Consider the following 110,734-nt stretch of genomic DNA (forward strand, 5'->3'; position numbering starts at 1 on the left):
ACCGCCAACTTCTCCGCGACCGTCGAGCCGTACTTCAACATCAACACCACCGTGAACGGCCAGTCGGTGCGTCAGTCCAAGTGGGTCGACTGGAACTACTACGTGGACGAGCAGTCGTTCGCGGTCGGTCTCCGCAACGCCCTGGTGGCGAAGGGCTTCCCGAACACGCTGGGCATGCTGATCGACACCTCCCGCAACGGCTGGGGCGGCTCGGCCCGTCCGACCAAGGCGAGCACGTCGACCGACGTCAACACCTTCGTCAACGAGTCGCGCGTCGACCGCCGTATCCACGCCGGCAACTGGTGCAACCAGTCCGGCGCCGGCATGGGCGAGCGGCCGAAGGCGAACCCCGCCGCCGGTCTCGACGCCTACGTCTGGATCAAGCCTCCGGGTGAGTCCGACGGCTCCAGCTCCGCCATCAACAACGACGAGGGCAAGGGCTTCGACCGGATGTGCGACCCGACCTACACCGGTAACAGCCTGAACGGCAACAGCATGTCCGGTGCTCTGCCGAACGCCCCGGTTTCGGGCCACTGGTTCTCCGCGCAGTTCCAGCAGCTCATGCAGAACGCCTACCCGCCGCTCTCGTAACACGAGCCGCGCCAGGCGCACAAGAAAGCGGGCCCCGTCGCATTGCGGCGGGGCCCGCCCCTTTTTCCCGGCCACGGGGCCGGTCAGGTGTAGTGGTTCGACCGGCTGCTGCGGGTGAGCTTGAGCACGACCGACACGATCAGCGCGATCGCGCCAATGATCAGAACCCACTTCAGCGCCCCGAAGATGAGCCCGATGACGGAGCCGAGAAGGAAGAACCCGACGATTACGGCTGCGGCGATGAGGAGAATGCGTCCCATACCTTCACCGTACGGGCCGCCCTCCCGCCGATCACAGGGCCGAAGGCCAAGTTCAGGGCAGACTCAGGGTCATCTCAGGGTGGGGGAGGGGGCCCGCTGGAGCGTCAGTCGTTGGCGTGCAGCGCGGCGTTGAGCTCGATGCCCCTGCTGTCGCGGGACACCGCCTCGACCGCCCCGGTCGTCGAGTTGCGGCGCAGCAGCAGGCCCGACTTGCCCGACAGCTCCCTGGCCTTCACGACCGATCCGTCCGGCAGCGTGACCTTGGTGCCCGCCGTGACGTACAGCCCGGCCTCCACCACGCAGTCGTCGCCCAGCGAGATGCCGATGCCGGAGTTGGCCCCGAGCAGGCACCGCTCGCCGATCGAGATGACCTCCTTGCCGCCGCCGGACAGCGTGCCCATGATCGAGGCGCCGCCGCCCACGTCGGACCCGTCGCCCACGACGACCCCGGCCGAGATGCGGCCCTCCACCATGGAGACGCCGAGCGTGCCGGCGTTGTAGTTGACGAAGCCCTCGTGCATGACGGTGGTGCCGCTCGCCAGGTGGGCGCCGAGCCGTACGCGGTCGGCGTCGGCGACCCGCACCCCGGACGGCAGCACGTAGTCGACCATCCGGGGGAACTTGTCCACGCCGTACACGGTCACCGGGCCCCGGGCCCGCAGGCGCAGCCGCACCTCCTCGAAGCCCTCCACCTTGCACGGGCCGTGGTTGGTCCACACGACGTTGGCCAGCAGCCCGAAGATCCCGTCGAGGTTGACCGTGCGCGGCCGGACCAGACGGTGGGACAGCAGGTGCAGGCGCAGGTACACGTCGTGCGCGTCGACCGGCGGGGCCGACAGGTCGGCGATGCCGGTGCGCACGGCCACGACCTCGACGCCCCGGGCGGGGTCGGGGCCGACCAGCTCCGCCATGCCCTCGCCGAGATTCTCGCCCGCGATCGGCTCGGTGCCCACGGCCGGGGGCTCGCCCAGCGCCGGGAAGGGGAACCAGGTGTCCAGCACGGTGCCGTCCGCGGCGATCGTGGCGAGGCCGATGCCGTACGCACCCGAGGTGGTGGAGTCGATAGCTGTCATGTGCACCTACGCTACCGGCTCACCCGCGTCATCACCTGGGCGGACGAGGCCCGACTCGTAGGCGTACCGGACGGCCTGGGCGCGGTCGCGCAGACCGAGCTTGGCGAGCAGGCGGTTCATGTGCGTGCTCACCGTCGCCTCACTGATCGACAGCGTTTTCGCGATCTCGCCGTTCGACAGTCCCCGCGCGACCAGGCGCAGCACCTGCTCCTCCCGCGCGGTGAGCCCCGTCTCGGGCGGCGGCGCGGCGGGCCGCGCGCGGCGGTAGGCGTCGACGACCCGGCCCGTGACCGCGGGGTCGAGCAGCACCTCCCCCCGGGCGGCGCTGCGGATCGCGGCGAACAGGTGCTCGGGCGGCGAGACCTTGAGCAGGAAGCCGCTCACCCCGGTGTGCAGGGCCTGGTCGAGGTTCTCGTCGGTGTCGTAGGTCGTCAGCATGATCACGCGCGGCGGCTCGGGCGTGGACAGGATCCGCCGGGCCGCCTCCAGGCCGTCGAGCCGCGGCATCGCGATGTCGAGCAGCACGACGTCGGGCCGCAGGCTCCGGGCCAGCTCCGTGCCGTGGAACAGCGCGGCCCGCTCCCGCATGCCGATCAGCTTGAGCGCGTTGGTGAGCGCCTCCTGCACGATGCGGTAGGCCGACAGGTCGAGCCCGGCGGGCAGCGGCACCGGGTCTCCCCGCACCTCCAGGGTCACGTCGAGCCCCGCCGCCCCGACCTGCTCCAGTAGGTCGTCCAGCCGGTCGAGGCCGGCCTGCGGGCCCGAGTCGGCCTGCGGCCCGCGCAGCAGGCCCAGCATCCGGCGCAGCTTGTCCACGGCGCCCCGGCCCGTCTCCTCGATCGACGCGAGCACCTGCCGCTCGCGCTCCTGGTCCTCCCGCAGCATGAGCCGTACGCCGCCGGTCTGCATGGTCATCACGCTGACGCTGTGGGCGACGATGTCGTGCAGTTCGCGGGCGATGCGGGCGCGCTCCTCCGCCACCGCCTCGCGGGCCAGCAGCTCGCCGCGTTCGGCGGCCTGAACGGCGAGCACGCGGTGGCGGCGCACGGCCAGGCCGGCTCCGGCCGCGATCGCGGACATCACCACGGCCATCGCCTGGCAGATGCCCGGCATGATCGGGTCGTTCCTCGGCCTCGTGCTCGTCGCCGTCGCGTACGCCTGGGGAGGCCGGGCCGGGTGGTGGTTCCCGGCCGGCGTGCTCGCCGGCATCCTCGTCTGGCTGTTCGGCGCGAGCGCGTGGAACCTCGTGCTGGGCCTCGGCGGGCCGGTCATCCTGCTGGTGGTCTTCGGCATCGTCGGCGTCTCGATGATCCGCATGCGCGACGAGGAGTGGGCGACCCCCGCCGCCGCGTGACCAGCGTTAACGGACTGTTTCAGTGGGTCCCTGGTTGAAGGGGGACATTACGGGGAAAATTGACTCGGCACGACCGAGTCGCGTAAATCTCGGCCCGATGGGGGGCGAATGACCGACGTGCAGAGGTACGCGAGGGACTGCTTCCGCGGGGTCACCTCCGACCGGTTGGGCGTCGAGCTGGAGTTCCTGGTCTTCGACGCGGACAACCCCGCGCTTCCCGTCCCCATCGCCCGGATCGCGGGCCTGCTCCCCGCGCGGCTCCCGGGCGGCAGCCGGGTGACGTTCGAACCGGGCGGGCAGCTCGAACTGTCCGCCCCGCCGGACGTCCCGCCCGCCGCGATCGCGAAACTCACCGGCGACGTCGACGCCGTACGGCTCGCGCTCGCCCGGGCCGGGTTGCGGCTGGGCGGCCGCGGGCTGGACGCGCTCCGCCCGCCCCTGCGGCAGTTACGAGAGCCCAGGTATGAGGCGATGGCCGCGTTCCTGGAGCGGCCGCACGGTCTGACGATGATGTGCTCGACGGCGTCGGTCCAGGTCAACCTGGACTTCGGCGAGGACCCCCGGGCCCGCTGGGAACGGGTCCATGTGCTCGGCCCGGTGCTGGTGGCGGCCTTCGCCAACTCGCCCGCCGACGGATGGGCCTCCGGCCGCCAGGCCGTGTGGGGCAGGCTCGACCCGAGCAGGACGGCGCCGGTCGCGCGGAACGGCGACCCGGTGGACGACTGGGCGCGCTACCTCCTCGACGCCCGCCTCATGCTGGTCCGGGGGACCGGCGGTCTCCTGCCGGTCCTCGACGGCTCGGCGTTCCGCGACTTCGCCCGCGTGGCCGGGCGGCCTCCTGGCGAGGCCGACCTCGCCTACCACGCCACCACGCTCTTCCCGCCCGTACGGCCACGGGGCTGGCTGGAGGTGCGCTACCTCGACGCGCAGGGGGCCTCCGAGTGGCCCGTGTGCGTGGCCGTCGTCCACGCGCTCGTCACCGACGACCGTGCCGCCGGGGCGGCGCTGGAGGCGGCCAGGCCGGTCGCCCACCGGTGGGCGGACGCCGCCCGCCTCGGTCTCGCCGACCCCGATCTGCGCCGGTCGGCCTCGGCCTGCTTCGCCGCCGCCGCCGAGGCCCTGCCCCGCCTCGGGGCCGAGCCCTCGCTGGTCGCCCGGGTCCGCGCGTTCGCCTCTCGGCACATCGAATCCGGCCGATCGCCGGCCGCCGACCAGATGGAGGAGATGTTCGCGTGACCGATCTCGACGCCGTCCTCGGCAACGCCGGCCCGACCGGCCTGAAGGAGCGGATCGCCGCCGAGCTCGCGGCCGTACGCGAGCGCTCGCTCGCCTACACCGACGCCGACGACGACATGCTCGTGCGCCAGCACTCGCCCCTGATGTCGCCGCTGGTCTGGGACCTCGCGCACGTCGGCAACTACGAGGAGCTGTGGGTGCTGCGCGAGGTGGGCGGCATCGAGCCGCTGCGCCCGGAGATCGACCACCTCTACGACGCGTTCAAGCATCCGCGCAAGGACAGGCCGTCGCTCCCGCTGCTGGGCCCGGCCGAGGCGAGGAAGTACATCTCCGGCGTGCGCGGCCGGGTGCTCGACGTGCTCGACCAGGTGGACCTGACCGACCCCGATCCGCTGCGGGCGGCCGGCTACGTCTTCGGGCTGGTGCTGCAGCACGAGCACCAGCACGACGAGACCATGCTCGCCACGCTCCAGCTGTCCCGGCGGCCCGGCCTGGTCCGCGACGGGGAACTGCCGCCCGGCAGGCCCGCCGCCGAGCCCGAGGTCCACATCCCCGCCGGGGTCTTCACGATGGGCACCGACACCGTGGCCTGGGCGTACGACAACGAGCGGCCGGCCCACCGGCTGTACCTGCCGGGCTACGCGATCGACCGCCATCCCGTCACCAACGGGGCCTACCTGGAGTTCGTCGAGGACGGCGGCTACCGCGACCCGCGCTGGTGGCTGCCGCAGGGCTGGGAGTGGGCCGAGCGGAACGGCGTGGAGGCGCCGCTGTTCTGGACACGCGACGGGGACACCTGGTGGCGGGTCAGGTTCGGCCGGGAGGAGCCCGTGCCGCCGGACGAGCCGGTGCAGCACGTCTCCTGGTACGAGGCCGACGCGTACGCCCGGTGGGCGGGCAAGCGCCTGCCGACCGAGGCCGAGTGGGAGAAGGCGTGCGGAGGCCGCAGATACCCCTGGGGCGAGGCCGACCCCGGCCATCTCGGGCGCTGGGCCAACCTCGGCCACCGGGCGGCCCGGCCCGCGGCGGCGGGGGCGTACCCGGACGGCGCGAGCCCCTACGGCGTGGAGCAGCTCGTCGGCGACGTGTGGGAGTGGACCGACTCCTGGTTCCAGCCGTATCCCGGCTACCGGTGCTTCCCCTACGAGGAGTACAGCAAGGTCTTCTTCGGGGATACCTACCGGGTGCTGCGCGGCGGGTCGTGGGCCACCCATCCCTCCGCCGTGCGCACGACCTTCCGCAACTGGGACTACCCGATCCGGCGGCAGATCTTCGCCGGGTTCCGCTGCGCCCGGTCGGAGGAGTGAGGGGATGTGCCGCCACGCGGCGTGGCTGGGCCCGGCGCGGTCCCTGACCACGCTCATCAGCGACCCCGAATACGGCCTGCTGCGCCAGTCGTACGCGCCGCGCCTGCAGAAGTACGGAACGGTGAACGCCGACGGGTTCGGCTTCGGCTGGTACGACGGGTCACGCCCCGTGCGCTACCGCCGTACGGTGCCGATCTGGGCGGACGCCAACATGCCCGGCCTCGCCGCGGCGGCCCGCTCGTCCTGCCTGCTGGCGGCGGTGCGGTCGGCCACGGTCGGGATGCCGATCGAGGAGACGGCCACCGCGCCGTTCGCCGACGGGCCCTGGCTGCTCAGCCACAACGGCAGGGTCCGGCGCGAGGCCGTCCGGCCCCTCACGGCCGACGCGGAGAGCATGTGCGACTCGGCGTGGCTCGCCTCGGCGGTGTTCGCCCGGCTCCGCGCCGGACTCCCACTTGCCGACGCGCTGGCCGACGTCGTCAGCGCGGCCGCCGAGGGCGACCCGGAGGCCCGGCTCAACCTGCTCGTCACGGGAGGTTCCCACCTGGCCGCCGTCGCGTGGGGCGACACGTTGTTCACGCACCTGGAGGAGGGGGTGCTCGTCGCGAGCGAGCCGCTGGACGACCGGCCGGGCTGGCGGGCCGTGCCCGACCGGAGCCTGCTGCTCGCGTCCCCCGACGGCGTTTCGGTGACACCCATCGATTGAGAGGAGGGCGCATGAGCGAGGGTAGCGAGCGAATCAATGGGCGCATGAGCGTTACCGATCATCTCGGCGGCGACTACCTGCGCCAGGCTCTGGAGAACGACGTACGCGCCGGGCTCACCTCGTCGCCCAAGTGGCTGCCCCCCAAATGGTTCTACGACGCCGCGGGCAGCGAGCTGTTCTCCCGGATCACCCGGCTGGCGGAGTACTACCCCACCCGGCGCGAGCTGGAGATCCTGCGCCGCCGCGCCGTCGACGTCGCGGGCCTCAGTCGCGCCGACACGCTCGTCGAGCTGGGCTCGGGCACCAGCGAGAAGACCGTGCTGCTGCTCGACGCGCTGGCCAACGCGGGCACCCTGCGGGCCTACACGCCGGTCGACGTGGACGACGTCACGCTGGAGGCCGCGGCGGAGCGGCTCGCCGTACGCTACCCCGGGCTGGACGTGCGGCCGGTGCGCGCCGACTTCGAGCAGCACCTGGCGCTGCTGCCGAGGACCGGCAGGCGGCTGGTGGCCTTCCTCGGCGGCACGATCGGCAACCTCCCGCCCGCCGCGCGGGAGGTGTTCCTCAAGGAACTGCGCGCCACGCTGCGGCCGGGGGACACCCTGCTGCTCGGCACCGACCTCGTGAAGGACAGGGGACGGCTGGTCGCGGCGTACGACGACCCGGGGGGCGTGACGGCCGCCTTCAACCGCAACGTGCTGCACGTGCTCAACCGGGAGCTGGACGCCGGCTTCGAGCCGGAGGCGTTCGAGCACGTCGCGCTGTGGGACGAGGACAACGACTGGATCGAGATGCGGCTGCGGGCGACCCGGCCCATGGAGGTCCCGATCAGGGCGCTCGGCCTCACGGTCGCCTTCGCCGAGGGCGAGGAGACGCGCACGGAGATCAGCGCCAAGTTCCGCAGGGAGGGCGTGCTCGACGAGCTGTCGCGGGCCGGGTTCGCCGTCTGCCGCTGGTACACCGACGGCGCCGACGACTTCGCACTGACCCTGGCCGCGGTGTCACCGGCTGAGCGCCTGCCCACCGCCCACGGGTGAGACGCTCGCGGGCAGCGGCAGGCGCAGGACGAAGCGGGCGCCGCGCGGGGAGTCCTCGACTCGAAGCGTCCCGTGGTGCGCGTCCGCCGTGATGCGGCACAGGGCGAGGCCCAGCCCGGTGCCCTTGGGGTCGCGGCGGCGCCCGTCCTTCAGCCGGACGAACGGCTCGAAGACCCGCTCGCGGTCCTCCGGCGCGATGCCGTCGCCGTCGTCGAGCACGGTGACGACCGCCTCGTCCCCGGTCCGCTCGACCGTGACATCGACCCTGCTGTAGGCGTGGCGCTGGGCGTTGACCAGCAGGTTGGTCAGCACGCCGCACAGCTGGACCCGGTTGCCGAGGACGGTCACGTCGTCCTTGACCTCGGTTCGCACGGGCACGCCGTCCGTACGGGCGGCGGCCTCCTCCCGCACGAGCGTCCCGAGGTCGACCGACTCGGGTTCGGCGGTCGCGGCCGTGCGGACGCGGGCGACCGTGAGCATCTCGTCGATGATCGCCTGGCACCGCTCGGTGGTGCGCACCGCCGTACGGATCGTCTCGTACGGATCGGTCTCCTCGCGGTAGAGCAGGGCCTCCTCCAGTTGCGTGCGCAGCCCGGCGAGCGGGGTCCGCAGCTCGTGGGAGACCATCGAGGCGAAGTGCCGCTGCTGGCGCACCGAGGAGTCGAGGCGGTCGAGGAAGTTGTTGGAGGCACGGGCGAGCTCGGCGATCTCGTCGCGCCCGGGCGGCTGGGGGACCCGCAGGCTCAGGTCGCGCACGCTGATCTCGGTCACCCTCTCGCGAATCTCTCTGACCGGGCGCAGCGTGCGGCCCGCGGCGCGCCAGCTCGCCCAGGTCCATCCGGCGGTCATCAGCAGCACTCCGATCGCGATGAACAGTTCCAGCCGCCGCGTGGCCAGGAGGCCGGGTTCGGTCCTCCCCGCGTACACGGCGTGCGGCTCGCCGTCCCAGAACAGCCGGGACTGCACCGGCAGGACCCGTACGGCGGTGAGCACGACGCACCGGCCCTCGTCGGGGCACTCGATCCGGTACTGCAGGCGGTCCTGGCCGGTGGGGAAGGGGGAGGTCAGCGGAGCCCGGCCGCTCGCCGCCCGGCTGGCGGTGATCACCCGGTTGCGGGAGTCGACGAGCTGCACCAGGTCCTCGTGCGCGGCGGGCGGCTCGGGGACGCCGTTGGGGCCCATCGAGGCGATCCATTCGGTGGCCACCCGCTGGGTGTCCATGAAGAGATGGCTGTGGATCCGGTTCCGTACGGCGATGTCCAGACCGAACCCGATCACCGTGAGGACGACGAGGGAGAGGACCGCGCTCATCACGGCGGTCCGAGCCTGGATCGAGCGCGGGCGTAAAAGGGAAGGCATGTGCCAGCCCGCCATGACCCCTCCGTCCGTGTCCGTAATGCAATGCTCAGGAAAAAAATGTTAATAAGGGCTATCCGGAAACCAAGCCGCCTGAACACGCTGAAGCGCAACCCTTGCGATAACAAGGCGAAGGATTGACGCTTCCTTTGCCTGATCAAGCGTCTGTGCTGGTAGACGGCTTGGAGGATGTTTTTCCAGAGAAAAAAGACCGAGGAGTGAAAGCTGTTTTCGATGTGAAAACTGTGCTCGCTCCGGCGGCGAGGACGAGACAGGCGGCGACGACGGCCGCGACCGTAGGCCAGGGGACGACCAGGGGAACGGCCGCACCGGACTTCTGCGCCAGCCCGGCGCGCATTCCGAGCAGCGCGGGAACGGCCACGGCGAGGCCGAGCACGGTGCCGATCCCGGTGACGAGCGCCGCCTCGGCCACGGCCGCCGCGGTCACCTGCCGCCGCGTCGCGCCGGACAGGCGCAGGACCGCGAACTCGCGTGCGCGTGCCGACGCCGCCATGACCTGCGTGTTGACGATCGCCAGGCCCGAGTAACCGGCCGAGACCCCGACCAGCAGGAGCGTGAACAGCCAGACGAGCCGGTCCTCCTCCGCCTGGTCGCCGGCCGCACGGTCGGCGACGCTCACCGTCCTCGCCCCAGGGAAGACCATCTCTGCCGGCCGGGACACGTACGCCTCGGGGGTCAGCGCCGACGGGTCGTGCGCCCGGACCGTGTCCCTGGAGACCAGCACCTCCGCCGGCGCGTCGGGCAGGACCGCCGCGATCCGCAGGCGCACGGTGCTGCCGTCCTCGAAGGTGAGCGGAACGACGTCTCCCTTCCGCCAGTCGTGGTCCCGGGCGACCCATCCCGCGACCGCCATCTCGTCGGCGGCGTGGTGACCGTCGCCCAGCGCGCCGAGCGGCCTGTCGCCGTACACGGTGGTGGGCAGCGGTGCGGTGGCCGTCGTTGGGACGGACGCCGCTGCGAGCGCCGCGTCCGACAGGCCGGGGGCGCCGTCGGGCACGAGCACCGCCGCCGCGGGGGTGTCCACCGCCCGCCCCGCCGTGTAGGCCGCGGCGGTCGTGCGGACCATGCCGGTGACGAGCACCGCGAAGCCCACCGTCAGCAGCACCGGGGCCGCCGTGGCGGCGGTGCGCCGCACGGCCGTCATCGCGCTCCGCCCGGCCAGCATGCCCACGGCCGACCGGGAGATCGGCCACGAGATGACACGGACGAGCGGCGGGAGGACGACCGGCGCGAGCAGGGTGAGCCCGGCGAGCAGCGCCATCGCGGCGAGCAGGACGTCGTTCACCAGGGCGTCCTCCCGGGCGGAACCGCTGGCCACCGCCAGGGTCAGGCCGCCCGCGACCGACACGACGCCCGCGATCCACCGCAGGCACGTCATCGGCGTGCGGCCCGCCGCGTGGTCGCGAAGGGCCTCCAGCGGGCGGACCCGGGCGGCCCTGCCCGAGGCGGACCACGCGCCGAGCAGGCCCGCCGCGATCCCGGCCGCGACCGCTCCTGCCACGGGCAGCGGGGTGAACCGCACGCCGAACGACTCGGGCTCGAAGCCCGCCGCGACGAGCACCCCGCCCACGGCGGGCGCGACGACCGCGCCCAGCAGCGCCCCGGCCGCGGCGGCGACGGCTCCCACGGCGAGCGCCTCGCCGTATACGACCAGCCGCACCTGGCGCGGGGTCGCGCCGACCGCCCGCAGCAGGCCGAACTCCCGGCGCCGCTGGGTGACCCGGAAGGCGAACGCGGAGGCGACCACGAACACCGACACGAAACCGCCGAGCAGCGCCATCGCGGTCAGCACCTGCATGCCGATCCAGCGGGTCCGCGCGTCGGCGGCGGGCTCGGCCACCGCCCGGTCCGGACCGGCGAGCACCTGCCCGGACCCGCCGACGACACCGCGTACGGCACGAAGCACGGCGGCCCGTACAGCGGCAAGATCTGCCTGGGGCCGGGTGAGCAGTCCGATGACGCGCACGCCGCCCCCGAGGCGCCCGGCCTCGCCGTCCGAGACGTACGGCCCGGGGCCGTCGGTGAGGCCGGTGACCGTGTACGGCGCGGTTCCCTTGGCGGTCAGCAGCGCGACGGGCGAGCCCGGCGCGAGCCCGAGCGCGCGGTCGAGCACCACCTCTCCGGCGCGGACCGGCGGTCTGCCCGCCAGCAGCCGGTGAGGCGCCAGCGCCGCGGTGCTCCAGCCCCGTGCCACGTGTCCGCCGGCCGGCCTGCCCCGGACGACGGCCTGGGCGTAGAAGGCGCGGTCGGGGACGGCCGCCGCGACGCCGGGCACCGACGCCAGCGCGCGCACCAGCGCCTCCACCGTCTCCGGAGACCAGGGCCGGTTCTCGGCGAAGCCGTTCTCGTCCCCGGGCACGCCGGGGGCGCGTACGAGCAGGGGCGCGGCGGCGTACCGCGCGGGCACCCGCGGGCCCGCGGACGTCAGCAGCAGCGCGCTCGCGGTGAGAACCGCGGCGCCGAGACAGAGCGCGACGAAGGTGCCCGCGAGCCCGGTCCACCGACCACGGAGCAGAGAACGGAGCAGGGTAAGGCTCAACATGCCTCCTCCAGCAGGGCCATGCGGGCGGCGATCTCGGTGGCGCTCGACCGGTCCAGCTCTCCGGCGAGCCGGCCGTCGGCCAGCAGCACGACCCGGTCCGCGTACGCCGCGGCGGCGGGGTCGTGCGTGACCATGACGACGGTCTGCCCGTGGGCGTCGGCGAGCGCGCGCAGGAGGTCCATGACCACGCGGGACGCGGCGCTGTCGAGCGCGCCGGTCGGCTCGTCGGCGAAGAGCACGGCGGGCTCGGTGCTTCTCGACCGCGTGATGAGCGTGCGGGCGATGGCCACCCGCTGCCGCTCGCCGCCGGAGAGCTCGGCGGGCCGGTGTCCGCCCCGCCGGTCCAGGCCGACCTCGGCGAGCGCGTCGCGCACCTCGTCAGGGCCGGGGCGGCGCCCGGCCAGGCGGAGGGGGAGCGCCACGTTCTCCTCGGCCGTGAGCGCGTCGACCAGGTTGTAGTCCTGGAAGACGAAGCCGACCCGTTCCCGGCGCAGCAGGGTGAGCGCCTTCTCGCTCAGCGGGCCGAGATCGGTGCCGCCGATCAGCACGGTCCCGGCCGTCGGCCGGTCGAGCCCGGCGGCGCAGTGCAGCAGCGTGGACTTGCCGGAGCCCGACGGCCCCATCACGGCGGTGAAGGTCCCCTGGCCGAAGCCGAGGGTCACGCCGTCGAGAGCGGTCACCGCGCCCGGCCCGGCGCCGTACACCACGCGGACCGAGTCGAGCAGGACCGCCTGCCCGGTTGTCTGTGTCATGTCGCCGAGCCAACCGGCGGCGGGCCCGCGAGGCACTGGCGCTGGGGCGAGAACCAGAGGTATCCCCAGCACTACCGACACCGGTGCGCCCAGCGGTTAGCGTCGGTGCCGTGGCCGCCCCACTCCTCGCCCCCGTCGTCGTCCCCGTAACCCTTGTGCCCCGGACCGCGCTTGACGCGCTCAGCGGGCCGCCCCAGCGCTTCCTGGCCTCGGCCTGGCCGTGGAGGTCTCTGGCGTACCTGCTGGCCGGGGTCGTCCCCGGCCTCGCGTTCGCCGCCGTGCTGGTGCCCGTCCGTACGGTGGGCGGCCTGCTCGCCGTGCCGCTGTCCCTCGTGGCGGCCGCCGTGCTGCTGGCGCCCGTGGCCCGGTTCGAGCGGTGGCGGCTGCGGCTCGCGGACCGGCAGCCGGTGCGCGGACTGCCGGACGGCTGGTGGCCGGGGTGGCGGGAGGCGGGGCACACCCTCGTGGCGCTGGTCGCGCTCTGGTGGGTCGACCTGCTGGTGGCGGCGGCCGCGATCTGCGGGCCGGTGGTGCTGGTCCTCTCCCCGGTCGTGCAGCCGACCGCTCCCGAGGGCGAGGCCACGCTGGGAGAGACCTTCGTCGGCTCGGCCGTCGGGCTGCTGCTGGTGCCCGTCGCGGCGTACACGATCAGCGCATGGGCGGGCGCCCGGGCGGCGATGGCGCGGGCGACGCTCGTCCCGCAGGAGGCCGAGATGCGGGAGATCGCGCGGTCCCGGGCGCGGCTGGTGGACGCCTTCGAGGCCGAGCGCCGCCGCATCGAGCGCGACCTGCACGACGGCGCGCAGCAGCGGCTGGTCGCGCTGTCGATGAAGCTCGGCCTGGCCGGGCTCGACCTACCGCCGGGCTCGCCCGCGGCCCTGCGGCTCGACGAGGCGCGCGAGCTGGCCGGGCAGGCGCTCGCGGAGCTGCGCGAGCTGATCCGCGGCGTCCATCCGCAGGTGCTCGCCGACCGCGGGCTGCCCGCCGCCGTACGCGACGTGGCCGGGAGGTCGCCGGTGCCCGCGCAGGTGGACGTCGTGCTGGACCGGCGGCTGCCCGAGCGGGTGGAGGCCGCGGCCTACTACGTCGCCTGCGAGGCGCTGGCGAACGTGGCCAAGCACAGCGGGGCCGGCTCCTGCGCGGTGCGCGGCCGGCTGCGCCGGGGGAGGCTCGTGCTGGAGATCGGCGACGACGGGCGCGGGGGAGCGGACCCGGGGCGCGGCACCGGCCTGACGGGGCTCGCCGACCGGGTGGCGGCCGTCGGGGGCACGCTGGCCGTCGAGAGCCCGTACGGCGGCCCGACCACGGTGCGGGCGGAGATCCCGTGCGAGTGGTGATCGCCGAAGACTCGGTGCTGCTCCGGGAAGGCCTCGCGGGCCTGCTGGAACGGTTCGGGCACAGCGTCGTCGCGGCCGTCGGCGACGCCCCCGCGCTGATCGCGGCGGTCGCCGAGCAGGACCCGGACATCGTGGTCGCCGACGTGCGCATGCCGCCCGGCTTCACCGACGAGGGACTGCGGGCCGTGCTGGAGCTGCGGGCGGCGCGGCCGTCCCTCGCGGTGCTGGTGCTCAGCCAGTACGTCGAGCAGACCTACGCCGCCGAACTGCTCGACCAGACCCGTTCCTCGGGCGGGGGCGGCGTCGGCTACCTGCTGAAGGACCGCATCGGCGACGTCACGCAGTTCGCCGACGCGGTGACGGCGGTCGCGGGCGGCGGCACGGTGATCGACGCCGAGGTCGTCCGGCAGTTGCTGCGCGGGCGCCGCGACCCGCTGGCCCGGCTCACGCCGCGCGAGCGCGAGGTGCTCGCCCTCGTCGCGGAGGGGCGATCCAATGCCGCGATCGCCCGCGCGCTGTTCGTCTCCGAGGCGGCCGTCGCCAAGCACATCGCGAGCATCCTGGCCAAACTCGACCTGCCGCCGGACGCCGACGACCACCGCCGGGTGCTCGCCGTGCTCGCCTACCTGCGCGCCGCCGTGTGAGCGGGTCTGGGGCGTGGGGGCGGCCCCGGCGGTCCCGGGTCAGCGGCCGGCGCTGGAGATGACCTTCTCGGGAACGATGCGCACGGTGATGCGCTGCTCGCCCGGCTGCCGGTAGGGGTAGGCGTCCACCCCGAGGTACTTCTTCGCCAGGCCGTCGATGACCGCGTCCGCGCCTTCGAGCTCCAGTTTGGCGGTGCCCGAGACGCTGACGAAGCGGAAGGCGTTGCCCGGGTCGAGCACGCTGACCGACACCCGGGGGTCGTCGCGCAGGTGGCGCTCCTTCGCCCGCCCAACGGCGGTGTTGAAGACCACTTCGTCTCCGTCGACGTCGACCCACACCACGGTGTTGTGCAGCGACCCGTCCGGCCGGATGGTCGTCACCCAGGCGTGGACCGGCTCCTTCAGCAGAGCTACGGCGTTCTCATCGAGCTTGCTCATCTGGATCCTCCTCGGTTCGTCAGCGCTGCCCCGGATCGACAGCACGACAGGGCAAGACCACATTCTCCTCCGAGGATGGGGGACATGATCCGAGCCCCGCTGCTGGACGCTCAGACCGCGCTCGGCTACCTGCGGGGTCTGATCGCGCCGGATCAGCGTGCGGAGACGGGCTCGGGGGTGGGGATGGCGGTGCGCCGGACCTCCTCCCGCAGCCGAGGGGCGAGTTCGGGGGTCAACGGCGCCTTCTCGGTGCGCAGCCGGTTGAGCGCGAAGGCGAGCGCGGTGCCCCACAGCAGGTGTCCCGCCAGCAACGCGGCCTGGCGTCCCGCGCGGTCCTTCGGAACGGGCGGGTACGCGCCGATGCTGGGCGCGAGGCCCTGGTAGCCGAAGTACCACACCAGCAACCCGTACGCCGTGCCGATCGGGACGGGCACCCGCTGCCCGGCCGACAGCAGGCCGAGCACCGAGCCGCAGGAGGAACCGAACGCGAAGTGCGCGATCGTCCCGAGCACGTTCTCGCCCTTCTTGGGCTTGTCGCGCCCCGGAAGGGTCATCCGCACGAACCGCCGCGGCGGCGGCTCCTCCAGCAGGCCGGCCCTGTCCGCCGCCATCAGCATCGCGCTGTACACGGCCGTCGCGAGCGCGCCGCCTACGGCGCCGTTAACCAGGTTGCGCATCATGAGGAGCCTCTTCCCACCCGGACCGGATCACCTGCCCTCGCGGTGCTCCGTTCTCGGTAAACAATCAAGGCATCCACCAGCGCAGACGCCGCAGATTCAGCGCTCCGAGGGGCACGTCGAGGCCACGAGCGAGGGGCGGGCAGAAATTCGTTTGACCGAGGCACAACCCACTGATCACGATCAGGCGATGAACATCGAATTCCTGAGATTCTCACCCGACGATGGAGAAGCGCTCGCCGATTTCCTGACACAGGAAAAGTGGCCGTACCACTCGGGAACGCAGGATCGCGCGACGGTCGGGCAACGGGTCGCCGACGGCTTTTACGACGGCGAGGAGACAAGAACGTTCTGGGTGCTCGTGAACGGTGAGCGCGCCGGGCTGGTCACGCTCCAGGATCTCACCGATGACACGCCCATCTTCGACCTGCGCATAGGGCAGGCCTGGCGGGGGCGCGGCGTCGGCACCAAGGCAGTGCACTGGCTGACCGGCTACCTGTTCACGGAGCTGCCCGACATCTCGAGGATCGAGGGCACGACTCGCCAGGACAACCATGCGATGCGGGCGATCTTCCGCAAGAGCGGCTACGCGAAGGAGGCGCACTACCGGGAGGCCTGGCCGGCTCCGGACGGCACATGCTACGACGCGATCGGCTACGGGATCCTTCGGCGCGACTGGCTTTCCGGCACGGTCACACCTCCCGACTGGCAGGACGAACCGGCAAGTTCCGGCAGGTGATCAGCCGTGAACACCGAGAACCACCGGCGACCTGCGGATCAACAGCCTGACGGGCCGCGCGAGCGTGTCGTGATCATCTGATCATGATGGGCTGGAACCGTCGGAGCGGCGATTCGCCACGCCCGGAGTCGGAGAGCTGGCCCGAATACAAGTACGCCGGCCAGTCGCCCTACTACGGCTACCCCCAGCCTTCGATGTCTCGACGCAGAAGGCGCGCCATGGGCAGGATCGTCCTCATCGTTCTTGCTGGGCTGGCTGCTGCCGTCGGTAGCGCCGCAGTCTTGATGTACCCCGTCGAAGAGACGAACGGCATTCAGGCCAGTGCGCAGACGCACGTCGTCGAACCGAAGACGCTCGCCGGCCGAACCAAGTTCGTGGACGCCGAATTTCGGGCGGTCGCCGACCAGATGACTGCGGATGTGAAGAAGGAGACACCGGAAGCGACTGACGTGTTCGCTGCCTTCTACGGTGAGCCGGGAAAGCGGGACCTGGTCATGATCGTAGGTGTGTCGGCCGCTCGCATCACCGCCCATGCTGCGAAAGCAGGAAAGCTCATCGCCGGCGTGGCATACGGCGGTGTGAAGGTCACCGATGTGAAGCCGGTTGAGCCCGGCCCGCTCGGTGGCGCCGCTAAATGTGGAGACGCCGATGTCGATGGCATGCCGAGCGGCGTGTGCACCTGGGCCGACGGTAACACGATGGGATTGATCTTCATCTACTTCAAATCCGGTCAGCAGGCCGAGGCCGAGTTCGTAGAAATGCGCAGTGAGATCGAGCAGCGCAGCTGAGCCCCACCCAGGTCGTCGCGGTGGCTCAGGCTCTCGTCCCAGGTTTTCGTGAACGGGTCAGACGATCGAGTCGAGCAGCGTGTCCCAGTCGGTGAGGAAGCGGTCGAGGTTGTAGCGGGCCATTGCGGCCGAGCGGGCCGCCTTGCCCGCCTGCACGGCGAGCTCGGGCTCGTTGGCGAACCGGTCGAGCGCGCGCAGCAGCGTGGGCAGCTTGGTCGAGACGATCCCGGCCTCCGGCGGCACCGCCTCCACGGCCTCGGTAGTGGCGAGCGCGACGACCGGCATACCGATCATCATGGCCTCGATCAGCGACAGGCCGAGCGAGGTCCAGCGGTAGGGGTGCAGGTAGACCCGGCGCCGGGCCAGCTCGGCGTGCATCGCGGCCTGCGGCAGGTCCTCGAACGCCTCCATCTCCTCGGAGAGGCCGAGCTTGGACGGCAGGTTCGTCACCTTCATCCCGAACACGTCGAGTGGGGCCGTCGCGGCGAACGTGGGCAGCAGGTCGGTGCCCGCGACCCGCCAGCGCCTGATCGGCTCGTTGACGACCACGCCGGCACGGGCCAGCTCGCCTGTGTAGAGGTAGCCGGGGTCGACGACGCCGTGCTCGATCACGTGGGTGGGGGCGCGGCCGGAGTCCCAGAACAGGTCGTTGAAGTGGGTGACGTGGACGATCGGGATGTCGTCGCGGTCGGCCAGCGGATGACGGGTCTTGGGCACGTCCCCGGCGGGCGTGTTGTGCTCCACGTAGACGCCCGGCACGTCGCGCCCCAGCCACTCGCGGGCCAGGTCGAGCTCGTGCGGCCTCTGATAGACGACCACGTCGACGTCCTCGCCGGCCAGCCGGTCGTACGGGACCTCCCGCGCGCTGTCGGGCCAGGGATAGGTGTCGGCCCGGCCCCGCCCGTCGGGACCGCGGTCAGGGGTGAGCGGCACCAGATAGTCGTGCGCCCCGTGCACGAAAGAGGTGGTCCACGAACCGTGGACATGCCAGATCATGATCTTCATCGCATCGCTCCCCGTCCGTCGTTTCGTGGACCTTGGAACACCGTGCCTCCCCCGTCGGGCGCTTCACCCACCTGCCCTGGTCATGCCCTCTTCATCCTCAGCTGTGAGCTGAATTCCCCCGAGCACCAGATCCAGCGCCGCGGCGAGGTCGGGCGCCACCTCGGGGGCGGCCTTCACCTCCTCCGGCAGCGTCACCGGGGTCGGCACGAGGATGCCCCGGGCGCCGGCGGCGCGGGCCGCCTCCACGTCCCGGCCGATGTCGCCGATCACCACGCAGTCCTCCGGACGGACGCCGAGCCGCCGGGCCGCGCGCAGCACGAGGGCGGGCGCGGGCTTGCGGCAGTCGCAGTGATCGCCGTCGTCGTGCGGGCAGATCTCCCACACGTCGAACGGGCCGAGCAGGGCGTCCACCCGGTCGTTCACGGCGCGCAGGGCCTCCGGGGCGATCAGGCCCTTGGCGACCCCGGACTGGTTGGTCACGATCCCGACAGGGATGCCCGCCTCGCGAAGCCGGTCGAGCGCCTCCCGGGCCCCGGCGACGGGCTCGACGCGCTCAGGATCACCGTTGTAAGGGACGTCGTGAATGAGCGTTCCGTCACGGTCGAAAAGCACCGCGGCGGGTGGACGGGCGGGCTGTGGCACGAGCGACCTCCTGCACGAATCGCCCGCCGGGCTACCCGGGGGACAGATCGGCAAACACCCCCACGACTACGGCCGCGACTACGGCCGCGACTACGGCCGCGACTACGGCCGCGACTACGCCCGCGACTACGCCCGCGACTACGCCCGCGACTACGCAGAGTAGCAGTTATTGAGTGCATCCCCCACTCACGTCGACTTCTCCGCAAAGCAGCGTTTAGGAGCGCTTCTCTCGGTAACCAGACCCCCACTACGCAACGGAGGGGAACCGATGCGGTTCTTGGGGATAAACGCGATATTTCATGATCCAGCCGCCGCGCTGGTCGTGGATGGTGAGGTGGTCGCCGCAGCAGAAGAAGAGCGCTTCAGCCGCCGCAAGCACGGCAAGCGCCCGGTGCCCTTCTCCGCCTGGGAACTGCCCGAACTGGCCGCCGCCTGGTGCCTTGAACAGGCCGGCCTGCGGCCCGAGGACCTCGACGGCGTCGCCTACTCCTATGACCCCGAACTCGTGGTGCCCGGAGGGCCCGGGCAGGACGAGCGCTGGGAGGACTTGCGCACCTCCTACGCGCGCCGCGCCCCCAACTTCCTGGCCACCGCGCTGCCCGGGCTCGACGCCGCCCAGGTGCGGTTCGTCCCCCACCACATCGCGCACGCCGCGTCGGCCGGGCTGGCCGCGCCCTACAGCGAGTCGGCGGTGCTGGTCTGCGACGGCCGCGGCGAGGCCGTCTCGCACCTGGCCGGGCACTATCGGGACGGCGAGCTGACCGTCCTCGCGAGCCAGGCGCTGCCGCACTCCCTCGGGCTCATGTACGAGGACCTCACCCAGCACCTCGGCTTCCTCCGGTCGAGCGACGAATACAAGGTGATGGCCCTCGCCTCCTACGGCGAGCCGCGCTTCCTGCGCGAGATGCGCGAGCTCATCTATCCCACCGGCGACGGCGGGTTCCGGGTCGAGCCGATCGACTGGAGCGTCTACGCCAAGGCGCTCGGCAAGGGCGAGAAGTGGACGGCCGACCACGCCGATCTCGCCGCGAGCGTGCAGGTCCGCCTTGAAGAGGTGCTGCTCGACCTCGCCACATGGCTGCACGAGCGCACCGGCGCCCGCTATCTCACGATGGCCGGGGGAGTGGCGCTCAACTGTGTGGCCAACACCCGGCTCTTCTCCGAAGGCCCGTTCGACGAGGTGTGGGTGCAGCCCGCGGCGGGCGACTCCGGCACCGCGCTCGGGGGAGCGCTGCACCTCGCGCAGGCGAACGGCGACCCCGTCACGCCGATGCCCGGCGCCGACCTCGGACGGGGCTGGAGCGACGAGGAGCTGGGCGCCTGGCTCGACGTGGCGCGGGTGCCGTACGAGCGCCCGGCCGACCTCGCCGCGACCGTCGCCGCCGAGCTCGCGGCCGACCGCGTGATCGCCTGGTTCCAGGGACGCGCAGAGTACGGCCCCCGCGCGCTCGGCCGCAGGTCCCTGCTCGCCCATCCCGGCAACCCCCGAAACACCGAGCGGCTCAACGACGTGAAGGGCCGCGAGCAGTTCCGCCCCATCGCCCCGATGGTGCTGGCGGAACGCGCCCCCGTGATCTTCGGCAGGGGCCCGATGTCGAGCCCGTACATGCTGTTCGTCCACGACGTGCGTCCGGAGTGGCGCGACCGCATCCCCGCCGTGGTGCACATCGACGGCACCGCCCGGATCCAGACCGTCGAGCGCGGACGCGACCCGCTGCTGGCCCGGCTGCTCGAGGAGTTCGAGGCGCGCACCGGGCTGCCCGTGGTGGTCAACACGAGCCTCAACACGGCCGGCCGCCCGATGGTGGACGACCCCCGCGACGCGCTGGAGTGCTTCGGCTCGGCCCCGGTGGACGTGCTCGTCCTCGGTCCGTACATCGTGCGCAGGGGGGCGGTGTTCGCCGGATGACGACTGAGATGACCCGGGAGACGAACACGGCTCCCACCGGGGAGCCGCGAACAGAGGCCCAGGCGGGACCGGCCGTCACGGTCGTCATCCCGACGATCGGGCGGCCGAGCCTGGCCGCCACGCTCGCCGCCGTCGGCCCCGGTTCAGGTCCTGGCCCCGAGGTCCTCGTGGTGGACGACCGGCCGGGGGAGGGCCTGGAGCCACTGCCGGTGCCCGATCGCGTACGCGTGCTCAGGTCGGGCGGGCGCGGCCCGGCCGCCGCGCGCAACGCCGGGTGGCGGGCCGCGACGACGCCGTGGGTGGTGTTCCTCGACGACGACGTGGTGCCGGGCCCGGGCTGGGTTCGCGCGCTGACAGAGGACCTCGCCCGCCTGCCCGGGAACGCCGGGGGGAGCCAGGGACGGCTGGAGGTGCCGCTGCCGGCGGGCCGCCGCCCGACCGACGCCGAGCGCAACACCGCAGGGCTGGCCGGCGCCGATTGGATCACGGCCGACATGGCGTACCGCAGGACGGCCCTGGAAGCGACCGGCGGGTTCGACGAGCGCTTCCCCGGTGCCTACCGGGAGGACGCCGACCTCGCGCTGCGGGTCGAGCGCGCCGGGTTCTCGCTGGTGAAAGGGGAACGCCTGACCCGCCACCCGGTGCGCGACGACGGCTTCTGGTCCAGCGTGCGCTTCCAGCGCGGCAACGCGTCGGACGCGCTCATGCGCCACGTGCACGGCCGCGACTGGCGGGCGGCCATCGGCGGTCATCCGGGCAGGCTCAAGCGGCACGCCCTCGCCACCGGCATGGGCCTGCTCACGCTCGCCGCCGCCGGCGTGCGGAAGGGCCGCCGGAGGCGGCTGGCCGCGGGCGCCGCCGGGCTCGCCTGGCTCGGCCTCACCGCGGAGTTCGCCTGGGCGCGCGTCGCCCCGGGCCCGCGTACGCCGGAGGAGATCGCGCGCATGGCCGTGACCAGCGTGGTCATCCCTCCGGTGGCCTGCGCGCAGCGGATCAGAGGCGAGGTGGAGGTACGGATAAACGGGGTGCGGACGGGGAGGCGCTCGTGATCGGGACCGCTCTGGTGGTGCGGCCCGACAACGCGGGCGACGTGCTGCTCGCGGGGCCCGCCGTGCGCGCCGTCGCCGCCGGGGCGCGGGAGGTCGTGATGCTCGCCGGCCCATACGGCAGGGCCGCGGCCCGGCTGCTGCCCGGCGTCGACCGCGTCCTGGAGTGGCGGGCCCCGTGGATCGACCCCGACCGGGTGCCGATGACCTCGGAGCACGCGGCCCGCCTGGTGGAGCAGGTCCGCGCCGTCGGCCCGGACGTGGCCGTGATCTTCACGTCCTTCCACCAGTCGGCGCTGCCGACGGCCCTGCTGCTGCGGCTGGCCGGAGTGCCGCGGATCGCCGCGATCAGCGATGACTACCCCGGCTCTCTGCTCGACGTGCGTCACGTCGTGGACGAGAGCGTGGACGTCCCCGAGCCGGAGCGGATGCTCGGCCTCGCCCGAGCGGCCGGCTTCGACCTGCCGCCGGGAGACGACGGACGGCTCGCCGTACGCGGTCCGCTGCCGGACGTGGAGCACCTCACCGGACCGCCCGGCTACGTGGTGGTGCATCCCGGCACGACCGCGCCGGCCAGGGCGTGGCCCGCCGAGCGCTGGGCGGAGGCGGTCGAGGTGCTGCTGGCCGCGGGCGAGCGGGTCGTGGTCACCGGCAGTCCGGGCGAGCGGGCGCTGACCGCGATCGTCTCCGGTCCCGCACTCGATCTGGGCGGGGCGACCACGTTCGCCGAACTCGCCGCCGTGCTGGCCGGGGCGTCTGCGGTGGTCGCCGCCAACACCGGCCCCGCCCACCTCGCGGCGGCCGTCGGCACGCCCGTGGTCAGCCTGTTCGCGCCGGTCGTGCCCGCCGCCCGCTGGGCGCCGTACGGCGTGCCCACCGTGGTCCTCGGCGATCAGAACGCCCCCTGCCGGGGGAGCAGGGCGAGGGTCTGCCCCGTGCCCGGCCATCCGTGCCTGACCTCGATCGGCGGCGAGCAGGTCGTGGACGCCGTCCGCCGCCTCATACCGGCCGAAGAGGCGGTGAAGGAGAGGGTGCCATGAGGATCGCCCTGGTGTCGGAGCACGCCAGCCCGCTGGCGACCCTCGGCGGCGTGGACGCCGGCGGGCAGAACGTGCACGTCGCGGCGCTGGCCCTGGCCCTGGCCGAACGGGGCAACGAGGTCGTCGTGCACACGCGGCGCACCTCCCCCGACCAGCCTGACGCCGTGCCCATGGCACCCGGCGTCACCGTCGAGCACGTTCCTGCCGGGCCGGCGGAGCCGCTGCCCAAGGACGAGTTGCTGCCGTACATGCCCGAGTTCGGAGCGCACCTGGCCCGCAGATGGAAGGCCGAGCCGCCCGACGTGGCGCACGCGCACTTCTGGATGAGCGGGCTGGCCACGCTGACGGCGGCGGAGCCTCTTCGAATCCCGGTCGTGCAGACCTACCACGCGCTCGGCACCGTGAAGCGGCGCTGGCAGGGCGAGGCCGACACCAGCCCGCCGAGCCGGATCGCGATCGAGCGCGACATCGGCCGCCGGGCGGTCGCGGTCGTCGCGACCTGCTCCGACGAGGTGCGGGAACTCGTCGTGATGGGCGTGCCGCGCGAGCGGATCTCGGTCGTGCCGTGCGGCGTCGACCTCGGCCTGTTCTGCCCGGACGGCCCGGCCGCCCCGCGCGGCGACCGGCCCCGGGTGCTGAGCATCGGGCGCATGGTGCCGCGCAAGGGGGTGGACACGGCCGTCCGCGCCATGCGTCAGGTGCCCGGCGCCGAACTCGTCATCGCGGGCGGCGACCCGGGCGACGAGGAGAGCACGCGGCTGCGCACGCTGGCCGACGGCCTCGGCCTCGGCGACCGGGTCCGGCTGATCGGCAGCGTGAGCCGGGCCGATGTGCCTGCCCTCATGCGCTCCGCCGACGTCCTGGTGACCGTCCCGTGGTACGAGCCGTTCGGGATGGTGCCCCTGGAGGCCCTGGCCTGCGGGGTGCCGGTGGTCGCCTCGGCGGTCGGCGGCCACCTCGACACCGTCGCGGGATGCGGCGTGCTCGTGCCGCCCCGGCGGCCGCGTGCGCTGTCCCGCACGCTCGGCGACCTGCTGGCCCGGCCGAACCTGCGTGCGGCGCTGTCGGCCGCAGGGGCCAGGCGGGCCCGGGCCCGCTACGGCTGGCCCAGGATCGCCGAGCAGACCGAGTCCGTGTATCGAAACCTGGCCGGCGGGTGCCTGGGCACCCTCGCCGCCGCGGGAGGCTGAGCGATGCATCCTCATCTGGCCCGGCTGAACACCGCGCTGACGGCGGTGGACCCGGAGACGCCCAAGATCCAGGCCTGGGGCTACAAGCTGGCCGCCGTGCTGGCCGGCGGCGGCAGGCTGCTGGCCTGCGGCAACGGCGGCTCCGCCGCCGAGGCGCAGCACCTGACCGCCGAACTGGTCGGGCGCTACCGCGCCGACCGGCGCCCGTACGCCGCGATCCCGCTGCACGCCGACACCTCGTCCCTGACCGCCATCGGCAACGACTTCGGCATGGCCGAGCTGTACGCGCGCCAGGTGCGGGCGCACGGCCGCCCCGGCGACGTGCTGATGTGCCTGTCGACCAGCGGGACGAGCCGCAACGTGACCGAGGCGGCCGAGGCCGCGCGCGAGTGCGGCCTGACGACCTGGGCGCTGACCGGCCCCGGGCCGAACCCGCTCGCCGAGCTGTGCGACGAGGCCCTGACCGTGCCCGCGGACGACACCGCGACCATCCAGGAGGTGCATCTCACGGTGATCCACATGCTCTGTGACGTGATCGAGAAGGCGGTCGCGTGAGCGGACCACTCGTCATCGTCGGAGACTCCCTGCTCGACGTCGACGTCGAGGGCACCGCCGACCGGCTGTGCCCCGACGCCCCCGTCCCCGTCGTGGAGGGGCAGGCGGAGCACCGCCGGCCGGGCGGCGCGGGGCTCGCCGCGCTGCTGGCCGCCCGCGACGGCACGCGGGTGGTTCTGATCACCGCCATGGGCGACGACCCCTCCGGCCGCTGCCTGGAGGGCCTGCTGTCGCCTGCCGTCGAGATCGTGCGGCTGCCGCTGCGCGGCACGACCGTGCGCAAGACGCGGGTCCGCGCCCGGGGGCAGACGATGGTCAGGATCGACACCGGCGACGGCCGGGCGATGGGACGGCCCGGCCAGGTCGCCTCCGCCTCGGCGTTCGCCCGCGCGGCCGACGCCCTCGCCTCGGCGAGCGCGGTGCTGGTCGCCGACTACGGGCGCGGCGTGGCCGACCTGCTGCGCGAGCCGCTGCGCGGCCTCGGCGTGCCGCTGGTCTGGGACCCCCATCCCCGGGGGTCGCTGCCCGTGCCGGGATGCGCGCTGGTCACGCCCAGCGAGGCCGAGGCCCGCGGCATGTGCGAGGAGCCGTACGTCTCGCCGGAGCGCACCGCCCGCAGGCTGGTGCGCGACCTCGACGCCGAGGCCGTCGCGATCACGCTCGGCGAGCGCGGGGCGATGCTGGCCCGCCGCGGCGGCAGGTTCGGGCCGGTCCCCGTTCCGCACGTGGCGGCCGGCACGGACGCCTGCGGCGCGGGCGACCGCTTCGCCGCGGCGGCGGCGGTCGCCCTGGCGGACGGCGCGCCCACCGAGGACGCCGTCGCCCGCGCGGTCGGAGAGGCCACCAGGTTCGTCGAGGAGGGCGGGGCAGCCGCGCTGCGCCTGCCCCATCCCAGCCGGCACTGTCCCGCCGCCGAGTCGCCGGTGCCGTTCGCGCCCGGCGCGTCCGCCTTCGAGGTGGCCGCCGCCGTACGCGCCGCCGGGGGCCGCCTGATCGCGACCGGCGGGTGTTTCGACCTGCTGCACGCCGGGCATGTGAGCTTGCTGCGGCGGGCCCGGGCGTTAGGCGACGCCCTGGTGGTCTGCGTGAACTCCGACGACTCGATCCGGCGGCTCAAGGGACCGAGCAGGCCGCTGGTGAGCGAGCGCGACCGGGTCGAGGTGCTGCGCGCGCTCGGTTGCGTGGACGCGGTGACGGTCTTCGACGAGGACACGCCGTCGTGGGTCATCGAGCGACTGTACCCGGACGTGTGGGTGAAGGGCGGCGACTACGACGAGCGGTCGATGCCGGAGGCCGAGGCTGTACGCCGGGCCGGTGGGGAGGTCGTCATCCTGCCGACCGTGCCCGGCTACTCCACCACCGGCCTGATCGCCGCTGCCCGAGCCGCTTCGTGACATCGGCCGCCTACGAAAGGGATTTACCTCAATGGTGGGAAACGTATTGATCACCGGAGGCGCGTCCGGCCTGGGCCGGGCCACCGCCATGGCGGTCGCGAAGGCCGGCGGGCGGCCGCTGGTCGTGGACGTCAACGAGCCGGACGGCGGGTTCGACTGCGTACGGGCCGACCTGTCCGACCGCGAGCAGGCCGAGCGGGCCGTGCGCGAGCTCGCCGACCGGGCGGGCGGTCTCGACGGCGTCGTGACGGCGGCGGGCACCGACGCCTGCGGACGGCTGGAGGAGGTGGCCGCCGAGCAGTGGGAACGGGTGATCGGGGTCAACCTGCTCGGAACCGCCGCGGTGGTCCGGGCGGCCCTGCCGTATCTGCGCCAGTCGGGAGGCAAGGTCGTCACCGTCGCCTCCACACTCGGGGTGCGGGCGCTCAGCGACGCGACGGCCTACTGCGCCTCGAAGTTCGGCGTCGTGGGCTTCACCCGAGCCCTGGCGGCCGAACTGGCGGGGCAGGTGGGAGTGACCCTGCTGATCCCCGGCGGCATGCGGACGAACTTCTTCAACGACCGTCCCGACCAGTACAAGCCCGGCCCCGACGCCCGGCTGAACCAGCCGGAGGACGTCGCCTCCGCGATCCTGTTCGCGCTCGGGCAGCCGCAGGGCTGCGAGGTCAGGGAACTGGTCGTGTGCGCCTCCACGGAGACGTCATGGCCCTAGAAGATCCGCGAAGACCGGTTCTGCTCGCCCTGCGCGGGCTCGGGCTCGGAGACCTGCTCACCTCGGTGCCCGCGCTGCGGGCGCTGCGGCGGGCGCACCCGGAGCACCACTTCGTGCTGGCCACCCCGGCCTACCTCGGCGGGCTGCTGCCGCTGATCGGCGGCATCGACGAGCTGCTCGACGTGTCCGGCCCGGGGCCGGTGCCCTACGAGTCGCCGGACGTCGCGGTCAACCTGCACGGCAGTGGCCCGGAGAGCATCCAGGCGCTGCGCCGCACACGGCCGGGCCGCCTGCTCACGCACGCCCACCACCTGGTGCCGGGCCCGGACGGGCCGCCCTGGGAAACGGAGACGCACGAGAGGCGGCGGTGGTGCTCGCTGCTGGAGTGGTACGGCATCCCGGCCGACCCGGAGGACCTCGCGCTGGGCGACCCGGGGCCGGGCCCGCTCGCGGGCGGTGAGGTGATCATCCACCCGGGGGCGGCGTTCCGGGCGCGGCAGTGGCCGCCGGACCGCTTCGCCCAGGTGGCGGCCGAACTGGCAGGACAGGGCCAGCGGGTCGTCGTCACCGGCGGCGTGACCGAGATCGCGCTCGCCCGCCATGTCGCCCAGCTCGCCGGGCTGCCGGAGGAGTCCGTGCTGGCCGGCCGTACGAACCTGCCGGAGCTGGCCGCGCTGACGGCCCACGCGGCGCTCGTCGTCTGCGGCGACACGGGCATGTCGCACCTGGCCACGGCCGTCGGCACGCCCTCGGTCATCCTGTACGGCCCGGTGCCGCCCGCGCTGTGGGGGCCGCCGCCGGGCCGCCCGCACATCGCGCTGTGGGCCGGGCGCAAGGGCGACCCGCATGGCGACCGGCCATCGGAGGGCCTGCTCGAAATCGGAGTGCCCGAGGTGCTCGACGCCGTCAGGAGGTTGCGAGGAGTGGGGGTGCGGTGAAGGGGTCCCGTGTCGTGGTCACCGGGGGAGCCGGGTTCCTCGGCTCCTACCTGTGCGAACGGTTTGTGGAATGCGGTGCGGCGGTCGTCTGCCTGGACAACTTCCTCACCGGGTCGCCGCGTAACGTGGAGCACCTGATCGGGCGGCCCGCGTTCCGGCTCGTGGAGTGCGATCTCACCGGGTTCGTCCACGTGCCGGGCCAGGTCGACCTGGTGCTGCACTTCGCCTCGGCCGCGTCCCCCGCCGACTACCTGCGCCATCCGATCGAGACGCTGAAGGTCGGCAGCATGGGGACGCTGCACGCCCTCGGGCTCGCCACCGAGAAGGACGCGCGGTTCGTCCTCGCCTCCACCAGCGAGGTGTACGGCGACCCGCTGGAACACCCGCAGAAGGAGACATACTGGGGCAACGTCAACCCGGTCGGGCCGCGCAGCGTGTACGACGAGGCCAAGCGATTCGCCGAGTCGCTGACCACGGCCTACCGCAACTCGCGGGGGACCGACACCGCGATCGTACGGATCTTCAACACGTACGGCCCGCGGATGCGGCCCCACGACGGCCGGGCGATCCCCACGTTCATCCGTCAGGCGCTGCTGGGCGAGCCGATCACCGTGACCGGTGACGGCAGCCAGACGCGATCGATCTGCTTCGTGGAGGACACGATCGACGGCGTGCTCGCGCTGGCGGACAGCGACTTCGCCGGGCCGGTGAACATCGGCAACCCGGCGGAGATGTCGATGGCGGAGCTGGCGGAGACGATCCGCGACCTGGCGGGCTCGTCCTCTCCGATCCGGTTCGTCGAGCGGCCCGTGGACGACCCCGGCGTCCGCCGTCCCGACACCTCGCTCGCCGAGGAGCGGCTCGACTGGCGTCCGCGTGTCGACCCCGTCACCGGCCTGCGCCGCACCATCGACTGGTTCGAGAAGGAGCTCACCTCCTACTCCGTCGCCTCCTGACTCCGCGGCACCCGTACGAGGGCGTGGCGCAGCTCCTGGTCGGGTGGCTGCGGGGGTCGCATGTGCGCGCCGGTAGCCCGCCACTCCGCCGACGTCGACGTTGTGGCCAAGGCCGCTGTCCCACGGGTGCTCGTCGCCGAACCCGGCAAGCGCGGCGAGGTCGAACGCGGCGCGGGCATCCCGGGAGTCCAGGATCGCGCTGGCCTCGGTGAGCCCGGCGACGACGGCGGCGCGGCGACCAGTCCCGTCACGTGGACGAGAGGGCCTCGGGGGCCACGGGCCAGCGGAAAGCGACGTACTGGTGGGCTCCGGCGAGCCACTCGCCGGTCAGCCGCACCCCGGTCACCGGCTCCACCACGGTCATCGCGGCGGCCTGCCAGTCGTCCTCGTCCCCGGCCAGCAGTTCGGTCATGGCGCGCAGCTCAGGCTCGAGCACCGCGAAGTCGTCGCCGGTCCATTCATCCCAGAACATCGCGTCGAGGTCGACCAGCACCCGGCCGTCGGCCGCGTAGCTCAGCTGTTGTCGCCCTCCACGTTCCAGTAGACGCCGCACACCCGGCCGTCGCGGCTGAGCCGCCGCAGGACTTCGGGCAGGCTGCCCAGGAACCCGTTGTTCTCGAACAGCATCACGGCCGATCCGACCGGTCCCACCGACATGCCAGAGGGCGCCGGCACGTGCTCCGTCATTCGTCAGAACGGACTCTCAGAGCGTCGGCGAACCAGGTGAGGGCCGGGGTCAGCGCGTCCGGGGGCGGCCAGCCGTTGACCACCGCGAGCAGCCGGAAGTACGACTCCCTGCGCGGGTCGTTCGCGGTCTCCAGCAGGGTGAGCAGCCGGCGTCGAAGTGCGGCGTCGTCCTGGTGGCCGACCAGGTCGGCGTACTGTGCGGTCACGGCGGCGACGATCGCGCCGGCCTGAGGGGAGGCGCTGTCGACGCCCGCGGCGAGTGCGGGGGCGACGTGGTCGCGGACCATCGCCACCGCGCCCGGGCGCGGGACGTCTCCCCGGACGTGGTCGGCCAGATGCTGCTCGGCGACGCGCCGCATGAGCGCCCCGAACTCCGGGTCGGCGGCCAGCTCGGCCAGCTCGATCCACGCCTCGACCTGCTCGTCGTCGGGGTCGTCGGGCAACTCGGGGGTCATCGTGCGCCTGATCCCCGTCAGGTCGGCGTCCAGTCCGCCGAAGGCGGCGTCGAGGAAGCCGTCGATCAGGCGTCGTCGCTCGTCCTCGGAGAGCCCGGCGAGTCTGTGCATGAGATCCATCTCCTCAGGGGTGGAGCCGCGCCGTGCCACCGCCGTCGCCACCGCGCGCCGTAGGCGCAGGACCCGGATCTGCGTCGCCAGCGCCTCGGCGTGCGCCGCCGCGACCTGGGCCAGCGTGGTCTCCCGGTCCAGGACTTTGCGGATCGTGGGAAGGTCGATCCCCAGGTCGCGCAGCGTCCGTACGAGGTCCAGCCGGGCGACGGCGTCGATGTCGTAGAGGCGGTAGCCGGCCGGGCTGCGGCCGGTGGGCGGCACGATCCCGCAGTCGGAGTAGAACCGGATGGCCTTGACCGTCAGTCCGGTCCGCCGTGCCAGCTCACCGATCGAGTAGAGCGTGTCGCCGTCCATGCCCCCACCCTCGCGTCTCCCCCTACTGGAGACTCAACTCCGCTGCTCCGTGGCGACCGGCTCAACATGTCGGTGGGCGCGGTCAAGCACACGTCTCCGGCGCGCCGGCCAAGCTCGGCCTGCTCAACCGGATCCTGCTCGCCCACGACGCGCGGGACTGACCGCGTGGAGGGCGCGGTCGACGACGGCCTCCAGGCTGCCGCCGTGGGCGCCGTGCCAGTAGATCCGGCCACAGACGAGGCAGCGGGCGAACTCGTCGTAGCTGCGCCGGGTGCCGGGCTCCAGCGCATCCTCCACGTCGGCCTTGCCGACCTGGGCGAGTGGCCCGTTGCAGGCCGTGCAGCGGGTCCACGGAGCGAGCGGCGGCCGGAAGCGGTCGAGTACGTCGAGGAACTGGTCGTCCGGCCGGGCACCGCGCACGTACGCGCCGAGCCGCAGCGACCGGCGCCGCAGGATGCCCCGGTCCTGCGTGAGCAGCACCCGGTCCTCGGCGTTGGCCTGCTCGATCAGCGCGTCGTCGTCCATGTCGTTGCGGTACGCGGTGTCCAGGCCGACCAGGCGCAGCCGCCGCGCCAGCGTCCCCAGGTGGACGTCGAGGACGAACCGGCAGCCCGGCACGGCCTGGGGCCTGGGCACGGGCGGCACCTCCACCACCTCGTCCGGGCGCGGCCGGTGCGACCGCTCGACCGGGCGGCCTCCCACGACCGGCTCGCCGATCTCGGTCAGCGGAACGCCCGCCGACTCGATCACATGGCCGAGCGAGGACGTCCCGTCGTACGGCAGGAGCAGCTCGGGCCGCCGGTTGCGCGGCGCGAGGAAGATCCACAGCTCGGGCGAGAAGCGTACGGACACCTCCATGCCCCCAGCATGCCCCCCGCCGCAGGGGAACGGCCGCCGGTCATCGGCCTTCCGCCGTCAACGCGTCCAGTGCCGTCTGGAGGAAGAGCCGCACCGCGGCCATGTGCCGCTCGTCGAATCCGGACAGAACCCCGACCGTCCTGTCGATGAGCGGGCCGAAGTAGCTCCATCCCAGCTCCTTGGCGCGCTCCTCGACTCTCAGCAGGACCCGGCGCCGGTCCTTGACGTCGCGGACCCGGCTGACCAGGCCGAGCCGTTCGAGCCGGTCGACGACCCCCGTGGTGCCCGCCGAGTTCAGGCCCAGCCCGGCGCCGAGGAAGCCGGCGGTGGCGTCGATCCCGGCCCGCTCCGCGTCCAGCAGGCAGATGAGCGCCCGCACGTCGGTGACGTGCATGCCGTGCTCGGCCGCGAACTCCGCCTGGCGCAGGCCGTACTCCACCGCGACCGCCCGCAGCAGATGGAAGATCTCCATCTCCGGGCCCTCGTGCTCGCGTGTCGCCCCTGGCGTCATGGGCAGCCTCTCCTCGTCCTATTATCTCGTTCAACAAGATTATCGCTCACCGAGTAATTTCCGGAGGCGGCCTTGAAGAGCATCGACGAGGCGTTCTACGCGGCGTACGACGCCGTCCTGGCGGCGAACTGGCCCGCCTCAACGGAGTCGGCCGCGATCAGCACGCCCTACGGCACGACCCACGTCAACTCGGTCGGCCCCGCGGACGCGCCGCCGGTGGTCCTCCTGCACGGCGGCGGGACCACCTCGACCGTCTGGTCCAGCACCGCGAAGGCACTCGGCACGGCGCACCGGGTGCATGCGGTCGACACCGTCGGCGAGGCGGGCCGCAGCGCCGCCGGGGAGCGCGCGGTCCGCAGGCTGGGCGACCAGATGGCCTGGCTCGACGCCGTGCTCGACGGACTCGGCGCTACGACGGTGTCCATGTGCGGGCACTCCTATGGCGCGTGGAGCGCCCTCCACTACGCGTCGCACGCGCCCGGCAGAGTGAGGGCGCTGGTGCTGGTCGACCCGACGAACTGCTTCACCGGTTTCTCCCGCCGTTATCTCCTGCGCGCCCTGCCGATGCTGCTTCGCCCGACCGTACGGCGACGCCGCGCGTTCATCGACTGGGAGACGGGGCGGACGGCGCTGGACGAGAGGTGGCGCCGCCTCAACGATCTCGCCGCCGGCTTCCCCGCCGCCCGGCCCCTGACCGGTCCGCGTCCCGGCCCGGAGGCGCTGCGGGCGCTGCGGCCCTCGGTGCTGCTTCTCCTGGCCGAGCGCAGCCGGGCGCATGACATCGGCCGGGTGGCCGCCTCCGCCGCGGCGCTCCTGCCCCGCGTGGAGACGGCCGTACTGCCCGGCGCCACACACCACACCCTTCCCCTCGCGGCGCCACCCGAGATGGACGCGCGCATCGGGGAGTTCCTCGCCGCGCACGGGCGGGGCGACTGAGCTGACAACGCACTACCGGGGCACGAACCAGTGCTGGGGGCGGGGATCGGTGTTCTGCCAGATGTGCTTGATCTCGCGGTATTCGTTGAGGCCGGTCGGGCCGAGCTCCCGGCCGACGCCGGACTGCTTGAACCCGCCCCACTCCGCCTGCGGCACGTACGGGTGGTAGTCGTTGATCCACACCGTGCCGTGCCGCAGCCGCGCGGCCACCCGCTGCGCCTTGTCCGCGTCCGTCGTCCACACGGCCCCGGCCAGCCCGTAGTCGGTGTCGTTGCCCAACGCGACGGCCTCGTCCTCACCGGAGAACCGCTCCACCGTCAGCACCGGCCCGAACGACTCCTCGCGGACCACCCGCATGTCGCGGTGGCAGCCGTCCAGCACCGTCGGCGGGAAGAAGTATCCCTTTCCGTCCAGGCGCCGCCCGCCGCAGCGCAGTTTCGCGCCCTCCGCGATCCCCGCCTCGACGTACGCCTCGACCTTGGCCAGATGCTCGGCCGAGATCAGCGGCCCGGTCTCGGCCTCGGGGTCGAACGGCCCGCCCAGCCTGATCCGCTCGGCCCGGCGCACCACCGCGTCCACGAACTCCTCGTGGATGGAGTCCTCCACCAGCAGCCGGGCGCCGGCCGAACACACCTGCCCCGAGTGCAGGAACACCGCGGTCACGGCGAAGTCGACGGCGGTGTCGAAGTCCGCGTCGGCGAACACGATGTTGGGGTTCTTGCCGCCCAGTTCCAGGGCGACGCGCTTGACCGTCTGCGCGGCCGAGGCCATGATGCGCCGTCCGGTCGCCAGCCCGCCGGTGAACGAGACCATGTCGACGTCCCGGTGGTCGGCCAGCGGCGCGCCGACCTCAGCTCCGGCCCCGAGCACCAGGTTGCCCACCCCCGGCGGCAGCCCCGCCTCCTCCAGCAGCCGCATCAGCAGGATCGCCGTGGACGGCGTCAGCTCGCTCGGCTTGAGCACGAAGGTGTTCCCGGCGGCCAGCGCGGGCGCCACCTTCCAGGAGGTCTGCAACAGCGGGTAGTTCCACGGCGTGATCAGGCCGCAGACCCCGACCGGCTCGTACACCACCCGGCTGATCGCATCGGCGCGGCCGGTGTCGACCACCCGTCCGGCGTCCGTGCCGGCGATCCCGCCGAAGTAGCGGAAAGACGCGATCACATCGTCGACGTCGTACTCGCTTTCCACCACGCGTTTGCCGGTGTCCAGCGACTCCGCCCGCGCGATGTCGGCCTTGTCCCGCTCCAGCAGACCGGCCACCCGCAGCAGCAGCGCCCCGCGCTCCCGCTCCGGCGTACGCGGCCACGGACCCTCGTCGAACGCTCGCCGGGCCGCCGCGATCGCGGCCTCCGTGTCGGCGCGGGTGGCCTCCGCGACGGTGGCCACGTGCCGTCCGTCGGCCGGGCAGTGGATCTCGCGCCGGCCGCCCTCGGCCGCGTCGCGCCACTGCCCGCCGATGTGCAGGTCCTTCATGTCAGGCGTCCTTCCTGTGCCGGTAGAACTCCACCGGCTCGGGGGCCAGGGGAGTGTTACCGAGGATCAGGTCGGCCGCCTTCTCCGCGACCATCATCACGGGCGCGTAGATGTTGCCGTTCGTGACGTAGGGCATCACCGAGGCGTCCACGACCCGCAGGCCCTCCAGGCCGTGCACCCCCATGGTCAGCGGGTCGACCACGGCCATCTCGTCCACGCCCATCTTCGCGGTGCAGGAGGGATGCAGGGCGGTCTCGCCGTCCTTCGCCACCCAGTCGAGGACCTGCTCGTCGGTCTCGACCTCACGGCCGGGGGACAGCTCGCCGCCGTTGAACGCGTCCATCGCGGGCTGGCTGAGGATGTCGCGGGCCACCCGTACGGCCTCGACCCATTCGCGGCGGTCCTGCTCGGTGGACAGGTAGTTGAAGCGCAGCGCGGGCTTCACGCGGGGGTCGGTGCTCTTGATCTTCACCGAGCCGCGGGCGTCGGAGTACATCGGCCCGATGTGCACCTGGTAGCCGTGCCCGCCGGCCGGCGCCGAGCCGTCGTAGCGCACGGCGACGGGCAGGAAGTGGAACATCAGGTTGGGGTAGTCGACGTCGTCGTTGCCGCGTACGAAGCCGCCGGCCTCGAAGTGGTTGGTCGCGCCGGGGCCCTTGCGCAGGAACAGCCACTGGGCGCCGACCATCGGCCGGTTGCGCCACTTCATCGCGGGCTGCATCGACACCGGCTGCTTGCAGGCGTACTGGATGTAGACCTCCAGGTGGTCCTGGAGGTTCTCGCCGACGCCGGGCAGGTCGTGGACCACGTCGACGCCGTGCGCCTTCAGGTGGTCGGCGTCGCCCACGCCGGAGAGCTGCAGGAGCTGCGGGGAGTTGATCGCGCCGCCGCAGAGGATGACCTCCCCGGCCCGCACCCGCTTGCCGTCGAACTCGACGCCGACCGCGCGCTTGCCCTCGAACAGGATCTTCGTGACGAACGCGCCGGTCTTGACCGTCAGGTTCGGGCGGTTCAGCACGGGGTGGAGATAGGCCCGCGCGGCCGACAGGCGGCGCCCGCGCCGCACGTTGCGGTCGAACGGCGCGAAGCCCTCCTGGCGGTAGCCGTTCACATCGTCGGTCAGCGGGTAGCCCGCCTGCTGCACGGCCTCGAAGAAGGCCCCGAACAGCGGATTCCTGGCCGGGCCGCGCTCCAGCACCAGCGGCCCTTCGTGCCCGCGCATCGGGTCCGCCGCGTCGGCGGCCAGGCAGTTCTCCATCCGCTTGAAGTACGGCAGGCAGTGCGCGAAGTCCCAGGTCTCCATGCCCGGGTCGGCCCCCCAGCGCTCGTAGTCCATGGGGTTCCCGCGCTGGAAGATCATGCCGTTGATGCTGCTCGACCCGCCGAGCACCTTCCCCCGGGCGTGGTAGATCCGCCGGCCGTGCATGTGCGGCTCGGGCTCGGACTCGTACTTCCAGTCGTAGAACCGGCTGCCGATGGGGAACATCAGCGCGGCCGGCATGTGGATGAACACATCCCACAGGTAGTCGGGACGGCCCGCCTCCAGCACGAGGACGCGGTTGGAGGGGTCGGCCGACAGCCGGTTCGCGAGAGCGCTCCCCGCTGATCCACCGCCGACGATGACAAAGTCATACATGTCCGCCTCCCGGGCAGGATGATGTTGATATGCGCAATAGAGTGCAGCATTCGCAACGTCACGGGTCGGACCCCGAGACCGTGGGGCCCGACGAGGCCGCCGCGCGGTCCGAGGGGAGCGGCGGCGTCCAGTCGGTGGACCGGGCCGTGACGATCCTGGAGATCCTCTCCCAGCGCGGCGAGGCCGGCGTGAGCGAGGTCGCCGCGGAGATCGGCGTCCACAAGTCCACCGCGTTCCGGCTGCTCGGCGCCCTCGAGGCACGCGGCCTGGCGGAGCAGGCCGAGGACCGCGGCAAGTATCGCCTCGGCTTCGGCATCGTCAGGCTCGCCGCCGGGGTGGCCGCGCGGCTCGACCTCGTCCAGCAGAGCCGCCCGGTGTGCCGGCGGCTCGCCGAGGAGATCGGCGAGACCGTCAACATCGCCGTCGCACGGTCCCACTACGCCATCAACCTCGACCAGGTGCGCGGCCAGGCGGCCGTGACCGCGCACAACTGGGTCGGCCAGCCCACCCCCCTGCACGCCACGTCGAGCGGCAAGGTCCTGCTCGCCCACCTCGACGAGCGGCGCCGCGAGCGGCTCATCGCCGCCGCCGGGCTGGAGCGCTTCACACCCGCCACGGTGACCGACGCCGCCGAACTGCGACGGCAGCTCGACGAGACACTGCGGCGGGGCTACGCGGTCACCGTGGAGGAGTACGAGATCGGGCTGAACGCCATCGCCGCGCCCATCCGCTCCCACGAGGGCGAGGTGGTGGCCGCCGTCAGCGCCTCCGGTCCGGCCTACCGGTTCAGCGAGGAACGCATGCGCGAGCTCGCGCCCGTGCTCGTCGCGGGCGCGGCCGACATCAGCCACCGTCTCGGCCACGCGGGGTGACGGGGGTCATCGCATGCCAGGTGCCGGAGGGACGTCCCTGACGGGACGCGACGGCGCTCATCGCGCCCCGGCGGGCTCGTTCACGCGGCGCCGCCACCGGGTGAACGAGCGCGGCTGGTCGACGCCGAGCACCGCGACCGTGCGGCCCTCCCGCCGGTAGACGGCCAGGAAGCGGCGGGACGCGAGGTCGCCCTCCTCGACGCTCACCTCGTCTCCCGGCAGCGTGTGCCCGGCGAACTGCACGCGCATGCCGTACTGGTCCGACCACAGGTAGGGCGGCGCGAGGCCGTCCGGCACGGCGGCGCCGCCGGACAGCAGCGTCTGCGCGGCCGTCGCGGGACGCCGCGCCGCGCCGGTCCAGTGCTCCACGCGCAGGTGGGCGCCGAGAGCGGGGTCGAACCAGGCGGCGCAGTCGCCGACCGCGACGACTCCAGGCACGCTCGTCGCGCCGCCGGTGTCGCAGAGAACGCCGTCGCCGACCCGTACTCCGCTGCCGTCGAGCCAGTCCACCGCCGGCCGCGCGCCGATGCCGGCGAGGACCACGTCGGCGTCCAGGCGGCGCCCGTCCTCCAGCAGCACGCCGTCGACGCGTCCGTCGCCGGTCAGGGCCCGTACGGCGGCGCCGCAGATCAGGCGCACCCCGTGGTCCTCGTGCAGCCCGGCGAGCGCGGTGCCCATCTCGGACCCGAGCGCGCGGGCGAACGGCGCGGGCGCCGCCTCGACGATCGTCACGTCGAGCTCGAGCGTGCGGGCGACGCAGGCGACCTCGGCGCCGATGAAGCCCGCCCCGATCACCACGAGCCGCCGGGCGGCGTCGAGATCGGCCCGCAGGGCCGCCGCGTCCTCGATCGTGCGCAGCGTGTGCACCCCGGCGAGATCGCCCCCGAGGGTGCGGGCGACCGCGCCGGTGGCGATCACCACGCCGTCGGCCTCGACCGCGGAGCCGTCGGCGAGCGTGATGCGCAGCGGCGGGCCCTGTTCCAGTCCGGTGGCGGCGACGCCCAGGCGCCACTCGGCGTCGAGGTCCTCGCCGTCGCCCTCCAGGGCGAGGTCCGCCGTCGTCATCTGGCCGGCGAGGAACTCCTTGGACAGCGGGGGCCGGTCGTAGGGGCGGTGCGCTTCGGCCCCGACGATCGTCAGGCGCCCGCCGAAGCCCTGGGCGCGGAGCGCGCGGGCCGCCGACAGCCCGGCGAGCGACGCGCCGACGATGGCGACGGATTTCACGGCACCCTCACGGCGTCTCAGGCCGACCCGGTGCGGACGCCGGGCGGGAGGTTCGGCGGCAGGTCCGACGGCACGACGAAGACGGTCTCGTCCTGGACCACCACCTGGTGGGTGCGCACCGGAAGCTTCGCGGGAGGGGCGTCCACCCGGCCCGTCCGCAGGTCGAAGCGCGACGCGTGCAGGGGGCACTCCACCTCGCACCCCTCCAGCCACCCGTCCGCGAGCGAGGCATCCTGGTGCGTGCAGGTGTCGTCCACCGCGTACAGTTCACCGTCCTCGGTGTGGAAGACGGCGATCGGGGGATCTGTCTCGATTCGGAGGGCCTCGCCCCTGGGCAGGGCGGCGAGGGGGCACGCAGGAATCATGCGAGGGTTCCCAGTTTCGTAAGGTGGAACAGGAAGCGCTATACGCAACAGATTGAGCGGAGATCGCGCCAAAGTCAAGGGGCGACATAGCACCTGGAGGGTGATAAGCGCGACTCAGGTCCACGCGCAGGTGAGGCCCCTGTAGACCGCGGAAACCGGGAAGGCCGGAAAGGCGTACGGCCCCGCCGCCGGTCGCCGGGAGGGCGACGGGCGGCGGGGCCGTACGCGGGGGTGGAGTGCCGGTCTGGCCGGGGGTGGGGGTCAGGTGGTGACGGTCGTCCGGCCGCGCACCTGCAGGACGGTCAGCAGGCCGACGACGACGGTGACGGCGCCGGTGATCCAGGCGGTCCACGCCGAGGCGGAGTCGCCGTCGAAGCCGAACGCCCATGGGGAGACGAACAGCAGGGCGCCGAACGCCGCGGTCACCCAGGAGCTGGCGCCGCCCGCGCCCAGGATGGACCACAGGGCGGAGACGACGAGTAGGGCGCCGAGGACGAGGAGCGGCTGCGTGGCCGCCTGGGCATCGGCCCAGAAGAACGACGCGAGCACCGCGACCAGTCCGGCGACGAGGGCGACGATGTCGGACAACGATCTCGTGAGATCCATCCGTGCCTCCGTACGGGAGAGGTGACCTATGACCTGACGGTCTGCCTGATTGACCGCCCGGTCAACAATCCGCTACGTCAGGATTTCCTAACCCTGCGTCACTTTGTCAGTTCTCCGGTGTGCCGCCGTAGCGGGCGATCAGTGCGCTGGCCTCACGCAGGAGCGCGGCCTGCTTCTCGATTCGCCTGCGGCGCCGAGAGCGGGTCACCCGGATGGCGAGGAAGGCGAGGATGAGGAGGGCGAGGAGAGCGAGCTGCGGCCACGGGACTGCCCAGACCGTGGTGTCGATCGCCACGCGCTCGGCGGTGATGCCCGGGAGCGGCTTGCCCGCGGGGGCGGGAATCGCCATGACCGTCGTGGTGATCGATCCCATCGGCCAGGCGCCGGTCACCCGTGCGGTGAACGTGCGGCTGCCGCCCGGCATGATCTCCCTGGCCTTGGCTTCGGACGTGTCGTCCCAGGTGCTCTCACCCACGAATGTGGACGTCAGGACCCGGGCGTCGGGGGCCAGCCGGACGTTGCCGACATTGGCGAGGGTGTAGGTCACCTCGACCGATCCCGAGGCGAAGGGGTTCCACGACCCCAGGTATTCGGCCCGCAGATCGGTCACGGCGACCTTGGCCACATAGTTGCCGGTCACCCGGATGTTCAGCCGGACGCCCACCCGGTTCTGGACCCGCACCTGGCCGGAGACCGTGTCCACGGACGCGGTCACGCCCGCGGGGTGGTCCCCGGGCGTCGCGTTCTGCGGGATCGAGACCTTGACGGGCACGACGGCGGTGGCTCCGCCGGCGATGGTCACCTTGTCGGGGACTTCGACCCACGATCCGCCGTCGGTCGGTTTGGCGTCCGACGGGCGCATGTCGAAGTAGCCCTTGGAGGTCAGGTAGCCGTCGTTGGCGTCGATCGCGAAGTCGACCGGCTGGGTGGAGCGGTTGACGACCGCGATGTGCTCGGTCACCTGCTGCCCGCCGGCGAGATCGATGTCGATGACGCTGCGGCCGTCGGGGCCGTTGGCGTCGGCCGGTACCACCGACCAGGTGGTGTCGGCGTTCGACGGGGTGGCGAATGCGAGCAGGGCGACCAAGACGGTCGCGCCGACAGTGTGCAGGACGGCGAGGAGGGCGAGGGCGCCCCGCGAACGGCCCTTGGTCAACGAAGGTGTCTCCTGTCTCATTGCAGATGTCCGGACCGTGGGCCAGACTCGCACACGGTCCGGACGTCCACAGCGGGCGACGGCGTCCCGCCTGCGGCTCAGGACTGGTTGAACAGCGACAGCGTCAGGGTCGAGTGGTACTCGCCGGCGGCGACGTCGACCGGGGTGCGCAGGGCGAGGTCGGCGTTGACCTGGGAGGTGCCGATCTCGTCGGCGGAGTTCGCGATCGAGGCGAGCAGCTCCTGGCCCTCCAGACCCACGGTGGGGGCTCCGGTGCCGTCGGAGATGACGCTGGAGACCGGCTCACCGGCCGACACCGCCCCGGTGGAGGAGTCGCTCAGCAGGCGCGGCTTCCATCCCAGGTACTCCGGGCCGATGGTCTTGGCGGAGTCGCCGGTCGCGGTGAACTGGCTGGACTGGCCGACCACCGCCCAGAACTCGCCCGCGGGGATCTCCTCGGGCAGGCGGGTGTCGGTCACCGTGACCGTCGGCAGGGTGCCGGTGAACTGGCGGGCAGCGGCATCCGAGCCGTTCTCCGTGAGGGCCACTCCGTTGTTGTCGGCCACGGTCATCGACAGCTGACCGGGAGTGCGGATGGGCTCGATGTTCACCGACACATCGATACCGTTGCCCGGGTCGTCATCCGCGAGTGCGGGACCGGCCAGGCCGGCGCCGGCGAGCGCGAGGCCGAGCACCGACGCGGCGAATATCTGGGTGGTCCTGTTGATTTTCATGTGATCGCTCCATTTATGGGGGGCGGGGCCGGCCGGCTGGTCGGCCGGCCGGCCCCGGTTGTGCTAGGGCGGTGTCCTCGTCGTGGTCACCGCCGGTGCGGTCAGCGGCAGCCGGCCGCGGTGTAGGCCGCGTCGTAGGACGTGGTGACCTGCTTGCCGCCGATCGTCGCGGTTCCGGTCACGGTGACCGTGCCCGCGTCGATCTGGGCGGCCCGGGTGTTGAAGGACTGGTAGGCCTGCTTGCCCGGGGCCACGTCGGCCACGGTCTTGGAACCGAACGGGGTGTTCAGCGTGATCGTGGCCGGCACGTCACCGTCGTTGACGGCCGTCACCGCCAGGTACGCCGAGGTGCCGATGCAGCGGGAGGAGGCGGTCACGGTCAGCGGGAGCACCGGAGCCTTGTCGACCGTGACGGTCTCCTTGTTGTACTTCTTGCCGTTGCCGTCCGGCTTGTAGCCGTTCTCGATGTTGCCCGCGAGGTCCATGGCGAACCAGTGCACCTCGGTGGTCTTGTCGATCGAGATCTTCGCGGCGCCCTCACGCATGCCCGAAGAGGTCAGCTTGGGCGAGCTCAGTGTCGGCCGGCTGCCGTCGAGGGTGTAGTAGACGTTCGCCGGCTCGTTCACCGTGAAGGTGAACGTCGCCGAGCCGTCGGTCCTGTCGGTCACCACGAGCTTCGACTCGGGCTTCTGCTTGTCCTTCTGGTACATCTGGGCGACCTCGAGGATGCCGATCTGGCCGTTGGAGAACTCCATCGCCTCCTCGTGGCCCTCCTCGAACGGAGGCTGGAAGCCGACCGCGGTGTACCTCTTGGTCGCCGGGTCGTAGACGTCGGCGCCGACCTCGAAGTCCCAGCCGATGATGCCCTTGTTGTACCAGAACTCGTCGGCGCTGTTGCCGGCCGCCGAGTACAGCACGTCGATCACCGGGCCGGTGCGTCCCGGCCAGATGGCCGTGCCGCGCCAGCCCTGGACGGCGGACAGGATGTGGTTGGAGGCGTTCCAGAAGTATTCCTCCGTGCCGAGGTCCGGCCGCGGCAGCGTCTCCCGTCCGGCGGTCTTGTACGCCCCCGGAGGCCACATGAAGTAGCCGCCGTAGGAGTGGGTGTTCATCGCGAACTTGACGTTCGGGAACTTCTCCGCGAGCCACACCTCGTTGCGCGTCTCCGGCTCCGACAGCTCCGACGGCCCGGCGAAGGTGTCGCTGGTGCAGGTGGTCGAACCGCCGTTGTAGCCGTCGAAGACGCTGCCCACCGAGAAGTTGCGGTTGAGGTCGACACCCCAGGAGTTGCGGCGCGCCGGGTCCGACCCGTCGGCAGCGCAGTAGTTGACCATGTTCCTGCGCTGCATGTTGTAGTCGTACATCGAGTAGTGGGCGCCGTCGGGGTTGATCGTCGGCACGATAAAGATGTCGAGATTGTTCACCAGTTTCTTGGTGTCCGAGTCGAGCGCGTAGTTGCGCAGCAGCCGCTCGGCGGTCTCCACACAGGTGAGCGGGGTCACCCACTCGCGGGCGTGCTCCTGGCAGTAGAGGAACACTCCCGTCTTCGAGCCGTCCCGGCTCTTGCCGATGCGCAGCGCCTTCATCTGGAACGGCTGACGCGAGACGCTCGCCGGCGCCTTCAGGTTGTCGGTCAGCTTCGTCGCCGGAGCCGCGGCCACCACACCGGAGCCGTTGCCGGTCCGGTAGAGGCTGGCGGTCAGCAGCGCCGACGCCGCCGAGTTGCCGTTGACGGCGTCCACGACCTGGCCCGCGGTGCTGGTGACCGCGCCTGAGGCGTCCGTGGCCAGGTTGACCACGACGTCCTTGCCGTTGATCGCGACCGAGAGCGGGGCCGAAGCGTTCCCGGGGTTCACCAGCGCGACGCTGACGTCGTTGCCGCCCTCGCTGCCGTACGCCTTGGAAGTCACGTAGAACGTGCTCGCCAGCGCGCTCCCCGAGCCCGTGCCGAACTGCGCCTGCGCCTGGCGGCGGTAGCCGTTCGTCTTGTACGGGAGGTCGACGATCTCCGAGATCTTCGGGAACTGCTTGGACAGCCACACGATCCGGCTGGTGACCTCGGTGGGGTCCATGTAGTGGTCGACGAAGTCCTGCACGTAGTGCTTGGTCGGCGCCTTGCGCGGCTCGCCCAGCCACTTGGTCACCGGCACGGTGATCGAGCCGCCCCGGTTGCTGGTGATCGTGACCTGGGTGGGGGCCTCCGTGATCGGCAGCGGCGAGCTGAACCGGTGGTACATGTACTGCCCGGCGTCGGTGAAGCGGGACATCGTCGCCGTGCCGCCGGAGTCGGGGGCGGTGCCCGGGCCGCTGTCCCAGGTGGCGGTGAGCACGGTCTGGGCGTCGGTCGCGCTCGTCTTCACCTCGACCGACAGGAACCGCTGGTTGTCGAGGCTGGTGAACCACTCGGCGCGCAGCGGCGTGAGCGTGTCGGTCTCCGCCGCGTCGGCGGCCGCGGCGGCGAGGGCCTGCCGCCGCTCGGCCACGTTCGCGGCGTAGTCGCTCTGGTCGGAGATCGAGTCGCGCACGTCGAAGCCCTGATCGCGGAGGCTCTGGGCCTCCTCTGGGCTGAGGACGGCGTGCACCTCGATGCCGCCGTCGACCGGCTTCGAGTATTCGGCGAGGTCGACGCCCATGGCGTTCAGCCGGTCCACCGCCGCCTGGTCGGGGACGACGACGCGCATCAGCGCGACGCCGTTCTGCGCGGTGCTGGACGCCCGGTCGGGGGGAACTGGATTAAGGGAGGGATCGGCGAGCGCCGGGAGGGCGTTCAGGGCGATCGCCAGGGGGAGTGCGAGTGCGGCGGCGTAGCGTCGCGCCCTGCGGGGAGAGCTCCTCATCGAGTTTCCTCCATCTGGCGTGCCGTCCGGGGAGGGGGGTCAGCCCGGAGCGGATCACGCGAGGTCGAGGGAAGTCTTCGTCACCCCGAAAAAGTCGTCAAGGTGCCCCAACCCCCCGAATTTGGGATTTTTCCGTAACGAGATGATTTAGTGCTCGATTGGGTATTTGGTCCCTCTTGTCACATGGGGCGAGATGGGTAACGGCCCCGGCGTGGCTCATCACCGCATCAGCACGAGGCGTACGGCCTCGGCGACGGGCACGCCTCCGCCGATGAGCTCGAGGACGCGATACCGCGTCTCCGGGGCGTCGATCAGCGCGGCGATCACGGCGGCGACGTCGTCGCGCGGCACCGCCCCGGAGGGGAGCGGCGGGTCGGCCAGCGTCACCAGCCCCGTTCCCGGCCCGTCGGTGAGCCGCCCCGGCCGCAGGATCGTCCAGTCGAGCGGGCGGGCGCGCAGGTCCTCCTCGGCCGCCGTCTTCGCGGTGATGTAGGCCGCCCAGACCTCGTCGCCCCCCGGCGCGGGCGGCGATCCCGCGCCCATCGAGGAGATCTGGATGAAGCGGGACACGCCGGCCCGCTCGGCCGCGTCGGCGAGCAGCACCGAGGCGCCCTGGTCCACCGTGAACTTGCGCGCGGCGCCGCTGCCGGGTCCCGCCCCGGCGGCGAAGACGACGGCTCCGGCTCCCAGCAGGATCGCGGCCACCTTCTCCGGCGTGGTCCGCTCCAGGTCGCACAGCACCGCCTCGGCGCCGGCCGCCTCCACGTCCGCGACCTGGTCCGGGTTGCGGATCAGCCCGACCGGCGCGTCGCCCCGCCCGCTCAGCAGGCGTGCCAGCCGAAGCGCGATCTTCCCGTGTCCGCCCGCGATCACCACGCGCATGCGCCCACCTCCGCGCCGATCCTGCCACGACCCACCCCGGCGGACGGGGCAGGCCGCGCCGTCACTTGCCCGTCTTCGCTGGTCAATGGTTACCTCTTGTGATAGTCATGTCACTACAAGTAATCATCAAAGTGTCTGTGGAGATGTCATGCTCATGGGCGTACTCGCGGTCGCGGCGGCCGTCGGGCTGGTGGCCGTGGCGGCCCTTCTGTTCCGCGCGCTGGGCCGGGGCACCGACGATCGCGATCCCGGCGGCGCGTCCGCCGGTCACGCCGGGTCGATGCTCTCCTCGCTGTTCCTGCTCGTGTTCGCCATCGCGATCGTCGTGCCGTGGACCTCGGCCGACTCGGCGCGGCAGAACACCTACTCGGAGACCCAGGCTCTCGTGGAGGCCTACTGGGCCGCCGCGCCGCTACCCGCCCCCGACGCCGCCCAGGTGCGCGAGGGACTGCGCGACTACGCGAGATACGTCGTCGAGGACGAGTGGCCGCAGATGGCGGCCGGACGTCTCGGCGCCGAGGGGACGGCGCGGCTGGAGTCGCTGCGCGCCCGCGTGACCGAACTGCCGGTCACGACCGACGAGGCGCGCGACGCCAGGGACGCCGTGCTGGAGCGGATGGCGGACCTGTTCGCCGCCCGCCGGCAGCGCGCCGCCGACGTGGGCACCGCGCTGCCTCCCGGCGTCATGCTGCTGACGGTCCTCACCGGCGTCCTCGTCGTCGTCTTCCCGTTCCTGGCCGGGGCCCGGCCCCGGGGGCTCACGCTCGTGCCGATGACGGCGATGGCGGTCCTGCTCGGCGTCGGCGTCTATTTGGCCTGGAACATCTCCCACCCCTTCAGCGGTGGCCTGGCGGTCAAGCCCGACGCGTTCGTGAGCGCCCTGCACGAGTTCCAGCGGATCCCCGAGGGCCGCTGACATGGGCAGGACGGCGGGCCCGCGCGTGGCCGTCGCGCTCGTCCGCGCCTGTGCCGCGCTGACCTGTGCTGTGCTGACTTGTGCCCCGTCGGCCGCCGCGTTTTCCGCGCCGGTGCGGGCGGCCGCCGGTGCGTCTCCCAAGGCCGACGATCCGGATGGACCGGGCCTGCGGGTCGGTCTCTGCGTCGGCGTGGACGTGATCGTCGACCTGCACGCCGAGGTCGGCATCGGCGGGCCCGGCTGCACGCCGCCGACGCCCGTGCCGCCGCCCCCGCCCTCTCCGGAGCCTCCGCCCCCGCCCTCTCCGGACCCTCCGGCGCCGGCTCCCGAGAAGCCGGCACCGGCGCCCCGGCACTCCCCGCATCGGGTGGTGGCCGCGCCCCGGCCGCCCGTCGATCCGGATGGACCGGGCCTGCGGGTCGGTCTCTGCGTCGGCGTGGACGTGATCGTCGACCTGCACGCCGAGGTCGGCATCGGCGGGCCCGGCTGCACGCCGCCGCCGCCCGTGCCGCCGCCCGCGCCCTCTCCGAAGCCTCCGGCGCCGGCTCCCGAGAAGCCGGCACCGGCGCCCCGGCACTCCCCGCATCGGGTGGTGGCCGCGCCTCGGCCGCCCGTCGCGGCGCCGTCCCCCCGTCCCCGCGCGACGCCGCGGCCCACCCCGTCGCCGTCGAGGTCGCCCGTATACCGCGTGCCGGCCATGCGCGCGATCGCGCCCGTACGGCACCGCAACCCTCTGGGGACGCTCACGGTCGTCGTGGTCCTGTCGGTGGCGATCGCCGCCGCCGGTGCCGCCGCCTTCCGCCGGTAGGAGAACACGGGCGGCGGCGCCGAACACGCGCTAGATTGGGCTCACGATCTGGATCATGAAATACCGCGGTCGCGCGGTGAAGGACGTGAGCCCTATGACGGCCGAGCCGGCGCCTCGTGGAGTCGATCCGACCATTCCCAACGCTGCCCGTATGTACGACTACTTCCTGGGCGGCAAGGACAACTTCCAAGCCGACCGTGACCTGGCGAACCTGGTGCTGAGCGTGCTGCCCGAGACCAAGGAGGGCACCAGGCAGAACCGCCGGCTGATCGGCCGGATCGTGCGTTACCTGGTGGACCAGGGGATCAGGCAGTTCCTCGACCTCGGGTCGGGACTCCCCGCGCAGGACAACGTGCACGAGGTGGCCCACCGGTTCGCGCCCGACGCGCGCGTGGTCTACGTGGACAGCGATCCCGTGGTCTGCGCGCACGGGCGGGCGCTGCTGGCCGACCCCGAGCGGGTGGCGATGATCCAGGCCGACGCGCGCAGACCCGCGGAGGTCCTGCGCGATCCACAGGTGCGCGAACTGATCGACTTCGAACGGCCGGTCGCGGTGCTGATGATGTTCCTCGTGCACTTGGTGCCGGACGAGGACGACCCGCAGGGGTTCGTCGCCGCCTACCGGGAAGCCCTCGCGCCGGGCAGTTACCTCGCGCTCTCGCACGTCTGCGCTGATACCGCGCCCGAGAGGATGGGCAGGATCACCGAGTTCTACCGCCAGGCCAACGCGCCGTTCGTCCCCCGGTCGCGTACGGAGATCGCCCGCTTCTTCGGTGATTTCGAGCTGATCCCTCCCGGCCTGGCCAGTGGCGCCGGGCCGGAGAACGTCTGGCCGTTCGGCGACGAGGAGACCTCGATGTTCGCCGACGAGGAGACGGCCCGTATGGGCTGTGCGGGAGTGGGCCGCAAGCCCTGACGCGAACGGCCCGGCCTGCTGCCGCCCGGCAGCAGGCCGGTGCCGTCATCGCCGGACCCCGCCGGGAGGGGGATCGACGAGTGCGGCGGCGAACACCCACGGCGAGGTCTGGGCGATGAAGTCGCCGGGGAACCCGAGGGCGAACTCGGTGGCGTGTTCCAGGCGCGTGCGGATTTCCGGGGGAAGGGCGAGACCGGCGGCGGCGAGATTGTCGCGGAGCTGGCCGGCGGAACGCGCCCCGACGATCGGGTGGACGGCGGGGGAGCGGCTCGTCGTCCATGCGATCGCGACCTGCGCCGGCGTCACGCCGAGGTCGTCGGCGGCCTCCCGCACGGCCCGGGCGACGGCGTGGTCGCGGGCCGAGAGCGACTCCGCCTTCAGCCGTCCCGTGGGCACGGCCCCGTCCGGGCGGGTGTATTTGCCGGACAGCACCCCGCCGCCGAGCGGGCTCCACGCCGTGACGCCGAGCCCGAGGGACTCGGCCATGGGCAGCAGCTCCCGTTCGATGTCGCGTTGCAGCAGGCTGTACGGCACCTGCAGGCCGACGAAGGGACTCCAGCCGCGCCACTCGGCGAGGGTGTTGGCGCGGGCCACGACCCAGGCGGGGGCGTCGGAGATCCCCACGTACAGCACCTTGCCGGCCCGGACGGCGTCGTCCAGCGCGCGCATGGTCTCCTCGATCGGCGTGTCACGGTCCCACATGTGCACCCAGTAGAGGTCGAGGTAGTCCGTGCGCAGCCGGCGCAGGCTTGTCTCCAGGGAGGCGCGGAGGTTCTTTCTGTGGTTCCCCGCGGCGTTCGGGTCGGAGCGGTCGCGGGAGACCGTGTACTTCGTACCGAGGACGAACGACTCGCGCCGGCCCTCGAGCAGCTCGCCGAGGATCTCCTCGCTGGCTCCGTCGCGGTAGTTGACGGCCGTGTCGATCATGTTGCCGCCGGCCTCGGCGTACAGATCGAGCATCCGCCGGCACTCCGCAGGCGGCGCGCCGACCCCGCCCTGCTCTCCGAAGGTCATCGCGCCCAGGACCAGTTCGGACACCCGTAGGCCGCTCGTGCCCAAGGTGCGGTACCTCATGCCGTGGCCGATCCGCCGAGCAGATCGGCGACCACCAGATGGATGGCTGAAAGCGTCATAGACGGCACCATACATTATGTATGGACACAATGTCTGTACAGATCGTCCGTACAGCACGTCGGTATCCTGAGGGGCATGCCTTCGAAGTCCGGTGCACAGCCGGCCCGTAGATCGGCCGCGGAGCCAGCGTCCACCGGGTTGCGGGAGCGGATCCTGTCCGCGACCCGCGAGTTGCTGCGGGAGCGCCGCTTCGACACCCTCAGCGTCGCCGACATCCTCACCGCCGCGGAGGTCTCCCGGGCGAGCTTCTACTTCTACTTCCCGAGCAAGCAGGCCGTGCTCGGCGAACTGGTGCGCGACGCCGTGACGCGGGGACAGCAGGCCGCGCGCCCGTGGGTCGAGGGGCTTCAGGCCGGCGGGTCGCAGGACCCCGTCGCCGCGCTGCGTGCGGGGGTGCGGGACGGCGCCCGGCTGTGGCGCGACAACGCGGGCGTCCTGACGGCGATCGTGGAGAACCAGGGCTCGGACGAGGGGCTGCGAGCGCTCTGGCTGGAACAGATGAACCTGTTCACCGATGCCGCCGCGGCCCGTATCGAGTCCGACCCGCAGGCCCGCGCGCGGCTCGGGGACATGAGCGTGCGCGCCGTCGCCGCCTCGCTGACCTGGATGGGCGAACGGCTCTATTACCTGGCCGCGGCCGGTGTCCCCCCGTTCGACGACGAGGAGGTTCTCGTCGACGTCCTCACCAACGCCTGGACGTCGATCCTCTACGGCCGGCCGGTCACCCCGCAGGTGGAGTGTCTGAAAGACCCCGCAGACTGATCGTCGGTCCTCAGACGCGGCGGAGCCGGCGCCGCGCCCGAGGGCGGCGCCGGCTCCGCGCTTTTCCTTCAGGACCGGTTCGCCCGGGCCACGACCTCCTCGCTCGTCAGAGGGCTGCTCGGGTGGTGGCTCAGGCACAGCGGCGTACGGACCTTCGTGAACGACCCGCCCTCGAACGCCGCGTAGAACTGGCCCGACCGCAGCCGCGACACGTCGGGGACGTCGCCGCCCTTGGCCCTGGCCAGCTCACGCGCCGCCATGATCTGAGCCGGTGCGTTGAGCAGGCCGAAGAACTGGGTGGCGGCGTTACCCGTGATCCGGTTGTGCAGGCCCTTCGGCGCCTGGGTGGCGAACACCAGCCCGAGGCCGTACTTGCGGGCCTGGGCGGCGAGGGCGAGCGTGCTCTGGGTGCACACGGTCGCCGTCCCCGACGGCGCGAACGTCTGGGCCTCGTCCATGACGAACAGCCCGCCGAGCGGCCGGTCTCCGGCGGGATGCCGCTTGATCCAGGAGAACAACGCCATCTGCAACTGGTTGACGAAGCCCTGCCGCTGCGCGTCGGAGGCCATGCCGGTGAGGCTGATCACCGAGACGCGGGCCCGCTTCCCCTCGGGCGGCGTCAGCAGGACGCCGGGATCGACAGGCGTCCCGGTCCCGGCGAACAGGGGATCGCTGATCGTCTCCGCCCTCAGGTGCTGGGCCATCTCAGTCGCGAGCCTGGCCGCGCCTTCGAGACTGCTCACGCCGTCCGGCAGGTCGTCGAGCAGGGCGATCAGGCCGCGCAGTCCCGTGCCGCCGCGCCGGCCGTAGTGGGCGACGGCCTCGCGGAGCACCGCCTGGCCCAGATGGGCCTTGGCCGTCTTGGCCTCCAGCTTCGCCCGGGGCACGAGCGCGGCGAGAGCGGCGTCCACCGCCTCGCCGAACTCGTCCGCGTCGTCGGCGACGCTGCCGAAGTCGGGCAGCGGCTGGAAGCTCAGCGGGCGTCCGGACTCCTTGCGCGGCGTCCAGATGACCACGTCGGTGTTCGCCAGGTAGTCGTCGGCCCTGGCCGCGTCGTCCTCGCCCCACTCCGCCGGTGGCTCCGGCCACCGGTCGCCGAGCCGCGCGAGGTCGTTGTTCGCGTCGAGGACGATCGCCGAGACCCCCTGCAGGGCGCACTCCTCCACGAGACGGCGGATCAGCACCGTCTTGCCTGAGCCGGAGCCGGCGAAGATCGCCGTGTGCTTGCGCAGGGTCTCCAGCGGGATCCGTACCGGCCGGTCGTCCGAGGTCGCCGCCCCGATCGTCAGGTACGGAGCCGCCGGGGCATCGTCCGACGACAGCGGCCTGCGCGGACGAGGAACGGCCGACACCTCCGAGACCGGCACTTCCGAGACCGGCTCCTCTGGGACTGGCTCCTCCGTGGGCGGCTCCTCCGTGGCCGGGATTTCCGCCGAGGGCACCTCGGCCGGCGATGCCTCGAAGGAGGGCAGCGGTGGCCAGACCTGCAGATCGGGAACGGCCGGGCCGATGCTCACGCCGCCGGGAAACGTGACGCTCGTAGCGGCCGGTTCCGGCACATCGCCGGAGGCCGGGGACGGCGCATCGCCGAGGGCCGGGGACGGCGCATCACTGGGGGCGGGGGACGCCGCGTCGCCGAGGGCCGGGGACGGCGCGTCTCGCACCGGCAGCGGCTTGAGCCGTGGCACGGCCTCCCGATTGAGCAGTTGCCGGTCCGGATTGGCGGTGCGACGGGGGCGGTCCGGCGACCGGGCCGGCCGCGAGGACCTACCGATCGCGGTGCCGGACACGCGCGGAACAGCCGCGTCGCTCAGCGCCTCGGCGAACAGCTTCACCTCGCCCGCCGGCTTGCGCGAGACGAGCCATGCCTGGAGGTCCGGGGGGTTTTCGGCCAGCAGGGTGCGAAGCGCGGCGAAGATCCTCAGGTCGTCCTCCTCGACCTGGAGGACACGGCCCCCCGCCTGCTCGAAGGCGGTCAGGGTCTCCTGGGTGACCGGCCCCCTGGCCCAGCTCTGGTTCCTGAGTACGAACAGCTTGCGCGCGGGGATCCGCTCGTCGAGCCCGGCCGCCGTGGACGCGGCCTTCAGCCGGTTGAGCGCGGCGATGTGATGGGACGCGGAGATGGCCCGGAAGCACCAGTGGGCCTCGTTCTCCGTCGCCTCGTCCAGGGTCCGCCGCAGGCGGGCGTGCAGGGGCGGCTTCGTGCTCGGGGGCGGGTCCTGGGTGAACAGGCGCCCGTCCTCGCCCTGCTCGGCGATCCAGGCGGACAGCCCGGCCGACATCAGTCCCGGCATCACGGCGTCCTCCGTGATCGGGTCCAGCGCCTCCGCCACGTCCGCACGCTGCCGCAACTCCGCGAACCGCCTGTCGAGCTCGCCGAAGTCGGGTTCCCGCTTCTGTGGCGGCGGAGGGATGCGAACGACCTTGACGGGGTGGGAGCCGGTCAGCCGTTCCAGCTCCGTGACCTGCCCGCTCGCCAGGCACGACCGCACGTGCTGGTCGAGCCGGATGAGCAACTGGCGGGGGGTGTACTGGTTCGCTTCCTCGAACGCCTCCGGCTTCACCGGCCAGGTCGGGTACGGCGGCGTGAACCCCGCCGCGCCGTACTGCGCGCTGAAGCGCTTCTCGATCAGCGCCCGGCCCGTCTTCGCGTCCGGGATCGTCCCCAGCGGCAGAGTTGTGCGGAAGCGGTCCTGAACGGTGTCCGTGGCATGCTTCTCGATCAACGTCCATGTGAGGGGGAGGCAGGACAGCACGGTCAGCGTGCGGTGGGTCACCTCGCGAAGGGTCATCAGACCACCCGCGACGCGTTCGACCGTCCTGCGGTGCTCCGGGTCCTCCGCCGATCCGCCCCCGGTGAGGGTCGCGGACTGGGCGATCAGCGTGTCGACCTGGTCCACGGCGATGACGGAGGGACCGGTCAGCGCGAGAAGTTTGGACAGGTCGTGGACGATCTCCTGCGGTGTCTTCTCGACGGTCCGGAACCCCCATCCCGCGCGTTCGCCGGGCTCTCCCTGCGGCGCCGAGATGAGGTAGGCGTCACCGATGTCCTGCGCCGCCAGGTCGTGCGAGGCCCGCAGGGTGAGGGCACGTGCGGTGTCCTGCACGTCACGGCCGACGTGCGGGTCGTATCGGCGCAGGGCGCTGACGAAGGCGTCCAGGTCCGCCCGGGACAAGGGGACGTCGCCGATGATCGGGCCGCGAGCCGTCTGCGGCACTTCGGCGAGCACACAGAGGCGCCACAGGAGTTCCCGCAGCTGACTGCCATCCCCGGCCATCGGCCGGGAAAGGCTGTCGAGCATGGACAGCAGCACGCTCTCCCAGAAGTCCTTCGCGTCGAGCAGGCTGATGAGGAAGAAGTAGGCGTCCTCTTCGTGCACCTTCTGACGGACCCAGCCGAGGAGGTGTGTCTTGCCCGTTCCCCGCTGGCCCTGTATCGCGACGCCGATCGGGCTCGCGGCGACGCTCTCCTCCGCCTCCAGCAGGCCGTTGAGGATGACCTGCGCGGCGTCCCGATGCAGCCCCTCGACATGGAACGGCAACGGGCGCCACACGTCGTCGGCGACCCGCGTGTAGTTGAAGCGCAGGGCCCGCAGGGCGTCGAGTTCGTCGCTCGTCATCATGCTCCGATCAGGATGAGGTGCTTGGCCTGGTCCCCGATCACGACAGCCGCGGTCCTGTCCTCGTCGGTAAGCATCTTCTGGTTGGACTCGGGCACCAGGCGCACGTCGGGCAGACCGATCATCCGGCGGAGGACGGCGTCGACCTCGTCCCTGGGGGCGTCGCCGAGCAGCGGACGCAGCCGGGTCAGGCTGACCCAGGCGTTCGGCTTGTCGGCGAGCTGCGCGTACGCCTTGCGGATCAGCGTCTCGATGTCGTCGGACGCGGGCACGCTCATGGGCGGTGCCTCCGGGATCGCCGTCTCGAACGCGGGCGGTTCCTCAACCGGTTCCTCAGCCGGTGCCTCGACGGTCGCAGGGACGAGATCCTCCTCCTGGCCGAAGATCTCGGCGAGGCTGTTCTCGCTGCGGGCGATGTGCCGCTGGAGGTTGCCGACGAGTGCCTTGACCGTGGCCGCGGCGAAACCGGTGCCCGGCGCGCTGATGCCGTCCCGGAAGAGCTCCGACGCGTGGTGCCAGCCCTTGTCGGTCAGCACGTGGCTGAAGGAGCGCCCGTTCTTCCGGCTGTCGACGAATCTGCCCTCGTTGAGGGTGGTCCGCTCCTTACCCGTGATGGTGACGCCGTACTTTTCCTTGAGCTCGGGATTGGACATCTCCCGGTCCTCCGCCATCAGGATCAGGAGGGCGCAGGTCGCGGAGAAGGACAAGGGTTTGTCAGGCATGGAGTGACCCTTCGAGCGTTCCATGGCGGCACTGGTGGAGGAAGCGCTCCAACTCGGCGAGCACGGTGCCGAGGCGTTCCAGCACCTGCTCGTTCGTGAAGCGGCGGACGGCGTAGCCGTCCCGGCGAAGGCGCAGGTCGCGCTGTCTGTCCGCGGCGAGGCGGAGCGGCCTGAGATGCTCGGGGCCGTCGATCTCGATCACGCATCGCTCGGCACGCCAGAGCAGGTCGACGCGGATCGGGTTGCTGAGCGGTCCGGAGGCGTGGAGCTGGTTCCACTCGCGGCCCGCCGCCCAGGCGCACGGCGACAGCGCCGCCTCCAACCGCCGCTCGGCGGTGCTCGCCGGGTGCGGCACCCCGGCGAGAGGGGGGAAGGTGAGCGCCGGCAGTGGAGACTCCTCGGCGCCGCCGGACGCGATCTCGCGGGCGAGCGCCGCCACCTCCTCGGGGATCGGGGCGGCCACGCTCTCGATCCGGTCGACGGAGCGCGGCGGCGGCCCGATGAGCCAGACGCCGAACCCGCCGTGGTGGGCCAGCCATTCGCACGCCGCGACCAGCACCTCCTCGGCGGACGGCGTGAGCTCGGGCGGCATCCGTACGAGGATCGCGGCCTCCGGCCGCCCATAGCCCGAACGGAGCACCCGGGCAAGCCCGGCGGCACGGATCTCGGGCGGGAAGCTTCCCCGGGCCTCGCCGCGCAGGGCGCGTTCCGCCAGGTGGGCGAGGAAGGGCGCGAAGTTCTTGGTGGCGGAGCCCGTACGCAGGGCGAGGGCGCGAACGGCGGGGACGGCCGCGCCACCGGGTCCCGTGATACCGTCCGCCTCGGGCAGCCAGGCGGGGAACATCGCCAGCGCGGCGGACTCCAGTTCCCCCAGCACGTCGGCGACCACGTCCGCGGGGCTCCCGGCCGGGCGGGGCACGTACGTGACCAGCGCGGGCGCGTCATCGGGCAGGGGCTCGACCGCCAGGGCGACGGCGTCCGGGTCGCCGTGCAGGTGCACGTCCTGGCCCGCGTGCAGGTGCACGTCCTGGCTCGCGTGCAGGTGCACGACCCGGCCCGTGGGAAGCTCCCTCCACGAGCGTGCCACGCCGTTCCCGCCTGTCGTTGAAGATCCAACAATCTCGACCCGGCAGAGGGTATCGGGCAGTGGCAGGACCGTGCACGAAATCGGGAATTTCCGGTTCGTCGCCTACGGCCGGTCGCCGATCGTGTCGGTCCAGCCGGAGGATTCGTACACGGTCTTCTCACCGGTGCGTGCGCCGGCGTACACGGTGCGCCCGGCGTGCTTCTCCTCTCTGTCCGGGCCGTTGTACTCCTCCGCCAGCAAGCGTGCCCCCGACTCGTCGACGATCAGCCGGTTGACGCCGTCGGCGGAGACGACCGCAGCGCCGGGACGGCCGATCGGGTCGGTGACGCCCCGCTCCAGCCTGAGGCCCGGTTGGTCGGCGAGGATGCGCAGCATCGCGGCCCGGGTGGCCGGAGTGGTCGGGGAGGAGAGCATCAGCCGCGTCATCCAGAACGTGAAGTCCGCGTCCGGCTCGTCGCGCCGGTGGGCCGCGAGCCAGCGGCGCAGGCCCTCGGCCTCCCGGGGCAGCCGCCAGAAGTCGTCCTGGGACAGGTCCTCGCCTCCGACGTTCACCAGCAGCTTCATCCGGAAGTCCTGCGTCGTCGGCGTGGGTACGCCCTTCGCCTTCCCGGCGGCCGCACCTGGCGCGACGACCTTCGCGTCCAGGCCCGTCGTGGACCGTCCCCGGCCGGTTTCGCCGTCGTACCAGGCCTCGGTGGTGGAGACGAGGATCTCGCCCGACGGCCGCGGCTCGTAGATCCGCTCGCGGCTGTACCAGAAGCGGCCCGCCTTCGCGTCCGCGCGGGCGGCGTTGTCCGCACCCACCAGGAGGAACGATCGCGCGTCGAGCGTCACGGCGGGCGTCGCCCGGCTCGGCGGCGCGGAGGCGACCGCGTTTCCGGAGACCGTGCTCCCAGCCGGCTCGCCCGCCCCGTCGGGCGCCGCGATACCGGCCACGACGGCCGGGACCGCCACCGCGGCGAACCCTGCCGCCGCCGCGCCCAGGAGCATCAGCCGGGTCCGTAGGGACGAGGGCCAGCGGGCGGGGAGGTCGGCGAAGATCCGCGCGAGGTCGGCCTCGCGGCGGCGGTGGTAGGTCTCGTCGAGAAGGTCGTCGGGCCGCAGGGCACGAATCAGTTCGTCGGTGTTCATCGCATCTGCTCCTGAAGAACGGCCTGAGGGGGATTGAGCATGGCCGCCAGACGCCGGCGGGCACGGTGGAGACGGACGGCGAACGTGCGCGCCGAGCATCCGACGACCTCCGCGGCCTGGGCGGGGCCGAGGCCGTACCAGCTCGCGAGGATCAGGGCCTCCGCGTCGGCGCCGGAAAGGCGGGTGAGGGCGTCGAGCGCCGCCTGCCGCTCGCTGATCTGGTCGGCCACGTCCCCTTCCGGGGACAGCGTGGTCAGCCGCAGCCGCCGCATGTCCAGGTGGCGTTGCTTGCGCAGCAGGTTGCGGGCGACGGCCAGGAGCCACGGCAGGGGGTGCTCGGGCACCTGGGCGAGCCGTCGCCAGGCGATCAGGAACGTCTCACTCGCGATGTCCTCGGCCGACTGCCGTTCGGCGCGGAGCAGCGCGTACCCGAGCACGTTCCGGTAATGCCGGTCGTACAGCTCGGTGAAGCGTTCTTCGGGGTCATCCATATCCAGTAGTTCCACTTCGGGGTCCCCGATTACAGGCCCCGGCGGGAAATCTCGCGGGCTTACGCCGTCTCGGATCTGATCAGGCGGAGGAACGCCTTGATGCCCGACAGGACCTCCTGGTTGTCGGTGAGGCGGCTGAGGGAGTCCTCGAACTTCCGGCCCATGGCGTCGAGCCGGCGGTCGAGGTCGTCCGCGCGCGCCGTGGCCGCGTGGAACCCGGCGCGGGTCTCCGAGGCGAGGGCGTCGTGGCGCTCGGCCAGTTCGGTGGCCCGGGCCTCGGACTCCTCGGCCCGCCCCTCCAGCGCTTTGACGCGCTCGACGAGCGTGACGACGTCCTCACGGGGAAACCGGACCTCCTCCAGCATGGTGGTCATCCGGCTGCGCAGGTGGGAGAACCACGCTCCGGCGGGCCTGAAGAAGGTGGCGATCAGATAGAAGACGGCGAAGTAGTAGCCGACGGTCGCGCCGGAGAAGTAGGTGACGACCGCGAGCAGGCCGGCCGACAGCAGGTGGGCGGCGACGGCCGCCCGGCGCATGCGCACCGCGATGCGGCCGGCCTCCGCCTCGCGCTCCGGCGAGATCTCCACTCCGCGCTCGCGGCTGAGCCGTATCTCGTGGATCAGGGAGTGGGCCTGGAAGTACAGGTTCCACGGAACCGTCAGGAGCACGATCAGCCAGAGCAGGCACAGCGCTCCGAAGCCCAGCGAGACGACCACCGGCAGTGGTACGTCCACCACGTAGACCAGGACGATCCCCGCGATCGTGGAGACGATCGCGAGAAAGACGATCCCGCTTCTGCTCACGGCCATCCTTTCCGCCGGTGTTCGGACACGTCAGTGTCGCCGCCGGATCGGCGCGCGGGCATGAGCGGGATCACCCGGATCGTCTGAGTACGACCGCTCATTAAAAAGGGGGGTGGCCCGGAACGCGGACCACCCCCACCATCACGTCAGTTGGAGAAAACGGGAACCCCGTCGCGGACGAGCTTCCAGTTCGCCTGGGCGAACGTCGCCGGGTCGATGGTGCCGGTCGCGGCGGCGTACTCGATCAGCGCCTGGCGGATCTCCACCTGGGCGTTGTAGACCACCGGGGCGGTCGAGACGTGCGGGAAGCCGCCGCCGCCCGACTGGCGGTAGTTGTTGATGGCCACGACGAACTGCTGGTCGGCGGTGACGGGCTTGCCCTGGTACGACAGGCCGACGATGCGCTGGCCGACCGGCTTGGAGATGTCGATGTCGTACGTCACGCCGGAGAGCTGGTCGTAGTTGTAGTCGGGCGTGCCGCCGGCGTTGGTGAGCGTGCCGAGGTCGATCGGCGCGCCCGGGGCGACCTGGGCGAAGTACCTCGCCGAGTACTCCAGGAAGTCCTTGATCTGGGCGCCGTTCAGCTTGATGCCGAGCAGCGTGTTGTCGTAGACGTACAGTCCGGCCATGTCGCGGACGCTGACCGGCCCGGCCGGGAACACGGCGGTGCGGCTGAACGGCGCGGCGATCGACAGCACGGGCAGCGAGGCGTCGGCGGTGCCGGCGACGGCCTTGCTGACGAGGTCGGTCTGGACCTTCTGGATGTAGTCGAGGATCGGCGTGTCCTTGTACGGCGACTCGGCCGCCGACAGCTCCTGGGTGGACTGCGCGACGACCTTGTTGACGTAGCCGACGGTCTTGTCGTGCTGCTCCTTCATGAGCGCGACGATCTTCGGGTCCTCGGCCACGGTGTTGGTGTTGAGCGTGTCGGACGACTTGCCGGTCACCGTCCACTTCCCGCGCTCCTTGGCGAGGGTGAAGTCGACGACGCTGAGGCGCTCGCCCCACTTGCTGGGCTCGGTCAGCAGCACCTGCTGCCCGGTGACCTTGTTGGTGACGAAGCGCTGCGGCACCTCGTTGTGCGCGTGGCCGAACAGGACGGCGTCGATGCCGGGCACCTGCTCGGCGACCATGGCGGCGGCGTTCTCCACCGGCAGGTCGGAGCCGTACGACGACATGCCGTTGTCACCCGCGTGGGCGGTGACCAGGACCACGTCGGCGCCGAGGCCGCGGATGACCGGCACCCACTTCTTGGCGGTCTCGACGAGGTCGAGGAACTTCAGCTTGCCGTCGACGTTCGCCTTGTCCCAGATCGCGATGCCGGGGTTGGTGAGGCCGAGCACGCCCACCTTGATCGGCTTTTCGCCCTTGACGTTCATGGTCTTGATGACGAACGGCTCGTAGGCCGGCAGGCCGGTCTTGGCGGAGACGGCGTTCGCGCCGAGGACCGGCGCCTTCATCTGCTTGACCCACGCGCCGAGCAGCGGCAGGCCGTAGTTGAACTCGTGGTTGCCCAGCGTCACGGCGTCGTACCCGATGGCGTTCATGGCCTTCGCCATGGGGTGGACCTCGCCGGTCGAGGTGATCGGCTCGATCTTGGCGTAGTAGTAGTCCAGCGGCGTGCCCTGGAGGGTGTCACCGGAGTCGAAGAGCATGGTGTGGTCGGCGCCGCGGTCGGCCCTGATCTTCGACACCATCGTCGAGATCTTCGCCAGGCCCACATCGTTGTGCGCGCTGTCGTCATACTCCGCGTTCTTGTAGTAGTCCCAGTTGAGCGCGTTTCCGTGGATGTCGGAGCTGGCCATGACGGTGATCTTGACCGTGTGGCTCGGGGCCGCTGTGGCGGGGGTGCCGGGCAGGAGGAGACCGAGGGCGACGACGCCGGCGCCCGCGGTCAGCCTGATCGCTGAACTCATGCTGCGTGACGATAGTGATGCGCAATTACCAACTGGTCACGAAGTCCTTAACCGGACATGTCGCTACACAGTGACACGCCTGTCACCCACGCTGAGCCACGCCGTGGGTAGGACCGTTGAGATGGCGGACAAACTCGAGACCTACCGGGCCAAGCGTGACGCGACGCGCACCAGCGAGCCGATCCCCGCCGAAGGGCCGCTGCCACGGGGCGAGGACGACACGTTCGTCATCCAGGAGCACCACGCCAGGTCCCTGCATTGGGACCTGCGCCTGGAGCGGGGCGGGGTGCTGGTCTCCTGGGCGATCCCCAAGGGCCTGCCGCCGGACCCCGCGACCAACCACCTCGCCGTCCACACCGAGGACCACCCCGTGGAGTACGCCCGGTTCGAGGGCGAGATCCCCAAGGGCGAGTACGGCGGCGGCACGATGACGATCTGGGACCGCGGCCATTACGCGACCGAGAAGTGGAGCGACAGCGAGGTCAAGATCGTGCTGAGCGGCTCCCGGGTCGCGGGCCGCTACGTGCTGTTCCGGACCCGCGGCCGCAATTGGATGATCCACCGGATGGACCCGCCCAGCGGGCAGTGGGAGCCTCCGCCCGCCGCGCTCGCGCCGATGACGCCGGTGACCCGCGCCCGCGTGCCGCGCGACCCGGAGGCGTACGCCTGGGAGTTCTGGTGGGGCGGTGCGCGGGCGCTCGCGTACGTGGAGGGGGGCAGGCTCACCCTGCGCGACGCGGGCGGCGCGGACGTCACCGGGGAGCACCGCTGGCTGCGCCCGCTGGCCGAGTCGTTCGGCAGCAGGGCAGCCGTGCTCGACGGCGAGGTCGTCACGTTCGCGGGCGCCCCCGTCTACGTCGCCTACGACCTGCTGTACGACGACGGCCGGTCGTTGCTGGACGAGCCGTTCGAGCGCCGCCGTACGGGCCTGGAGGACCTCGCGGTGAACGGACCGCGCTGGCAGACGGCGCCGTCCTGGCCCGGGGAGGTCCACGCGGTGAGGCGGGCGGCGGCCGAGCAGGGCCTGCCCGGCGTGGTGGGCAAGCGCCTCGAATCGGCGTACGCGCCGGGGGAGGAGTCCACCGCCTGGGTGCGGCTGCCCGGGAAGACGCCGGGGTGAGGCGCCAGGATGAGGCGGCAGGGTAAGGCGGACGACGCCGGGTAGGGAGGACGAGGGGGAGGTGTCGAGATGTCCGAGCAGCACCACCCGGTCACCGGCGAGCACAAGTACGAGCAGGAGATCTCCTCCTCGGGGGAGCACGAGGAGCGCCCGGGACGCAGCCTGATCACGACCGACCACGAGGTGATCAGGCGGTGGGCCGAGGAACGGGACGCCAAACCGGCCACCGTTCCCGGCACCGAGCACGAGGGCCGTCCTGGAGTCCTCCGGTTCGACTTCCCGGGCTACGGCGGCGGCGACCTGAAGGAGATCTCCTGGGACGAGTGGTTCACGTCGTTCGAGGAGCGCAAGCTCAACTTCATCTACCAGGAGCACCGCAAGGACGGCAGCCCGAGCAACTTCTTCCGGCTGGAGAACCCCGAGCGCGAGGACGCCTGACCCGCCTCACCGGTCCGCGCGGCCGTCCCGCGCGGCGGCGCTCGCCGATCGGAGCAGCCCGAGTTCGGCGGCGTAGTCCTCCAGCTTGACCCGCAGTTGCCGGCGTCCCCGGTGCAGCCGCGACATGACCGTGCCGATGGGGACGTCCATGATCTGCGCGATCTCCTTGTAGGCGAAGCCCTCCACGTCGGCGAGGTAGACCGCCAGCCGGAAGTCCTCCGGCAGCTCCTGCAGCGCCTGCTTCACCCGGGAGTCGGGCAGCCCCTCCAGGGCCTCCACCTCGGCGGACTTGAGCCCCGACGAGGTGTGCGAGGCCGCCTCGGCGAGCTGCCAGTCCTCCACGTCCTCGGTCGCGGCCCGCTGCGGCTGCCGCTGCTGCCTCCGATAGGTGTTGATGTAGGTGTTGGTCAGGATGCGGTACAGCCAGGCCCGCAGGTTCGTGCCCTCGCGGAACTGGTGGAAGTTGCTGAACGCCCGCATGTAGACGTCCTGCACCAGGTCTTCGGCGTCGGCGGGGTTGCGGGCGAGTCGTAAGGCGCCGGCGTAGATCTGGTCGATGTACGGCAGCGCGTCCCGCTCGAACCGCAGCCGTCGCCGTTCGACCGCCGTGTCGTCGACGATCGTCATATCCCCACCTCCTTGAGAGCATGCCTCTATCAGTTACGACCTCTTTGTCCGGTCCGGTCGCAGGGTCCGCCTACCCCTGGTCTCCCTTTCAACACGGCTCGCGCGTCTGTTTTCGGCTACCGCGCCCATCCCCGCGACCTGACCGAATGTCCGCGCCATCGGAGGGTAGGCGAAGACGGAGAGGCAGCAGCCCGAGGAGGAGGCCATGCCGAAGGACAACGCGGGGCCGGAACACCTGATCCCGGACCGGCTGCCGCCGCTGGCGCAGTCACCCGATGTGGAGCCCTGTGCGGACCTGGACGGCGGCGCGTCCGGCGACTGGCACGCCCCCGGCGCCGACTCGCCCGACGACGTCGAGGAACCCACGGACGAATGACGCCGGGCCGAATGACGCCGGGCCGAATGACACAGGGCCCGGCGGCGTTCAGGCGGCGTCGCGGCGACCGGCCGGCGGGGCCGTACCACCGGGAGCAGGGCCGCCGGGAGCAGGTCCGCCTGAGGGGGGTCCGCCGGGGGCGGGGCCTCCGGGAGTGGTGCCTCCGGGAGGGGGCGGAGCGAGATCGGCGCCGCGCGGCGTCCGGTACGGCACGCGCCCCCGCAGGTCCATCGTCTGGATGGTCCGGCTGATGTCGGTGGGGGTGACCAGGCCGACGAGGTGACCGTCGTCGAGCACCACGGCCCGGCCGTCCGAGCAGCCGCTCATCCGCTGGAGCAACTCCGTGAGCTGGTCGACGGGGCGCGCGGTGGGCACATCCGACGGCGGGCAGGCTATCTGCCGCAGCCTGGTGATCGCCCGGTCCTCGGCGGGAACGTGCCGGACGCGGCGCAGCGTCACCAGTCCCGTGAACCGGCCGTCGTCGTCCAGCAGCGGATAGGTGGACAGGTGGTGGCGGAGCACGAGCCGGTCGACCAGGCCGGCCACCGTCTCGTCGGGATGGGCGACGACCGGGTTGCGCGACATCACCTCACCCACCGTGATCCCGTGCAGAGCGGCGTCGATCTGTGTCTGCTGCTCCTCCGCGCTGGCCGCGTTCACCAGGAACAGGCCGATCAGGGCCAGCCAGAACCCCTGGAGCCCGAGGCCGGAGACGAGGTTGAGGAAACCGATCGCGATCAGGATGTAGCCGAAGACCCGGCCGGCCCGGGCGGCGGCCACGGCGGCCCGCACGCGGTCGTGCCAGCGGGCCCACAGGAAGGCGCGCAGCACCCGCCCGCCGTCCAGCGGCGCGGCGGGCACCAGGTTGAACACCGCCAGCAGCACGTTCACCGCGGCCAGGTAGCCGAACATCCCGCCGACCAGCGGCGGCGCGCCGATGACCGAAACCCCCCAGGACACGAGGGCGAAGACGCCGCCGAGCACGACGCTGGTCAGCGGCCCCACCCCGGCGATCTTGAGGTCGGCGCCGGGGGAGCGGGGCTCCCCGCGCAGTTCGGCCACCCCGCCGAGCAGCCAGAGCGTGATGCCGTTGACCTCCAGCCCGTGCCGCTTCGCGACGATTGCGTGGGCCAGCTCGTGCGCGAGCAGCGAGGCCAGGAAGAGCAAGGCCGACACCACCGCGGCCAGCACGTACGCCGCCATCGGCAGACCGGGGAAGGCGATGGGGAAGCGCCCTAAGGCCAGCCCGATCACCAGGATCACGACGATCACGAGGACGCTGATGTTGAGCCCGACCGGGACCCCGCCCACGCGGCCGAGACTGATCGACGATCGCATCCTGCCACCCCCTCGGCCCTCCGCTGTGACTGGCCTACCCACAAAGGCGCAGGTCACGCGGTGGAAGCGGGCAAGGAACGCACGCGACGGCGCGGGTGAGGCTCCCACGGTCCGGCGGATGCGGTTCGGCTGATGCCGGGCCCCGGCATCGCGGGGATGCCGGGGCCCGGATCAGGGCGACCGCCGGTGGCGGTCCATGGGATCAGCGCAGGTAGACCTTGGGCTGGGGTGGGGTGGCCATGCCGTTGCCGATGAAGAAACTCGGGTGGGGCGGCTGGTTGTAGGCGGTGTTCTGCCAGGCCAGGGCGACCCGATACTGCGGGTCGTGCAGCAGGGTGTGGATCTTGACGGTGGTGAGGTTGGGGGTGGAGTAGATCCGCAGGGCCCGGTTGTCGGTGGTGGGCCAGACGACCTCCTCGCGCCAGTCGCCGAGGATGTCGCCCGACAGCGAGGGGGTGGACTTGGTGCCGTTGTTGGAGTGCACTCCGGAGGCCGTCAGCAGTCTCGTGTCGCTACTGGTGCCGTACTTGTCGATGTGGGTGCCGTCGAGCAGCTCGCGGACGGGGTCGGCGTCCCACCAGGCGAGGAAGTTCATCGAGGACGGCTTGCGGCCCAGGGCGGCGCCGCTGGGGCTGCGCAGGGAGTCGTCTCGGGCCGACCAGGACTCGGCGCCGGGGCTGCCGGCCCAGATGTCGTCGGAGACGCCGCGGCCGTTGTCGCCGCCGGAGGCGGTGGACCACAGCACCTGGCCGGTGCGGGCGTCGGCGAACCAGGAGCCGGGCTTGCTGCTGTCCTCGTCGACCTTGAACTCCTCCAGGCCGGGCCGGGAGGGGTCGAGGTCGCCGACGTGCATGGCGTCGCCGTGGCCGTTGCGGGTGTTCCACAGCGGCTGGCCGTTGTCGTTGATCGTCATCGAGCCGAAGACGATCTCGTCCTTGCCGTCGGCGTCGACGTCGGCGATGGACAGGTTGTGATTGCCCTGTCCGGCGTAGGCGGTGTTGGAGTTGGAGTCGAACTTCCACCGCTCGACCAGTGAGCCGTTGCGGAAGTCCCAGGCGGCGATGACCGTACGGGTGTAGTAGCCGCGGGACATGATCAGACTGGGCCGCTGGCCGTCGAGGTAGGCGGTGGCGGCCAGGAACCGGTCCACGCGGTTGCCGTAGCTGTCGCCCCAGGAGGAGACCGTCCCGCGCGGTGGGTCGTAGTTCACCGTGGACATCGCGGCGCCGGTCTGGCCGTTGAACATGGTCAGGTATTCGGGGCCGGAAAGGATGTAGCCGTCGGAGTTGCGGTAGTCGGCGCCGGCGTTGCCGATGACCTTGCCGGTGCCGTCGACGGTGCCGTCGGCGGTCTTCATCGCCACCTCGGCCTTGCCGTCGCCGTCGTAGTCGTACACCTGGAACTGCGTGTAGTGCGCGCCGGCGCGGATGTTGCGGCCCAGGTTGATCCGCCACAACCGGGTGCCGTCCAGCCGGATGCCGTCGACGTACACCGGGTCGGTGACCCCGGCCTGGGAGTTGTCCTTGGCGTTGGACGGGTCCCACTTGAGCACCAGGTCCAGCCGGCCGTCGCCGTCCAGGTCGCCGACACTGGCGTCGTTGGCGCTGTAGGAGCTGCCCGGCGGGCTGATCGGCACGTCCAGATAGCCGTTGGCGAAGCGCAGCGAGGTTTCCGAGGCGGCTCCCTCACTGCCGCCGTCGACCGGGCGCACCGTGTAGGAGGCGTCGGCCGGGGCGCCGGAGTCCAGGTAGTCGGTGGAGTTGGTGACGGTGGCGATGCGGGTGCCGCCCCGGTAGACGTTGAAGGAGATGTCACGGGTCTCGGTGCCCCACAGCCGCCAGGACACCAGGTTGCCGCTGCCCGAGCGCACGCTGATCAGGCCGCGGTCCAGCCTCTCGGCCTGCTTGGCACCGCCCGGCACCGGCGGGGGGCTGGCACTGGGGCTGGCACTGGGGCTGGCACTGGGGCTGGCACTGGGGCTGGCACTGGGGCTCGCCGACGGGCTGGGCGAGGCGCTCGGGCTCGGCGACCGGCTCGGGCCGGCGCTGGGCGAGGGCGAGGAGTGGGTGCCGTCGCACACCGTCCCGTTGAGGGAGAAGGACGTCGGGATCGGGTTGGAGCCGTTCCAGGAGCCGTTGAACCCGAAGGCGGTGCTGCCTCCGGAGCCGATGGCGGCGTTGTAGCCGGCGTCGGTGACGGTGACGTTGGCGCCGCTTTGGCTGACGGCGCCGTTCCACAGCTGGGTGATCTGCTGGCCGGCGCCGAAGGCCCAGGTCAGCCGCCAGCCGTTGACGGCGTCACCCAGGTTCTCGATCGTCACGTTGGCGCCGAAGCCGCCCTGCCACTGGTTGGTGATCTCGTAGCTGACTCGGCAGGCCACCGCGGCGGTGGCGGGCGACTGTGTGGCGATCACCCCTGTGATCGCCACACAGAGGGTGCCGGCGGCCGCCGCGAAGCGGGCCGACGGCCAGATTAAACGTTTCATGAATCGTCCAATCTGGTGCGGGTTTCTGGTCGGTGGTGGACGTCACGAGACGCTAGAAACGCGGACGTAAAGGCGTCAAACATCCTTTGACGTCATGTCGAAGCGACAGCGAAGAGGGAGTTGTTTCGTTTCAGGTCAGCCGGGGGAAGGCCCCTCAGCGGAGCACGGTCCGCGCTTTGAAACTTTCGGAGTCGGGGGCGGCCACGCCGGTCGCCGCTGTCACCCCGGCCGGGTCATCGGCAGGGGCGTGCCGTGGAGGCGCGGACGACCAGCCGCGGCCGGTAGACCAGGCTCTGGTGCCGGTGGCCGGGGCGAGACTCGTCCAGCAGCATCGCGGCGGCGGTCCGCCCCAGCTCCCGCTTGGGCTGCCACACGGTGGTGAGCGGCGGAGCGAGCTGCGGGGCGAACACCACGTCGTCATACCCCACGACCGACATCTGCTGCGGCACCGCGATCCCGCGGTCCCGCAGGCCGCTGATCACCCCAAGCGCCGCGAGGTCGTTGAGGCAGACGATCGCGGTCGGCCGGTCGGGCAGTTGCAGAATGTGGTCCAGGGCGGCCTCGGCGGTCGCGGCCACGTCCGGCGGAGGCACCCGCACCTCCAGCACCGCATGGTCGGGATCCAGCCCCGCCTCGCGGAACGCCTTACGCACCCCCGCGTGCCGGTCGGTGGTCTGCTGCACCTCCACCGAGCCGGTGAGCATGACGACCCGCCGGTGCCCCAGGGAGATCAGGTGGGCGGCAGCCTGCTCGCCGCCCGAGACGTTGTCGACCGACACCGAGCACAACCGTCCGTCGCCCCGGTGATCCAGCAGCACCACCGGGACGCCGCGCTCGGACAAGGCGACCAGCGGCTCCACCCCGGTCGCGACCGGCGTGATCAGCACGCCGCGCACTCCCTGCTTCTCCAACTCGCCCAGGTAGTGCTGCTCGCGCCCCGGCTGCACGTCGGTGCTGCAGGTCATCAGCATGCACCCGTCCTGCAGCAGCCGGTCCTCCACGCCCCGGCACACCTCGGTGAAGAACGAATTGGCCAGGTCGAGCACCACCGCGCCGACCAGAGGGCTCGGCACACCGCGCAGCCGTCTGGCCACGTTGTTGGGCACGTACCCGACCTGTTCCATCGCCGCCAGGACGCGCCGGCGGGTCTCCTCGGCGACCAGCTCGGGGTTGTTCAGAACGTTGCTGACAGTCGACGGCGAGACGCCGGCCTTCTCCGCGACAGAACGCATGCCGCGGCGGCGCGGCGCGGAGACCTCCGAGGTATCCCCATCCACAAAAGCACCATATCCAGCCGAGGCGAGCAAAAGATCGCGACACTGAGCCCATGGGACCCGATGGGAATTCTCCCTCATCCGGCGCGCTGTCCGTGCCGGACCTCGACCGCGGCGGTCGGTTCCGAGCGGCGCCTGGCTACTTCATCTCGTCCAGCACCCGGGGGACCACGTGACGCTCATGTTGCCGGAATAGGTCGCCTGAGTGGTGTCGGCGACCTGGATCTTCCCGTCGGGGTACTTGTAGATCAACTTGACCTGGTACGTCTGCACGATCTGGGAGATCCCCGCCGAACGGTTCGGGCCGGTGGTCACCCAGTAGGGGCAGAGGGACTGCATTTTGTGGGGAAACCACTCCCCATGGGACTGCTCGATGACGTGGTCCTGCGCGGTGGAGTTGTACTCGGTGCCCAGCCCGTTCGCCCACGGGTTGAACGCCACGCTGCTGCTGGGATAGTTGCACACCTGGTAATTGCCCTTGTCGAAGTTGGGGCTTTCCCTGCCGGCGGCCACTCCCCAGGTCTCCGTGCCGGTGCAGGGTTCGATGTAGCGCTGGGAGCCGGTGGGCGTCACCTCCACCGTGATCGACACCTCGTCGGCCCGGGCAGCGGTGGGTATGCAGAACAGTGCCGCGGTCATCGCCACTGCCGCGGCGCCGGCGACGGCACGCGCCGCCGGACCGACGTCGAAACTGAAGCCCATCTGATCGTCCTTTCCTCTTGGGTGTCATCGCAGCACCGTGTGACAGGTGCTGTGTGACAGTAAGGAAACGGACTTAGTAGGCGCTTGAAGCGGAATCGCGAATACCTGAGAACGACTTGGTCGTGGCTTAGCGAGCGAGTTCGCCGCGGCACCGCTTGGCGGCCGACAGGGCGCGGCGGCGGCCGCGGACCTCGCCAGGTATGTCCGCGGCCGCCGCCGGGGGATCACTTCAGATAGATGTTCGGCCTGGCGGGCGTCGCCATGCCGTCCCCGAGGAAGAAGCCGGTGTGGGGCGGCTGGTTGTAGGCGGTGTTCTGCCAGGCGACCGCCACCCGGTAGGTGGGGTCGTGCATCAGCGTGTAGATCTGCCGGTTCGCCGTCGCGGTCGTGCTGTAGATCCGCAGGGCGGTGTTGTCGCTCGTCGGCCAGACGACCTCCTCGCGCCAGTCGCCGAACAGGTCGGCCGACAGGGACGGGGTGGACTTGGTGCTGTTGTTGGAGTGCACTCCGGAGGCCGTCAGCAGTCTCGTGTCGCTACTGGTGCCGTACTTGTCGATGTGGGTGCCGTCGAGCAGCTCGCGGACCGGGTCGGCGTCCCACCACACGAGGAAGTTCGTCGAGCCCGGCTTCCGCCCGACGTTCTGCCCCTTGGTGTTGAAGATGCCGCTGACGGCGGACGACCACGACTCTGCGCCCGGGCTGCCGGACCACACGTCGTCGGAGACGCCGCGCCCGTTGTCGCAGCCGCAGGAGGCGTTGCTCCAGATGATCGAGCCGGTGCGGGCGTCGGCCATCCACGCCGCCGGCTTGCTGGTGTCCTCGTCGACCTTGAACACCTCCAGCCCGGCGTGGGAGGGGTCGAGGTCGCCGACGTGCAGCGCGTCGCCGTGCCCGTTGCGGGTGTTCCACAGCGGCTGGCCGTTGTCGTTGATCGCCATCGCGCCGAAGACGATCTCGTCCTTGCCGTCGGCGTCGACGTCGGCGACGGCCAGGTTGTGGTTGCCCTGGCCGGCGTACTGGCTGCCGGCGGAGTCGGAGTCGAACTTCCACCGCTCGACCAGTGAGCCGTTGCGGAAGTCCCAGGCCGCGATGACCGTACGGGTGTAGTAGCCGCGCGACATGATCAGCGATGGCCGGGCGCCGTCCAAATAGGCCGTCGCGGCGAGGAAGCGGTCCACCCGGTTGCCGTAGGAGTCGCCCCAGGAGGAGACCATCCCGCGCGGCGGGTCGTAGTCCACCGTGGACATGGCCGCGCCGGTCTGGCCGTTGAACATCGTCAGATATTCGGGACCGGACAGGACGTAGCCGGAAGAGTTGCGGTAGTCGGCCGAGGAGCTGCCGATGACCTTCCCGGTGCCGTCCTTGGTGCCGTCGGCGGTCTTCATCGCCACCTCGGCCTTGCCGTCGCCGTCGTAGTCGTACACCTGGAACTGCGTGTAGTGCGCGCCCGCCCGGATGTTGCGGCCGAGGTCGATCCGCCACATGCGGGTGCCGTTCAGCTTGTACGCGTCGACGAACACGTCGCCGGTGTAGCCCGACTGGGAGTTGTCCTTGGAGTTGGACGGGTCCCACTTCAACACGAACTCGTACTGCCCGTCGCCGTCGAGGTCGCCCACGCTCGCGTCGTTGGCGCTGTAGGTGTAGGCCACTCCGTCGGGCGTGGTGCCGCCGGACGGCGGCTGGATGGGCACGTCGAGGTGGTCGCCGCCGGTGAAGCGCAGCGACGTCTCCGACGCCGCCTGCTCCGCGCCGTTCACGACCGCTCGCACGGTGTACGTGGCGTCGGCGGCGGCCCCGGAGTCGAAGTAGTTCGTGGAGCTGGTGATCGGCGAGGAGTTCAGCTTCGTCGAGCCCCGGTAGACGTTGAACCCGGTGCCGATGCTCTCGGTGCCGAGCAGGCGCCAGGAGACCAGGTTGCCGCTGCCGGACCGCACGCTGATCAGACCCCGGTTGAGGTCCTCCATCTGCCGCGCGCCCGCCGGGATGCTCGTGGGGCTCGCCGACGGGCTGGGCGAGGGGCTCGCCGAAGGCGACCGGGTCGGGCTCGCACTGGGGCTCGCACTGGGGCTCGCACTGGGACTCGCGCTGGGGCTGCTCGTGACCCCGCCGGTGCAGGTGGTGCCGTTGAGCGCGAAGCTCGCGGGCACGGGGTTGGACGAGTCGTTCCACGAGCCGTTGAAGCCGAACGACGCCGTGCCGCCGGTGGGGATAGATGCGTTGTAACCGGCGTCCTTGGCGCTGACCTGCGCGCCGCTCTGGGTGACCGTGGCGTTCCACGCCTGCGTGACGGTCTGGCCCGCCGTGTACGACCAGGTGAGCGTCCAGCCGCCGACCGCGTCGCCGAGATTGGTGATCGTGACGGCTGCTCCGAATCCGCCCTGCCACTGGTTGGTCACCTGGTAGTCCACCCGGCAGCCCGCCGCCGCCGAGGCGGGCAGGGCGGGCAGGACTCCGGCGCCCGCGAGCGCGGCGGCCGAGGCCACGGCGGCGACCAGGGCGGATCTTCGTCGTATGGTCATCTAGAACTCCATGAGGGGCTGCCGATGAGTCGTGACGGCGCCGGAACGCACCGCGCCAGACGCGTGATCGGGTTCTCCGAAGCGGGACCTCCGGGGGGCGGGCCGGGCCCGGCGGCTACGGTGCGACGGGATGCGCCGGGGGGCCGTCATCACAACGCGAAACCGGTGGTGTGGTCAATCAGCCCCGGTTCAAAAATGTGAACGCAATCATCGGACGCGTCCTGATGCGTCGATCTGTGGCTGGTAGGAGCCGCGGCGGGCGTTTCACCTGCACGTCGGCGCCGCTCGCCGAGCATTGAAACTTTCAGCGCCGCCGCCATGCGGAAGCCTGTGAACGATCACAGGTCTGATCTCTCACGGCTCTCCCGTCCCAGCGCCGGCGCTCATGCGGAGCCGCTGCATCCGCCCCGCCGTTCCGGTTCGAAGTCCATGAAGGGAGCCGTCGTGGTGCGGCCGGTCAGGGAGGAGATCCGCTCATGCCACAGCCTGCCACGGTGATCGTCGTCGGCGCGGGGCTCGCCGGCCTGGCCTGCGCCTGGCACCTGCGTCAGGAGGGGATGCCGGTCCACATCCTGGAGGCGTCCGACGGCGTGGGCGGCCGGATACGCACCGATCTCGTGGACGGCTTCCGGCTCGACCGGGGGTTCCAGGTCTTCAACACCGGCTATCCGGAGGCCCGGCGGGTCCTCGACATCCCGGCGCTGAGCCTGCGCCCGTTCAGCTCCGGGGTGATGGTCTTCCGCGAGGGGAGGCGCGAGCGGGTGATGCTGCCCTGGCGGCATCCGGGCCAGGCGCTCAGCGGCCTGCTCGCCCGGGTGGGCACGCCGGTGGACAAGGCCGTCATGGCCGCCGTGACCACCCGCGACCTGCTGCTGCCCGACGCGCTGATGCGACGGCGCGGGGGCGCCGCGGAGCGCACGACCGAGGCCGAGCTCCGGCGCTGGGGCGCGTCCCCGGAGATCGTCGAGAACCTGTTCCGCCCCTTCCTCGCGGGAGTGCTGCTGGAGCGGGAGCTGGAGACCTCGGGACGCTACTTCCACCTGCTGTGGCGGGCGTTCGCCCGGGGCACGATCGGCCTGCCGGCCATGGGCATGGGCCGGATCCCCGCCCAGCTCGCCGCCCGCCTGCCGGAGGACGCGATCCGGCTGGAAACGCCGGTCAGCGCGCTGACGGCCGACGGTGTGGCCCTCGCGGGCGGGGGCGAGATCGCGGGCGCGGCCGTGGTGGTGGCAGTGGACCCGCCCACCGCGGGACGGCTCGTGCCGGGCCTGCCGGTCCCCGCGATGCGGTCGGTGACGACCTTCTACCACGCCGCACCGGTCTCGCCGCTCGGCGAGCCGACGCAGATCGTGGACGCGGAGGGCCTGATCACCGACACCGTCGTGCTCACCGACGCGGCCCCCGAGTACTCATCCGACGGCCGGGCGCTGATCGCCACCTCGCTCCTCGGTGTCCACACGGACCGGGACGAGCCCCGGGTGCGGGCCCGGCTCACCGAGATCTATGGCGACACCTCGTCGTGGGAACACGTCGCCACCTACGCGATCGAGGCGGCCCTGCCCGCCATGCCGCCCCCGATGCCGCTGCGCCGCCCTGTACGTCTGGAAGCAATGCGCCTCGAGGCGGTGGGGCTGGGCGCCCGGCGCTACGTGTGCGGCGACCACCGGGACACCGGCTCCCAGCAGGGCGCGCTGGTCTCCGGGCGGCGGGCCGCCCGGGCGGTGCTGGAGGACCTGCGCCGGGCGGCGCGGGTCCGGGGCCGCCGCACGGCCCCGACCCGCCAGCCCTGAACGCCGCGCCTATCTGTCGCCGTTGCCGGGCAGGTCCAGCCAGCGCTGCATGCAGACGATGAGCTCCTCCGCGTCCACCGGCTTGGTGACGTAGTCGCTCGCGCCCGACGACAGCGTCTTCTCCCGGTCGCCGTGCATGGCCTTCGCGGTGACCGCGATGATCGGCAGCTGGGCGAAGCGCGGCATGGACCGGATGGCGGAGGTGGCGGCGTAGCCGTCCATCTCCGGCATCATGATGTCCATCAGCACCAGGTCCACGTCGTCGTTGCGCGCCAGCACGTCGATGCCCTTACGGCCGTTCTCCGCGTACAGCACCTGCATGCCGTGCAGTTCGAGGATCGTGGTGAGCGCGAAGACGTTGCGCACGTCGTCGTCCACGACCAGCACCTTGCGGCCGACGAGCGCGCTGTCGAGCTTCCCGACCTCCTGCGCCCCCTCCTCCGACGCCGGCTGCACGAGCGGCAGAACGTTGCCGGGCTCCTCGGCGGACAGGTGCAGGGTGATCCGCTCGCGCAGCTCGTCGAGGCTGGGCAGGCGCTCCAGCGGCTGGTTGCGGGAGCGCACCTGCAGCAGGTCCTCCTGCGGGCGTGACAGCTTGCGCGAGTGGTGCGCGAGCACCGGCAGCGCGCGCAGCGCCGGATCGGAGTCGAGCCCCTTGAGGAAGTCGGCCGCGGCGTCGTGCGGCATGCCGAGGTCGAGCACGACGCAGTGGACGCTCTCCTGCCGCAGCATCGACAGCGCGGAGTGGGCGTCGCTCGCGGTCGACACCTGGACCCGCCCGTGGGTGTCGTGCAGGTCGGCCGCGACGCTCTGGGCCAGCATGGACAGCAGACCGCCCGCCCTGGCCTCGACGACCAGCAGGCGGCGCCCCGCCCTGCCGTCGTCCCTGCCGCCCGAGGGCTGCGCCGCCGCGGGCGCCGGGTGCGGGACGATCAGCGGCGGCTCCTCTTCCCCCGCCACGGGTTCGTCCCTCTCGGTGCCGTCGAAGTGGGCCAGCGGGAGGTAGAGCGTGAACGTGCTGCCCTCGCCCAGCGTGCTGGTCGCGCGGATCTCGCCGCCGAGCAGGGTCGCGATCTCCCGGCTGATCGACAGGCCGAGGCCGGTGCCGCCGTACTTGCGGCTGGTCGTGCCGTCGGCCTGCTGGAAGGCGTCGAAGATTTGCGAGAGGTTCTCCGCTGCGATGCCGATGCCGGTGTCCACCACGTGGCAGGCCAGGATCTCCTGGCCGGCGGCGCCCGGCAGGCCCACGTCGGCCGCCCGTTCGATGCGCAGCTCGACCGAGCCCGCCTCGGTGAACTTGACCGCGTTCGACAGCAGGTTGCGCAGCACCTGCCGCAGCCGCTGCTCGTCGGTCAGCAGCTGGGCGGGCACGTCGGAGGCCACCGTCACCCCGAACCGCAGCCCCTTCTGGGTGGTCAGCGGGCGGAAGTTGGCGTCCACGTAGTCGAGCAGCTGGCGCAGGCTGACCGGCTCCGGCGTGATGTCCATCTTGCCGGCCTCGATCTTGGACAGGTCGAGGATGTCGTTGATGAGCTGGAGCAGGTCGGTGCCGGCCGAGTGGATGACGTTGGCGTACTCCACCTGCTTGGGCGTCAGGTTGCGGGTGGGGTTCTGGGAGAGGAGCTGCGCCAGGATGAGCAGCGAGTTGAGCGGGGTGCGCAGCTCGTGGCTCATGTTGGCGAGGAACTCGCTCTTGTACTTGGACGCCAGCGCGAGCTGCTGGGCGCGGTCCTCCAGCTCCTGGCGGGCCTGCTCGATCTCGCTGTTCTTGGTCTCGATGTCGCGGTTCTGCTGAGCCAGCAGCTCCGCCTTCTCCTCAAGCTCGGCGTTCGAGCGCTGCAGCTCCTCCTGCCGCACCTGCAGTTCTGTGGCGAGCCGCTGCGACTCGGTCAGCAGCGCGTCGGTGCGGGCGTTGGCCACGATCGTGTTGACGTTGGCGCCGATCGTCTCGACGAGCTGCTCCAGGAAGTCCCTGTGGATGTTGGCGAAGCGCCCGAGGCTGGCCAGCTCGATCACGCCGAGCACCTGGTCCTCGACCACGATCGGCAGCACGATGAGGTTGACGGGCCCGGCCTCGCCGAGGCTGGACGACACGGTCAGGTAGCCCGCCGGGATGTCCTCCACCAGGATCGTCCGCCTGGCCTGCGCGGCCTGGCCGACCAGCGACTCGCCGAACGCGTAGCGGCGCGAGGTGTCGCGGTGGCCGTAGCAGCCGACCACCCGCAGCTCCGCGCCCGCCGGGGTCTCCTCGGCCAGCAGGAACGTGCCGTGCTGCGCGTTGACCAGCGGGGCCAGCTCGTTCATGACCAGCTCGGCGACCGCCGACAGGTCGCGGTGGCCCTGCATGAGCCCCGAGATGCGAGCGAGGTTGGTCTTGAGCCAGTCCTGCTCCTGGTTGGCCCTGGTCGACTCGCGCAGGGACTCCACCATGGAGTTGACGTTGTCCTTGAGGTCGGCGAGCTCGCCCTCGGCGTCCACGGTGATCGACCGGGTCAGGTCGCCGGAGGTGACCGCGCTGGTCACCTCGGCGATCGCGCGGACCTGGCGGGTGAGGTTGCCGGCCAGCTCGTTGACGTTCTCGGTCAGCCGCTTCCAGGTGCCCGACACGCCCTCGACCTCGGCCTGACCGCCGAGGCGGCCCTCGCTGCCCACCTCGCGGGCGACGCGGGTGACCTCGGCGGCGAACGAGGACAGCTGGTCGACCATCGTGTTGATGGTCGTCTTCAGCGCGAGGATCTCGCCGCGGGCGACGACGTCGATCTTCTTGGTCAGGTCGCCCTGGGCGACGGCCGTGGTGACCTGGGCGATCGAGCGCACCTGGTTGGTGAGGTTGTCGGCCATCGAGTTGACGTTGTCGGTGAGGTCCTTCCAGGTCCCCGCCACGTTGGGCACCCGGGCCTGGCCGCCGAGCTGGCCCTCCGTACCCACCTCGCGGGCGACGCGGGTGACCTCGTCGGCGAACGCGCTCAGCGTGTCGACCATGGTGTTGATGGTCTGGGCGAGCGCGGCGACCTCGCCCTTGGCCTCGACGGTGATCTTCTGCGACAGGTCGCCCTTGGCGACGGCCGTGGCGACCTGGGCGATCGAGCGGACCTGGCTGGTGAGGTTGGACGCCATCACGTTGACGGAGTCGGTCAGGTCCTTCCAGGTGCCCGACACGCCGCGTACGGTGGCCTGGCCGCCCAGCCGTCCCTCGGTGCCGACCTCGCGGGAGACGCGGGTGACCTCGTCGGCGAACGACGAGAGCTGGTCGACCATCGTGTTGATGGTCTCCTTCAGCTCCAGGATCTCGCCGCGGGCGTCGACGCGGATCTTCTGCGACAGGTCGCCCTTGGCGACGGCCGTGGTGACCTGGGCGATCGAGCGCACCTGGTCGGTGAGGTTGTCGGCCATGACGTTCACCGACTCGGTCAGCGCCTTCCAGGTGCCGGAGACGCCCTTGACGTCGGCCTGGCCGCCCAGCCGTCCCTCGGTGCCGACCTCGCGGGCGACGCGGGTGACCTCGTCGGCGAACGCGCTCAGCGTGTCGACCATGGTGTTGATGGTCTGGGCGAGCGCGGCGACCTCGCCCTCGGCCTCGACGGTGATCTTCTGCGACAGGTCGCCCTTGGCGACGGCCGTGGCGACCTGGGAGATGTTGCGGACCTGGCTGGTGAGGTTGCCGGCCATGAAGTTGACGGAGTCGGTGAGGTCGCGCCAGGTGCCGGAGACGCCCTTGACGTCGGCCTGGCCGCCGAGTCGTCCCTCGGTGCCGACCTCGCGGGCGACGCGGGTGACCTCGTCGGCGAAGGAGGACAGCTGGTCGACCATGGTGTTGACGGTGTTCTTGAGTTCGAGGATCTCGCCGCGGGCGTCGACGGTGATCTTCTGGGAGAGGTCGCCCTTGGCGACGGCGGTGGTGACCTCGGCGATGGAGCGGACCTGGCTGGTGAGGTTGCCGGCCATGAAGTTGACGGAGTCGGTGAGGTCGCGCCAGGTTCCGGCGACGCCGGGCACCTGCGCCTGGCCGCCGAGCTGGCCCTCGGTGCCCACTTCGCGGGCGACGCGGGTGACCTCGTCGGCGAACGACGAGAGCTGACCGACCATGGTGTTGACGGTGTTCTTGAGTTCCAGGATCTCGCCGCGGGCGTCGACGGTGATCTTCTGGGAGAGGTCGCCCTTGGCGACGGCGGTGGTGACCTCGGCGATGGAGCGGACCTGGCTGGTGAGGTTGCCCGCCATCGCGTTCACCGAGTCGGTGAGGTCCTTCCAGGTGCCCGACACTCCCGGCACCTCGGCCTGGCCGCCGAGCTGGCCCTCGGTGCCCACCTCGCGCGCCACGCGCGTCACCTCGGAGGTGAACAGGGAGAGCTGGTCGACCATCCCGTTGAAGACCGTCGCGATCTCCGTCAGCAGGCCGTCGCCGTCCTCCGGGAGCCGGGTGCCGAAGTCGCCGTCCCGTACGGCGGTGAGGCCGGCCAGGAGCTGCCGCAGATCCAGTTCGGGGTCACCGCCGGCGGCGCGCGCGGAACGCGCACGCTTCGCGGTGCCTACCCTCTCGACCATGTCCACCCTCGCGATCGCCGTCTGAACTGGAAAAAGAAAGCATATAAAGCACTGCTGAACGCGTCGTCCCCTGTGACCGACGGAGCGGGCACACCGGCCTGCAAGGCTACCGGGCGGACGATCTCCGCGGAGCGCCCGCACAGGCGACGTGTCGGTGTCGATCGGGACTTCGGGGTACATCCGCAGCGTGCACGTACTGCGCCTGTGCTCCGTCTTCGCCGCGCCCGTGACCGCGCTGCGGGGCAGGGGTGTGCGGTTCGATCCCGTGGGGGGCAAGCAGAACCACTGCGCGCGGCTCAGCGAGGCGCTCGACCGGCTCGGCGTGCGGCAGACGATCGTCACCACCCGCCCGCCAACCGCCCCGCGTACGGAGGACTTCGGACGGCACGGGCGCCTGGTGCGGCTGGGGCCGATCCCGGCGGGCCGGCAGATGTACGCGGTGGCGGCCTGGCCGTTGCTGTCCCGGCTCCGGAGGGAGCCGACCTGGTCCACGCCCACCTGGGGGAGGACCTGGCCGTCGTGCCACTGGCGCTGCGCGCGGCCGGCCACGCCCGCGTGCCGTTCGTCCTCACCGTCCACTGCAGTCCCGGCCACACGGTGAGTGGCCGTACGCCGCGGGCGCTGTTGCTGCGGCACCTCGGGGGAGCGCTCGAACGGCGGGGCACGGCCCGCGCCGACGCGGTGATCGTGCTCACCCCGCGCATGCGGGACGTCCTGGTCGGCGGCGGCGTCCCGGCGGGCCGCGTCCACGTGATCCCCTCCGGGATAGCTCCGGTGTTCACCCGGCCCGCCGGCCCGGGCCCGCTGCTCGACGGCGTGCCCGTGCCGCGCGTGCTGTACGTGGGCCGCCTGCACGACCAGAAGGGAGTGGACGTCCTGCTGCGGGCGCTCGCGCTGCTCGGCGACCCGCCGGTCCTCCTGGTGGTGGGGGACGGGCCGCGCGCCCGGCGGCTGCGGGAGCTCGCGGAGCGGCTGGGCGTCGCCGCCCGGGTCCACATGCTCGTCCCGCCCGAGCGGCCCGAGCCGCTGGCCGCCGCCATCCGCCGCCTGCTCGGCGACCCGGCGGAGGCCAAGGAGCTGGCCGCCAACGCCCGGCGCAGGGTCGCCGAGCTGCACTGGGACAAACTCGTCCACCGGGTCCACGCGGTGTACGGCAAGGTGCTGCGGGGGCGGACGCGGATCGGCGCACGGGCCTGAGCCTCACCCGGTGGAGTCGCGGCCGGCGTCGAACACCTTCTCGTAGTGCTCGCGCGCCTGCTCGACCACGGAGTCATCGAGCCACGCGACCGGCTCGACCTGGTCGATGAGCGGCTCGTGGTCGGGGCCGCGGGCCACCATGCGACCGGTCAGCACCCATGCGTGCCGCTCCTCGTCCTTCTCGGCCAGGTGTGTGTACTTGCAGATCTGACGGGCCAGCCAGTCACGGAGGGGGAGGGTCCACCAGCGTTCGGCGTCGAGCACGGTCACCGACAGGCCGGGAAGTTCCAGACGGCTCTCGTAGTCGACGCTCGGCTTGCCGGAGTCGGCGTCGGGGCCCTTGGAATAGCGCAGGTACAGCCCGGGCCGGTGCTCGACGAGCTCGGTCAGCTCGTCCAGGCTCTTGATCGTCGGTATCCCGCTCACACCTGATCACGTCCGGCACTCGTATCGTTTCCCACTTCCGGGCCGCCGTGGAGGCCGGAAACGGCTGTCCGCAACCATCCGTGGGCGGTGCTGTCCCCACCTCCCCATCCGCCAACAGGGCAAACCCGTGTGAGCGCACGGTGCGGGACTGAAAGGCTGACGATGCATCCCAACCTCGACCCGGAACTGAGGGCGGCCGTCGAGCGGGAGCCTCCCGCGACCGCGAATCTGTCGGGCGCGACGCACGAGGACCTACTGGCGCTGCGAGCCCGCCGGTCCGCCGACCTGGCCGCGGCGGCGCCACAGGTGGGCCAGGGGGTCCGCGTGGAGGACGTGGTCGTCCCCGGCCCCGGCGGCGACCTGCGGCTGCGCGTCTACCGGCCGGCCGCCCAGGACGGCCCGCTGCCGGGGGTGTACTGGATCCACGGCGGTGGCATGGTGCTCGGCAGCCCCGAGGCGGACGACGCCCGCGCGGGGTCGTACGTGCGCCGCGTCGGCTGTGTGGTGGTTTCGGTGGACTACCGGCTCGCGCCCGAGCACCCTCATCCCGCGCCCGTGGAGGACTGCTACGCCGGTCTCGCCTGGACCGCCGCCCATGCGGCCGATCTCGGCGTCGACGCCGGCCGGCTGGCGGTGGGCGGCGTGAGCGCCGGTGGAGGGCTCGCCGCGGGGACCGCGCTGCTCGCCCGCGACCGCGGCGGGCCCGAGCTCGTCTTCCAGCTCCTGCTGTGCCCGATGCTCGACGACCGCGAGGTGACACCCTCCGGCCGCTCCTTCGAGGACGCCGTGACGTGGAACCGCGGCTCCAACCGGTTCGGCTGGTCGGCCCTGCTCGGCGACGCGGCCGGAGGCGAGGACGTGCCGGTCCACGCCGCCCCCGCGCGGGCCGCCGACCTGTCCGGCCTCCCCCCGGCGTACGTGGACGTGGGCGAACTGGAGGTCTTCCGCGACGAGTGCGCCGAATACGCGCTGCGGCTGGCCCGGGCCGGGGTGCCGGTCGAGTTCCACCTGTGGCCGGGGGCCTTCCACGGCTTCGACACCGTCGTGCCCGGTGCGACACTCAGCCGCAGGGCCCGTGCCGAACGCGTCGCCGCCCTCACCCGTGCCCTTATTGAGGGGCTGACCAGGCCGGGCCCTGCGTTGAGGATCTAGCCGCAGTACATCCACTTGCCCGACGGGGTGCCGCCGCGGACGAGGGGCTTGGAGCCGATCCTGACCGCCCCGGCGAACTGGACGCACCGATGGTCGACGCCGTAGATGTGCACCGGGCCCGCGAACCACTTGTACTTCTCGCTGCCGCTGGCGGCCCCCTTGTCCGGGCCGTCGTACTTCTTGTTCTGGTTCTTGTCCACGAAGAGCTCGACGTACAGGTAGCTCGTCTTCCCTATGTAGGAGGGCGCCACCCGGGCGATGGCGCACTTCGCGTGCGCGGTGGGGCTCTGGTAGAGGGTGACGGTGCCGTACGACTTCCCGTCCTTGGCGCCCTGGGTCAGCGGATAACTGGCCACCTTGCGGTACGACTGCCCGCACGAGCCCTTGGGATAGGCCTGCGCCGGGCCCGCGGACACCACGGTGAGGGCGGCGACGGCGGCCACGGTCATGCCGCCCGCGGCCCAACGAGTGATCTTCCGTCGGTTTGCCATCGATCACCCCTGATGAGTAGATATGGGCATGATCACGCTAGCATGACCGCTTTGATTGGTTCAGATCTTCGGGTGACGTAGTAGAGCAGGGCGGGCAGGTCGCCTTCGGCCTCACTTCGGAAACCCGCGTCGGGGACCGGCGATGGCGGCCGTGTAAATGGTTTGAGAGTCACATACGGCCGCATCTGGCGCCGATGACGACTCCCTGGGGGCACGCATGAATGAGGTCGGCTATCCCGGTCGCCCGGGAAGAGGTCCCCTGGACCCCTTGTCACCGACCGTGACTATTACCTGCCATGGCGTGATGTTCGGTCAAGCGGTTCGGTGACATTGCCGAGAGGTGTTCCCCTCGGCCGGTCGATGCGGTCTCAGGGGCGCTGCTCGCGTTCGGCGAGGAGACGGGTGGTCTCGTCGGAGACCTCGCTGGCGAGGACCGCCGAGACCACGTCGATGAGGTGGCTGGTGAACAGGCGATCGTCCCGGGCCGGGGGGCCGCTCGCCCGCCGGGCCAGTTCCACGTACGTCATGCGGATCGCCATGAAGCGCTGGTGCAGGCGTACGGCGGTCTCGGGGAGGAGCGGGGCGACCAGTTCACGCCAGCGGTCGATGCTGCCGCCGCCGTCCTCGGGGAGGCTGGGCGGCATGCGGTGGACCAGTTGCTCCATGACGCGCAGATAGTCCCGCCCGCCGTCGGGGTCGGCCAGCTTGGCGGCGGCCGGGCGGACGAGCGCGGCGGCGAGGGTGCGCCGGGCCTGGGCCGGGGAGTGGGAAGCAGGGGAATAGGAAACACAGGGCAGCGGGCCGCGTGCCTCGTACTCGTCCAGAAGCTGGTGGCGTCGCGCCTCGATCTCCGGCCGGTGCTTGGCGAGCACCGCCTTCAGCAGCCCGGCGCGGTCGCCGAAGTGGTACTGCAGCGCCGTGGAGTTGCGCTGCCCGGCGGCGGCGTTGATCTCGCGCAGCGAGACCGCGTCGATGCCGCGCTCGGCGAACAGCCGCTCGGCGGCGTCCACGAGCCTCCGGACCGTGGTCTTCGCCGGCATCGCGCCTCCCTTGTCGCTCGTACGGCCAAAGGATACGGTATTTCAGGCGATCGCATTATTTGACATGTCAGCCGCATTATCGTGCCCGAGGGAGGATCATGGCCATCGACTTCACGCTCGCCCCCGAGCACGAGGAGATACGCGCGCGGGTGCGGGCGTTCGTCCAGGAGACGGTGATCCCGGCGGTCAAGCCGTTCGAGGACTCCGAGGAGAAGGTCCTCGCCCGCGAGGAGTACCTGCGCACGATCTTCGACCTGCGCCGCAGGGCCAAGCGGGAGGGGCTCTGGCTGCCGCACATGCCGAAGGAGTGGGGCGGCATGGGCCTCGGCCACGTCGCGCTGGCCATGGTGCAGGCCGAGGCGGCCAAGACCAGGCTCGGCCCGTGGGTGCTCAACTGCGCGGCCCCCGACGAGGGCAACATGCACACGCTGCTGCACTGGGGCACCGACGAGCAGAAGGAGCGCTACCTGCGGCCGCTGCTCGACGGCGTGAAGATGTCGTGCTTCGCTATGACCGAGCCAGAGGTGGCCGGCTCCGATCCCACGCTCATCCGCACGAACGCCGTGCAGGACGGCGACGAGTGGGTGATCAACGGGCACAAGTGGTTCATCTCCAACGCCCGCAGGGCGAGCTTCGCCATCCTGATCGCGAAGACCGAGTTCGACCTGCCGGAGGGCGCCCGGGGCGCCAACACCGCCTTCCTCGTCGACCTGCCCGCCGACGGCTGGAACGACGTACGCGAGATCGAGACCATGCACGGCTCGACCGGCCACAGCGAGATCGTCATCACCGACCTGCGCCTGCCGGACTCCGCCGTGCTCGGCGGGCGGGGCAACGGCCACCGGCTGGGCCAGTACCGCCTCGGCCCGGCCCGGCTGGCGCACTGCATGCGGTGGATATCCCAGGCGGAGACGGCCCTCGACATGATGGTGGGCAGGGCGCTGGACAGGTTCAGCCACGGGTCGCCGCTCGCGGACAAGCAGGGCGTGCAGTGGATGATCGCCGACTCGGCCATGGAGCTCTACCAGTGCAAGCTCATGGTCCTGCACGCCGCCTCGAAGATCGACAAGGGTGAGGACTTCCGCACCGAGGTCTCGATGGCCAAGCACTTCGTGGCGAACAGCCTCAACCGGATCGTCGACCGGGCCATCCAGATCCACGGCGCGCTCGGCTACTCGACCGACACCCCGCTGGCGCACATGTTCCAGCACGCGCGATGGGCGCGGTTCGCGGACGGCGCCGACGAGATCCACCAGATGCGCATCGCCGAGCGCACCATCGACGCGTACCGGGCCACCGGCTCGACCAGGGCCGCAACGGGAGGGCTGCCGCTGTGAACACCGACGACATCTCCAGCAAGGTCGCGCTCGTCACCGGCGGCGCGGGCGGCATCGGCGCGAGTGTCGCCCGCCGCCTGGCCGCCTACGGCGCGCATGTCGTGCTGGCCGACGTCGACGCCGAGGCCGGGGCGCGCACCGCCGAGGAGATCGGCGCCGCGTTCGTGCGGACCGACGTGTCGCGGCTGGAGGACAACCAGGCCGCGGTCGCGCTCGCGGTCGAGCGGCACGGACGTCTCGACCTCGCCTTCCTCAATGCGGGCGTCGCCTCGGGGGTTCGGACTCGGCGAGGAATTCGACCTCGCCCGCTACCGGCGCGCGATGGGGGTCAACCTCGACGGCGTCGTCTTCGGCGTGCACGCCGCGCTGCCGGCGATGCGGGCCGGGGGCGTGATCGTGGCCACCGCGAGCATGGCGGGGATCGTGGGCATCCCGTCCGATCCCGTCTACGCGGCCAACAAGCACGCGGTCGTCGGGCTCGTCCGCTCGCTCGGCCCGCAACTGGAGCCCCTCGGCATCCGGGTGCAGGGGCTGTGCCCGTCGTTCGCGGACACGGCGATCCTCGACGCCGAGGCCAAGGCGCTGCTGGACGAGCTGAAGTTCCCGATCCTCGACGTCGAGACGGTCGTCGACGCGTTCTTCTCGCTGCTGGCGAGCGAGGGCAGCGGCGAGTGCTGGTTCGTCGTGCCGGGACGCGAGAGCCAGCCCTTCCTCTTCCGCCGCGCCCCCGGCCCCCGCTGATCGGCGTCCCCGGCGGGAAGCCGGCGCGGGGGCCCTACCCCGGCGTACGGAGCCTTGTGATCGGTTCCCGATAATGTGTTCGCCAGAAGCCGCCGGGGCGACGGCCGGGTGGAAGCGGAGCGAGGGCGAGCGCGATGAGCTGGGCGGACTTCCAGTACGAGATCTACCTCAACGGCATGACCGGGGCCGTGCCCCGGCTGCCGACCGACCTGAACCGCCTGGAGGAGATGGCCGAGCAGCGGCTCGGCCCGGGCCCGGTCGGCTACGTCGCCGGCAGCGCGGGCAGCGGGCGCACCGAGCGCGCCAACCGCGAGGCGCTCGACCGCTGGCGGATCGTGCCGAGGATGCTCCGCGACGTGGGCGAACGCGACCTGTCGGCGACCGTGCTGGGCAGGAGACTCCCCGCGCCGCTGGCGCTGGCGCCGATCGGCGTGCTGTCGATCATGCATCCGGAGGCCGAGCGGGCCGCCGCCCGCGCGGCCGCCGCGACGGGTGTGCCCTTCATCCTGTCGTCGGCCTCCAGCACGCCCATGGAGGACGTCGCGGCGGCCATGGGGGACGGCGAACGGTGGTTCCAGCTCTACTGGGGCAAGGATCGCGAGGTCACCCTCAGCTTCCTCTCCCGGGCCAAGGCGGCGGGGTTCACCGTGCTGGTCGTCACCCTCGACACGCCGCTGCTGGCCTGGCGGCCCCGCGACCTCGACCAGGCGTACCTGCCGTTCCTGCACGGCGTCGGCACCGCCAACTACTTCACCGACCCGGCGTTCCAGGCTGGGCTCGCCCGTCCCGTGCAGGAGGACCCGAACGCCGCCGTCCTGCACTTCGTGGGGATGTTCGGCGACCCGGGCAAGACGTGGCCGGATCTCGCGCTGCTGCGCGAGCACTGGGACGGCCCGATCGTGCTGAAGGGCGTCCTGCATCCCGACGACGCCCGCCTGGCCGCCGACGCGGGAATGGACGGCGTCGTCGTCTCCAACCACGGCGGACGCCAGGTCAACGGCTCGATCGGGGCGGCCGACGCCCTGCCCGCCGTCGCCGACGCCGTGGCCGACCGGCTCACCGTGCTGTTCGACGGCGGCATCCGCACCGGGGACGACATCGTCAAGGCGCTCGCGCTCGGCGCAAGGACCGTGCTGCTGGGCCGTCCGTACGCGTACGGACTGGGCCTGGACGGCCAGGCGGGAGTGGAGCACGTAATCCGCTGCGTGCTGGCGGAGGCCGATCTCACCCTGGCCCTGTCCGGCTGCGCCGGGGTCGCCGCGCTCACCCCGGACCTGCTCACGCGGATCTGACCCGGTCCTCGTGTGGTCGATCCCCGAGTTGCTCGGAAATTCCGCTGCCCCGGCGGTCTCCGCTGAGCATGACGGCGCCATGGTGCGGGCATGGCTCGTATGAGCCACTCGGAGCCGTTCGATGCCGAGAGGTGGTGACCGCGTGTGGCCGGCAAGGATGCGAATGGAGGCAACGGACGGGGCCGGCCGTCGTCGGCCTTCACCGGACACGCCGCCGACGACATGCTCGCGGTCAAGCTGAGCGATCTCGCGCGGACGCTGCAGGACGAGGAGAGCGCCCAGGAGACGCTGGACGCCATCGTCGGCGCGGCCGTCGACACCGTCCCCGGCGCGCAGCACGCGGGGCTGACGGTCGTCATCCGCCGCCGCGAGGTCGAGACCCAGGCCGCGACCGGCGACCTGGTGCAGCAGGCGGACAAGGCGCAGTACGAGACGGGAGAGGGGCCGTGCCTCGACGCCGCCTACAAGCACAGGACGGTGCGGCTGTCGGACATGACGCAAGAGGACAGATGGCCGAAGTTCGCCCGGCGCGCGCTCGATCTCGGCGTGAGGAGCATGCTCTCCTTCCAGCTGTACGTACAGAAGGGCAACCTGGGCGCTCTGAACCTGTACTCCTTCGAAAAGAACGCCTTCGACGACGAATCCGAGCATGTCGGCCTGCTGTTCGCGGCCCACGCGGCGGTGGCGATGTCGGGAGCGCGGCAGCAGGAGCAACTGAGGCACGCCATCGCCGTCCGCGACCTCATCGGTCAGGCGAAGGGCGTCCTCATGGAACGCCACAAGCTGACCGCGGACCAGGCGTTCTCGCTGCTCGTGCGTGCCAGCCAGCAGACCAACTCCAAGCTGGTCGACATCGCCGAGTATCTGGTGGACACCGGGGAGCTGCGCACCCGTGGAGACCATCGACAGGACCCCCACGGATCAGCGGTGTAGCCGCCGCGGACCCGGCGAGGGTGGCGGGAGCGCGGCCAGGCCGAAGGTCTCGAGCAGGCAGACGATCTCCAGGACCCTGTGGGCGATGCGGCTCGGCTTGACCAGTGTGAGGTCGCATCCCACCTCGGCCGCGGCGGTCTGGCTCATGAGCAGGGCACGTACGCCGGATGCGTCGAGAAAGGTGACCCCCGCGAGGTCGACCTCGATGCGGCTCGGCCGCTGCCGCCGCAGGACGTCGAGGACGCCTCTGTACAGCTGACCGGACGTGCTTATGTCGATCTCGCCGCACGCGATGATCCGCGTCATCCCCGCCCACGGGCCCGCGGCGGGTGGTTCATGCGCGAAAGGAAGAGCGAACCGGGGGACTTCGGGACCCATTCGGTACTCCCGTCGTTGCGGCCGACCGCATCCCCTCACTTCTGAAGGCCACGACCAGCCCATACATGAGTAACCACAACCGGGCCGGCCAAACCATTCCCGCACCCGCGGCAAAACATCGGAAACGAGCAAGGGCCGCGCCGGGGGCCGCCCCGCCGCGGCCCCCGCCCTCGCGTCGATCAGGTGGCCGAGCCGAGGTCCTCGGCCAGGGCCTCCTCCTCCAGTTCCTCCCGCCGCGCGGCGGCCGGCTCGGCGGCGGCCATCTCGGCCGCCTGGGCGCGCTCGGCCTCGCCGAGCTGCTGGTGCGCGGTGGTGAGGATCACCGCGCCGAGGAGCACGGCGACGGCGCCCATGTAGAACGGCGCGTGCTGGCTGTCGAAGTGCTCGGCGAGCTTGCCCGCGACGAAGGGCGCGAGGCCGCCGCCGATGAAGCGGATGAAGCCGTACGACGCGGAGGCGATGGGCCGCTCCACGGGCGAGATGGTCATGACCGCCTGGGTGGTGACCGTGTTGTTGACGCCGATGAAGATCCCGGCCACGATCACGCTGCAGATCACGACGACCCGGTTGTCGGTGAACAGCGCGATCACCAGGATGTCGAGGCTGAACAGCACGAGGTTGGCGTACAACGTGCGGGCGATGCCGAAGCGGGCCTGCAGCCGCGGGGCGCCGAAGACCGAGAAGACCGCGACGAGGATTCCCCAGCCGGTGAAGACGAGGCCGAGCTGGTGCTCGTTGAGCTCCATCGGATAGGGCGCGTAGCCCAGCACCGTGAAGAAGCCCCAGTTGTAGCAGAGCGCGGTCAGGCCCAGGATGAGCAGGCCGCGGTGGCGCAGGGCCTTGATCGGGGCGGCCACGCTGGTCTTCTTCACCGGCGTGGGCGTGGGCTGCACCAGGGTGACGGTGGCGATCAGCGCGATCGCCATCAGGACCGCGACGCCGAAGAACGGGCCGCGCCAGCTGATGCCGCCCAGCGTGCCGCCGAGCAGGGGCCCGATCGCGATGCCGACGCCGAGCGCGGTCTCGTACAGGATGATCGCCCCGGCGAAGCCGCCGCTGCTCGACGCGACGATGACGGCGAGCGAGGTGGCGATGAACAGGGCGTTGCCGAGGCCCCAGCCGGCGCGGAAACCGACGATGCCGCCGATGCTGCCGGACATCCCGGCGAGGGCGGCGAACACCACGATCAGGGCGAGGCCCGCGATGAGGGTGCGCTTGGCGCCGATCCGGCTGGAGACCCACCCGGTGACCAGCATCGCCACGGCGGTGACGACCAGGTAGCTCGTGAACAGCAGCGACACCTGGCTGGGTGTGGCGTGCAGCTTCGAGCTGAGGGCGGGCAGGATCGGGTCCACCAGTCCGATCCCCATGAACGAGATCACGCAGGCGAAGGCGACGGCCCAGACCGCCTTCGGCTGCTTGAACGGGTTGGAGACGGGGGCATGAGCAGAGCTCACCGGACCTCCTGGGAGTAGCGAGGGGGAGCGCCCGGATCCCTACTCGTCCGCCGTGCCCTGGAGCAGGCGCCGGAGCAGGGGGAGGAACTCACCGGCGACCCGCGTCAGCTCACGCAGCTCGCCGGGTGACAGCGTGCCGAGCATCTCGGTGAGCCGCTCTCTGCGCCGCCCGCGCCGCTCGGCCAGCAGCGCCCGGCCGGCGTCGGTGACGCTGACCCGCACCGCGCGGCCGTCGAGGTCGTCGACCCCCCGGCATACCAGGCCTTCACGTTCCAGGCGCTGCACGAGCTGGGTCATCGACGGCTGGGTGACGACCTGCCGCGCGGCCAGGACGCTCAGCCGCTCCGGGCCGTTGCGGTCCAGGTACGACAGGGTCGCCGCGGCGGTGAGGCTGAGGTCGCCCTGCACGGACAGCCGCCGTACGGCGAGCACCGCGAGGTCGTCCAGGACGGCCGCGACCGCCTGGGACTCCTCAGGAAGATCGGCGCTCGGGGTGACGGACACAGATGTTCCTCCGGACGGGAACCGAATTTACATAGGAAGCTTATACAACTCTCCGGAGTACACCACATCGCCCCCTCGTCCAGGCTTCAGCGGGCGAGCGGATAGGACGGCGCCGGGACGTCGGGGACGGTCACCCCGCCGCGGACGTTCCCGTACGCGAACAGGCCGATCGGGCCGGGGCCGCCGGAGGCGCGCTCGGTGGCGGTCAGGGCCAGGGCCAGCGTGTTGCGGCCGTGCTCGCGCAGCAGTCCGGCGGGCAGCACGAACTCCTTCTGCGGCCCGATGCCGCCGCCGTACTGGCCGACGTTCCAGCCGTTGAGGTAGACCACCACCCGGGCGGCGGCCGGGATGTCGCCGCCGAACCGCAGGCCGACGGACACGTCCTGGCCCTCGGGAAGGTCGAGCCGGAAGCCGGTGCGATACCAGGTCACGCCGGGCGCGAGCGGCCGGTCGGCGGGGGAGCCGGCCTCGTCCCAGGACCGGTCGGGATATCCGGGCAGGTGCCAGCCGGAGCGCTCGCCGTACAGGCCGCCGGTGTTGAGCGGTCCCCGCACGGGATCGGGGAGGTCCTCGCCGCCGCGGGCGCCCTGGATCTTCCAGGCGATCGACGCCGCGGACCCCTCGACGGCCGCCGCCACCAGGCCGCGCGGCTGCTTGAACCGGTTGTCGTCGGCCGTCCAGTCGTCGTTGTGCCCCATGTTCTGCACGAGCACGGCCAGCGTGGCCTGCCGCCCCGGCTTAAGCAGGCCCGCCGGGATCGCGAAGCGGCCCGGTCCGGGGTCGGGGGTGCCCGCGTCCGCGTCGGCCTCGGTGCCGCCCGCGGCCGAGCCGAGGTAGCGGCCGTCGAGCCAGACGAGGTAGCGCCCGCGCCTGCCGGTGATCGCGTTGAGTGCGACGGCCGTCTCCGCGCCGGTCGCGGTGAAGCGACCCCGATACCAGACGTCGCCGTAGTGGAAGCCGTAGTCGTCGGCGTACAGCACCGGGCCCGGCTCCGGCTTCATCGGGGGCTTCATCGGGCTCTCGGTCGTCGTCTTGTCGGCCCGTCGCCAGGACGAGTCGTCGAAGCCGGGTGTGGCCTCCGGCGTCTCGTCGCGGACCCGCCAGCCGCGAAGCGCGGGCAGGCGCACCTCGCGGGGACCGGGCACGCGGCCGAGCAACGACCCGCTCGGCGTCCGGGTGACGCGCACCTCGGCGTCGCCCACCCGCAGCCGGGAGGCCTCGGCGAACACCTCCACCTCCCCGGCCTCGGCGGTGTCGGCCGCGAGCCGTACGGTGCCGCCGTCGACGGCCGTGGACCGGACGAGGGACGTGCCGCGCACCAGGACCGGCTCGGCGTCCGTGCCCGTCCGCCAGAACGTCGCGGCGGTCTCGTCGGTGCCCAGCAGGAGCAGCAGCGGCCGCCGTCCGCCGCCGGTGATCAGCACGCGGGCGAGCCTTTCGTGCGTGTAGTCCAGGCGCAGGTTCCCGTCCGAGTAGGTGGAGCGGACGTCGCCCTCCAGCACCGTCACCCGCGGCTTGGCGGAGTACCGCAGGATGGTCGCACCCGTGGAGCCCGCCGTGCCGTACAGCACCGCGACGTCCCGCCCGCCGACGAACGCGTGGGTCAAGATCTCCGAACTGGACGCCGCGAGGCGCTGGCCGCCCATGTCGTACCCGCCGACGAGGACGTGCGCGTCCCGGCCCTTCACCTGGACGGGCAGGGAGTAGGTGCCGTCGGGGACGGTCCACGACAGCGTGGCGGTGTCGGCGGTCGTGGCGGCGCGGTCGGCGTGCCGGACGAGCGCGAACCGCGTGCCCGTGTCCGGGTTGGCCCGGGCGACGACGCCGATGGCGGGGTTGTCCGTCGTGGGCGCCGCCGTGGGGTCGGTCTTCGCCAGCGGGGCCACGGCCTGGAGGAAGTAGCCCTGCCGCTTGAACTCGTCGTACTTCGCCGTGAGCCCTCTGGCCTCGGTCACCGCCGCGCCGTAGTCGTAGGACGTGTAGACGTCGTTGGGCTGGGCGAGGAAGCCCCAGTTGGTGCCGCCGAAGCCCATGTAGTAGTTGAAGAGCGTCGCGCCGCTGACCAGCAGGTTGGACTTGTAGAAGTACTTCATGTACGCGGGGCCGGTCAGTTCCCGGCACCGGTCGTAGCCCGCGTCGTTCCCGTCGATGGCCCCGGCCTGATACTCGGCGGCGAACACCGGGGCGTCGTCGCGGAGCCTCTCGGTGGTGCCCTCTCCCCACGGGCCCCACACCGTCTCGGCGTTCGCGCAGTCGAAGGACTGCGGGTAGTCGTCCACGCCGGGGATCTGGACGGCTCCCGGCCCTTCAGCCCAGGTGGACGACCAGCTGCCGGCGTCGCAGCAGTCGTTGGTGGTGATCGGCACGTCGACGCCGTCCGCCCGCGCCTGGTCCTGGATGTCCTGCATGTACGCCGCGTCGGTGCTGACGGCGTACTCGTTCTCGGCGTTGTAGAGGATCACCGACCCGCCGTGGCCGACCTGGTGCCTGGCAATGATCGGATTGATGTGGTGGAGCCAGTCCCGGTAGGCCTCGGTGAACCCGGCGTCGCTGCTGCGGGCCCGGCCGGGGACGTTCTTCAGCCACCCGGGGAACCCGCCGCCGGTGGTCTCGGCGTTGATGTACGGCCCCGGCCGGGCGATGACGTACAGACCGGCCCGCTCGGCCGTACGCAGGAAGCGGTCGACGTCGCGCACCCCGGTGAAGTCGTACACGCCCGGCTTGGGGGAGTGGTAGGCCCAGTCGAAGTACACCGAGATCGCGTTGAACCCGCCGGCCCTGATCTTCTCCAGCACGTCCCGCCACAGGCCGGGGCTCGGCAGCCGGAAGTAGTGGACCTCTGCGGCCTGCACGACGACCCTGCGGCCGTCGATCATCAGCGAGTGGTGGTCGTACGTGACCCGGGGCGCGGCGGCGGCCACGGCGGGGTCGCGGAGCGGCATGGGCAGGAGGACGAGCAGTGTCACGAGCACGGTCAGGACCTTGCGCAACATGGGCGGCCTTCCGGTCGTCGACAGCGCGATCTTCCCGGCTTTAGTTTGACTACCGCCCCAACAAACGTCAACAGCCGTGTCGGGGCGGAGTCCTTCCCGCCGAGGTCGGAGCGGCCGGTCAGCCGCGCCTGACCGACGGCCAGCCGTGGCCCCAGCCGCCCTGTGCCATCGTCTGGAACGCCCACCCGTCCTCGGTGCGCACCAGCAGGTCGCCGTAGTGCATGCTCTCCCGCCGCCCCTCGACCGTCATCGTCGCCGTGGTCTCCACGAACACGAGGTTGGGGCTGAGGAAGTGCGGCGTCCTCGCCGACTCCATGTCGAGCCCCGCCGTCCCGCCGCCCATGGCCTCCCGCATCGCCTCGACGTACTCCTCGCGCGTCCACTGCCGTACGGCCGCGAAGCCGCCCGGCGCGTCGGTGGCCAGGTTCATCGGGAAGACCGCGAGGTCGGCCAGCCGCTCGATCGCCCCCTGCTCGGCGAGCGCGTCGTACTGGGCGAACCAGTCCTCGACGCTCTTCAGTTCCTCGTCGCTCGGCTCGTACACGATTACGCCCCTTTCACTTTCGTACGTCGTACCGTACAGCATACGGAAAGCGATGACGCACGTTTTTTTCCCGGCCGAGTGCGGCGGGGCTGACGTGCACCGCTGCCGGTCCTGGCGTCGCCTTGCGTGCGGGCCGGACACGGACCGGGTATGAGACGCGGATCACCGGGTAGCCGGGGGCCCTGTACATCGCGGAAGGCTCTCAACAGGAGGACCCATGGCCGCTCCGGTCGACTGGGGAAGAGGAGTGGCTGACGCCTGGTCGTCGGTCGCCACGTTCGTCCCCAAGTTCCTCGCATTCGTCGTCGTCCTCGTGGTGGGCTGGCTGGTAGCCAAGGCACTGCGGAAGGCCGTGGACGCCGTACTCGAACGTGTCGGGTTCGACCGGTGGGTCGAGCGCGGCAGCGTGGGACGGGCGCTGGCGCGCAGCAAGTACGACGCGTCCGGCCTGCTCGCGAGACTCGTCTACTACGCGATCGTGCTGATCACGCTGCAGATCGCCTTCTCCGTCTTCGGGCCCAACCCCGTCAGCGACCTGCTCGCCGGAGTGGTGGCATGGCTGCCCAAGGCCGCCGTGGCGATCGTCATCATCGTGGTCGCCACCGCTATCGCCAGGGCCGTCAAGGACATCGTCACCGCCGCTCTGGGCTCCCTGTCGTACGGCCGGGCGCTGGCCACGATCGCGTCGGTGTTCATCATCGGCCTCGGCGTCATCGCCGCGCTCAACCAGATCGAGGTCGCGACCACCGTCACGACGCCTGTGCTGATCGCCATCCTGGCCGCCATGGCCGGCATCCTCATCGTCGGCGTCGGCGGCGGCCTGGTCCGGCCGATGCAGCAGCGCTGGGAGCGCTGGCTGAACCGGGCGGAGGCCGAGACCGACACCATCCGCGCCCAGGCCGCGGCCTACAGCCGGGGCCGTGCCGACGCGATGGAGACCGTCGCGGTGCCGCGGCCCGAGCAGCCGCGGCAGCGGGTGGGTGCCTTCGCCCAGCCGGCCTCCACCGCGTACCGGCAGGGCACCGCGCGGCCAGAAGACACCCTGCGGCCAGAGAACCCCGTGCGGCCAGAGAACCCCGCGCAGCCAGAGAACCCCGTGCGGCCAGAGAACACCGCGCAGCCGCAGAACGTCGGCGAGAACATCACGGGCGCGCAGGGCACCGGGGACGAGCGGGCGAGCCGGCCCGCGTATCCCGAGAGCACCCCGCCGGCCGCTCCGGGCGCCCCGACGACCCCCGTCTCTCCGCCAAACGCAGTCCCTCCGGCAAGCGCAGTCCCTCCGGCGGGGGCGGTCCCTCCGGGGGCCCCGAGCGCCCCGATGCCGCAGGACGCGCCGGGTGAGGTGGCGCCGCCCACCTCCTCCCGGCCGAATCCCCCGGAGGAGCCGCCGTCGTCGCTCCGCTGAGCGCGTCGCGGTTCGTCGCGGGGTGTCCCTCCACAGGGAGGGGCGCCCCGCCGCCGCGTCAGGCGGGTTCGGCCGCGGCGTCGAGCATCAGGCAGACCGCGGTCATGCGCAGGGTGGCGAAGTCGAGCGGCTGCTCCGGTCCCGGCGCCCGCCAGCCCTTCTCCTGCGCGCCGTCCCAGTAGCCGATCAGATAGGCGAGCAGGGAGGCCGGCCCGACCCGCTCGCCCAGCTCCGCGATGGCGTGCTTGACGGCGGTCATGTGCTGGTCCAGCGAGGCGAGGATCCCGGGATGCTGGTGCCGCAGGTCCAGCACGCGCTGCGCGAACTCGGCACGAATGCGGACAGGCCACGACTGCTCGGACACAGAAGTCCCCCGGAGGGTCAAGGGTGATGGGTGCCTCATCACGATAAGCGCCTCCGGGAGCACACGCTCCAGAACGCGTGGAGAGGGTCAGAGCGGCGGCGTGCTGGAGCCGCGTACGACGAGTGTCGTCGGCAGGACCCGGGGCGGCGGGGCGTCCGCACCATTGATCATGGAGACCACCGCCTCCGCGGCGGCGGTGCCGAACCCGGCCTTGTCCTGGGCGACGGTCGTCAGGCCCGGCGGTACGAGCGCGGCCACCTCGATGTCGTCGAATCCCACCAGGGCGATGTCCTCGGGCACCTTCAGCCCGGCCTCGCCGATCGCGCGCAGCGCGCCGACGGCCATCTCGTCGCCCGCGACGAACACGGCGTCGGGCCGCTCGTCCGCCTCTAGCAGGCGGCGCATCCCGGCGTGGCCGCCCGACAGGTAGAAGTCGCCCTCGACCACGAACTCGGGCCGGCGTGGCAGCCCCAGCCGGGACAGCTCGTCCTGGTAGCCCCGCAGGCGCTCGGCGCCCGGACGGGTGTGCGCCGGGCCGGTGATCGTGGCGATGGCCCGCCGTCCCCGTTCGTGCAGGTGCCGTACGGCCAGGCGGGCGCCGCCGGCGTTGTCCGAGGTCACGTACGTGGCGCGGGAACCCTCGACGGGACGGTCGAGGCTGACGCAGGGGACGCCGGATTCGGCCAGCCGCCGCAGTGAGGGGTCCCAGGTGCCGCTGTCGATCATCACGACGCCGTCCAGGTTGTGCCTGCGCACGGCGCGCACGTAGGCGTCCTCTGTCCTCTCCCCGCTCGTGTCCCCGCTGGTGGCGAGCATCAGGAGGTGGTATCCGCGCCCGCTGAGCGCCGTCTTCAGGCCGATGAGGATCTCCTGGAAGAACGGGTGCCGCCAGCCGGGGCGGCGGTGGTCGGTGTCCCACACCAGGCCGACCATGAAGGACTTCTTGGTGGCCAGCGTGCGGGCGGACTCGTTGGGCAGGTAGCCGATTTGGCGCGCCGTCCGCAGGACCTGCTCCCTGGTCTTCGCGTTCACCACCTCGGGGTTGTTGAACACGCGGGAGACGGTCGCGGGAGACACGCCGCACAGGCGCGCCAGCTCTCTGATCGTTGCCACGGACCAAACGCTATCGCATCTCGCTGTAACCGGTTTCATGCAACCGGTTTCCCCAAAATAGGCAACCGCCGGGAAGCCCGTCAACCAGTAATCGGAATTTCCTTCCGTCACGTTTTCGTGACTTGACAACTTCCCGTTCCCTTATGTGTGATGGCGGGCATCGGCCGGAGCTTTCTCGTTGCCACGGGCTCGGCCGCCGTCGTGTCTCGCAGCCGCTTCCCTTTCTCCTGCAAGGGAGTTCAGGTGTCCGCTGCGGAACTCCGTCTGCCCGCGTGTGTGCCCGCCGTACGGCTCGGCGGGTCCCGCGGCCTTCGGGGGAACGGTCCCATCGCCCGCACGGCCGGCCGCCGTGTCCGGGCTGTTCACCGGAGCGGGCACGGAACCTGGAGCGAACAGGGAATGACGGCGACCGACGAACGCCTCACCATGCCGCGGACCTTTCCCGCCGGCTTCGTGTGGGGCACGGCCACCGCGGCGTATCAGATCGAGGGGGCCGCCGGCACCGACGGCAGGGGACCCTCGATATGGGACACCTTCTGCCGGGTGCCCGGCGCGGTGGCACGGGGCGAGTCGGGTGAGTTCGCCTGCGACCACTATCACCGCTGGCAAGAGGATGTCGATCTCATGAAAGACCTGGGGGCGGGGGCCTACCGATTCTCTGTGGCCTGGCCGCGGGTGCTGCCCGACGGACGCGGACCGGTGAACCGGCGCGGGCTCGACTTCTACCGGCGGCTCGTGGACGCCCTGCGCGAGGGCGGGATCGAGCCCTACGTGACCCTCTACCACTGGGACCTGCCTCAGGCGCTGGAGGACCGCGGGGGCTGGCGGGTCCGCGACACCGCCGAGCGCTTCGCCGACTACGCCGAGGTGATGCACGACGCCCTCGGCGACTCGGTCTCAAACTGGATCACGCTCAACGAGCCGTACTGCTCGGCCGTCGTCGGCTACGGCGAGGGCCGGCACGCGCCGGGCGCCAAGGAGGGGCACGGCGCGCTGGCCGCGGCCCACCACCTGCTGCTCGGCCACGGCCTGGCCGTCGCGCGCCTGCGGGAGACGGCCAGGCCCGGCCAGCGCGTCGGGGTGACGCTCAACATGTCGCCGACCGTGCCGGTGACCTCCTCACCGCAGGACGTCCAGGCCGCGCGGCGGATGGACCTGCTGGTCAACCGGCAGTTCACCGAACCGCTCTTCGGCGGGGCCTACGCCGCCGACATGGCCGAGACGTTCGGCCGGATCACCGACTTCTCCTTCCGGCGGGACGGCGACCTCGACATCATCGGCACACCGGTGGACTTCCTAGGGGTGAACTACTACTACCGGCTGCACGTGGAGGCCGCGCCGTACGAGGAGGCCGACCCCGCCCGGCGCTCGGCGTTCGATCTGGGCGTGCGCACCGTCACGCCGGAGCAGGCGCGCACCAGCGGGCTGGGCTGGGTGGTGGAGCCCGAGGGGCTGTACGAGACCCTCGTCGGGCTGACCTCCCGCTATCCGGACCTGCCGTCCGTCTACATCACGGAGAACGGGTACGGCGACGACGGCGTGCTCGAGGACGGCGGGCGCATCGACTACCTGCGCGACCACCTGTCCGCGACCCGCGACGCGATGACGGCGGGCGCGGACGTGCGGGGCTACTTCTGCTGGTCGCTGCTGGACAACTTCGAGTGGGCCAGGGGCTACTCCGCCAGGTTCGGCCTGGTGCACGTGGACTACGACACCCAGGTGCGCACGCCGAAGGCCAGCTTCCGCTGGATGCGCGACTTCATCTCCGACCCGGTCGTCACCGGCCCTGTCATCACGAGCCCCGTCACGGTCGACATCCTGGTCGCCGGCGGCCCCGGGGGTGAGCGCCCGGCGGGGGACTGAGGACCAGGCGCTCGGCGCCGCGGTCCGGGTTGACCGGCATGCCGTAGGGCATGCCGGTCAATTCCCCTTTTGATGCGCCAAGTCCTGATCCATCGGCTACGTTGTGATCAACGTACGAGCACATCAGGGGCAGGACGCATGAACATGGAGCAGGGTCCGCCGGGAATCGACGTGACGGTCCCCAGCGTCGCCCGGATCTACGACTACCTCCTCGGCGGCAAGGACAACTTCGCCGTCGACCGGGCGGCGGCCGAAAAGCTCATCGAGCTGACCCCCAACGCACGAGAGGGTGTGCAGCTCAACAGGCGCTTCATCCGCCGGGCCGTGACCCTCATGGCCAGGGAGGGCATCCGCCAGTTCCTCGACATCGGCGCCGGCCTGCCGACACAGGAGAACGTCCACCAGGTCGCGCTCGGCGAAGCCCCCGACTCACGGGTGGTCTACGTCGACAACGACCCGATCGTGCTCGCCCACGGCCGGGCCCTGCTGGCCGACAACGGCCAGACGATCGTCGTGGACGGCGACCTGCGCGAGCCCGAGGCCATCCTCGACGACCCCCGGATCAACGAGCACATCGACTTCGGCAAGCCGGTGGGCCTGCTCATGGTGGCCGTGCTGCACTTCGTCCCCGGCACCGAGGACGCCGAGCGCATCGTCGCCACGCTGCGCGACCGGCTCGCCCCCGGCAGCGCGATGGCCATCAGTCACCTGTCGTACGGCGACCTCGACGAAGAGAAGATCCGCCAGGGGCGCGAGCTGTACAAGAACACATCCGCGGGCGCGGTCACCCCGCGGACCCACGACGAACTGCTGCGGTTCTTCGACGGGTTCGACCTGCTGGAGCCGGGTCTGGTCGTGACCGAGGAGTGGCGGCCCGAGCCCGACGAGCCGAAGCTGCCGAGGATCCCCGGTGTGGACGGCTACGCCGGCGTCGGCCTGCTGCGCTGACCCGAGGTCTTCGACCGGGCCCGCCGCGGGCGAGCGGCGGGCCGTCACCGGATCAAGCGGCCGCGATCCACAGGTCGGGGCCGAACACCTCGTAGTGGATGCCGGAGGCGGGCACGCCGCGCTCGACCAGCTGCGCGCGTACGGCACGCATGAACGGCAGCGGCCCGCACAGGCAGGCCACGACGTCCTCGGGCAGGTCGATCGCCGACAGGTCGGCCCGGCCCGCGGCGACAGCCGGGTCGGCGACATGCTCTGCGGGCAGGTCCTCGTACCACCGGTGCAGGGTGGCGCCGGGTAGGGCCGCGACCAGGTCCGCGAGCTCCTCGCGGTGGACGTGGGCGTCCGGGGAGCGGTCGGCGTGCACGACCACCACCCGCCGGTCCGAACCGGTGACGACGAGGTGGTCGAGCATCGACAGCACGGGGGTGGCCCCGATCCCCGCCGAGGCGAGCAGCAGCGGGCCGTCGCCCTCGGGCAGGATCAGGTCGCCGAAGGGCGCGGAGACCGCGAGCACGTCACCGGCCCGGACATGCTCGTGCAGCCAGGTGGAGACCTCACCCTCGGGGGCGCTCTCACCGCGCACCCGCTTGACCGTGATCCGCCAGTCGCCGCGCTCCGGGGCGTTCGACAGGCTGTACTGCCGGATCTGCCGTGCCCCGTCGGGCAGCGTCACCTGCACGCTGACGTACTGACCCGGCCGGAAGGACATCGGCATGTCCGGGCGCAGGAGGAAGGAGACCATGTTCGCCGTCTCGTCACGCCGCTCGATCACGGTGGCCCGCGTCCAGCCCCGGCCCGCCTCGCGGTAGAGGTCGCGCTCCAGGCCGATCAGCGTCTCGGCCATGAGCCAGTAGACCTCGTCCCACGCCTGGGCGACCTCGGGCGTGACGCCATCGCCCAGCACATCGCCGATGGCGCCGAACAGGTACTTGTGCACCACGGCGTACTGCTCCTCGGTGACACCGAGGGAGGCGTGCTTGTTGGCGATCCTGGACAGCATCGCGCCGGGAAGCTGCCCCGGGTGCTCCACCAGCGCGGTCGCGAACGCGGCGATCGAGCCCGCCAGCGCGACGCGCTGCTCACCGTTGGCCTGGTTGCCGCGGTTGAAAAGGTCGCGCAGCAGCTCCGGGTTGTCGGCGAACATCGTGTCGTAGAAGCGGGCGGTGATCCCCTGGATCGCGCCCGCGATCACGGGCAGGGTGGCGCGCACGGTCGCGGCCGACTCCGGGGAGAGCATGGCATCCTCCAAATTGGTATCTGAGACGCAAATTTAACGCCAGGAACCTGCTGATTCTTCCTATCCATGCAGGTCAGGAGAGGCTGAGCAGCACCGGCCTCGACGACGCGGAGGCCAGCTGATCCACGGTGAGCGGGTCGAGGGAGGCGTAGAAGGCCTGCTGTGCCGCGCGCAGTGCGCCGCGCAGGTTGCAGGCGGCCCGCAGCGGACAGGGGATCTCCCCCTCGCAGGTGACGACCTCCTCCTCTCCTTCCAGCTCGCGGACCAGCCAGCCGACCGAGGCCGTACGGCCGAACTCGGTCAGCTCCAGGCCGCCCCCGCGTCCCCGGCGGGCCTCCACGACGCCCAGGTGCTGCAGGCGGGCGATGGCCTTGGCGGTGTGGTTGTAGGGGATCACCATCGCGTCGGCCACCTGGCGGGTGGTGAGCGACGCCCCCGGTTCCAGGACCGCCAGGCGCATGGTGACGCGCATGGCCAGGTCCGTGAACTTCGTCAACCGCACACTTTGACGCTAGCAAATCGGCATGTAGCACTCCAATTTGGGGTGATTCGTGCGCGGGCCAAGTTGTCGGTGGCCGGTTCTAGGGTGGGGCGGCACAGGATCCGCGACGAGAACGGGAACCCCCATGACGACCCTGGCTGATCGCCCGAACACCGCGCTGCTGGTCATCGACGTCCAGAACGGGGTGGTGGCAGGCGCCCCCAACCGCGACGCCGTGATCGCGAACATCGACACCTTGGTCGGCAAGGCGCGCGCGGAGGACGTGCCGGTGATCTGGGTGCAGCACTCCGACGACCACGATCTCCAGCGGGACAGCGAGAACTGGCAGTACGTGCCGGAGCTGGCCCGCCAGGACGCCGAGCCGCTCGTCCACAAGAGGTACGGCGACTCGTTCGAGGCCACCGAACTGGAGGCGCTGCTCGCCGAGCGCGGGGTGGGCCGGCTCGTCGTCACGGGAGCCCAGACCGACGCGTGCATCCGCTCGACCCTCCACGGGGCCTTCGTCCGGGGCTACGACGTGACGCTGGTCGGCGACGCGCACACCACCGAGGACCTCACCGCCTACGGCGCGCCGGCCCCGGAGCAGGTGATCGCGCACACGAACCTCTACTGGCAGTGGCAGAGCGCCCCCGGCCGCAGTGCGGGGACGGTCGGCACGGCGGAGGTGACCTTCGCCGCCGACGCGGGCTGAGGTTCCGGCGCGGCTGAGGGGGCATCACCCGGAGTGAGCGGGCCGCGCGGGTGGGGAGACGGCGCCGCTCAGCGTCGAACGTGAGCGTGGTGGACGTGACCGCAGCCGCCTGTCCCGAAGACCTCGTCCGGGCCGTCCGGGAGGTGGGCGTGCGTGACGAGCGCCTGCTCCAGGCCGTGCGCTCGACCCCGAGAGCCGGTTTCGTCCCCACCGAGCACATGGCCCACGCGTACGAGGACGTGCCGATCCCCATCGCGCACGGGCAGGTGACCACCCAGCCGTCGCTGTCGGCGACGATGATCGAGGGACTGGGACTCACCGGCGGGGAGCACGTGCTGGAGGTCGGCAGCGGTCTCGGATACCAGACCGCGTTGCTCGCCCGCATGGCCGCCGACGTGGTCAGCGTCGAGCTGTGGCCCGACCTCGTACGCGGCGCGCGCCGCAACCTCGCCCGGCAGGGCATCCGCAACGCGGAGGTGCTCGTCGGCGACGGCGGCCAGGGGGTGCTCGAGCACGCCCCTTACGACGCTGTGATCGTCTCGGCCGCCTTCCCCACGGTGCCCGCGCCGCTGGTCGAGCAGCTGCGGCTCGGCGGACGTCTGGTGCAGCCCATCGGCACGGGCGGCCGGGAGGAGGTCGTGCTGTTCGAGCGCACGGTCATCGGCCTCGAACCGCGCCAGGTCCTCACGCTGGCCCGCTTCGTCCGCCTCCACGGCCGCTATGGCTACCCCTCCTGACGTCCCGGAGGCCGCACGCTCGACGGCAGAGGCTCAGCGGGTGCCGGGGATGCGGTCGGCGAGGGCGGCGTGGTGGTCGCGGAGCTCACGCTTGAGGATCTTGCCGCTTGGGTTCTTCGGCAGCGCGTCCACGAACGCGACGGCCTTGGGCACCTTGAACGCGGCGAGCCGGGCGCGGACGTGGGCCCGCAGCTCCTCCTCGGTGACGGTCACGCCCGGCTTGGTCACCACGATCGCGACGACCGCCTCGATCCAGCTCGGGTGACGGACCCCGACGACGGCCACCTCCGCGACCGCCGGGTGCTCGTAGACGACCTCCTCCACCTCGCGGCTGGCGACGTTCTCCCCGCCGGTCTTGATCATGTCCTTGATCCGGTCGACGACCGTGAGGTAGCCCTCCTCGTCCATCACGCCGAGGTCGCCCGAGTGGAACCAGCCGCCCCGGTACGCCTCGGCGGTTTTCTCGGGGTCGTCCAGGTAGCCGAGGATCGCGTGCGGGCTGCGGTGCACGATCTCCCCGATCTCCCCGGGAGGGACGTCGTTCCCGTCGGCGTCCACCACCCGGGTCTCGACGTTCAGGGCGGCCTGGCCGGCCGAGCCCGCCTTGCGGATCTGGTCCTCCGGCTGCAGCATCACCGCGACCGGCGCCATCTCGGTCTGGCCGTAGAAGTTCCACAGGCGCACGTCCGGCAGCCGCTCGCCGATCTCCCTCAGCACCTCGACCGGCATGATCGCGGCGCCGTAGTAGCCCTTGCGCAGCGAGGACAGGTCGCGCCGGTCGAAGTCCGGGTGGCGCAGCAGCGAGATCCACACCGTGGGCGGCGCGAAGAACTTGGTCACCCCGTGGCGCTCGATCGCCTCCAGCACGGCGGCGGGGTCGGCTCCGGGGAGGATGTGGCTGGAGGCGCCGAGCTGGATGTCCGGCACCAGGAAGCAGTGCTGCTGGGCGCAGTGGAACAGCGGCATCGCGTGCAGCTCGACGTCGTCGCGGGTCATGCCGCCGTCGATGACGCAGCTCGCGTACTGGGCGATCAGCGCGGCGTGGGACAGCACGGCGCCCTTCGGGCGTGACTCCGTGCCCGAGGTGTAGAGGATCTGCGCGGGGTCGTCGGGCCCGATCGGCACGACCGGCTCGGGCACGTCCTCCTGCAGCAACGAGTCGAACGGCTCCCAGCCCTCCTCAGGCGCCGGGCCGTACACCATCCGCAGCCGCAGCCCGTCGGCCCGCTTGGCCGCGTCCCGCGCCACCGGCAGCAGGGCGTCCTGCGCGATCAGCGCGACCGCGCCGGAGTGGGACAGGACGTAGGCGATCTCGTCGGCGCCGAGCATGAAGTTGATCGGCACGAGGACGGCCCCGGCGCGGGCCACGCCGAAGATGGTCCGCACGTAGTCCACGCTGTTGCGCGACAGCACCGCCACGCGGTCCCCGGGACGTACGCCCCGGGCGGCCAGCGCGCCCGCCACCCGCGTCACGTCCTCGTCGAGCTCCGCGTACGTGCGAACCTGCGCGGCGTCCGCCACGGCCAGGCGGCCGGGGTGCCGCCGGGCGGAGCGCCGGAGCAGGTCCGCGAGCGACTGGCGGCGGGCGAGGGCGACATCCGGCGAGGCGGGGGACATGAGCGGCTCCAACACCAGAACAGAGGAAACTTCTGGATCAGCCTAGTGAGAACCGATCGCCTTGGGGAGAGGGCCGCCCCCGGCTCTCCCCACGACGGCCGGGAGCGGGTGCCGCCGCCCCCGGATCGGCGTGGTAGTCCTGTTCTCGTGTCGATCACGGATGAGGAACTGGCCCTGACGGCGGCGCAAGCCGGAGCCGCCGTCGTGCGCGCCATGTTCGGCACGTCGCTGGCGCGCTTCGCGAAAACCGCGGATGACTTCGCCACGGTGGCGGACATCGAAGCCGAGAAGGCCATCCTCGACGTCATTCGCACGGCTCGTCCGGACGACGCCGTGACGGGCGAGGAAAGCGGCCGCACCGGGCGGGACGGCGCCGAGCGCATGTGGCTGGTCGATCCCCTGTGCGGCACGCTGAACTACGCCGCGCGCAGCATGCTCGTCGCGGTGAACGTCGCCCTGCGCGTGGGCTCCGGCATCACGGCGGCGGCCTGTGCCGACCCGTTCGCGGGCGAGGTGTTCTGGACGGACGGCGCTCACGCGTACGTCCGCCGCGACGATGTGGACGAGCGGCTCACGCCGTCGGCCGACTCGCGGCTGGTGGACGTCAACCTCGACCCGCCGTTCCCGAACGCACCGGCCTTCCAGGCCGCCCGGCTCCTCGCCGACCCGGGCTTCATCGAGCGTTTCCGCCCGCGAGTCGTCTCCACCACCCTGGCGGTGGCGTGGGTCGCCGCCGGCCGGCGCGCCGCGTACGTCACCGACGGCCATCTGCGCGACAGCGTGCACTTCGCGAGCGGGATCGCGTTGTGCGAGGCCGCCGGATGCGTGGTGACCGGCATCCACGGCGAGCCACTTCACACTGGCGCGGGCGGGCTTGTCGTGGCGGCCGACCGGGAGACGCACACCGCGTTGCTGGAGATCATCGCTCGCGCCGATCGGTGAGCACGGTCAGGCGGCCGTTGACGACGTGGCCGCGGTGGTGAGGTCGAAGACCGTGACGCCGTCCACGGTCTTCGGCTCGAAGGTCTCCTGCACCCACGCGGCGATCCGGGTTGCCTCGTCGCTGCCGCTCGTCGCGCCGCGGCCCATGCCCGTGCCGATGAAGTAGTGGATCCGTCCCTCGGCGACGTACTGCTGGAATCGCGCCAGCGTGGGCGCGGGATCGGTGCCGTTGAAGCCTCCGACGGCCATGACGGGCTCCTCGGTGGCCAGCTGATATCCGGCCGCGTTGTTGGAGCCGACGGTCGCCGCGACCCACGTGTAGTGTCCCGCGTCCGCGGACAGCAGCGCGGTGACCTCGGCGCCGGGCGTCGCCGCGTTCAGCAGCCAGCCGGCCGCACCACCTCCCGGGCCGCCTCCCGGGCCGCCGCCTCCGGGGCCGCCCATGCCGCGCCCGCCGCCGAACCCGCCGGGGAGTCCGCCCTGACCGGGCCGGCCGGGGAACGCGCCACGCGGACCGCCGTTGAAGCCGCCCCGCCCTGAGGCCCCGCGCGCGCCGAAGCCGCCTGGTCCGCCGAAGCCACTCGGGCCCGCCGACGGGATGGCGCCCGTGTGCGGAGTCGCCGCCGTCTCCACCGCGTACGCCGCCGGGCCGGCCAGGCAGGCCACGAGCCCGGCGACGGCGGCCGTGGCGAACAGCCGCACCCGCGCCCGCCGCAGGGCGAGGATCGCCGCGGCGACGACCGCGCCGGCGGCTGGGACCGCCAGCGCCAGCCAGGGGAGCCGGCCGGACGTGCGCGACAGCAGCACCGAAGCCCACCAGGCGGTCACCACCACGGTCGCCGCGAGCGTGACGACGACGGCGGGGCGGTGCCTGCGCTCCCACAGCAGGGCCGCGCCCATGCCCACGAGCGCGGCGACGGGCGGGGCCAGCGCGACCGTGTAGTACGCGTGGAAGATCCCCTGCATCAGGCTGAAGATCAGGCCGGTCACCAGCAGCCAGCCGCCCCACACGCCGAGCGCGGCGCGGGCCGGGTCGGTGCGCGGCGCGCGGCGCAGCAGCCACAGCCCGGCCACCAGCAGGATGAGCGCCGCGGGCAGCAGCCAGGAGATCTGCCCGCCCACCTCGGTGTCGAACAGGCGCAGCAGCCCGGCCTGCTGGTTGGTGTTGCCGAGGCCGCCGGCCTCGTCGCCGTTGAGCCGGCCCAGACCGTTGTAGCCGAGCGCGAGCTCAAGCACGCTGTCGTCCTGCGACCCCCCGATGTACGGCCGGGAGCCCGCGGGGATCGCCGCGACGATCGCCGGCCACCATCCGGCCGACACGAGGACGGCCAGGCCCGCGAGGGCGAGCTGGCCGAGCCGCCGGCGCAGGCTCGCCGGAGCCGCGACCAGGTAGACGAGCGCGAAGCCCGGCAGCACGAGGAACGCCTGGAGCATCTTGGCCAGAAACCCGGTGCCGACGCAGAGCCCGGCGAGGACCAGCCAGCGGGTGTCCGCCTTCTCCTGCGCCCGCACCAGGCAGTACGCCGCCAGCGTGAGCAGCAGCACCAGCAGCGCGTCGGGGTTGTTGAACCGGAACATCAGCACCGCCACCGGGGTCAGCGCCATGACCGCGCCCGCCAGCAGCGCCGCCCAGACGGGGAAGCGGCGGCGGACGGTGGCGTACAGCACGCCCACAGCGGCCGTGCCCATCAGCGCCTGGGGGAGCAGGATGCTCCAGGAGTTCAGCCCGAAGATCCGCACGCTGAGGGCCATCGGCCACAGCGCGGCGGGCGTCTTGTCCACGGTGATTGCGCCGGCCGCGTCGGAGGCGCCGAAGAAGAAGGCCGCCCAGCTCTCGCTGCCCGCCTGGACGGCCGCCGAGTAGAAGGAGTTGGCCCAGCCGGAGGCGCCGAGCCCCCAGACGTACAGCACCGCCGTGGCGGCGAGCAGCACGGCCGGGGCGAGCCGGGCGGGAGCCCGGCGGGGTACGGCTCCCACGGCCGGCCGGGGCGGGCGGAGTGTGTCAACGGTCACCGGGATCGTCCTTCGCGTCGTGTCGTCGTCTCACGACGCTAGGAAGCGCGTCTCGGCCTCCGCTGAGATCTGCATGAGGATCCGATGAAGGAAGCCGCCCGCAGTCCCGGCCGCGGGGCCCCGAGCCGCCGGGATCCCGGTGGCTCAGATGCTCTCGGGCTCGCCCTCGTCCACCCGGTAGGCCGTCTCCCACGAGGCGCCGCAGTGGCAACTGCTCCGCTCCAGCAGCTGTCCGTCCTCCGTGACGGCGTAACCGTCGTTGAGGCGGACGTGGACGTGCACGCTCATAAGGGTCGCCTTCGTGGTCGTCGGCTGTTCGGGGGGCCCAGGGCCGAACCCCAAAGCCTTATGAGGTGTTATATACCAACTTGGGTGATTTTTGACTAGAAAACTATCGGGCGGCGAGGTGGATCTCGTCCAGTAGCGCCGCCGCCGCGGCGCCGCCGGGCGCTCCGCTCACCGCCACGGTCTCCCATATCGGAGCCGGGTCGGCGAGCTCCGGGAAGCGCACGCGGCCGGTCTTCGCCGAGAACGACCGCGGGACCAGGGCGACGCCGAGGCCGTTCCCCACAAGGTCGAGGAGGGAGTGGACGTCGGTGACCTCCAGGGCGACGTGCCGGTCGACGCCGGCGGCGGCGAGCGCCTCGTCGGCCCGCGTCCGGGTGCCCCAGTCCGGCGGGAAGTCCACGAACCGCTCGCCCCGCAGCGCCTCCAGCCCCACCCTCCCGTGTGCGGCCAGCGGGTGCCCCGGCGCGCAGGCCAGCACGAGCGGCTCGGCCGCGAGAGGGGTCACCACGACGTCGTCGGGCTCGCGCGCCGGGCGGGACACCAGGGCGAGGTCGAGGCGGCCCTCGCGCACCTGCTCGACCAGCTCGCCCGAGCCGCCGTGGCGCAGCCGGATGTCGAGGCCGGGATGGGCCGCCACGAACCCGGCGAGCACCGCCGGCAGGTCCACCGCGTGCAGGCACTGCAGCGAGCCGATGGACAGCGATCCGCGCAGCAGGCCCTGGACGGCGGCCACGGCGTCACGGGCCGCGTCGCTCGCCGCGAGCGCCCGCCTGGCCTCCACCAGCAGCGCCCGGCCCTCGGGCGTGAGCCGCACCTGCCGGGTGTTGCGCCGGAACAGCTCGGCGCTCAGCTCGCGTTCGAGCGCGCGGATGGACGCCGACAGGCCCGACTGAGCGATGTGCAGGCGCTCGGCCGCCCGGGTGAAGTGGCTCTCCTCGGCGACCGCCACGAAGTACCTGAGCTGCCGCAGCTCCACCGCTCATCACCCACGCTGCTCAATGCGATCGAAATCTTCTGTTGGACGGCTTAATGCCGGGTTCGCAGGATAGGACACATAACTCTGATCTGTGTCCTTCAAAGGAGGATCTTCCATGCGGACTCGCCGCATCGGTGACGTGCAGGTCGGCGCGATCGGTCTCGGGGGCATGCCGATGTCCATCGAGGGGCGGCCCGACGAGCAGCGCTCCATCGCGACCATCCACGCGGCGCTGGACGCCGGGGTGACGCTGATCGACACGGCCGACGCCTACCACCTGCACGCGGACGAGGTGGGCCACAACGAGACGCTGATCGCCAAGGCTCTGGCGAGCTACGACGGTGACACCTCGGACGTGCTGGTCGCCACCAAGGGCGGGCACCTGCGCCCGGGTGACGGCTCATGGACGCTCAACGGCTCGCCCGACCACCTCAAGCAGGCGTGCGACGCCTCGCTCAAGCGGCTGGGCGTCGACGCGATCGGCCTCTACCAGTTCCACCGGCCCGACCCGCAGGTGCCGTACGAGGACTCGGTCGGGGCGATCCGCGACCTGCTGGACGCGGGCAAGATCCGCTACGCCGGCATCTCGAACGCGAACCCCGAGCAGATCCGCCAGTCCAACGACATCCTCGGCGGCCGTCTGGTCAGCGTGCAGAACCAGTTCTCGCCGGCCTTCCGCTCCAGCGAGCCGGAGCTGGAGCTGTGCGCGGAGATGGGCATCGCGTTCCTGCCCTGGAGCCCGCTCGGCGGCATCTCCAGGGCGGGCGAGCTGGGCTCGCGCTTCGCGCCGTTCGCGGAGGTGGCGCGGGCCCACAACGTGAGCCCGCAGCAGGTCTGCCTGGCCTGGATGCTGGCCAAGGCGCCGGTGGTGATCCCGATCCCGGGCTCGTCGCGGCCGGAGACGATCCTCGACTCCGTGAAGGCGGTCGACCTGGAGCTGTCGCCCGAGGAGCTCGCCCGGCTCGACGCGGCGGGCTGAGGACTACCTCACTCGTCCGCCCACTGACGGTGCCGGGCCGCCGCGGCCAGCGCGGTGGCCCGCGCCGTCTCGGTCGGCGTGAACGGCAGGTCCGGCCGCCGCGCCACCAGCACGCCGCCTGCGGGCACGGGAACGGTCATCACGGTCGGTCCTCCCTCGGGAGCCGGCTCGCCGGGATCCTGCCGGCGGATGTCCGCCGTGCGCAGCAGCTCGGTCATGGCCGCGACCAGCTCGCCCGGGTCGTCCCGTACGCGCCGGCCCAGCAGCAGCGCCTGGATTCCGGGGTCGATGAGGTCCCTGACCTGGGCGGGGACGATGACGGCGTCCGCCCCGCCGGCCCGGTCGACCGCACGCCGCAGGTCGAGGGGCGTGAGCGAGGCCGGGGCCTCGACGATGAACTCGTCCAGGGCGTCGCAGCCTCCCGGCGTCATCGCCGCGCTGCCCGCGGGCGCGATCTGCAGCGCGAGGATGTTGCAGCGCAGCCGGGCGAACGCCCCGGCGAGCGCGGCGAGGCGGCCGGGGCGCTCGGCGACCCTGGCCCGCACCCGCCACAGGCTCGTGGGCTGCTCCGCCCCGACGGGGGCGCGCGGTCGTACGCCTCCCGAAGCCGACAGCCGCCTGTGCACGGCCGAGCCGAGGATCAGCGCCAGGCCGAGGCCGACGAGGACCACCGGGCCGGGGTCCCGGTGGCCGAGCAAAGTGGTGAGCAGGTGGGCGACGCCGACGGCGAGGAAGAGCGCGGCCAGCTCCGCGATTTCCCGACGCCAGGACCGGACACCGTGGTGCCGGTGATACGGGTGCCGGTGATGCGGGCCGGGAGACGCGTGCCCGCCCCCGTCGGCGGCATTTCTCGGTTCGCTCATACCCGGCAGTCTGACCAGGCGTTGTTACGCGGTCACCGTCCGTGGAATGTCGGCCGCATTAATCCGCTTTCACACGCCCGCCGTGCTCGCCGCCAGATCATCAGGGTGCAGGTCAGTCCGTCCTGATCCAGAGACAGAACGGATGCCCCGCCGGATCGAGGTAGACCCGCACGTCGTCCTGCGGCTGGTGGTCGGCGAGGGTCGCGCCCGCCTCGACGGCGTGGGCCCCGGCCGTGTCGAGATCGTCCACCTCGATGTCCAGGTGAAGCATCATCTGCTGCTCCCCGGGCTCCGCGGGCCACGCGGGCCGCTCGTACAGCTTCTCGGTCTGGAACGACAGGCCCGTTCCGCCACCGGGCGGGTGCATCGTCACCCATCCGGGCTCGTCGGAGTCGATCGGCCAGCCCAGCAGCCGCTGGTAGAAGGCCGCCAGTTCGCGTGCGTCGGGTGCGTTGAGCACCGCCGCCGACAGGGTCATGCGCGGCGTCATTCGTCCTCCTGAGACCGTCATCGTGCCGCTGCCCGATTGCCCGCGGGCGAATCTCAGGGGATGATCTTCATGGCCATAGAATCCGTGGGAGCGATCCCATCGGCGAGGAGCGGACGCATGGACGATCTCGAACAGGCACCGGCGGGCATCGATCCCACCGTCCCCAGCGTCGCCCGGATGTACGACTACTACCTGGGCGGCAAGGACAACTTCCCGGCCGACCGGGAGGCCGCAGAGAAGATGCTCGCCATCGGCCGTCAGATGGGCAACGACGGGCGGGAGATCGCAAGGGAGAACCGAGGCTTCCTCGGCCGTGCCGTACGGCACCTGGCCGAGTCGGGCGTCACCCAGTTCATCGACATCGGCGCCGGGCTGCCGACGCAGGAGAACGTCCACCAGGTCGCGCAGCGGCACGCCCCGGGATCGCGGGTCGTGTACGTGGACAACGACCCGGTGGTCCTCGTCCACGCGCGGGCGCTGCTGGCCGACAACCCGGACACGGTGGTCATGAGCGGCGACCTGCGCGACCCCGGCGCCATCCTGGACGACCCGGCGGTGCGGGCCCATATCGACTTCACCCGGCCGTTCGCCGTCCTCCTGGTCTCGGTGCTGCACTTCGTGACCGAGGACGAGACCGCCGCCCGCATCGTGGCGGAGATACGGGAACGGCTGGTCCCGGGCGGCCACCTGGTGCTGTCGCACATCTACAAGGGCGACATCCAGGAGGAGGTCGTCGAGGCGAGCAAGCAGGTCTACTCGGCGACCGCCTCCGGCGGGCTGGCGGGCCGGTCGCTGGCGCGGATCACGTCGTACTTCGACGGGCTGGAGATCCTGGAGCCCGGCCTGGTCCCTGTGCAGGCGTGGCGGCCCGACGTCCCCTGGGAGGTGCCGACGGACCCGGGCCACTCCGGCATTCTGGGAGCCGTCGCCCGCAAGCCGTGAGGATGGAGAACCGCGGACGGATCCGGTAGCGGGCCACGGCCGGGAACGCAGCGCTCCGCACGCGTCTAACCGCCTCCTTATCGGTGTGGTCGTAGAACTGGCTTCGTGCACGCAACCGACCCCCAGCAAGCGTGCTGGTCGTCGACGACGAACCCGGTATCCGCGACCTGCTGTCCGAGGCGCTCCAGCTCCACGGTTTCGCTGTACGCACAGCCGCGAACGGGTGGCAGACCCTGGATGAGGTGGCGCGCGAGCGGCCCGACATCATCGTGCTCGACGTGATGTTGCCCGACATCGACGGGTTCACGATCGCGCGCCGGCTGGGTGAGGCCTCCGACAGCCCGCTGGTGTTGTTCCTCACCGCCAGGGACGCGGTGGCGGACCGCATCGCCGGCCTCACCGCGGGCGGGGACGACTATGTCACCAAACCCTTCAGCCTGGACGAGGTGGTCCTGCGGCTGCGGGCGATCCTGCGCCGGATCCGGCCGGCGGCCGAGGAGGTCGATGACGGCGTCCTCCGAATGCTGGTCGGCCAGGTACTGGTGGCGCGAGGACGAGGCGCGAAGGGCACGACCGTGTCCTCACCCCGCGCGGCGGGGTGAGGACAGCACACCGGGACCGGCGCGACGCCCGCAGGTGTTCGCCCGACTCGGTGGTGCGGGTCGGATCAGAAGGAGACCGTCAGGTCCCGGGTGACGGTGGGCACCGAGACCACCGCGTCGAACGCGGCCCTCAGGTCGGTGAGCATCACCGACGACTGCGTGCGGATGCTGCTCAGCAGACTCCCGCCCTGAGCATCGCGCGGGGTCTGGCGCAAATCGGTAAGCGTGGCCTGGCCGGCGAGTTCGGCCTGTGCCAGGGCGTGCTCGATGCTGCCCGGCACAGGCTCTGCCGCAGGGGTGTCCTGCAGTCGGAAGCCCACCGGCAGCGAGGGGGCTGGGATCATCTCGGGCACGCACTGGTCAGTGTGGGTGACGGCCACCGAGACGTAGTCGGTCCCGAGCATGCCCGCCAGGTGCCGGCCCATCGGCAGCGCGGTGACCTGTCCGTCGAAGACGTTGGCCGTCTTCTGGATGTGGTTGTTGTGCGCTGCGATCACGACCTTCGCCTCGGGACCGGCCTCGCGCAGATGCCAGGCCAGAGTCTCGGCCATGTAGCGGTCGCGCACCGACAAGTCCGCGGTCTTGCCCTTTCCGGAATAGAGGTCGTTGCCTGCCCCGAACATGTAGTCCGTGGCCCGCGCTCCGGCCAGCAGTCGCTCGGCGCGGTGGACCAGTCCGGCCTGCGCGCGGTCGGTCATCAGCGGGCCCACCGCGCCCAGGCGCAGCTCCAGGCGTGCCAGGAGTGCGGTCAGCTCGTTCTGGGATGCGATCGGCAGGCCCGCCCAGGCCGGGGCCGCCGCGGCGCCCGAGCCGAGTCCGGCCAGGAACTCGTCGCTGATCGTGATGGCCCGGAGGACCAGGGCCTCGGACTCCGGGTCGGTCACGGCCAGGATGTCTGCAAGCGGCTCCAGAACCGGCCGCAGCGCGCCGCCGGCCTCGGGCACGTCCACGCCCACGAACCGCAACGGAGCGGGGCTGGTGGTGTTGTGCTCGCGCAACCCGGCCATCAGGTCGGCCGCTCCCCACCCGGCCGCGGCCGGGGCCACCTGCTCCAGCGGGCGGTCGTCGTGGCCGTGCAGCCAGGCGTCCAGATCGTCGGCGGCGGCGAAGGAGTACTCGAAGGCGAAGACGGTGAAGCCGCACCGCTCTGCCAGGAAGCGCAGCACCCGCTGGCGCACCTGGGAGAACTCCTGCACGAAGTGCGCGCCCTCGCCTACCGCCACAACGCGGGCATTGCCCACGATCTGGCCCAGGGGTTCGAGGTCGTCCAGGTCAGCGTCGGCGGCCAGGCTGGTCAGGGTGTTGGTGTGCCGGCGGATCCAGGTGGTCGGCACGGTGGTAGGGGTGGTGTTCACGGCAGTTCTCTTCTCTGCAGGCTGGGATCAGATGCCGCTGCCCGTAGGCAGCACGAAGAACAGGCCGGGCTTCCAGAAGCCTCAAAGGGCGCCGGTTGGCCTGTTCGAACCAGCCAGGTTCAGAGCGAGAGGAACGCCGTGTACATGTCTGCAGGCTACTGCATGGACACCAGGGCATCGCTGACCCGCACGTTCACGTGCCGCCTAGGTCCGAGAATCGGGCCGAGATCAGTGCAGGGCGCGGGTGAGCACGTCGAGGGTGATCTCGACGATCTCCTCCGCGTCCACGGGCTCCGCATCATGTGCCGCCGCGTCCGGCATGAGGCGGCGGGCCCCCGCCCGCAGCACGCCCCACGCCAGCTCGGCCCGCAGCGCCGGATGGTCGGCCCCGGCCTCGCGCAGCGCGTCGGCGAGCGGCGCGATCAGCGCGCCGTGCAGCTCGTCCACCCGGACCCGGCACTCGCCCGGCAGCCCGACCGCCTGGAGCGCCGGGATCAGCGCGTAGTCGGGGCTGCCGACGAAGTCGAGAGCGGCCCTGCCGTACGCGCGGATCCTGCCGGGCAGCGAGCCGTCCGGGCCGGCGGTGGGGGCGATGGCGGCGTGCAGGCGGGCCGACCAGCGGGGAAAGGCGTCCTCCACGAGCTGCGCCAGGATGTCGGCGGTGGAGGCGAAGTAGCGGTAGACGCTGGAGCGGGCCAGGCCGATCCGGGCGCCGACGGCCGCCGGGGTGAGCGCGTGCACGCCCTCGGCGGCCAGGATCTCCCGCGCCGCCTCCAGCAGGGCGGCGTGCTGGTTGGCCCGGTGATCCGCGACGGTCGCCGCGCTGATCCTCGGCATCTCTCCCCTCCAGGGTCGCT

The 110,734-nt window shown here is 71.8% G+C and carries 107 protein-coding genes and 1 pseudogene (2 of these 108 running past the window's edge); 47 read left to right on the forward strand and 61 right to left on the reverse strand.

The features are described 5' to 3' along the window. Positions 1-591, forward strand: partial view of a glycoside hydrolase family 6 protein gene (locus ACQEVJ_RS08540; RefSeq protein WP_433098904.1) — the 3' end only. It extends 1,275 nt beyond the left edge of the window; 591 of the gene's 1,866 nt are visible here — the last part of the coding sequence; its start codon lies off the left edge, out of view; its stop codon occupies positions 589-591. Between the two features lie 83 nt (positions 592-674). On the opposite strand, the gene ACQEVJ_RS08545 is transcribed toward ACQEVJ_RS08540, so the two are convergent. The 3 genes from ACQEVJ_RS08545 to ACQEVJ_RS08555 form a co-directional block, all read right to left on the reverse strand. Then, positions 675-851 carry a hypothetical protein gene (locus ACQEVJ_RS08545; RefSeq protein WP_179155236.1) on the reverse strand — a complete coding sequence of 59 codons (177 nt, stop codon included), beginning with the start codon at positions 849-851 and terminating at the stop codon, positions 675-677. Positions 852-955: 104 nt separating this feature from the next. Further along, a complete protein-coding gene (gene dapD / locus ACQEVJ_RS08550; protein ID WP_433098906.1) occupies positions 956-1,924 on the reverse strand; it encodes a 2,3,4,5-tetrahydropyridine-2,6-dicarboxylate N-succinyltransferase in 969 nt (322 codons plus the stop codon). Positions 1,925-1,930: 6 nt separating this feature from the next. Continuing rightward, positions 1,931-3,037 carry a LuxR C-terminal-related transcriptional regulator gene (locus tag ACQEVJ_RS08555; protein WP_433098908.1) on the reverse strand — a complete coding sequence of 369 codons (1,107 nt, stop codon included), beginning with the start codon at positions 3,035-3,037 and terminating at the stop codon, positions 1,931-1,933. Here ACQEVJ_RS08555 and ACQEVJ_RS08560 point away from each other — a divergent pair. The 5 genes from ACQEVJ_RS08560 to egtD all read left to right on the forward strand — a co-directional run bounded on the left by ACQEVJ_RS08560 (position 3,027) and on the right by egtD (position 7,564). After that, positions 3,027-3,278 (forward strand): hypothetical protein, encoded by a 252-nt coding sequence (locus tag ACQEVJ_RS08560; RefSeq protein WP_433098910.1) that lies wholly within the window; start codon positions 3,027-3,029, stop codon positions 3,276-3,278. The two genes, ACQEVJ_RS08555 and ACQEVJ_RS08560, sit on opposite strands and share 11 nt — an antisense overlap. Positions 3,279-3,386: 108 nt before the next feature. Beyond that, positions 3,387-4,514, forward strand: coding sequence for an ergothioneine biosynthesis glutamate--cysteine ligase EgtA (egtA, locus tag ACQEVJ_RS08565; RefSeq protein WP_433098912.1), 1,128 nt, complete (start codon positions 3,387-3,389; stop codon positions 4,512-4,514). After that, on the forward strand, positions 4,511-5,821 hold the full coding sequence (gene egtB, locus ACQEVJ_RS08570; protein WP_433098914.1) for an ergothioneine biosynthesis protein EgtB: 1,311 nt from the start codon (positions 4,511-4,513) through the stop codon (positions 5,819-5,821). Before egtA ends, egtB begins: the two co-directional genes overlap by 4 nt. A gap of 4 nt (positions 5,822-5,825) precedes the next feature. Next, a complete protein-coding gene (gene egtC, locus ACQEVJ_RS08575) occupies positions 5,826-6,527 on the forward strand; it encodes an ergothioneine biosynthesis protein EgtC (RefSeq protein ID WP_433098916.1) in 702 nt (233 codons plus the stop codon). 44 nt (positions 6,528-6,571) lie between these two features. Beyond that, positions 6,572-7,564 carry an L-histidine N(alpha)-methyltransferase gene (gene egtD / locus ACQEVJ_RS08580; RefSeq protein WP_433098918.1) on the forward strand — a complete coding sequence of 331 codons (993 nt, stop codon included), beginning with the start codon at positions 6,572-6,574 and terminating at the stop codon, positions 7,562-7,564. Here egtD and ACQEVJ_RS08585 read toward each other — a convergent pair. From ACQEVJ_RS08585 to ACQEVJ_RS08595, 3 genes are all read right to left on the reverse strand, one after another. Continuing rightward, on the reverse strand, positions 7,529-8,875 hold the full coding sequence (locus ACQEVJ_RS08585) for a sensor histidine kinase (RefSeq protein ID WP_433098920.1): 1,347 nt from the start codon (positions 8,873-8,875) through the stop codon (positions 7,529-7,531). The two genes, egtD and ACQEVJ_RS08585, sit on opposite strands and share 36 nt — an antisense overlap. A gap of 202 nt (positions 8,876-9,077) precedes the next feature. Beyond that, positions 9,078-11,483: an ABC transporter permease gene (locus ACQEVJ_RS08590; protein WP_433098922.1), complete on the reverse strand. Its 2,406-nt coding sequence runs from the start codon at positions 11,481-11,483 to the stop codon at positions 9,078-9,080. Next, positions 11,477-12,235 carry an ABC transporter ATP-binding protein gene (locus tag ACQEVJ_RS08595; protein ID WP_433098924.1) on the reverse strand — a complete coding sequence of 253 codons (759 nt, stop codon included), beginning with the start codon at positions 12,233-12,235 and terminating at the stop codon, positions 11,477-11,479. Before ACQEVJ_RS08595 ends, ACQEVJ_RS08590 begins: the two co-directional genes overlap by 7 nt. A 110-nt stretch (positions 12,236-12,345) precedes the next feature. Between ACQEVJ_RS08595 and ACQEVJ_RS08600 the strand changes: the two genes are divergently transcribed. Both ACQEVJ_RS08600 and ACQEVJ_RS08605 read left to right on the forward strand, forming a co-directional pair. Then, positions 12,346-13,572: a sensor histidine kinase gene (locus ACQEVJ_RS08600; RefSeq protein ID WP_433098926.1), complete on the forward strand. Its 1,227-nt coding sequence runs from the start codon at positions 12,346-12,348 to the stop codon at positions 13,570-13,572. Continuing rightward, entirely contained in the window at positions 13,560-14,216 is a 657-nt protein-coding gene (locus ACQEVJ_RS08605) for a response regulator (RefSeq protein ID WP_433098928.1), read from the forward strand. The genes ACQEVJ_RS08600 and ACQEVJ_RS08605 overlap by 13 nt, the downstream gene beginning before the upstream one ends. Positions 14,217-14,255: 39 nt before the next feature. On the opposite strand, the gene ACQEVJ_RS08610 is transcribed toward ACQEVJ_RS08605, so the two are convergent. Both ACQEVJ_RS08610 and ACQEVJ_RS08615 read right to left on the reverse strand, forming a co-directional pair. Continuing rightward, on the reverse strand, positions 14,256-14,654 hold the full coding sequence (locus ACQEVJ_RS08610) for a PPOX class F420-dependent oxidoreductase (protein ID WP_433098930.1): 399 nt from the start codon (positions 14,652-14,654) through the stop codon (positions 14,256-14,258). Positions 14,655-14,806: 152 nt separating this feature from the next. After that, positions 14,807-15,331 (reverse strand): DUF6789 family protein, encoded by a 525-nt coding sequence (locus tag ACQEVJ_RS08615; RefSeq protein WP_433098932.1) that lies wholly within the window; start codon positions 15,329-15,331, stop codon positions 14,807-14,809. 190 nt (positions 15,332-15,521) lie between these two features. On the opposite strand from ACQEVJ_RS08615, the gene ACQEVJ_RS08620 reads away from it, so the two are divergent. Beyond that, entirely contained in the window at positions 15,522-16,070 is a 549-nt protein-coding gene (locus tag ACQEVJ_RS08620) for a GNAT family N-acetyltransferase (protein WP_433098934.1), read from the forward strand. An 83-nt stretch (positions 16,071-16,153) separates the two neighbouring features. Next, positions 16,154-16,858 (forward strand): hypothetical protein, encoded by a 705-nt coding sequence (locus ACQEVJ_RS08625; protein ID WP_433098936.1) that lies wholly within the window; start codon positions 16,154-16,156, stop codon positions 16,856-16,858. A 57-nt stretch (positions 16,859-16,915) separates the two neighbouring features. Here ACQEVJ_RS08625 and ACQEVJ_RS08630 read toward each other — a convergent pair whose 3' ends face one another. Then, a complete protein-coding gene (locus ACQEVJ_RS08630) occupies positions 16,916-17,863 on the reverse strand; it encodes a glycosyltransferase (RefSeq protein ID WP_433098938.1) in 948 nt (315 codons plus the stop codon). 63 nt (positions 17,864-17,926) lie between these two features. Further along, the gene (locus ACQEVJ_RS08635; RefSeq protein WP_433098940.1) at positions 17,927-18,505 is read right to left on the reverse strand and encodes a D-glycero-alpha-D-manno-heptose-1,7-bisphosphate 7-phosphatase; all 579 of its coding nucleotides are present in this window, start codon (positions 18,503-18,505) and stop codon (positions 17,927-17,929) included. Here ACQEVJ_RS08635 and ACQEVJ_RS08640 point away from each other — a divergent pair. The 10 genes from ACQEVJ_RS08640 (at position 18,447) to ACQEVJ_RS08685 (ending at position 28,245) form a co-directional block, all read left to right on the forward strand. Continuing rightward, entirely contained in the window at positions 18,447-18,668 is a 222-nt protein-coding gene (locus ACQEVJ_RS08640; protein ID WP_433113340.1) for a hypothetical protein, read from the forward strand. The two genes, ACQEVJ_RS08635 and ACQEVJ_RS08640, sit on opposite strands and share 59 nt — an antisense overlap. Before the next feature lie 105 nt (positions 18,669-18,773). Further along, entirely contained in the window at positions 18,774-20,414 is a 1,641-nt protein-coding gene (locus ACQEVJ_RS08645) for a carbamoyltransferase family protein (RefSeq protein WP_433098942.1), read from the forward strand. Continuing rightward, positions 20,411-21,463 (forward strand): glycosyltransferase family 2 protein, encoded by a 1,053-nt coding sequence (locus tag ACQEVJ_RS08650; protein WP_433098944.1) that lies wholly within the window; start codon positions 20,411-20,413, stop codon positions 21,461-21,463. Before ACQEVJ_RS08645 ends, ACQEVJ_RS08650 begins: the two co-directional genes overlap by 4 nt. Continuing rightward, positions 21,460-22,500 (forward strand): glycosyltransferase family 9 protein, encoded by a 1,041-nt coding sequence (locus ACQEVJ_RS08655; protein WP_433098946.1) that lies wholly within the window; start codon positions 21,460-21,462, stop codon positions 22,498-22,500. Before ACQEVJ_RS08650 ends, ACQEVJ_RS08655 begins: the two co-directional genes overlap by 4 nt. Beyond that, entirely contained in the window at positions 22,497-23,690 is a 1,194-nt protein-coding gene (locus ACQEVJ_RS08660) for a glycosyltransferase (RefSeq protein WP_433098948.1), read from the forward strand. The genes ACQEVJ_RS08655 and ACQEVJ_RS08660 overlap by 4 nt, the downstream gene beginning before the upstream one ends. A 3-nt stretch (positions 23,691-23,693) precedes the next feature. Continuing rightward, positions 23,694-24,245 carry a D-sedoheptulose-7-phosphate isomerase gene (locus ACQEVJ_RS08665; RefSeq protein WP_433098950.1) on the forward strand — a complete coding sequence of 184 codons (552 nt, stop codon included), beginning with the start codon at positions 23,694-23,696 and terminating at the stop codon, positions 24,243-24,245. Continuing rightward, positions 24,242-25,639, forward strand: coding sequence for a PfkB family carbohydrate kinase (locus tag ACQEVJ_RS08670; protein ID WP_433098952.1), 1,398 nt, complete (start codon positions 24,242-24,244; stop codon positions 25,637-25,639). Before ACQEVJ_RS08665 ends, ACQEVJ_RS08670 begins: the two co-directional genes overlap by 4 nt. 31 nt (positions 25,640-25,670) lie before the next feature. Further along, entirely contained in the window at positions 25,671-26,351 is a 681-nt protein-coding gene (locus ACQEVJ_RS08675) for an SDR family oxidoreductase (RefSeq protein WP_433098954.1), read from the forward strand. Next, the gene (locus tag ACQEVJ_RS08680) at positions 26,342-27,289 is read left to right on the forward strand and encodes a glycosyltransferase family 9 protein (RefSeq protein WP_433098956.1); all 948 of its coding nucleotides are present in this window, start codon (positions 26,342-26,344) and stop codon (positions 27,287-27,289) included. Before ACQEVJ_RS08675 ends, ACQEVJ_RS08680 begins: the two co-directional genes overlap by 10 nt. Further along, complete coding sequence (locus tag ACQEVJ_RS08685; RefSeq protein ID WP_433098958.1) at positions 27,286-28,245, forward strand: UDP-glucuronic acid decarboxylase family protein; 960 nt, start codon at positions 27,286-27,288, stop codon at positions 28,243-28,245. Before ACQEVJ_RS08680 ends, ACQEVJ_RS08685 begins: the two co-directional genes overlap by 4 nt. A 247-nt stretch (positions 28,246-28,492) precedes the next feature. Here the strand turns inward: ACQEVJ_RS08685 and ACQEVJ_RS08690 are convergent, their stop codons facing one another. The 5 genes from ACQEVJ_RS08690 to ACQEVJ_RS08710 all read right to left on the reverse strand — a co-directional run bounded on the left by ACQEVJ_RS08690 (position 28,493) and on the right by ACQEVJ_RS08710 (position 31,224). Further along, positions 28,493-28,798, reverse strand: coding sequence for a hypothetical protein (locus tag ACQEVJ_RS08690; RefSeq protein ID WP_433098960.1), 306 nt, complete (start codon positions 28,796-28,798; stop codon positions 28,493-28,495). Next, complete coding sequence (locus tag ACQEVJ_RS08695; protein WP_433098962.1) at positions 28,759-28,932, reverse strand: hypothetical protein; 174 nt, start codon at positions 28,930-28,932, stop codon at positions 28,759-28,761. Before ACQEVJ_RS08695 ends, ACQEVJ_RS08690 begins: the two co-directional genes overlap by 40 nt. Further along, complete coding sequence (locus ACQEVJ_RS08700) at positions 28,929-29,855, reverse strand: MerR family transcriptional regulator (RefSeq protein ID WP_433098964.1); 927 nt, start codon at positions 29,853-29,855, stop codon at positions 28,929-28,931. The genes ACQEVJ_RS08695 and ACQEVJ_RS08700 overlap by 4 nt, the downstream gene beginning before the upstream one ends. Positions 29,856-29,978: 123 nt before the next feature. Continuing rightward, positions 29,979-30,713, reverse strand: a complete 735-nt coding sequence (locus ACQEVJ_RS08705) for a Mut7-C RNAse domain-containing protein (RefSeq protein ID WP_433098966.1) — start codon at positions 30,711-30,713, stop codon at positions 29,979-29,981. Between the two features lie 40 nt (positions 30,714-30,753). Further along, complete coding sequence (locus ACQEVJ_RS08710) at positions 30,754-31,224, reverse strand: MarR family transcriptional regulator (RefSeq protein WP_433098968.1); 471 nt, start codon at positions 31,222-31,224, stop codon at positions 30,754-30,756. Between the two features lie 72 nt (positions 31,225-31,296). Here ACQEVJ_RS08710 and ACQEVJ_RS08715 point away from each other — a divergent pair, with 72 nt between their 5' ends. Then, positions 31,297-32,160, forward strand: a complete 864-nt coding sequence (locus ACQEVJ_RS08715) for an alpha/beta fold hydrolase (RefSeq protein ID WP_433098970.1) — start codon at positions 31,297-31,299, stop codon at positions 32,158-32,160. Positions 32,161-32,172: 12 nt separating this feature from the next. On the opposite strand, the gene ACQEVJ_RS08720 is transcribed toward ACQEVJ_RS08715, so the two are convergent. Both ACQEVJ_RS08720 and betA read right to left on the reverse strand, forming a co-directional pair. Beyond that, positions 32,173-33,633, reverse strand: coding sequence for an aldehyde dehydrogenase family protein (locus ACQEVJ_RS08720; protein WP_433098972.1), 1,461 nt, complete (start codon positions 33,631-33,633; stop codon positions 32,173-32,175). Between the two features lies 1 nt (position 33,634). Then, entirely contained in the window at positions 33,635-35,269 is a 1,635-nt protein-coding gene (gene betA / locus ACQEVJ_RS08725; RefSeq protein WP_433098974.1) for a choline dehydrogenase, read from the reverse strand. A gap of 41 nt (positions 35,270-35,310) precedes the next feature. On the opposite strand from betA, the gene ACQEVJ_RS08730 reads away from it, so the two are divergent. Beyond that, the gene (locus tag ACQEVJ_RS08730) at positions 35,311-36,141 is read left to right on the forward strand and encodes an IclR family transcriptional regulator (RefSeq protein WP_433098976.1); all 831 of its coding nucleotides are present in this window, start codon (positions 35,311-35,313) and stop codon (positions 36,139-36,141) included. A 57-nt stretch (positions 36,142-36,198) separates the two neighbouring features. Here the strand turns inward: ACQEVJ_RS08730 and ACQEVJ_RS08735 are convergent, their stop codons facing one another. From ACQEVJ_RS08735 to ACQEVJ_RS08765, 7 genes are all read right to left on the reverse strand, one after another. After that, positions 36,199-37,365, reverse strand: coding sequence for an NAD(P)/FAD-dependent oxidoreductase (locus tag ACQEVJ_RS08735; protein ID WP_433098978.1), 1,167 nt, complete (start codon positions 37,363-37,365; stop codon positions 36,199-36,201). 17 nt (positions 37,366-37,382) lie between these two features. Beyond that, on the reverse strand, positions 37,383-37,730 hold the full coding sequence (locus ACQEVJ_RS08740) for a bifunctional 3-phenylpropionate/cinnamic acid dioxygenase ferredoxin subunit (RefSeq protein ID WP_433098980.1): 348 nt from the start codon (positions 37,728-37,730) through the stop codon (positions 37,383-37,385). A gap of 261 nt (positions 37,731-37,991) precedes the next feature. Then, positions 37,992-38,336 (reverse strand): SPW repeat domain-containing protein, encoded by a 345-nt coding sequence (locus ACQEVJ_RS08745; RefSeq protein WP_433098982.1) that lies wholly within the window; start codon positions 38,334-38,336, stop codon positions 37,992-37,994. Positions 38,337-38,442: 106 nt separating this feature from the next. Beyond that, entirely contained in the window at positions 38,443-39,492 is a 1,050-nt protein-coding gene (locus ACQEVJ_RS08750) for a COG1470 family protein (RefSeq protein WP_433098984.1), read from the reverse strand. 98 nt (positions 39,493-39,590) lie between these two features. Then, the gene (locus ACQEVJ_RS08755) at positions 39,591-40,226 is read right to left on the reverse strand and encodes a hypothetical protein (RefSeq protein WP_433098986.1); all 636 of its coding nucleotides are present in this window, start codon (positions 40,224-40,226) and stop codon (positions 39,591-39,593) included. 101 nt (positions 40,227-40,327) lie between these two features. Then, positions 40,328-43,063 carry a M14 family zinc carboxypeptidase gene (locus ACQEVJ_RS08760; protein ID WP_433098988.1) on the reverse strand — a complete coding sequence of 912 codons (2,736 nt, stop codon included), beginning with the start codon at positions 43,061-43,063 and terminating at the stop codon, positions 40,328-40,330. 219 nt (positions 43,064-43,282) lie between these two features. Continuing rightward, a complete protein-coding gene (locus ACQEVJ_RS08765) occupies positions 43,283-43,945 on the reverse strand; it encodes an SDR family oxidoreductase (RefSeq protein WP_433098990.1) in 663 nt (220 codons plus the stop codon). 148 nt (positions 43,946-44,093) lie between these two features. Between ACQEVJ_RS08765 and ACQEVJ_RS08770 the strand changes: the two genes are divergently transcribed. From ACQEVJ_RS08770 to ACQEVJ_RS08780, 3 genes are read left to right on the forward strand one after another with little or no spacing between them, the layout of a single operon-like run. Next, positions 44,094-44,861, forward strand: a complete 768-nt coding sequence (locus ACQEVJ_RS08770; protein WP_433098992.1) for a hypothetical protein — start codon at positions 44,094-44,096, stop codon at positions 44,859-44,861. Between the two features lies 1 nt (position 44,862). After that, positions 44,863-45,669: a hypothetical protein gene (locus tag ACQEVJ_RS08775; protein WP_433098994.1), complete on the forward strand. Its 807-nt coding sequence runs from the start codon at positions 44,863-44,865 to the stop codon at positions 45,667-45,669. A gap of 55 nt (positions 45,670-45,724) precedes the next feature. Then, a complete protein-coding gene (locus ACQEVJ_RS08780; protein ID WP_433098996.1) occupies positions 45,725-46,585 on the forward strand; it encodes an SAM-dependent methyltransferase in 861 nt (286 codons plus the stop codon). Positions 46,586-46,630: 45 nt separating this feature from the next. Here ACQEVJ_RS08780 and ACQEVJ_RS08785 read toward each other — a convergent pair whose 3' ends face one another. Then, positions 46,631-47,659 carry an aldo/keto reductase gene (locus tag ACQEVJ_RS08785; RefSeq protein ID WP_433098998.1) on the reverse strand — a complete coding sequence of 343 codons (1,029 nt, stop codon included), beginning with the start codon at positions 47,657-47,659 and terminating at the stop codon, positions 46,631-46,633. A gap of 135 nt (positions 47,660-47,794) precedes the next feature. Here ACQEVJ_RS08785 and ACQEVJ_RS08790 point away from each other — a divergent pair, with 135 nt between their 5' ends. Then, positions 47,795-48,481, forward strand: a complete 687-nt coding sequence (locus ACQEVJ_RS08790; RefSeq protein WP_433099000.1) for a TetR/AcrR family transcriptional regulator — start codon at positions 47,795-47,797, stop codon at positions 48,479-48,481. A gap of 68 nt (positions 48,482-48,549) precedes the next feature. Here the strand turns inward: ACQEVJ_RS08790 and ACQEVJ_RS08795 are convergent, their stop codons facing one another. From ACQEVJ_RS08795 to ACQEVJ_RS08825, 7 genes are all read right to left on the reverse strand, one after another. After that, the gene (locus ACQEVJ_RS08795) at positions 48,550-52,104 is read right to left on the reverse strand and encodes a helicase HerA domain-containing protein (protein WP_433099002.1); all 3,555 of its coding nucleotides are present in this window, start codon (positions 52,102-52,104) and stop codon (positions 48,550-48,552) included. Further along, complete coding sequence (locus ACQEVJ_RS08800) at positions 52,101-52,823, reverse strand: hypothetical protein (protein ID WP_433099004.1); 723 nt, start codon at positions 52,821-52,823, stop codon at positions 52,101-52,103. Before ACQEVJ_RS08800 ends, ACQEVJ_RS08795 begins: the two co-directional genes overlap by 4 nt. Beyond that, positions 52,816-53,910 carry a DUF559 domain-containing protein gene (locus tag ACQEVJ_RS08805; protein WP_433099006.1) on the reverse strand — a complete coding sequence of 365 codons (1,095 nt, stop codon included), beginning with the start codon at positions 53,908-53,910 and terminating at the stop codon, positions 52,816-52,818. Before ACQEVJ_RS08805 ends, ACQEVJ_RS08800 begins: the two co-directional genes overlap by 8 nt. A gap of 102 nt (positions 53,911-54,012) precedes the next feature. Beyond that, positions 54,013-55,041 (reverse strand): hypothetical protein, encoded by a 1,029-nt coding sequence (locus ACQEVJ_RS08810; RefSeq protein WP_433099008.1) that lies wholly within the window; start codon positions 55,039-55,041, stop codon positions 54,013-54,015. Further along, positions 55,038-55,532, reverse strand: coding sequence for an RNA polymerase sigma factor (locus ACQEVJ_RS08815; RefSeq protein ID WP_433099010.1), 495 nt, complete (start codon positions 55,530-55,532; stop codon positions 55,038-55,040). The genes ACQEVJ_RS08810 and ACQEVJ_RS08815 overlap by 4 nt, the downstream gene beginning before the upstream one ends. A gap of 59 nt (positions 55,533-55,591) precedes the next feature. Further along, the gene (locus tag ACQEVJ_RS08820; RefSeq protein WP_433099012.1) at positions 55,592-56,335 is read right to left on the reverse strand and encodes a hypothetical protein; all 744 of its coding nucleotides are present in this window, start codon (positions 56,333-56,335) and stop codon (positions 55,592-55,594) included. Positions 56,336-56,481: 146 nt separating this feature from the next. Beyond that, positions 56,482-58,251 (reverse strand): 5'-nucleotidase C-terminal domain-containing protein, encoded by a 1,770-nt coding sequence (locus ACQEVJ_RS08825; RefSeq protein WP_433099014.1) that lies wholly within the window; start codon positions 58,249-58,251, stop codon positions 56,482-56,484. A 121-nt stretch (positions 58,252-58,372) separates the two neighbouring features. Here ACQEVJ_RS08825 and ACQEVJ_RS08830 point away from each other — a divergent pair, with 121 nt between their 5' ends. Then, complete coding sequence (locus ACQEVJ_RS08830; RefSeq protein WP_433099016.1) at positions 58,373-59,371, forward strand: DNA polymerase ligase N-terminal domain-containing protein; 999 nt, start codon at positions 58,373-58,375, stop codon at positions 59,369-59,371. A gap of 69 nt (positions 59,372-59,440) precedes the next feature. Then, on the forward strand, positions 59,441-59,809 hold the full coding sequence (locus ACQEVJ_RS08835) for a hypothetical protein (protein ID WP_433099018.1): 369 nt from the start codon (positions 59,441-59,443) through the stop codon (positions 59,807-59,809). 6 nt (positions 59,810-59,815) lie between these two features. Here ACQEVJ_RS08835 and ACQEVJ_RS08840 read toward each other — a convergent pair whose 3' ends face one another. After that, positions 59,816-60,436 carry a sigma-70 family RNA polymerase sigma factor gene (locus tag ACQEVJ_RS08840; protein ID WP_433099020.1) on the reverse strand — a complete coding sequence of 207 codons (621 nt, stop codon included), beginning with the start codon at positions 60,434-60,436 and terminating at the stop codon, positions 59,816-59,818. Between the two features lie 205 nt (positions 60,437-60,641). Here ACQEVJ_RS08840 and ACQEVJ_RS08845 point away from each other — a divergent pair, with 205 nt between their 5' ends. Further along, the gene (locus tag ACQEVJ_RS08845; RefSeq protein WP_433099022.1) at positions 60,642-60,812 is read left to right on the forward strand and encodes a hypothetical protein; all 171 of its coding nucleotides are present in this window, start codon (positions 60,642-60,644) and stop codon (positions 60,810-60,812) included. A gap of 48 nt (positions 60,813-60,860) precedes the next feature. Here the strand turns inward: ACQEVJ_RS08845 and ACQEVJ_RS08850 are convergent, their stop codons facing one another. From ACQEVJ_RS08850 to ACQEVJ_RS08875, 6 genes are all read right to left on the reverse strand, one after another. Further along, a complete protein-coding gene (locus tag ACQEVJ_RS08850; RefSeq protein ID WP_433099024.1) occupies positions 60,861-62,150 on the reverse strand; it encodes a site-2 protease family protein in 1,290 nt (429 codons plus the stop codon). A gap of 202 nt (positions 62,151-62,352) precedes the next feature. Further along, the gene (locus ACQEVJ_RS08855; RefSeq protein WP_433099026.1) at positions 62,353-64,635 is read right to left on the reverse strand and encodes a cellulose binding domain-containing protein; all 2,283 of its coding nucleotides are present in this window, start codon (positions 64,633-64,635) and stop codon (positions 62,353-62,355) included. Between the two features lie 233 nt (positions 64,636-64,868). Next, positions 64,869-65,912, reverse strand: a complete 1,044-nt coding sequence (locus tag ACQEVJ_RS08860; protein WP_433099028.1) for a LacI family DNA-binding transcriptional regulator — start codon at positions 65,910-65,912, stop codon at positions 64,869-64,871. Positions 65,913-66,053: 141 nt separating this feature from the next. Further along, positions 66,054-66,611 carry a hypothetical protein gene (locus tag ACQEVJ_RS08865; protein ID WP_433099030.1) on the reverse strand — a complete coding sequence of 186 codons (558 nt, stop codon included), beginning with the start codon at positions 66,609-66,611 and terminating at the stop codon, positions 66,054-66,056. Between the two features lie 224 nt (positions 66,612-66,835). Continuing rightward, complete coding sequence (locus ACQEVJ_RS08870; RefSeq protein ID WP_433099032.1) at positions 66,836-69,130, reverse strand: cellulose binding domain-containing protein; 2,295 nt, start codon at positions 69,128-69,130, stop codon at positions 66,836-66,838. Positions 69,131-69,279: 149 nt separating this feature from the next. After that, positions 69,280-69,450 carry a hypothetical protein gene (locus ACQEVJ_RS08875; RefSeq protein ID WP_433099034.1) on the reverse strand — a complete coding sequence of 57 codons (171 nt, stop codon included), beginning with the start codon at positions 69,448-69,450 and terminating at the stop codon, positions 69,280-69,282. 156 nt (positions 69,451-69,606) lie between these two features. On the opposite strand from ACQEVJ_RS08875, the gene ACQEVJ_RS08880 reads away from it, so the two are divergent. Further along, positions 69,607-70,920, forward strand: a complete 1,314-nt coding sequence (locus tag ACQEVJ_RS08880; protein ID WP_433099036.1) for an FAD-dependent oxidoreductase — start codon at positions 69,607-69,609, stop codon at positions 70,918-70,920. Positions 70,921-70,929: 9 nt separating this feature from the next. Here the strand turns inward: ACQEVJ_RS08880 and ACQEVJ_RS08885 are convergent, their stop codons facing one another. Then, positions 70,930-75,465 (reverse strand): HAMP domain-containing protein, encoded by a 4,536-nt coding sequence (locus ACQEVJ_RS08885; protein WP_433099038.1) that lies wholly within the window; start codon positions 75,463-75,465, stop codon positions 70,930-70,932. Between the two features lie 187 nt (positions 75,466-75,652). On the opposite strand from ACQEVJ_RS08885, the gene ACQEVJ_RS08890 reads away from it, so the two are divergent. Further along, positions 75,653-76,066, forward strand: a complete 414-nt coding sequence (locus ACQEVJ_RS08890; RefSeq protein WP_433099040.1) for a hypothetical protein — start codon at positions 75,653-75,655, stop codon at positions 76,064-76,066. Further along, complete coding sequence (locus ACQEVJ_RS08895) at positions 75,985-76,662, forward strand: glycosyltransferase family 4 protein (RefSeq protein ID WP_433099042.1); 678 nt, start codon at positions 75,985-75,987, stop codon at positions 76,660-76,662. The genes ACQEVJ_RS08890 and ACQEVJ_RS08895 overlap by 82 nt, the downstream gene beginning before the upstream one ends. A 3-nt stretch (positions 76,663-76,665) precedes the next feature. Here ACQEVJ_RS08895 and ACQEVJ_RS08900 read toward each other — a convergent pair whose 3' ends face one another. Beyond that, the gene (locus tag ACQEVJ_RS08900) at positions 76,666-77,088 is read right to left on the reverse strand and encodes a DUF6098 family protein (RefSeq protein ID WP_433099044.1); all 423 of its coding nucleotides are present in this window, start codon (positions 77,086-77,088) and stop codon (positions 76,666-76,668) included. Between the two features lie 162 nt (positions 77,089-77,250). Here ACQEVJ_RS08900 and ACQEVJ_RS08905 point away from each other — a divergent pair, with 162 nt between their 5' ends. Then, complete coding sequence (locus ACQEVJ_RS08905; protein ID WP_433099045.1) at positions 77,251-78,240, forward strand: alpha/beta hydrolase fold domain-containing protein; 990 nt, start codon at positions 77,251-77,253, stop codon at positions 78,238-78,240. Here the strand turns inward: ACQEVJ_RS08905 and ACQEVJ_RS08910 are convergent. Both ACQEVJ_RS08910 and ACQEVJ_RS08915 read right to left on the reverse strand, forming a co-directional pair. Continuing rightward, positions 78,237-78,731 (reverse strand): hypothetical protein, encoded by a 495-nt coding sequence (locus tag ACQEVJ_RS08910; protein ID WP_433099047.1) that lies wholly within the window; start codon positions 78,729-78,731, stop codon positions 78,237-78,239. The two genes, ACQEVJ_RS08905 and ACQEVJ_RS08910, sit on opposite strands and share 4 nt — an antisense overlap. A gap of 368 nt (positions 78,732-79,099) precedes the next feature. Next, positions 79,100-79,771, reverse strand: coding sequence for a helix-turn-helix domain-containing protein (locus tag ACQEVJ_RS08915; RefSeq protein WP_433099049.1), 672 nt, complete (start codon positions 79,769-79,771; stop codon positions 79,100-79,102). Positions 79,772-79,869: 98 nt separating this feature from the next. On the opposite strand from ACQEVJ_RS08915, the gene ACQEVJ_RS08920 reads away from it, so the two are divergent. From ACQEVJ_RS08920 to ACQEVJ_RS08940, 5 genes and pseudogenes are all read left to right on the forward strand, one after another. Then, positions 79,870-81,108 carry an acyl-CoA dehydrogenase family protein gene (locus ACQEVJ_RS08920; protein ID WP_433099051.1) on the forward strand — a complete coding sequence of 413 codons (1,239 nt, stop codon included), beginning with the start codon at positions 79,870-79,872 and terminating at the stop codon, positions 81,106-81,108. Further along, a pseudogene (locus ACQEVJ_RS08925) lies at positions 81,105-81,320 on the forward strand (SDR family NAD(P)-dependent oxidoreductase); the annotation flags it as partial. The gene ACQEVJ_RS08920 and the pseudogene ACQEVJ_RS08925, both read left to right, overlap by 4 nt. A 43-nt stretch (positions 81,321-81,363) precedes the next feature. After that, positions 81,364-81,849 carry an SDR family NAD(P)-dependent oxidoreductase gene (locus tag ACQEVJ_RS08930; protein WP_433099053.1) on the forward strand — a complete coding sequence of 162 codons (486 nt, stop codon included), beginning with the start codon at positions 81,364-81,366 and terminating at the stop codon, positions 81,847-81,849. A gap of 134 nt (positions 81,850-81,983) precedes the next feature. Further along, complete coding sequence (locus ACQEVJ_RS08935) at positions 81,984-83,141, forward strand: lactate 2-monooxygenase (RefSeq protein ID WP_433099055.1); 1,158 nt, start codon at positions 81,984-81,986, stop codon at positions 83,139-83,141. Between the two features lie 144 nt (positions 83,142-83,285). After that, positions 83,286-84,074 (forward strand): ANTAR domain-containing protein, encoded by a 789-nt coding sequence (locus tag ACQEVJ_RS08940; RefSeq protein ID WP_433099057.1) that lies wholly within the window; start codon positions 83,286-83,288, stop codon positions 84,072-84,074. On the opposite strand, the gene ACQEVJ_RS08945 is transcribed toward ACQEVJ_RS08940, so the two are convergent. The 5 genes from ACQEVJ_RS08945 to ACQEVJ_RS08965 all read right to left on the reverse strand — a co-directional run bounded on the left by ACQEVJ_RS08945 (position 84,063) and on the right by ACQEVJ_RS08965 (position 89,950). Beyond that, positions 84,063-84,380 carry an STAS domain-containing protein gene (locus ACQEVJ_RS08945; protein WP_433099059.1) on the reverse strand — a complete coding sequence of 106 codons (318 nt, stop codon included), beginning with the start codon at positions 84,378-84,380 and terminating at the stop codon, positions 84,063-84,065. The two genes, ACQEVJ_RS08940 and ACQEVJ_RS08945, sit on opposite strands and share 12 nt — an antisense overlap. Positions 84,381-84,631: 251 nt before the next feature. Continuing rightward, positions 84,632-85,909, reverse strand: coding sequence for an MFS transporter (locus ACQEVJ_RS08950; protein WP_433099060.1), 1,278 nt, complete (start codon positions 85,907-85,909; stop codon positions 84,632-84,634). Positions 85,910-85,948: 39 nt separating this feature from the next. After that, positions 85,949-86,413, reverse strand: coding sequence for a MarR family winged helix-turn-helix transcriptional regulator (locus ACQEVJ_RS08955; protein WP_433099062.1), 465 nt, complete (start codon positions 86,411-86,413; stop codon positions 85,949-85,951). An 86-nt stretch (positions 86,414-86,499) separates the two neighbouring features. Beyond that, positions 86,500-89,406 carry a beta-galactosidase gene (locus ACQEVJ_RS08960; protein ID WP_433099064.1) on the reverse strand — a complete coding sequence of 969 codons (2,907 nt, stop codon included), beginning with the start codon at positions 89,404-89,406 and terminating at the stop codon, positions 86,500-86,502. A 118-nt stretch (positions 89,407-89,524) separates the two neighbouring features. Next, on the reverse strand, positions 89,525-89,950 hold the full coding sequence (locus ACQEVJ_RS08965; protein WP_433099066.1) for a nuclear transport factor 2 family protein: 426 nt from the start codon (positions 89,948-89,950) through the stop codon (positions 89,525-89,527). A 217-nt stretch (positions 89,951-90,167) separates the two neighbouring features. On the opposite strand from ACQEVJ_RS08965, the gene ACQEVJ_RS08970 reads away from it, so the two are divergent. Next, a complete protein-coding gene (locus ACQEVJ_RS08970) occupies positions 90,168-91,355 on the forward strand; it encodes a mechanosensitive ion channel family protein (RefSeq protein WP_433099068.1) in 1,188 nt (395 codons plus the stop codon). Between the two features lie 58 nt (positions 91,356-91,413). Here the strand turns inward: ACQEVJ_RS08970 and ACQEVJ_RS08975 are convergent, their stop codons facing one another. After that, positions 91,414-91,719 carry a DUF6401 family natural product biosynthesis protein gene (locus ACQEVJ_RS08975; RefSeq protein ID WP_433099070.1) on the reverse strand — a complete coding sequence of 102 codons (306 nt, stop codon included), beginning with the start codon at positions 91,717-91,719 and terminating at the stop codon, positions 91,414-91,416. Between the two features lie 87 nt (positions 91,720-91,806). Then, on the reverse strand, positions 91,807-92,832 hold the full coding sequence (locus ACQEVJ_RS08980; protein WP_433099072.1) for a LacI family DNA-binding transcriptional regulator: 1,026 nt from the start codon (positions 92,830-92,832) through the stop codon (positions 91,807-91,809). A gap of 399 nt (positions 92,833-93,231) precedes the next feature. Here ACQEVJ_RS08980 and ACQEVJ_RS08985 point away from each other — a divergent pair, with 399 nt between their 5' ends. Together ACQEVJ_RS08985 and ACQEVJ_RS08990 are read left to right on the forward strand one after the other, a co-directional pair. Further along, on the forward strand, positions 93,232-94,695 hold the full coding sequence (locus tag ACQEVJ_RS08985; protein WP_433099074.1) for a GH1 family beta-glucosidase: 1,464 nt from the start codon (positions 93,232-93,234) through the stop codon (positions 94,693-94,695). 138 nt (positions 94,696-94,833) lie between these two features. Then, positions 94,834-95,643: an SAM-dependent methyltransferase gene (locus ACQEVJ_RS08990; RefSeq protein ID WP_433099076.1), complete on the forward strand. Its 810-nt coding sequence runs from the start codon at positions 94,834-94,836 to the stop codon at positions 95,641-95,643. Between the two features lie 52 nt (positions 95,644-95,695). Here ACQEVJ_RS08990 and ACQEVJ_RS08995 read toward each other — a convergent pair whose 3' ends face one another. Both ACQEVJ_RS08995 and ACQEVJ_RS09000 read right to left on the reverse strand, forming a co-directional pair. Continuing rightward, the gene (locus ACQEVJ_RS08995; protein WP_433099078.1) at positions 95,696-96,880 is read right to left on the reverse strand and encodes a globin domain-containing protein; all 1,185 of its coding nucleotides are present in this window, start codon (positions 96,878-96,880) and stop codon (positions 95,696-95,698) included. 73 nt (positions 96,881-96,953) lie between these two features. Further along, complete coding sequence (locus tag ACQEVJ_RS09000; RefSeq protein WP_433099080.1) at positions 96,954-97,382, reverse strand: RrF2 family transcriptional regulator; 429 nt, start codon at positions 97,380-97,382, stop codon at positions 96,954-96,956. 124 nt (positions 97,383-97,506) lie between these two features. Here ACQEVJ_RS09000 and ACQEVJ_RS09005 point away from each other — a divergent pair, with 124 nt between their 5' ends. Both ACQEVJ_RS09005 and ACQEVJ_RS09010 read left to right on the forward strand, forming a co-directional pair. Continuing rightward, positions 97,507-98,073, forward strand: a complete 567-nt coding sequence (locus tag ACQEVJ_RS09005; RefSeq protein ID WP_433099082.1) for a cysteine hydrolase family protein — start codon at positions 97,507-97,509, stop codon at positions 98,071-98,073. An 89-nt stretch (positions 98,074-98,162) separates the two neighbouring features. Beyond that, positions 98,163-98,810 carry a protein-L-isoaspartate O-methyltransferase family protein gene (locus ACQEVJ_RS09010; RefSeq protein WP_433099084.1) on the forward strand — a complete coding sequence of 216 codons (648 nt, stop codon included), beginning with the start codon at positions 98,163-98,165 and terminating at the stop codon, positions 98,808-98,810. A 33-nt stretch (positions 98,811-98,843) separates the two neighbouring features. On the opposite strand, the gene ACQEVJ_RS09015 is transcribed toward ACQEVJ_RS09010, so the two are convergent. Further along, complete coding sequence (locus tag ACQEVJ_RS09015) at positions 98,844-100,442, reverse strand: fatty acyl-CoA synthetase (protein WP_433099086.1); 1,599 nt, start codon at positions 100,440-100,442, stop codon at positions 98,844-98,846. A 132-nt stretch (positions 100,443-100,574) separates the two neighbouring features. On the opposite strand from ACQEVJ_RS09015, the gene ACQEVJ_RS09020 reads away from it, so the two are divergent. Beyond that, positions 100,575-101,369 (forward strand): inositol monophosphatase family protein, encoded by a 795-nt coding sequence (locus ACQEVJ_RS09020; RefSeq protein ID WP_433099087.1) that lies wholly within the window; start codon positions 100,575-100,577, stop codon positions 101,367-101,369. A gap of 6 nt (positions 101,370-101,375) precedes the next feature. On the opposite strand, the gene ACQEVJ_RS09025 is transcribed toward ACQEVJ_RS09020, so the two are convergent. The 3 genes from ACQEVJ_RS09025 to ACQEVJ_RS09035 all read right to left on the reverse strand — a co-directional run bounded on the left by ACQEVJ_RS09025 (position 101,376) and on the right by ACQEVJ_RS09035 (position 104,646). Continuing rightward, positions 101,376-103,382, reverse strand: a complete 2,007-nt coding sequence (locus ACQEVJ_RS09025) for an ArnT family glycosyltransferase (protein WP_433099089.1) — start codon at positions 103,380-103,382, stop codon at positions 101,376-101,378. Between the two features lie 144 nt (positions 103,383-103,526). Then, the gene (locus tag ACQEVJ_RS09030) at positions 103,527-103,670 is read right to left on the reverse strand and encodes a hypothetical protein (protein WP_433099091.1); all 144 of its coding nucleotides are present in this window, start codon (positions 103,668-103,670) and stop codon (positions 103,527-103,529) included. Between the two features lie 103 nt (positions 103,671-103,773). After that, on the reverse strand, positions 103,774-104,646 hold the full coding sequence (locus ACQEVJ_RS09035; protein ID WP_433099093.1) for a LysR family transcriptional regulator: 873 nt from the start codon (positions 104,644-104,646) through the stop codon (positions 103,774-103,776). A 115-nt stretch (positions 104,647-104,761) separates the two neighbouring features. On the opposite strand from ACQEVJ_RS09035, the gene ACQEVJ_RS09040 reads away from it, so the two are divergent. Next, entirely contained in the window at positions 104,762-105,625 is an 864-nt protein-coding gene (locus ACQEVJ_RS09040; protein ID WP_433099095.1) for an aldo/keto reductase, read from the forward strand. A gap of 8 nt (positions 105,626-105,633) precedes the next feature. On the opposite strand, the gene ACQEVJ_RS09045 is transcribed toward ACQEVJ_RS09040, so the two are convergent. Together ACQEVJ_RS09045 and ACQEVJ_RS09050 are read right to left on the reverse strand one after the other, a co-directional pair. Continuing rightward, positions 105,634-106,488: a hypothetical protein gene (locus ACQEVJ_RS09045; protein ID WP_433099097.1), complete on the reverse strand. Its 855-nt coding sequence runs from the start codon at positions 106,486-106,488 to the stop codon at positions 105,634-105,636. 112 nt (positions 106,489-106,600) lie between these two features. Then, positions 106,601-106,978 carry a VOC family protein gene (locus tag ACQEVJ_RS09050; RefSeq protein ID WP_433099099.1) on the reverse strand — a complete coding sequence of 126 codons (378 nt, stop codon included), beginning with the start codon at positions 106,976-106,978 and terminating at the stop codon, positions 106,601-106,603. 117 nt (positions 106,979-107,095) lie between these two features. Between ACQEVJ_RS09050 and ACQEVJ_RS09055 the strand changes: the two genes are divergently transcribed. Together ACQEVJ_RS09055 and ACQEVJ_RS09060 are read left to right on the forward strand one after the other, a co-directional pair. Beyond that, on the forward strand, positions 107,096-107,920 hold the full coding sequence (locus tag ACQEVJ_RS09055; protein ID WP_433099101.1) for an SAM-dependent methyltransferase: 825 nt from the start codon (positions 107,096-107,098) through the stop codon (positions 107,918-107,920). Between the two features lie 131 nt (positions 107,921-108,051). After that, complete coding sequence (locus tag ACQEVJ_RS09060; RefSeq protein WP_433099103.1) at positions 108,052-108,522, forward strand: response regulator; 471 nt, start codon at positions 108,052-108,054, stop codon at positions 108,520-108,522. Between the two features lie 65 nt (positions 108,523-108,587). Here the strand turns inward: ACQEVJ_RS09060 and ACQEVJ_RS09065 are convergent, their stop codons facing one another. The 3 genes from ACQEVJ_RS09065 to ACQEVJ_RS09075 form a co-directional block, all read right to left on the reverse strand. Continuing rightward, complete coding sequence (locus ACQEVJ_RS09065; protein ID WP_433099105.1) at positions 108,588-109,877, reverse strand: erythromycin esterase family protein; 1,290 nt, start codon at positions 109,875-109,877, stop codon at positions 108,588-108,590. Positions 109,878-110,105: 228 nt separating this feature from the next. Then, complete coding sequence (locus tag ACQEVJ_RS09070; RefSeq protein ID WP_433099107.1) at positions 110,106-110,714, reverse strand: TetR/AcrR family transcriptional regulator; 609 nt, start codon at positions 110,712-110,714, stop codon at positions 110,106-110,108. 18 nt (positions 110,715-110,732) lie between these two features. After that, positions 110,733-110,734: a 2-nt sliver of an MFS transporter gene (locus ACQEVJ_RS09075; RefSeq protein WP_433099109.1), read on the reverse strand. It continues 1,615 nt past the right edge of the window; only 2 of the gene's 1,617 nt are visible here; the start codon falls outside the window, past its right edge; only part of the stop codon is in view: it crosses the right edge, with 2 bases visible at positions 110,733-110,734.

The sequence above is a fragment of the Microbispora sp. CA-102843 genome, from assembly GCF_050936215.1.
In the GTDB taxonomy this organism is placed as follows: domain Bacteria; phylum Actinomycetota; class Actinomycetes; order Streptosporangiales; family Streptosporangiaceae; genus Microbispora.

What these genes read in the sequence shown, in the direction of transcription:
- ACQEVJ_RS08545 (WP_179155236.1), bottom strand. Translation starts at nt 851, where the DNA reads ATGGGACGCATTCTCCTCATCGCCGCAGCCGTAATCGTCGGGTTCTTC.
- dapD (WP_433098906.1), bottom strand. Translation starts at nt 1,924, where the DNA reads ATGACAGCTATCGACTCCACCACCTCGGGTGCGTACGGCATCGGCCTC.
- ACQEVJ_RS08560 (WP_433098910.1), top strand. Translation starts at nt 3,027, where the DNA reads ATGCCCGGCATGATCGGGTCGTTCCTCGGCCTCGTGCTCGTCGCCGTC.
- ACQEVJ_RS08555 (WP_433098908.1), bottom strand. Translation starts at nt 3,037, where the DNA reads ATGCCGGGCATCTGCCAGGCGATGGCCGTGGTGATGTCCGCGATCGCG.
- egtA (WP_433098912.1), top strand. Translation starts at nt 3,387, where the DNA reads ATGACCGACGTGCAGAGGTACGCGAGGGACTGCTTCCGCGGGGTCACC.
- egtC (WP_433098916.1), top strand. Translation starts at nt 5,826, where the DNA reads ATGTGCCGCCACGCGGCGTGGCTGGGCCCGGCGCGGTCCCTGACCACG.
- egtD (WP_433098918.1), top strand. Translation starts at nt 6,572, where the DNA reads ATGAGCGTTACCGATCATCTCGGCGGCGACTACCTGCGCCAGGCTCTG.
- ACQEVJ_RS08585 (WP_433098920.1), bottom strand. Translation starts at nt 8,875, where the DNA reads ATGAGCGCGGTCCTCTCCCTCGTCGTCCTCACGGTGATCGGGTTCGGT.
- ACQEVJ_RS08590 (WP_433098922.1), bottom strand. Translation starts at nt 11,483, where the DNA reads ATGTTGAGCCTTACCCTGCTCCGTTCTCTGCTCCGTGGTCGGTGGACC.
- ACQEVJ_RS08595 (WP_433098924.1), bottom strand. Translation starts at nt 12,235, where the DNA reads ATGACACAGACAACCGGGCAGGCGGTCCTGCTCGACTCGGTCCGCGTG.
- ACQEVJ_RS08610 (WP_433098930.1), bottom strand. Translation starts at nt 14,654, where the DNA reads ATGAGCAAGCTCGATGAGAACGCCGTAGCTCTGCTGAAGGAGCCGGTC.
- ACQEVJ_RS08615 (WP_433098932.1), bottom strand. Translation starts at nt 15,331, where the DNA reads ATGCGCAACCTGGTTAACGGCGCCGTAGGCGGCGCGCTCGCGACGGCC.
- ACQEVJ_RS08620 (WP_433098934.1), top strand. Translation starts at nt 15,522, where the DNA reads ATGAACATCGAATTCCTGAGATTCTCACCCGACGATGGAGAAGCGCTC.
- ACQEVJ_RS08625 (WP_433098936.1), top strand. Translation starts at nt 16,154, where the DNA reads ATGATGGGCTGGAACCGTCGGAGCGGCGATTCGCCACGCCCGGAGTCG.
- ACQEVJ_RS08630 (WP_433098938.1), bottom strand. Translation starts at nt 17,863, where the DNA reads ATGAAGATCATGATCTGGCATGTCCACGGTTCGTGGACCACCTCTTTC.
- ACQEVJ_RS08640 (WP_433113340.1), top strand. Translation starts at nt 18,447, where the DNA reads ATGAGCGTTCCGTCACGGTCGAAAAGCACCGCGGCGGGTGGACGGGCG.
- ACQEVJ_RS08645 (WP_433098942.1), top strand. Translation starts at nt 18,774, where the DNA reads ATGCGGTTCTTGGGGATAAACGCGATATTTCATGATCCAGCCGCCGCG.
- ACQEVJ_RS08650 (WP_433098944.1), top strand. Translation starts at nt 20,411, where the DNA reads ATGACGACTGAGATGACCCGGGAGACGAACACGGCTCCCACCGGGGAG.
- ACQEVJ_RS08660 (WP_433098948.1), top strand. Translation starts at nt 22,497, where the DNA reads ATGAGGATCGCCCTGGTGTCGGAGCACGCCAGCCCGCTGGCGACCCTC.
- ACQEVJ_RS08665 (WP_433098950.1), top strand. Translation starts at nt 23,694, where the DNA reads ATGCATCCTCATCTGGCCCGGCTGAACACCGCGCTGACGGCGGTGGAC.
- ACQEVJ_RS08675 (WP_433098954.1), top strand. Translation starts at nt 25,671, where the DNA reads ATGGTGGGAAACGTATTGATCACCGGAGGCGCGTCCGGCCTGGGCCGG.
- ACQEVJ_RS08680 (WP_433098956.1), top strand. Translation starts at nt 26,342, where the DNA reads ATGGCCCTAGAAGATCCGCGAAGACCGGTTCTGCTCGCCCTGCGCGGG.
- ACQEVJ_RS08695 (WP_433098962.1), bottom strand. Translation starts at nt 28,932, where the DNA reads ATGACGGAGCACGTGCCGGCGCCCTCTGGCATGTCGGTGGGACCGGTC.
- ACQEVJ_RS08700 (WP_433098964.1), bottom strand. Translation starts at nt 29,855, where the DNA reads ATGGACGGCGACACGCTCTACTCGATCGGTGAGCTGGCACGGCGGACC.
- ACQEVJ_RS08705 (WP_433098966.1), bottom strand. Translation starts at nt 30,713, where the DNA reads ATGGAGGTGTCCGTACGCTTCTCGCCCGAGCTGTGGATCTTCCTCGCG.
- ACQEVJ_RS08710 (WP_433098968.1), bottom strand. Translation starts at nt 31,224, where the DNA reads ATGACGCCAGGGGCGACACGCGAGCACGAGGGCCCGGAGATGGAGATC.
- ACQEVJ_RS08720 (WP_433098972.1), bottom strand. Translation starts at nt 33,633, where the DNA reads ATGAAGGACCTGCACATCGGCGGGCAGTGGCGCGACGCGGCCGAGGGC.
- betA (WP_433098974.1), bottom strand. Translation starts at nt 35,269, where the DNA reads ATGTATGACTTTGTCATCGTCGGCGGTGGATCAGCGGGGAGCGCTCTC.
- ACQEVJ_RS08740 (WP_433098980.1), bottom strand. Translation starts at nt 37,730, where the DNA reads ATGATTCCTGCGTGCCCCCTCGCCGCCCTGCCCAGGGGCGAGGCCCTC.
- ACQEVJ_RS08745 (WP_433098982.1), bottom strand. Translation starts at nt 38,336, where the DNA reads ATGGATCTCACGAGATCGTTGTCCGACATCGTCGCCCTCGTCGCCGGA.
- ACQEVJ_RS08755 (WP_433098986.1), bottom strand. Translation starts at nt 40,226, where the DNA reads ATGAAAATCAACAGGACCACCCAGATATTCGCCGCGTCGGTGCTCGGC.
- ACQEVJ_RS08760 (WP_433098988.1), bottom strand. Translation starts at nt 43,063, where the DNA reads ATGAGGAGCTCTCCCCGCAGGGCGCGACGCTACGCCGCCGCACTCGCA.
- ACQEVJ_RS08765 (WP_433098990.1), bottom strand. Translation starts at nt 43,945, where the DNA reads ATGCGCGTGGTGATCGCGGGCGGACACGGGAAGATCGCGCTTCGGCTG.
- ACQEVJ_RS08770 (WP_433098992.1), top strand. Translation starts at nt 44,094, where the DNA reads ATGCTCATGGGCGTACTCGCGGTCGCGGCGGCCGTCGGGCTGGTGGCC.
- ACQEVJ_RS08775 (WP_433098994.1), top strand. Translation starts at nt 44,863, where the DNA reads ATGGGCAGGACGGCGGGCCCGCGCGTGGCCGTCGCGCTCGTCCGCGCC.
- ACQEVJ_RS08780 (WP_433098996.1), top strand. Translation starts at nt 45,725, where the DNA reads ATGAAATACCGCGGTCGCGCGGTGAAGGACGTGAGCCCTATGACGGCC.
- ACQEVJ_RS08785 (WP_433098998.1), bottom strand. Translation starts at nt 47,659, where the DNA reads ATGAGGTACCGCACCTTGGGCACGAGCGGCCTACGGGTGTCCGAACTG.
- ACQEVJ_RS08790 (WP_433099000.1), top strand. Translation starts at nt 47,795, where the DNA reads ATGCCTTCGAAGTCCGGTGCACAGCCGGCCCGTAGATCGGCCGCGGAG.
- ACQEVJ_RS08795 (WP_433099002.1), bottom strand. Translation starts at nt 52,104, where the DNA reads ATGATGACGAGCGACGAACTCGACGCCCTGCGGGCCCTGCGCTTCAAC.
- ACQEVJ_RS08800 (WP_433099004.1), bottom strand. Translation starts at nt 52,823, where the DNA reads ATGCCTGACAAACCCTTGTCCTTCTCCGCGACCTGCGCCCTCCTGATC.
- ACQEVJ_RS08810 (WP_433099008.1), bottom strand. Translation starts at nt 55,041, where the DNA reads ATGAACACCGACGAACTGATTCGTGCCCTGCGGCCCGACGACCTTCTC.
- ACQEVJ_RS08815 (WP_433099010.1), bottom strand. Translation starts at nt 55,532, where the DNA reads ATGGATGACCCCGAAGAACGCTTCACCGAGCTGTACGACCGGCATTAC.
- ACQEVJ_RS08825 (WP_433099014.1), bottom strand. Translation starts at nt 58,251, where the DNA reads ATGAGTTCAGCGATCAGGCTGACCGCGGGCGCCGGCGTCGTCGCCCTC.
- ACQEVJ_RS08830 (WP_433099016.1), top strand. Translation starts at nt 58,373, where the DNA reads ATGGCGGACAAACTCGAGACCTACCGGGCCAAGCGTGACGCGACGCGC.
- ACQEVJ_RS08835 (WP_433099018.1), top strand. Translation starts at nt 59,441, where the DNA reads ATGTCCGAGCAGCACCACCCGGTCACCGGCGAGCACAAGTACGAGCAG.
- ACQEVJ_RS08840 (WP_433099020.1), bottom strand. Translation starts at nt 60,436, where the DNA reads ATGACGATCGTCGACGACACGGCGGTCGAACGGCGACGGCTGCGGTTC.
- ACQEVJ_RS08845 (WP_433099022.1), top strand. Translation starts at nt 60,642, where the DNA reads ATGCCGAAGGACAACGCGGGGCCGGAACACCTGATCCCGGACCGGCTG.
- ACQEVJ_RS08850 (WP_433099024.1), bottom strand. Translation starts at nt 62,150, where the DNA reads ATGCGATCGTCGATCAGTCTCGGCCGCGTGGGCGGGGTCCCGGTCGGG.
- ACQEVJ_RS08855 (WP_433099026.1), bottom strand. Translation starts at nt 64,635, where the DNA reads ATGAAACGTTTAATCTGGCCGTCGGCCCGCTTCGCGGCGGCCGCCGGC.
- ACQEVJ_RS08865 (WP_433099030.1), bottom strand. Translation starts at nt 66,611, where the DNA reads ATGGGCTTCAGTTTCGACGTCGGTCCGGCGGCGCGTGCCGTCGCCGGC.
- ACQEVJ_RS08870 (WP_433099032.1), bottom strand. Translation starts at nt 69,130, where the DNA reads ATGACCATACGACGAAGATCCGCCCTGGTCGCCGCCGTGGCCTCGGCC.
- ACQEVJ_RS08875 (WP_433099034.1), bottom strand. Translation starts at nt 69,450, where the DNA reads ATGGCGGCGGCGCTGAAAGTTTCAATGCTCGGCGAGCGGCGCCGACGT.
- ACQEVJ_RS08880 (WP_433099036.1), top strand. Translation starts at nt 69,607, where the DNA reads ATGCCACAGCCTGCCACGGTGATCGTCGTCGGCGCGGGGCTCGCCGGC.
- ACQEVJ_RS08885 (WP_433099038.1), bottom strand. Translation starts at nt 75,465, where the DNA reads ATGGTCGAGAGGGTAGGCACCGCGAAGCGTGCGCGTTCCGCGCGCGCC.
- ACQEVJ_RS08905 (WP_433099045.1), top strand. Translation starts at nt 77,251, where the DNA reads ATGCATCCCAACCTCGACCCGGAACTGAGGGCGGCCGTCGAGCGGGAG.
- ACQEVJ_RS08910 (WP_433099047.1), bottom strand. Translation starts at nt 78,731, where the DNA reads ATGGCAAACCGACGGAAGATCACTCGTTGGGCCGCGGGCGGCATGACC.
- ACQEVJ_RS08915 (WP_433099049.1), bottom strand. Translation starts at nt 79,771, where the DNA reads ATGCCGGCGAAGACCACGGTCCGGAGGCTCGTGGACGCCGCCGAGCGG.
- ACQEVJ_RS08920 (WP_433099051.1), top strand. Translation starts at nt 79,870, where the DNA reads ATGGCCATCGACTTCACGCTCGCCCCCGAGCACGAGGAGATACGCGCG.
- ACQEVJ_RS08930 (WP_433099053.1), top strand. Translation starts at nt 81,364, where the DNA reads ATGCGGGCGTCGCCTCGGGGGTTCGGACTCGGCGAGGAATTCGACCTC.
- ACQEVJ_RS08935 (WP_433099055.1), top strand. Translation starts at nt 81,984, where the DNA reads ATGAGCTGGGCGGACTTCCAGTACGAGATCTACCTCAACGGCATGACC.
- ACQEVJ_RS08945 (WP_433099059.1), bottom strand. Translation starts at nt 84,380, where the DNA reads ATGACGCGGATCATCGCGTGCGGCGAGATCGACATAAGCACGTCCGGT.
- ACQEVJ_RS08960 (WP_433099064.1), bottom strand. Translation starts at nt 89,406, where the DNA reads ATGTTGCGCAAGGTCCTGACCGTGCTCGTGACACTGCTCGTCCTCCTG.
- ACQEVJ_RS08970 (WP_433099068.1), top strand. Translation starts at nt 90,168, where the DNA reads ATGGCCGCTCCGGTCGACTGGGGAAGAGGAGTGGCTGACGCCTGGTCG.
- ACQEVJ_RS08985 (WP_433099074.1), top strand. Translation starts at nt 93,232, where the DNA reads ATGACGGCGACCGACGAACGCCTCACCATGCCGCGGACCTTTCCCGCC.
- ACQEVJ_RS08990 (WP_433099076.1), top strand. Translation starts at nt 94,834, where the DNA reads ATGAACATGGAGCAGGGTCCGCCGGGAATCGACGTGACGGTCCCCAGC.
- ACQEVJ_RS08995 (WP_433099078.1), bottom strand. Translation starts at nt 96,880, where the DNA reads ATGCTCTCCCCGGAGTCGGCCGCGACCGTGCGCGCCACCCTGCCCGTG.
- ACQEVJ_RS09005 (WP_433099082.1), top strand. Translation starts at nt 97,507, where the DNA reads ATGACGACCCTGGCTGATCGCCCGAACACCGCGCTGCTGGTCATCGAC.
- ACQEVJ_RS09030 (WP_433099091.1), bottom strand. Translation starts at nt 103,670, where the DNA reads ATGAGCGTGCACGTCCACGTCCGCCTCAACGACGGTTACGCCGTCACG.
- ACQEVJ_RS09040 (WP_433099095.1), top strand. Translation starts at nt 104,762, where the DNA reads ATGCGGACTCGCCGCATCGGTGACGTGCAGGTCGGCGCGATCGGTCTC.
- ACQEVJ_RS09045 (WP_433099097.1), bottom strand. Translation starts at nt 106,488, where the DNA reads ATGAGCGAACCGAGAAATGCCGCCGACGGGGGCGGGCACGCGTCTCCC.
- ACQEVJ_RS09050 (WP_433099099.1), bottom strand. Translation starts at nt 106,978, where the DNA reads ATGACGCCGCGCATGACCCTGTCGGCGGCGGTGCTCAACGCACCCGAC.
- ACQEVJ_RS09055 (WP_433099101.1), top strand. Translation starts at nt 107,096, where the DNA reads ATGGACGATCTCGAACAGGCACCGGCGGGCATCGATCCCACCGTCCCC.
- ACQEVJ_RS09070 (WP_433099107.1), bottom strand. Translation starts at nt 110,714, where the DNA reads ATGCCGAGGATCAGCGCGGCGACCGTCGCGGATCACCGGGCCAACCAG.